The organism is Caminibacter profundus, assembly GCF_054657155.1.
Genome location: NZ_BAAHXC010000001.1, coordinates 1 through 115,343 on the forward strand (window position 1 = coordinate 1; position 115,343 = coordinate 115,343).

The 115,343-nt window shown below is 28.4% G+C and carries 122 protein-coding genes, 4 tRNA genes and 2 pseudogenes (1 of these 128 running past the window's edge); 103 read left to right on the forward strand and 25 right to left on the reverse strand.

Going from position 1 to position 115,343, the window contains the following annotated elements; translation table 11 throughout:
* The first annotated feature begins 31 nt into the window (after positions 1–31).
* From ACYQ1U_RS00005 to ACYQ1U_RS00030, 6 genes are all read left to right on the forward strand, one after another.
* Complete coding sequence (locus tag ACYQ1U_RS00005) at positions 32–1,030, forward strand: IS630 family transposase (protein WP_459883075.1); 999 nt, start codon at positions 32–34, stop codon at positions 1,028–1,030.
* Between the two features lie 142 nt (positions 1,031–1,172).
* A tRNA-Lys gene (locus ACYQ1U_RS00010) sits at positions 1,173–1,248 on the forward strand.
* 3 nt (positions 1,249–1,251) lie between these two features.
* Positions 1,252–1,327: transfer RNA gene (locus ACYQ1U_RS00015), tRNA-Glu, on the forward strand.
* Positions 1,328–1,368: 41 nt separating this feature from the next.
* Positions 1,369–1,444 (forward strand) — tRNA-Val (locus ACYQ1U_RS00020).
* 1 nt (position 1,445) lies between these two features.
* Positions 1,446–1,522, forward strand: a tRNA-Asp gene (locus ACYQ1U_RS00025).
* 455 nt (positions 1,523–1,977) lie between these two features.
* Positions 1,978–2,409, forward strand: coding sequence for an outer membrane lipoprotein (locus tag ACYQ1U_RS00030; protein WP_459883077.1), 432 nt, complete (start codon positions 1,978–1,980; stop codon positions 2,407–2,409).
* A 250-nt stretch (positions 2,410–2,659) separates the two neighbouring features.
* On the opposite strand, the gene ACYQ1U_RS00035 is transcribed toward ACYQ1U_RS00030, so the two are convergent.
* From ACYQ1U_RS00035 to ACYQ1U_RS00045, 3 genes are read right to left on the reverse strand one after another with little or no spacing between them, the layout of a single operon-like run.
* The gene (locus ACYQ1U_RS00035) at positions 2,660–3,841 is read right to left on the reverse strand and encodes a methyl-accepting chemotaxis protein (protein ID WP_459883078.1); all 1,182 of its coding nucleotides are present in this window, start codon (positions 3,839–3,841) and stop codon (positions 2,660–2,662) included.
* 2 nt (positions 3,842–3,843) lie between these two features.
* Positions 3,844–4,128, reverse strand: coding sequence for a hypothetical protein (locus ACYQ1U_RS00040; protein WP_459883079.1), 285 nt, complete (start codon positions 4,126–4,128; stop codon positions 3,844–3,846).
* Positions 4,125–5,654, reverse strand: coding sequence for a response regulator (locus ACYQ1U_RS00045; protein WP_459883081.1), 1,530 nt, complete (start codon positions 5,652–5,654; stop codon positions 4,125–4,127). Before ACYQ1U_RS00045 ends, ACYQ1U_RS00040 begins: the two co-directional genes overlap by 4 nt.
* A gap of 97 nt (positions 5,655–5,751) precedes the next feature.
* Between ACYQ1U_RS00045 and ACYQ1U_RS00050 the strand changes: the two genes are divergently transcribed.
* Positions 5,752–6,495, forward strand: a complete 744-nt coding sequence (locus ACYQ1U_RS00050; RefSeq protein WP_459883083.1) for a transposase — start codon at positions 5,752–5,754, stop codon at positions 6,493–6,495.
* A gap of 99 nt (positions 6,496–6,594) precedes the next feature.
* On the opposite strand, the gene gap is transcribed toward ACYQ1U_RS00050, so the two are convergent.
* Positions 6,595–7,614 (reverse strand): type I glyceraldehyde-3-phosphate dehydrogenase, encoded by a 1,020-nt coding sequence (gene gap, locus ACYQ1U_RS00055; RefSeq protein WP_459883085.1) that lies wholly within the window; start codon positions 7,612–7,614, stop codon positions 6,595–6,597.
* A gap of 167 nt (positions 7,615–7,781) precedes the next feature.
* On the opposite strand from gap, the gene rpsF reads away from it, so the two are divergent.
* From rpsF to ACYQ1U_RS00100, 9 genes are all read left to right on the forward strand, one after another.
* Entirely contained in the window at positions 7,782–8,117 is a 336-nt protein-coding gene (gene rpsF, locus ACYQ1U_RS00060; RefSeq protein WP_459883087.1) for a 30S ribosomal protein S6, read from the forward strand.
* On the forward strand, positions 8,110–8,571 hold the full coding sequence (gene ssb / locus ACYQ1U_RS00065; RefSeq protein ID WP_459883089.1) for a single-stranded DNA-binding protein: 462 nt from the start codon (positions 8,110–8,112) through the stop codon (positions 8,569–8,571). The genes rpsF and ssb overlap by 8 nt, the downstream gene beginning before the upstream one ends.
* 10 nt (positions 8,572–8,581) lie before the next feature.
* The gene (gene rpsR, locus ACYQ1U_RS00070) at positions 8,582–8,863 is read left to right on the forward strand and encodes a 30S ribosomal protein S18 (protein ID WP_123351491.1); all 282 of its coding nucleotides are present in this window, start codon (positions 8,582–8,584) and stop codon (positions 8,861–8,863) included.
* A 6-nt stretch (positions 8,864–8,869) separates the two neighbouring features.
* Entirely contained in the window at positions 8,870–9,841 is a 972-nt protein-coding gene (locus ACYQ1U_RS00075; protein ID WP_459883093.1) for an alanine racemase, read from the forward strand.
* Between the two features lie 67 nt (positions 9,842–9,908).
* Complete coding sequence (gene xseA / locus ACYQ1U_RS00080; RefSeq protein WP_459883095.1) at positions 9,909–11,267, forward strand: exodeoxyribonuclease VII large subunit; 1,359 nt, start codon at positions 9,909–9,911, stop codon at positions 11,265–11,267.
* A gap of 229 nt (positions 11,268–11,496) precedes the next feature.
* A complete protein-coding gene (locus ACYQ1U_RS00085) occupies positions 11,497–12,039 on the forward strand; it encodes a methyl-accepting chemotaxis protein (protein WP_459886325.1) in 543 nt (180 codons plus the stop codon).
* Positions 12,040–12,081: 42 nt separating this feature from the next.
* Positions 12,082–14,679: a flagellar hook-associated protein FlgL gene (flgL, locus tag ACYQ1U_RS00090; protein WP_459883098.1), complete on the forward strand. Its 2,598-nt coding sequence runs from the start codon at positions 12,082–12,084 to the stop codon at positions 14,677–14,679.
* Between the two features lie 68 nt (positions 14,680–14,747).
* Positions 14,748–16,913, forward strand: coding sequence for an FtsK/SpoIIIE family DNA translocase (locus ACYQ1U_RS00095; RefSeq protein WP_459883100.1), 2,166 nt, complete (start codon positions 14,748–14,750; stop codon positions 16,911–16,913).
* A gap of 8 nt (positions 16,914–16,921) precedes the next feature.
* The gene (locus tag ACYQ1U_RS00100) at positions 16,922–17,542 is read left to right on the forward strand and encodes an OmpA family protein (protein WP_459883103.1); all 621 of its coding nucleotides are present in this window, start codon (positions 16,922–16,924) and stop codon (positions 17,540–17,542) included.
* 15 nt (positions 17,543–17,557) lie between these two features.
* Here the strand turns inward: ACYQ1U_RS00100 and mqnF are convergent, their stop codons facing one another.
* A complete protein-coding gene (gene mqnF / locus ACYQ1U_RS00105) occupies positions 17,558–18,769 on the reverse strand; it encodes an aminofutalosine deaminase family hydrolase (RefSeq protein WP_459883105.1) in 1,212 nt (403 codons plus the stop codon).
* 58 nt (positions 18,770–18,827) lie between these two features.
* On the opposite strand from mqnF, the gene aroQ reads away from it, so the two are divergent.
* From aroQ to ACYQ1U_RS00180, 15 genes are all read left to right on the forward strand, one after another.
* Entirely contained in the window at positions 18,828–19,307 is a 480-nt protein-coding gene (aroQ, locus tag ACYQ1U_RS00110; RefSeq protein WP_459883108.1) for a type II 3-dehydroquinate dehydratase, read from the forward strand.
* 119 nt (positions 19,308–19,426) lie between these two features.
* Entirely contained in the window at positions 19,427–20,437 is a 1,011-nt protein-coding gene (locus ACYQ1U_RS00115) for a M24 family metallopeptidase (RefSeq protein ID WP_459883111.1), read from the forward strand.
* 68 nt (positions 20,438–20,505) lie between these two features.
* Positions 20,506–20,670 (forward strand): hypothetical protein, encoded by a 165-nt coding sequence (locus tag ACYQ1U_RS00120; protein WP_459883113.1) that lies wholly within the window; start codon positions 20,506–20,508, stop codon positions 20,668–20,670.
* Between the two features lie 89 nt (positions 20,671–20,759).
* Positions 20,760–21,242, forward strand: coding sequence for a 2-amino-4-hydroxy-6-hydroxymethyldihydropteridine diphosphokinase (folK, locus tag ACYQ1U_RS00125; RefSeq protein ID WP_459883116.1), 483 nt, complete (start codon positions 20,760–20,762; stop codon positions 21,240–21,242).
* Positions 21,232–22,431 carry a flagellar biosynthesis GTPase FlhF gene (flhF, locus tag ACYQ1U_RS00130; protein ID WP_459883119.1) on the forward strand — a complete coding sequence of 400 codons (1,200 nt, stop codon included), beginning with the start codon at positions 21,232–21,234 and terminating at the stop codon, positions 22,429–22,431. Before folK ends, flhF begins: the two co-directional genes overlap by 11 nt.
* Entirely contained in the window at positions 22,428–23,294 is an 867-nt protein-coding gene (locus ACYQ1U_RS00135; RefSeq protein WP_459883121.1) for a P-loop NTPase, read from the forward strand. Before flhF ends, ACYQ1U_RS00135 begins: the two co-directional genes overlap by 4 nt.
* A gap of 11 nt (positions 23,295–23,305) precedes the next feature.
* The gene (locus ACYQ1U_RS00140; RefSeq protein ID WP_459883122.1) at positions 23,306–23,644 is read left to right on the forward strand and encodes a hypothetical protein; all 339 of its coding nucleotides are present in this window, start codon (positions 23,306–23,308) and stop codon (positions 23,642–23,644) included.
* Complete coding sequence (locus ACYQ1U_RS00145) at positions 23,641–24,324, forward strand: RNA polymerase sigma factor FliA (RefSeq protein ID WP_459883124.1); 684 nt, start codon at positions 23,641–23,643, stop codon at positions 24,322–24,324. The genes ACYQ1U_RS00140 and ACYQ1U_RS00145 overlap by 4 nt, the downstream gene beginning before the upstream one ends.
* Positions 24,317–25,396: a flagellar motor switch protein FliM gene (gene fliM / locus ACYQ1U_RS00150; protein ID WP_459883125.1), complete on the forward strand. Its 1,080-nt coding sequence runs from the start codon at positions 24,317–24,319 to the stop codon at positions 25,394–25,396. Before ACYQ1U_RS00145 ends, fliM begins: the two co-directional genes overlap by 8 nt.
* Positions 25,389–26,207 (forward strand): flagellar motor switch protein FliY, encoded by an 819-nt coding sequence (gene fliY, locus ACYQ1U_RS00155; protein WP_459883127.1) that lies wholly within the window; start codon positions 25,389–25,391, stop codon positions 26,205–26,207. The genes fliM and fliY overlap by 8 nt, the downstream gene beginning before the upstream one ends.
* Before the next feature lie 52 nt (positions 26,208–26,259).
* A complete protein-coding gene (locus ACYQ1U_RS00160) occupies positions 26,260–27,525 on the forward strand; it encodes a (Fe-S)-binding protein (RefSeq protein ID WP_459883128.1) in 1,266 nt (421 codons plus the stop codon).
* Positions 27,521–28,330 carry a prolipoprotein diacylglyceryl transferase gene (gene lgt / locus ACYQ1U_RS00165; protein WP_459886328.1) on the forward strand — a complete coding sequence of 270 codons (810 nt, stop codon included), beginning with the start codon at positions 27,521–27,523 and terminating at the stop codon, positions 28,328–28,330. Before ACYQ1U_RS00160 ends, lgt begins: the two co-directional genes overlap by 5 nt.
* Positions 28,318–29,550, forward strand: a complete 1,233-nt coding sequence (gene hemG, locus ACYQ1U_RS00170; protein WP_459883130.1) for a protoporphyrinogen oxidase — start codon at positions 28,318–28,320, stop codon at positions 29,548–29,550. The genes lgt and hemG overlap by 13 nt, the downstream gene beginning before the upstream one ends.
* A 115-nt stretch (positions 29,551–29,665) precedes the next feature.
* Entirely contained in the window at positions 29,666–30,358 is a 693-nt protein-coding gene (locus tag ACYQ1U_RS00175; RefSeq protein ID WP_459883132.1) for a cytochrome c biogenesis CcdA family protein, read from the forward strand.
* 65 nt (positions 30,359–30,423) lie between these two features.
* A complete protein-coding gene (locus ACYQ1U_RS00180) occupies positions 30,424–30,660 on the forward strand; it encodes a c-type cytochrome (RefSeq protein ID WP_459883134.1) in 237 nt (78 codons plus the stop codon).
* A 204-nt stretch (positions 30,661–30,864) separates the two neighbouring features.
* Here the strand turns inward: ACYQ1U_RS00180 and ACYQ1U_RS00185 are convergent, their stop codons facing one another.
* The 10 genes from ACYQ1U_RS00185 to napA all read right to left on the reverse strand — a co-directional run bounded on the left by ACYQ1U_RS00185 (position 30,865) and on the right by napA (position 40,942).
* Complete coding sequence (locus ACYQ1U_RS00185; RefSeq protein WP_459886331.1) at positions 30,865–31,434, reverse strand: IS630 family transposase; 570 nt, start codon at positions 31,432–31,434, stop codon at positions 30,865–30,867.
* Positions 31,430–31,864: a helix-turn-helix domain-containing protein gene (locus tag ACYQ1U_RS00190; protein WP_459883135.1), complete on the reverse strand. Its 435-nt coding sequence runs from the start codon at positions 31,862–31,864 to the stop codon at positions 31,430–31,432. The genes ACYQ1U_RS00185 and ACYQ1U_RS00190 overlap by 5 nt, the downstream gene beginning before the upstream one ends.
* 323 nt (positions 31,865–32,187) lie before the next feature.
* The gene (locus tag ACYQ1U_RS00195; protein WP_459883137.1) at positions 32,188–33,720 is read right to left on the reverse strand and encodes a multiheme c-type cytochrome; all 1,533 of its coding nucleotides are present in this window, start codon (positions 33,718–33,720) and stop codon (positions 32,188–32,190) included.
* A 476-nt stretch (positions 33,721–34,196) separates the two neighbouring features.
* Complete coding sequence (locus tag ACYQ1U_RS00200; RefSeq protein WP_459883139.1) at positions 34,197–34,541, reverse strand: chaperone NapD; 345 nt, start codon at positions 34,539–34,541, stop codon at positions 34,197–34,199.
* 10 nt (positions 34,542–34,551) lie between these two features.
* Entirely contained in the window at positions 34,552–35,499 is a 948-nt protein-coding gene (locus tag ACYQ1U_RS00205) for a WD40 repeat domain-containing protein (protein WP_459883141.1), read from the reverse strand.
* A 9-nt stretch (positions 35,500–35,508) separates the two neighbouring features.
* A complete protein-coding gene (locus tag ACYQ1U_RS00210) occupies positions 35,509–35,985 on the reverse strand; it encodes a 4Fe-4S binding protein (protein WP_459883143.1) in 477 nt (158 codons plus the stop codon).
* Positions 35,982–36,473 carry a nitrate reductase cytochrome c-type subunit gene (locus ACYQ1U_RS00215; protein WP_459883144.1) on the reverse strand — a complete coding sequence of 164 codons (492 nt, stop codon included), beginning with the start codon at positions 36,471–36,473 and terminating at the stop codon, positions 35,982–35,984. Before ACYQ1U_RS00215 ends, ACYQ1U_RS00210 begins: the two co-directional genes overlap by 4 nt.
* Positions 36,451–37,299 carry a quinol dehydrogenase ferredoxin subunit NapH gene (gene napH, locus ACYQ1U_RS00220; RefSeq protein WP_459883146.1) on the reverse strand — a complete coding sequence of 283 codons (849 nt, stop codon included), beginning with the start codon at positions 37,297–37,299 and terminating at the stop codon, positions 36,451–36,453. The genes ACYQ1U_RS00215 and napH overlap by 23 nt, the downstream gene beginning before the upstream one ends.
* A complete protein-coding gene (gene napG / locus ACYQ1U_RS00225; RefSeq protein ID WP_459883147.1) occupies positions 37,287–38,108 on the reverse strand; it encodes a ferredoxin-type protein NapG in 822 nt (273 codons plus the stop codon). The genes napH and napG overlap by 13 nt, the downstream gene beginning before the upstream one ends.
* 8 nt (positions 38,109–38,116) lie before the next feature.
* Positions 38,117–40,942 (reverse strand): nitrate reductase catalytic subunit NapA, encoded by a 2,826-nt coding sequence (gene napA, locus ACYQ1U_RS00230; RefSeq protein ID WP_459883148.1) that lies wholly within the window; start codon positions 40,940–40,942, stop codon positions 38,117–38,119.
* Between the two features lie 192 nt (positions 40,943–41,134).
* On the opposite strand from napA, the gene modA reads away from it, so the two are divergent.
* The 20 genes from modA to ACYQ1U_RS00330 all read left to right on the forward strand — a co-directional run bounded on the left by modA (position 41,135) and on the right by ACYQ1U_RS00330 (position 58,349).
* Entirely contained in the window at positions 41,135–41,857 is a 723-nt protein-coding gene (gene modA / locus ACYQ1U_RS00235; protein ID WP_459883149.1) for a molybdate ABC transporter substrate-binding protein, read from the forward strand.
* Between the two features lie 111 nt (positions 41,858–41,968).
* Positions 41,969–42,346: a hypothetical protein gene (locus ACYQ1U_RS00240; protein ID WP_459883150.1), complete on the forward strand. Its 378-nt coding sequence runs from the start codon at positions 41,969–41,971 to the stop codon at positions 42,344–42,346.
* Entirely contained in the window at positions 42,339–43,019 is a 681-nt protein-coding gene (modB, locus tag ACYQ1U_RS00245; protein WP_459883151.1) for a molybdate ABC transporter permease subunit, read from the forward strand. Before ACYQ1U_RS00240 ends, modB begins: the two co-directional genes overlap by 8 nt.
* Positions 43,006–43,857, forward strand: a complete 852-nt coding sequence (locus ACYQ1U_RS00250) for an ABC transporter ATP-binding protein (RefSeq protein WP_459883153.1) — start codon at positions 43,006–43,008, stop codon at positions 43,855–43,857. The genes modB and ACYQ1U_RS00250 overlap by 14 nt, the downstream gene beginning before the upstream one ends.
* Positions 43,857–44,504: a response regulator transcription factor gene (locus ACYQ1U_RS00255; RefSeq protein WP_459883155.1), complete on the forward strand. Its 648-nt coding sequence runs from the start codon at positions 43,857–43,859 to the stop codon at positions 44,502–44,504. Before ACYQ1U_RS00250 ends, ACYQ1U_RS00255 begins: the two co-directional genes overlap by 1 nt.
* On the forward strand, positions 44,491–46,143 hold the full coding sequence (locus ACYQ1U_RS00260; protein WP_459883157.1) for a sensor histidine kinase: 1,653 nt from the start codon (positions 44,491–44,493) through the stop codon (positions 46,141–46,143). The genes ACYQ1U_RS00255 and ACYQ1U_RS00260 overlap by 14 nt, the downstream gene beginning before the upstream one ends.
* A gap of 110 nt (positions 46,144–46,253) precedes the next feature.
* Positions 46,254–46,808: a cytochrome c3 family protein gene (locus ACYQ1U_RS00265; RefSeq protein ID WP_459883158.1), complete on the forward strand. Its 555-nt coding sequence runs from the start codon at positions 46,254–46,256 to the stop codon at positions 46,806–46,808.
* 130 nt (positions 46,809–46,938) lie between these two features.
* Positions 46,939–47,358, forward strand: a complete 420-nt coding sequence (locus ACYQ1U_RS00270; RefSeq protein ID WP_459883159.1) for a thioredoxin family protein — start codon at positions 46,939–46,941, stop codon at positions 47,356–47,358.
* A complete protein-coding gene (locus ACYQ1U_RS00275) occupies positions 47,355–49,832 on the forward strand; it encodes a cytochrome c biogenesis protein (RefSeq protein WP_459883160.1) in 2,478 nt (825 codons plus the stop codon). Before ACYQ1U_RS00270 ends, ACYQ1U_RS00275 begins: the two co-directional genes overlap by 4 nt.
* Positions 49,829–50,299, forward strand: coding sequence for a PhnA domain-containing protein (locus ACYQ1U_RS00280; protein ID WP_459883162.1), 471 nt, complete (start codon positions 49,829–49,831; stop codon positions 50,297–50,299). Before ACYQ1U_RS00275 ends, ACYQ1U_RS00280 begins: the two co-directional genes overlap by 4 nt.
* A 1-nt stretch (position 50,300) precedes the next feature.
* Positions 50,301–51,560 (forward strand): glutamyl-tRNA reductase, encoded by a 1,260-nt coding sequence (gene hemA / locus ACYQ1U_RS00285; protein WP_459883163.1) that lies wholly within the window; start codon positions 50,301–50,303, stop codon positions 51,558–51,560.
* 13 nt (positions 51,561–51,573) lie between these two features.
* Complete coding sequence (hemE, locus tag ACYQ1U_RS00290; protein ID WP_459883164.1) at positions 51,574–52,611, forward strand: uroporphyrinogen decarboxylase; 1,038 nt, start codon at positions 51,574–51,576, stop codon at positions 52,609–52,611.
* Positions 52,611–53,591, forward strand: coding sequence for a porphobilinogen synthase (gene hemB / locus ACYQ1U_RS00295; RefSeq protein ID WP_459883165.1), 981 nt, complete (start codon positions 52,611–52,613; stop codon positions 53,589–53,591). The genes hemE and hemB overlap by 1 nt, the downstream gene beginning before the upstream one ends.
* A 9-nt stretch (positions 53,592–53,600) precedes the next feature.
* Entirely contained in the window at positions 53,601–53,858 is a 258-nt protein-coding gene (locus ACYQ1U_RS00300; protein WP_459883166.1) for a hypothetical protein, read from the forward strand.
* Between the two features lie 91 nt (positions 53,859–53,949).
* Complete coding sequence (gene hemC, locus ACYQ1U_RS00305) at positions 53,950–54,825, forward strand: hydroxymethylbilane synthase (protein ID WP_459883168.1); 876 nt, start codon at positions 53,950–53,952, stop codon at positions 54,823–54,825.
* A 116-nt stretch (positions 54,826–54,941) separates the two neighbouring features.
* A complete protein-coding gene (hemN, locus tag ACYQ1U_RS00310; RefSeq protein ID WP_459883170.1) occupies positions 54,942–56,303 on the forward strand; it encodes an oxygen-independent coproporphyrinogen III oxidase in 1,362 nt (453 codons plus the stop codon).
* Positions 56,303–56,614: a divalent-cation tolerance protein CutA gene (gene cutA / locus ACYQ1U_RS00315; RefSeq protein ID WP_459883171.1), complete on the forward strand. Its 312-nt coding sequence runs from the start codon at positions 56,303–56,305 to the stop codon at positions 56,612–56,614. Before hemN ends, cutA begins: the two co-directional genes overlap by 1 nt.
* Entirely contained in the window at positions 56,611–57,303 is a 693-nt protein-coding gene (locus ACYQ1U_RS00320) for a hypothetical protein (protein ID WP_459883173.1), read from the forward strand. Before cutA ends, ACYQ1U_RS00320 begins: the two co-directional genes overlap by 4 nt.
* Before the next feature lie 54 nt (positions 57,304–57,357).
* Positions 57,358–57,915, forward strand: a complete 558-nt coding sequence (locus tag ACYQ1U_RS00325; RefSeq protein WP_459883175.1) for a DJ-1 family glyoxalase III — start codon at positions 57,358–57,360, stop codon at positions 57,913–57,915.
* 131 nt (positions 57,916–58,046) lie between these two features.
* Positions 58,047–58,349: a hypothetical protein gene (locus ACYQ1U_RS00330; RefSeq protein WP_459883177.1), complete on the forward strand. Its 303-nt coding sequence runs from the start codon at positions 58,047–58,049 to the stop codon at positions 58,347–58,349.
* A 65-nt stretch (positions 58,350–58,414) separates the two neighbouring features.
* Here the strand turns inward: ACYQ1U_RS00330 and hypA are convergent, their stop codons facing one another.
* Positions 58,415–58,765, reverse strand: a complete 351-nt coding sequence (gene hypA, locus ACYQ1U_RS00335; protein WP_459883179.1) for a hydrogenase maturation nickel metallochaperone HypA — start codon at positions 58,763–58,765, stop codon at positions 58,415–58,417.
* A gap of 82 nt (positions 58,766–58,847) precedes the next feature.
* Between hypA and ACYQ1U_RS00340 the strand changes: the two genes are divergently transcribed.
* The 13 genes and pseudogenes from ACYQ1U_RS00340 to hypF all read left to right on the forward strand — a co-directional run bounded on the left by ACYQ1U_RS00340 (position 58,848) and on the right by hypF (position 72,891).
* On the forward strand, positions 58,848–59,399 hold the full coding sequence (locus ACYQ1U_RS00340) for a TetR/AcrR family transcriptional regulator (RefSeq protein ID WP_459886334.1): 552 nt from the start codon (positions 58,848–58,850) through the stop codon (positions 59,397–59,399).
* Positions 59,368–60,243, forward strand: coding sequence for an NADH-quinone oxidoreductase subunit B family protein (locus tag ACYQ1U_RS00345; RefSeq protein WP_459883181.1), 876 nt, complete (start codon positions 59,368–59,370; stop codon positions 60,241–60,243). The genes ACYQ1U_RS00340 and ACYQ1U_RS00345 overlap by 32 nt, the downstream gene beginning before the upstream one ends.
* On the forward strand, positions 60,233–61,387 hold the full coding sequence (locus ACYQ1U_RS00350; RefSeq protein WP_459883183.1) for a nickel-dependent hydrogenase large subunit: 1,155 nt from the start codon (positions 60,233–60,235) through the stop codon (positions 61,385–61,387). Before ACYQ1U_RS00345 ends, ACYQ1U_RS00350 begins: the two co-directional genes overlap by 11 nt.
* Before the next feature lie 266 nt (positions 61,388–61,653).
* Positions 61,654–62,013, forward strand: a complete 360-nt coding sequence (locus ACYQ1U_RS00355) for a rhodanese-like domain-containing protein (RefSeq protein WP_459883185.1) — start codon at positions 61,654–61,656, stop codon at positions 62,011–62,013.
* A 101-nt stretch (positions 62,014–62,114) separates the two neighbouring features.
* On the forward strand, positions 62,115–62,846 hold the full coding sequence (locus tag ACYQ1U_RS00360) for a sulfite exporter TauE/SafE family protein (RefSeq protein WP_459883187.1): 732 nt from the start codon (positions 62,115–62,117) through the stop codon (positions 62,844–62,846).
* A gap of 228 nt (positions 62,847–63,074) precedes the next feature.
* Positions 63,075–64,208, forward strand: coding sequence for a hydrogenase small subunit (locus ACYQ1U_RS00365; RefSeq protein ID WP_459883189.1), 1,134 nt, complete (start codon positions 63,075–63,077; stop codon positions 64,206–64,208).
* Positions 64,209–64,211: 3 nt separating this feature from the next.
* A complete protein-coding gene (locus tag ACYQ1U_RS00370; protein WP_459883191.1) occupies positions 64,212–65,948 on the forward strand; it encodes a nickel-dependent hydrogenase large subunit in 1,737 nt (578 codons plus the stop codon).
* A 10-nt stretch (positions 65,949–65,958) separates the two neighbouring features.
* The gene (cybH, locus tag ACYQ1U_RS00375) at positions 65,959–66,654 is read left to right on the forward strand and encodes a Ni/Fe-hydrogenase, b-type cytochrome subunit (protein WP_459883193.1); all 696 of its coding nucleotides are present in this window, start codon (positions 65,959–65,961) and stop codon (positions 66,652–66,654) included.
* Between the two features lie 97 nt (positions 66,655–66,751).
* Positions 66,752–67,330 (forward strand): HyaD/HybD family hydrogenase maturation endopeptidase, encoded by a 579-nt coding sequence (locus tag ACYQ1U_RS00380; protein WP_459883195.1) that lies wholly within the window; start codon positions 66,752–66,754, stop codon positions 67,328–67,330.
* Positions 67,331–67,448: 118 nt separating this feature from the next.
* On the forward strand, positions 67,449–69,170 hold the full coding sequence (locus ACYQ1U_RS00385; protein WP_459883196.1) for a hypothetical protein: 1,722 nt from the start codon (positions 67,449–67,451) through the stop codon (positions 69,168–69,170).
* A gap of 129 nt (positions 69,171–69,299) precedes the next feature.
* Complete coding sequence (locus tag ACYQ1U_RS00390; RefSeq protein WP_459883197.1) at positions 69,300–70,166, forward strand: DNA adenine methylase; 867 nt, start codon at positions 69,300–69,302, stop codon at positions 70,164–70,166.
* 122 nt (positions 70,167–70,288) lie between these two features.
* Positions 70,289–70,705: pseudogene (locus tag ACYQ1U_RS00395) on the forward strand (DNA methyltransferase); the annotation flags it as partial.
* Positions 70,706–70,713: 8 nt separating this feature from the next.
* The gene (gene hypF / locus ACYQ1U_RS00400) at positions 70,714–72,891 is read left to right on the forward strand and encodes a carbamoyltransferase HypF (RefSeq protein WP_459883198.1); all 2,178 of its coding nucleotides are present in this window, start codon (positions 70,714–70,716) and stop codon (positions 72,889–72,891) included.
* Here hypF and ACYQ1U_RS00405 read toward each other — a convergent pair.
* Complete coding sequence (locus tag ACYQ1U_RS00405; RefSeq protein WP_459883199.1) at positions 72,883–73,494, reverse strand: hypothetical protein; 612 nt, start codon at positions 73,492–73,494, stop codon at positions 72,883–72,885. The two genes, hypF and ACYQ1U_RS00405, sit on opposite strands and share 9 nt — an antisense overlap.
* Before the next feature lie 271 nt (positions 73,495–73,765).
* Here ACYQ1U_RS00405 and ACYQ1U_RS00410 point away from each other — a divergent pair.
* From ACYQ1U_RS00410 to ACYQ1U_RS00505, 20 genes and pseudogenes are all read left to right on the forward strand, one after another.
* Positions 73,766–73,858 (forward strand): annotated as a pseudogene (locus ACYQ1U_RS00410) (IS982 family transposase); the annotation flags it as partial.
* A gap of 339 nt (positions 73,859–74,197) precedes the next feature.
* Complete coding sequence (locus ACYQ1U_RS00415) at positions 74,198–74,407, forward strand: ATP-binding cassette domain-containing protein (RefSeq protein WP_459883201.1); 210 nt, start codon at positions 74,198–74,200, stop codon at positions 74,405–74,407.
* 208 nt (positions 74,408–74,615) lie between these two features.
* Positions 74,616–75,254: a cobalt transporter CbiM gene (gene cbiM, locus ACYQ1U_RS00420; protein WP_459883202.1), complete on the forward strand. Its 639-nt coding sequence runs from the start codon at positions 74,616–74,618 to the stop codon at positions 75,252–75,254.
* Complete coding sequence (locus ACYQ1U_RS00425) at positions 75,251–75,544, forward strand: PDGLE domain-containing protein (protein ID WP_459883203.1); 294 nt, start codon at positions 75,251–75,253, stop codon at positions 75,542–75,544. The genes cbiM and ACYQ1U_RS00425 overlap by 4 nt, the downstream gene beginning before the upstream one ends.
* The gene (locus tag ACYQ1U_RS00430; RefSeq protein ID WP_459883204.1) at positions 75,537–76,094 is read left to right on the forward strand and encodes an energy-coupling factor transporter transmembrane component T family protein; all 558 of its coding nucleotides are present in this window, start codon (positions 75,537–75,539) and stop codon (positions 76,092–76,094) included. Before ACYQ1U_RS00425 ends, ACYQ1U_RS00430 begins: the two co-directional genes overlap by 8 nt.
* Entirely contained in the window at positions 76,091–76,852 is a 762-nt protein-coding gene (locus tag ACYQ1U_RS00435; protein WP_459883206.1) for an energy-coupling factor ABC transporter ATP-binding protein, read from the forward strand. The genes ACYQ1U_RS00430 and ACYQ1U_RS00435 overlap by 4 nt, the downstream gene beginning before the upstream one ends.
* A gap of 90 nt (positions 76,853–76,942) precedes the next feature.
* A complete protein-coding gene (gene hypB / locus ACYQ1U_RS00440) occupies positions 76,943–77,728 on the forward strand; it encodes a hydrogenase nickel incorporation protein HypB (RefSeq protein ID WP_459883208.1) in 786 nt (261 codons plus the stop codon).
* Positions 77,729–77,797: 69 nt separating this feature from the next.
* Positions 77,798–78,100, forward strand: coding sequence for a HypC/HybG/HupF family hydrogenase formation chaperone (locus ACYQ1U_RS00445; protein WP_459883210.1), 303 nt, complete (start codon positions 77,798–77,800; stop codon positions 78,098–78,100).
* Positions 78,101–78,117: 17 nt separating this feature from the next.
* Positions 78,118–79,242, forward strand: coding sequence for a hydrogenase formation protein HypD (gene hypD, locus ACYQ1U_RS00450; RefSeq protein WP_459883211.1), 1,125 nt, complete (start codon positions 78,118–78,120; stop codon positions 79,240–79,242).
* A gap of 93 nt (positions 79,243–79,335) precedes the next feature.
* Positions 79,336–80,316 carry a hydrogenase expression/formation protein HypE gene (hypE, locus tag ACYQ1U_RS00455; RefSeq protein ID WP_459883212.1) on the forward strand — a complete coding sequence of 327 codons (981 nt, stop codon included), beginning with the start codon at positions 79,336–79,338 and terminating at the stop codon, positions 80,314–80,316.
* 446 nt (positions 80,317–80,762) lie between these two features.
* Positions 80,763–81,467, forward strand: a complete 705-nt coding sequence (ubiE, locus tag ACYQ1U_RS00460) for a bifunctional demethylmenaquinone methyltransferase/2-methoxy-6-polyprenyl-1,4-benzoquinol methylase UbiE (protein ID WP_459883213.1) — start codon at positions 80,763–80,765, stop codon at positions 81,465–81,467.
* A gap of 25 nt (positions 81,468–81,492) precedes the next feature.
* Complete coding sequence (fabD, locus tag ACYQ1U_RS00465; RefSeq protein ID WP_459883214.1) at positions 81,493–82,398, forward strand: ACP S-malonyltransferase; 906 nt, start codon at positions 81,493–81,495, stop codon at positions 82,396–82,398.
* Positions 82,399–82,420: 22 nt separating this feature from the next.
* Positions 82,421–83,164, forward strand: coding sequence for a nitrilase-related carbon-nitrogen hydrolase (locus tag ACYQ1U_RS00470; protein ID WP_459883215.1), 744 nt, complete (start codon positions 82,421–82,423; stop codon positions 83,162–83,164).
* Complete coding sequence (locus ACYQ1U_RS00475) at positions 83,161–83,844, forward strand: 5'-methylthioadenosine/adenosylhomocysteine nucleosidase (protein ID WP_459883216.1); 684 nt, start codon at positions 83,161–83,163, stop codon at positions 83,842–83,844. Before ACYQ1U_RS00470 ends, ACYQ1U_RS00475 begins: the two co-directional genes overlap by 4 nt.
* 36 nt (positions 83,845–83,880) lie before the next feature.
* Positions 83,881–85,062, forward strand: coding sequence for a YdgA family protein (locus tag ACYQ1U_RS00480; RefSeq protein ID WP_459883218.1), 1,182 nt, complete (start codon positions 83,881–83,883; stop codon positions 85,060–85,062).
* Positions 85,037–85,825 (forward strand): PP-loop family protein, encoded by a 789-nt coding sequence (locus ACYQ1U_RS00485; protein ID WP_459883220.1) that lies wholly within the window; start codon positions 85,037–85,039, stop codon positions 85,823–85,825. Before ACYQ1U_RS00480 ends, ACYQ1U_RS00485 begins: the two co-directional genes overlap by 26 nt.
* Complete coding sequence (gene mnmA / locus ACYQ1U_RS00490; protein ID WP_459883221.1) at positions 85,822–86,844, forward strand: tRNA 2-thiouridine(34) synthase MnmA; 1,023 nt, start codon at positions 85,822–85,824, stop codon at positions 86,842–86,844. Before ACYQ1U_RS00485 ends, mnmA begins: the two co-directional genes overlap by 4 nt.
* Before the next feature lie 54 nt (positions 86,845–86,898).
* Entirely contained in the window at positions 86,899–87,825 is a 927-nt protein-coding gene (locus ACYQ1U_RS00495; RefSeq protein ID WP_459883223.1) for a ribose-phosphate pyrophosphokinase, read from the forward strand.
* A complete protein-coding gene (locus ACYQ1U_RS00500) occupies positions 87,825–88,379 on the forward strand; it encodes an IMPACT family protein (protein WP_459883225.1) in 555 nt (184 codons plus the stop codon). The genes ACYQ1U_RS00495 and ACYQ1U_RS00500 overlap by 1 nt, the downstream gene beginning before the upstream one ends.
* On the forward strand, positions 88,376–89,023 hold the full coding sequence (locus ACYQ1U_RS00505) for a ribonuclease T2 family protein (RefSeq protein WP_459883227.1): 648 nt from the start codon (positions 88,376–88,378) through the stop codon (positions 89,021–89,023). The genes ACYQ1U_RS00500 and ACYQ1U_RS00505 overlap by 4 nt, the downstream gene beginning before the upstream one ends.
* Here ACYQ1U_RS00505 and ACYQ1U_RS00510 read toward each other — a convergent pair.
* From ACYQ1U_RS00510 to ACYQ1U_RS00530, 5 genes are read right to left on the reverse strand one after another with little or no spacing between them, the layout of a single operon-like run.
* The gene (locus tag ACYQ1U_RS00510; protein WP_459883229.1) at positions 89,020–89,505 is read right to left on the reverse strand and encodes a phosphatidylglycerophosphatase A family protein; all 486 of its coding nucleotides are present in this window, start codon (positions 89,503–89,505) and stop codon (positions 89,020–89,022) included. The two genes, ACYQ1U_RS00505 and ACYQ1U_RS00510, sit on opposite strands and share 4 nt — an antisense overlap.
* Positions 89,489–90,154 carry a phosphoribosyltransferase gene (locus ACYQ1U_RS00515; RefSeq protein WP_459883230.1) on the reverse strand — a complete coding sequence of 222 codons (666 nt, stop codon included), beginning with the start codon at positions 90,152–90,154 and terminating at the stop codon, positions 89,489–89,491. The genes ACYQ1U_RS00510 and ACYQ1U_RS00515 overlap by 17 nt, the downstream gene beginning before the upstream one ends.
* A 9-nt stretch (positions 90,155–90,163) precedes the next feature.
* Entirely contained in the window at positions 90,164–91,339 is a 1,176-nt protein-coding gene (locus ACYQ1U_RS00520) for a sulfate adenylyltransferase (protein WP_459883232.1), read from the reverse strand.
* Positions 91,317–92,174, reverse strand: a complete 858-nt coding sequence (locus ACYQ1U_RS00525; RefSeq protein WP_459883233.1) for a response regulator — start codon at positions 92,172–92,174, stop codon at positions 91,317–91,319. The genes ACYQ1U_RS00520 and ACYQ1U_RS00525 overlap by 23 nt, the downstream gene beginning before the upstream one ends.
* A complete protein-coding gene (locus ACYQ1U_RS00530) occupies positions 92,149–93,264 on the reverse strand; it encodes a bifunctional 2-C-methyl-D-erythritol 4-phosphate cytidylyltransferase/2-C-methyl-D-erythritol 2,4-cyclodiphosphate synthase (protein ID WP_459883234.1) in 1,116 nt (371 codons plus the stop codon). Before ACYQ1U_RS00530 ends, ACYQ1U_RS00525 begins: the two co-directional genes overlap by 26 nt.
* Before the next feature lie 260 nt (positions 93,265–93,524).
* Between ACYQ1U_RS00530 and thiC the strand changes: the two genes are divergently transcribed.
* Both thiC and ACYQ1U_RS00540 read left to right on the forward strand, forming a co-directional pair.
* Complete coding sequence (thiC, locus tag ACYQ1U_RS00535) at positions 93,525–94,898, forward strand: phosphomethylpyrimidine synthase ThiC (RefSeq protein WP_459883235.1); 1,374 nt, start codon at positions 93,525–93,527, stop codon at positions 94,896–94,898.
* Between the two features lie 96 nt (positions 94,899–94,994).
* Positions 94,995–96,113: an Mrp/NBP35 family ATP-binding protein gene (locus ACYQ1U_RS00540; RefSeq protein WP_459883236.1), complete on the forward strand. Its 1,119-nt coding sequence runs from the start codon at positions 94,995–94,997 to the stop codon at positions 96,111–96,113.
* Here ACYQ1U_RS00540 and ACYQ1U_RS00545 read toward each other — a convergent pair.
* Positions 96,110–96,970, reverse strand: a complete 861-nt coding sequence (locus ACYQ1U_RS00545) for a class I SAM-dependent methyltransferase (protein ID WP_459883237.1) — start codon at positions 96,968–96,970, stop codon at positions 96,110–96,112. The genes ACYQ1U_RS00540 and ACYQ1U_RS00545 overlap by 4 nt on opposite strands.
* Positions 96,971–97,197: 227 nt before the next feature.
* On the opposite strand from ACYQ1U_RS00545, the gene ACYQ1U_RS00550 reads away from it, so the two are divergent.
* The 17 genes from ACYQ1U_RS00550 (at position 97,198) to ACYQ1U_RS00630 (ending at position 113,125) form a co-directional block, all read left to right on the forward strand.
* Entirely contained in the window at positions 97,198–97,470 is a 273-nt protein-coding gene (locus ACYQ1U_RS00550) for a hypothetical protein (protein WP_459883238.1), read from the forward strand.
* 49 nt (positions 97,471–97,519) lie between these two features.
* Entirely contained in the window at positions 97,520–97,771 is a 252-nt protein-coding gene (locus tag ACYQ1U_RS00555) for a hypothetical protein (protein WP_459883240.1), read from the forward strand.
* A gap of 101 nt (positions 97,772–97,872) precedes the next feature.
* On the forward strand, positions 97,873–98,232 hold the full coding sequence (locus tag ACYQ1U_RS00560; protein WP_459883241.1) for a hypothetical protein: 360 nt from the start codon (positions 97,873–97,875) through the stop codon (positions 98,230–98,232).
* Positions 98,233–98,299: 67 nt separating this feature from the next.
* A complete protein-coding gene (locus tag ACYQ1U_RS00565; protein ID WP_459883243.1) occupies positions 98,300–98,476 on the forward strand; it encodes a macro domain-containing protein in 177 nt (58 codons plus the stop codon).
* Between the two features lie 45 nt (positions 98,477–98,521).
* Positions 98,522–98,788, forward strand: a complete 267-nt coding sequence (locus ACYQ1U_RS00570; RefSeq protein ID WP_459883245.1) for a macro domain-containing protein — start codon at positions 98,522–98,524, stop codon at positions 98,786–98,788.
* A gap of 392 nt (positions 98,789–99,180) precedes the next feature.
* Positions 99,181–99,936 (forward strand): hypothetical protein, encoded by a 756-nt coding sequence (locus ACYQ1U_RS00575; protein WP_459883246.1) that lies wholly within the window; start codon positions 99,181–99,183, stop codon positions 99,934–99,936.
* Between the two features lie 135 nt (positions 99,937–100,071).
* Entirely contained in the window at positions 100,072–102,333 is a 2,262-nt protein-coding gene (locus tag ACYQ1U_RS00580; RefSeq protein ID WP_459883247.1) for a PD-(D/E)XK nuclease family protein, read from the forward strand.
* Between the two features lies 1 nt (position 102,334).
* The gene (locus ACYQ1U_RS00585; protein WP_459883248.1) at positions 102,335–104,989 is read left to right on the forward strand and encodes a RecB-like helicase; all 2,655 of its coding nucleotides are present in this window, start codon (positions 102,335–102,337) and stop codon (positions 104,987–104,989) included.
* A gap of 2 nt (positions 104,990–104,991) precedes the next feature.
* A complete protein-coding gene (locus ACYQ1U_RS00590) occupies positions 104,992–105,144 on the forward strand; it encodes a lipid-A-disaccharide synthase (RefSeq protein ID WP_459883250.1) in 153 nt (50 codons plus the stop codon).
* Entirely contained in the window at positions 105,141–106,193 is a 1,053-nt protein-coding gene (gene lpxB / locus ACYQ1U_RS00595; RefSeq protein ID WP_459883251.1) for a lipid-A-disaccharide synthase, read from the forward strand. Before ACYQ1U_RS00590 ends, lpxB begins: the two co-directional genes overlap by 4 nt.
* On the forward strand, positions 106,190–106,675 hold the full coding sequence (gene greA, locus ACYQ1U_RS00600) for a transcription elongation factor GreA (protein WP_459883253.1): 486 nt from the start codon (positions 106,190–106,192) through the stop codon (positions 106,673–106,675). Before lpxB ends, greA begins: the two co-directional genes overlap by 4 nt.
* Positions 106,676–106,713: 38 nt before the next feature.
* Positions 106,714–107,142 carry a dUTP diphosphatase gene (dut, locus tag ACYQ1U_RS00605; RefSeq protein WP_459883255.1) on the forward strand — a complete coding sequence of 143 codons (429 nt, stop codon included), beginning with the start codon at positions 106,714–106,716 and terminating at the stop codon, positions 107,140–107,142.
* A 255-nt stretch (positions 107,143–107,397) separates the two neighbouring features.
* Entirely contained in the window at positions 107,398–108,381 is a 984-nt protein-coding gene (argC, locus tag ACYQ1U_RS00610; RefSeq protein ID WP_459883256.1) for an N-acetyl-gamma-glutamyl-phosphate reductase, read from the forward strand.
* A 204-nt stretch (positions 108,382–108,585) separates the two neighbouring features.
* Entirely contained in the window at positions 108,586–109,281 is a 696-nt protein-coding gene (locus ACYQ1U_RS00615; RefSeq protein ID WP_459883257.1) for a UDP-2,3-diacylglucosamine diphosphatase, read from the forward strand.
* Entirely contained in the window at positions 109,265–110,224 is a 960-nt protein-coding gene (locus ACYQ1U_RS00620; protein WP_459883259.1) for a chemotaxis protein CheV, read from the forward strand. The genes ACYQ1U_RS00615 and ACYQ1U_RS00620 overlap by 17 nt, the downstream gene beginning before the upstream one ends.
* A 3-nt stretch (positions 110,225–110,227) precedes the next feature.
* A complete protein-coding gene (locus tag ACYQ1U_RS00625; RefSeq protein ID WP_459883261.1) occupies positions 110,228–112,594 on the forward strand; it encodes a hybrid sensor histidine kinase/response regulator in 2,367 nt (788 codons plus the stop codon).
* A 9-nt stretch (positions 112,595–112,603) separates the two neighbouring features.
* Positions 112,604–113,125: a chemotaxis protein CheW gene (locus tag ACYQ1U_RS00630; RefSeq protein WP_459883263.1), complete on the forward strand. Its 522-nt coding sequence runs from the start codon at positions 112,604–112,606 to the stop codon at positions 113,123–113,125.
* On the opposite strand, the gene speA is transcribed toward ACYQ1U_RS00630, so the two are convergent.
* Positions 113,122–114,951 (reverse strand): biosynthetic arginine decarboxylase, encoded by a 1,830-nt coding sequence (gene speA / locus ACYQ1U_RS00635; RefSeq protein ID WP_459883264.1) that lies wholly within the window; start codon positions 114,949–114,951, stop codon positions 113,122–113,124. The genes ACYQ1U_RS00630 and speA overlap by 4 nt on opposite strands.
* A 35-nt stretch (positions 114,952–114,986) precedes the next feature.
* Positions 114,987–115,343 carry the final stretch of a histidine--tRNA ligase gene (gene hisS, locus ACYQ1U_RS00640; protein WP_459883265.1) on the reverse strand. The gene runs 804 nt beyond the window's last position, so only the last 357 of its 1,161 coding nucleotides appear in the window; its start codon lies beyond the right edge, outside the window; it ends in the stop codon at positions 114,987–114,989.

A 115,343-nucleotide genomic window follows, 5' to 3' on the forward strand; every position in this document is an offset into this window, starting at 1 on the left:
AAATACCTAAGAACTTATATATAATAACTTTATGAGAGTAGTAAAATATAAAGAATTAATAAAAGAGAGTGTAGAAGAGTTGGAGGAGTTGTTAAGAAAAGAGAAAGATGAGAGAATTTACAAAAGAATAAAAGTTATTTATCTATTAAAGAAAACCCCAAATATTCAATTAAAAGATGTAAGTGAGAAGTTGGATATAAGCATACAATCAGTAAAGAAATATTGGGGATTATACAGAAGAGGAGGAATAGAGAATTTAAAACTTAATTATAAAGGGAGAATACCAAGATTAAATAAAGAAGAGTTTGAGAAATTCAAAGAAAAAGCAAAAGAAGGGTTTGATAGTCTAAAATCAATGCAAGAATGGATAAAGAAGGAATATAACAAAGAATTATCAATAAAAACAATAAGTTATTGGTGCAAGAAATTAGGTATTAAAAAAAAGGGCAGACCTTCAAATATTAATAAAGATGAGAATAAAGTAAAAGAGTTTAAAGAGAGAAGAATTAAAGAAATAGTAGAGAATAATCCAAATGCAAGAATAAAGTTTTATGATGAGAGTAGATTTGGGTTGATAACAGATGTAGGAAGGAAATGGACAGCAAAAGGAATAAAGCCAATAATATCATATCAACAGAAATATGAATATTTTTATTTATATCAAGCAACAGATATAAAAAGTGAAGAAGATTTTTCAATGTATATGTCACATTTAGATAGTATTTGTTTTAATGAATATTTAAAAAACTTAAGTGAAAAATTTAGAAATGATAATATAGTTTTAATAATGGATAATGCGAATTTTCATAAATCTAAAAAACTTGATATTCCAAAAAATATAAAAATTGAATATCTTCCTCCATATTCGCCAGAGTTAAATCCACAAGAGAGAAGATTTGAAGATATAAAGAAATTTTTAAAAAATATAATATTTAAAACAATAGAAGAATTAGAAAAAAAGTTGAAGAAATTTTACTTTCATATACAAGTGAGCAAATCAAATCTTTGGTTTCTTATAAATATATTATAAAGGTTATGAATATATGAGAATTGGTATAATTTAAATAATTTTTTGTTTTTTTGTGAATTTTTATAAAATTGTTTTTAAAGCTCTTGACTTTAAAAAATATTTTTCTTATAATTTCACCCACACAACGAAGAGTTGTGAAGATGACCCGTTAGCTCAGTCGGTAGAGCATCTGCCTTTTAAGCAGAGGGCCGCTGGTTCGAATCCAGCACGGGTCACCATCTGTCCCCATCGTCTAGAGGTCTAGGATACCGCCCTTTCACGGCGGCGACACGGGTTCGAATCCCGTTGGGGACGCCACTACATGTAATTTAAGAAATCCATTGACACTTTTTTGATATGGTCGCTTAGCTCAGCTGGGAGAGCACCAGCCTTACAAGCTGGGGGTCGCAGGTTCGAGCCCTGCAGCGACCACCATGGAGCCGTAGTTCAGCTGGTTAGAATGCCGGCCTGTCACGCCGGAGGTCGCGGGTTCGAGTCCCGTCGGCTCCGCCATTTATTTTGTAAAATAGTGACAGATCTTAATATTTAAATATTGCTCTTTTGTAAATTTTTGCTAAGTAATTATTTATCCTCATTATGAAACTCCTTGATAAAACTATGAATGTTTATTTGAGCTAATAATTAAAGTTATATTTTTTCTAATTTTGTATAAACTTGAACTTTTGTAATAAAACACTAATTTCATATTTATATTATTTATTATTTATTAATTGAGTGAAACAATTTAAAATTCAATATTTTTTTGAAATATTAAAGAATTTGCACTCTTTTCCAGCATATTTAATAAATTGCAATAGTATACATTTAAATTATAATTAGTATAATCTTTAATTTTAAATGTAACTTTGATATTTTAATATTTTTGTGGTATATAATCTTAAATAACAAGAAAAGATGTATAATAATAAAATAATTAGAGTTTTTATAATTTATAAAAGGAATATAAAATGAAAAAAATAATTTTGGCTATTTTTGTTTTATTTATGTTTAGTGGATGCACTCAAATGTATAAGTCAAATGAAGTATCACTTGTTGATGCTGGAGTTGAGCTTTCTTATGAGACAGGTGTAGTGGAGGATGTAAAAAAAGTAGTACTAAAAGATGATGGTAGTGGAGTTATAATAGGAGCATATACAGGGACTGTTTTGGGTAGTATGATGGGAGAGGGGAAAGGCAGTATAATTACTACACTTCTTGGAGGACTTGCAGGGGCTTTTGTAGGATATGAAGCGAATAAAGCAAACGCAGAAGAACTTTTTATAAAGCTTGATAATGGAAAACATATAGTAGTAATTGTGAAAGGTGTAGATATTAAAAAAGGAGATAAGGTAAGACTTATTAAAAGAGGTTATAAAATTATAAGAGTTGAGAGAATATAATAAAATTAGATATTGTTTGTAATATTTTATAATGAAGGTACGTTCAACAAAAAAGCAAATTTTTTAACGCTACATAAAGGCTAAAAAGCATTAACTTGCTATGCTCAAACAGAATGCTTTTTTTAACGCCTTTATTTCGCTAAAATTTGCAATTGTTTCACTTTATTTGGTCAGTGTCATAACGAAAGACTTAAAAAATAGAAATTAAAAAAAATAGAAAGAATTAAAAATTGAATATTAATTTTATTGTTTAAGTTTTGAATCTTAATAAAATATTTTTTAGAATATTTAAGTTTTCTTTAAGAGAATTAGTCACATTTTCTATTGTATTTGCAATACCTAGATTTTTAGATGAAATTTTTGTTAGATTTTTTGAATGGTCTATTAATTGTTTTGAGTTATGAGCCATAACAGTTACATTTTTTGTAGCTGTTTTTGCATAATTTATATTTTCTTTGTTCATTTCTAATATTCCTCTTAAGTCTAATTGGATATTTGATGTGTTTTGAGCTAAATAATTCATTTTTTCAGAGTTTTTATTAATTTCTTTACTAGTAGTAGTAATAGTAAAAGTTATGTTTTTAATTATTTTTTCAATATTTATTAAAGATTCTGCTGACTTTTCAGCAAGTTTTCTAACTTCATCAGCAACAACTGCAAATCCTCTTCCATGTTCTCCTGCTCTTGCTGCTTCAATTGCAGCATTTAAAGCTAAAAGCTCAGTTTGTTCAGTTATATCACTTATGATTTTTAATACATTTTTTATTTCTTCCGTTTGATTATTTAATTGATTTAATAGATTGTTTAGTTCTTGTTCTTTTGAGTTAATTTGGTTAATGTCATTAATTGCTTTTTCTAGTTCATTTGCGAATTTTTCTAAAAAGTTTGAAGTTTCTATTAATGTTTTTGTAGTTGATGCTACAGATTCTTCTGTTTTGTCAAGATGGTTTGAAAGTGTATTTGAAATATTTGAAATAGCATTAGCTTCTTTATCTGTTTGATTGATTGTTTCTTTTAAGTCTCTTGTAATTTCTTCTAGTTTAATATAATTACTTGTTATAGTATGTGAAAGGCCTTGAATTTGAGTTACTATATTTTTTACATTGCTAATAAATTTATTGATATAGTTTGCAGCTACTTTAATTTCGTTGTTTTGTTTTATATGAATTTGTTTTGTTAAATCACCTTCACCTTCACTAATTTCTTTAGAGATAAAAATAAATTCTTCTATAGGTTTGATTACATAAATTTTTAATAAATAATATGCAACTGTTTGTATAACTATTGCTACTATTAAATGTTCAATAATTGTTTCTAAAAATACTGATGGATGATAAAAATATGTAAAGGCTAGTAAAATTAATGAAGTTACTAAATTTACTAAAAGTAGTTTTAAATTAAAATCTTTTACAATTGAATGTATTTTTTCCATTTTTATTCCTTTGCTATATTAAACATTTTATCTAAGTTCAAATCTTTAAAAAGCTCGTAAATTATATCGTCTTTTATGATAATTTTTATATCTTTTCCTTCATCTTTTAATTTTTCAAGAGTAGCTATGATACTTGAAGGGAAAGAAAAAGAGTTTTTTATATGAATTATAATAGAATTATATTCATTTGCAATTTTTTCAATATTTGAGATAATTTCTTCACTATCTTTTATAGTAATAATTGGTTCTACTATTTCAATTGAATTTGCTTTAATCTTACTTTTCATTTTATCTCCTTTAAAAAAATTTTTATTTTATTTCCTTTATGATTAAAAAATAAGCCTTCGCTTAAAGATTTTATTATTTTTATACCTCTTCCATGATATTTACATATATTTATATCATTTAAAATGTTAATATCAAATCCTTTACTATCTTCTTCAAATAAAAGTTTAATTAAATCATCTTTTTTATATATTGAAATTTTTACTTTTATATGATCATTAATAGGTTTTGAGTTATTTATAGACACTTTTTCTTTTTTAACTTGTAAACCATAAATACCATGTTCAAGAGTATTCATAAGTAGTTCTTGTAAAATAAAGATTATTTTTTGATATAATATTAAATTTATCGGAATTTTGAGTAAAAGTTTGTCAATGCTGTCTTTATCTTTTATTATTTCTTCTATTTCATAAATTTTATTATTAATATTATCTTGAAAATAGTGAACTATTGATACATCGTCTTCTTGAAAAGCGTTTTCTTTAAAATCTGTAATAATTTTTTTTAAAAAGTCAGCATTTATATTTTTTATAAAGTGTCCATAATAAAGAGAATTTATATTTTTTAGTCTAGATTCTAATATTCCATCACTGAGTATAAAAAACTTTTCTGGTAGGGGAATGGAGCTTATATTTATATTTTTTAGATGTTTACTTATAGGAGGGTTATTGGATTTATATTTTTTATTTGGAGTATAAATAGGAGGCATACCAAAATTTGCAAAAAAAAGTTCTTCATTTTTTATGTAAATTATATTTGCACATAATATTTCTTTATCAAGTAAGATAGATTTTGAGTAATTTATAAAATCTTGTATAGTTCTTTGAAAATTAAAATCATTTAATTTTATTGATCTGTCGATGGAATGTTCTAAGAAAGTAGTTACGTTTATAGAAGTAAGAGAAGCACTAAGTCCTTTTCCCATTGCATCAATAATACTTATAACAAATTCGTTCTCATTTAATTTTTTTGAAAATACTGTATCTCCATTTAAAATATCTTTAGGTTTATAGTAACTTTCTATAAGATGTTTTGTTTCAAAAAACATTGAGAGTTCATTTTTTATTATCTTTTTATGTTTAATTATTGCTAATTTTTCTTGAGAAGATTTATATTCTATTTCTTTTTTTAAAATTTCATTTAATTGTTTTTCTTTTTGTGAAAGAGATATTAACTTTTTAATCATATTCATTTTTGCTTGAAATTCAGAAAAAGTAATATCTTTATTTAGGAAATCGTCTACACCAGATTTTAAAGCTTTTGATTTTATTTTTTCATCTTTTGAAGCAGTAATCATTATGAAAATTGTTTCTGGAGTTAATTTTTTTAAGATTTTTAATAAGTCTATACCATTTGTTTTTGGAAGGAAATAATCAATCATTATAACCTCAGGTGAATTGTTTTTAACATATTGGATTATTTCGATTGGAGTGTAGAATAACTTAATTTTATGAAATCCTATCTTTTTTAAGCGATTTTCAATATGTTTTAAAAAAGTTTTGTTATCGTCAATTATACAAACTTCCATTTTTTTTCCTTTTTCTTATATAAAAATTTTAGCGAATTTTTATAAAATTGTGTATAATTTTTGTAAAATTTTTTTATAAAGTGTCAAAGGAGATAAAATGGCAAGAAAACCAAGAGTAAATGATCCAGGATTTTACCATATTGTGAATCGTGGAGTAAATGAAAGTGTAGTTTTTAGTGAAAAAGAAGATTATTTTAAATTTATGGAATTAATGTTAAAAACGAAATATGATTATAAAATAACATTTCATGCATTTGCTATTTTACCAACTCATTATCATATTTTAATTGAAACTCATCTTCCAAATATATCGGAAGCTATGAGGTTTTTAAATAGTGCATATGCTGCTTGGTACAATTACAAGACTGGAAGAATTGGTCATTTATGGAAAGGTAGATTTGAGAGTTATATGCTTTTTGATGAGGACCATTTCTATAAAGTAGTAAAATACATCGAAAGAAATCCTTTAGCTTTAGGGTTAGTAAAAGATATAACAGAATATGAGTATCAATCATTGGCACTCAGACTAAAGAAAACAAAGTTTTTTGAAATAATTGAGGATAGTAAAATTTTATCAAAACCACTAAATGAATATGTTGAGTGGTTAAGAAAACCGCTTGAAAAATTTGAAATTGATGAGGTTTACAAAGAACCAAAAATTATAAAAGATGAAGATGGAAACATTAGAGTTGTTAGAAAAAAATTAAGCGATTTTTTTGCTGAGTATAAAGATAAAAAAGAAGCTATCAAAGCTGCAAAAGCAAATGGTTATAAATATAGTGAGATTGCAAGATATTTAGGAGTTTCTAACGCATATGTAAGTAAGCTTGCTAAGAGTTAATAAAAGATAGTAGAAGTTATAAAGGTTAGTAGAGGTTATAAGGGTTATAGAGGTTAGTAATGTTAATACCTCTAATACCTTTACTACCTCTAAAACCTCTTACATTTTTGAAGCTATTAGAGTAGATAATTCTAAAACTCTTTTTGAATATCCAAATTCATTATCATACCATGCAAGAATTTTTGCTTTATTCCCATCAATAACACTTGTGCTTAGCCCATCAATAGTACTTGAATTTGTATTTCCGATCATATCTGTTGATACTACTTCATCATATGTGATTCCTAAAATTCCATTCATTGGACCATTTGCATATTTTTCAAATGTTTTATTAAGTTCATTCGCGCTCACTTCTTTTTTTAGAGTTACTGAAATATCTGTTACTGCTACATCAGGTACTGGTACTCTTAGAGCCATTGCATGCATTTTACCTTTAAGAGATGGAATAACTTCAACTGTAGCTTTTGCAGCACCAGTAGTAGTTGGGATAATATTAACTGCTGCAGAACGTCCACGTCTATGTTTTCCAGGTTTTTTCTTATCAATAGTAACTTGAGATGAAGTGTAAGCATGAACAGTTGTTACAAGAGCACTTTCAACACCAAATTCATCTTCTAAAACTTTCATAACAGGAGCTAGCGAATTTGTAGTACAGCTTGCATTTGAAACTATATTGTGATTTTCTGGGTCATATTCATTATCATTAACTCCAAGGACAAATGTTTTATCTACATTTTTACCAGGTGCAGTTATTATTACTTTTTTTGCTCCAGCTTCAATATGTTTTGCTGCATCTTCTTTTTTTGTAAATTTTCCAGTTGCTTCAATTACAATATCGATTTCAAATTTTTTCCAAGGAAGTTTTGCAGGGTCTCTTTCGCTTACAATTTCTATTTCTTTTCCATCAATTATTAAAGAGTTATCTGTATATTCAATATTTGCTGGGAATCTACCATGTACTGAATCAAATTTTAACATATAAGCTAAATCTTCAGGTGTTCCACTTCCTCCATTTGCAACAACTATTTCAATATTTTCGGGTTTAGTTGTTACATAATGCCATAGAACCATTTTCCCGATTCTTCCAAGACCATTTATTGCTACTTTAATTTTTGACATTATTTCTCCTTTTTTTAAAGAATTATACTACTTTTTAATATGTTTACACAAATTAGTGCTTTTGGGTAAGTTTGAAAAATTAATATTTTTTTTGTATAATATTGCCTCAAATTTTAAAAACGCCTCCTTGCTCCGGCATAGGGGCTAAAAAGCCAAAAGGAGATTTAATGAGTCTTAGACATTATGAAACGATGATTATCGTTAAACCAACTTTAGCTGACGAAGAGAAAGCAGCAGTTATTGAAAACGTGAAGAAAGTTATTGAACAGTTCAATGGGGAAGTAGTTGCAGTAGATAATATTGGTGTAAGAGAACTTGCATATCCTATTGCTAAATTTGAAAGAGGACATTATTATATAATTTATTATAAAGCACCAGCAAATGCTGTTATAGAGCTTGAAAGACAACTTAGATATAATGAAGATATATTAAGATTTATGACAGTAAAATATGAAACTAAAAAAGATATTAAGCGCTGGGAAGAAATGACAAAAAATGTTTAATAAAGTTATTCTCATCGGTAACCTTACAAGAGATGTAGAGCTTAGATATACACCTAATGGTACTGCTATAGCTAAGTTTGGCCTTGCAACAAATAGGACATATAAAGATACAATGACCGGTGAGAATAAACAAGAAGTAATGTTTATTGACATTACAGTATTTGGTAGAAGTGCAGAGATTGCAAACCAATATTTAAGTAAAGGCAGAAGAGTACTTATTGAAGGTAGGCTAGTTCTTGATCAATGGGTAGATCAAAGCGGACAGAAAAGAAGTAAACATTCAATTGTTGCTGAAAGAGTTCAATTTATGGACTCGAAATCAAGTGTAGAAGAGAGTGGATATAATGCTGGAAACCTATCACAACAACCAGCATCGCAGCCTCAGATGCAACAACCAAAACAAAACAATGAAATACCTTCAATCGATATCGATGAAGATGAAATACCATTTTAAAGGATAGATAATGGCAGCAGATCCAAAGAAAAAATATGGAAAAAAAAGATGTAAATATTGTGAAATGAAAGTAGATTATATTGGATATAAAGATCTTGATTTAATTAAATATTCACTATCTGAGAGATATAAAATTATGCCAAGAAGATTAACTGGTACTTGTAAAAAACACCAAGATATGGTTCAAAAAGCTATAAAAAGAGCAAGACAAGTTGCACTTATCCCATATGTAGTAGATAGAAAAAGAGTTATTGAAAATCCATTTGATTTAATTAAGCCACTAAAAGGGTAAGCCCTTGTGGCTACAATTTATCTAAATAAACAAAATCTCTTCAAAAATCTTGATAAAATTTCTAAAATCAATCCAAACATTTTAGCAGTAGTTAAAGATAATGCATATGGACATGGTATATTTTCTATTTCAAAACTTCTTAAAAGTTATGGAATAAAAAAAGTATGCGTTAGGAATCTTCAAGAGGCAGAACTTGTAAGAGAGTTTTTTGAAGAGATTTTGATATTTAATCCTACTACTGCTAGAAGTGCTATTAATTTTTCTTTTACTATCAACTCTATCTTTCAACTTAAAAAAAATAGACACCCCTATATCCATTTGAAAATAGATACTGGATTTAGAAGAAATGGGATTTTGGAAGAAGAAGTAGATCTAGCGTTAAAGATAATAAAAGAAAAAGACTTTACTCTTAGAGGGGTTTTTTCTCACTTTTGTTGTGCTGATGAAGATGGCCCTGATACTTTTATTCAATATGATAAATTTTTGAAAGTAAAAGAAAAAATAGTTGAATTTTGTAAAAAAAACTCTCTTAACTTTCCATATTTTCATATAGCAAATTCAGCAGCCCTACATAAACTTCCAAATACTCTTGATTTTGTAAGACCAGGTATTGCAATGTATGGGGGAATTGAAGGATTTGAGCCTGTTATGAAACTTGTAGCAGATAGGGTTAGCACAAGAACTTTAAGAGAAAAAGAAGGATGTGGGTATAATAAATTTTTTATGAGTGAGAAAGATATAGAAATTACTACTATAGATGTAGGATATGCAGATGGTATACCTTATTTTAAAAATGGATGTAAACTAAAAGATACTGTTGCTCTTGGAAAAATTTCAATGGATTATATGATTGTAAAAGGTGTACATAAAAAAGTAGTAGTGTTTGATGATATTAAAGAGTTTGTAAAAAATTTTGATACTATAACTTATGATATTTTAGTAAAAATGTCTCCAAGAATTAAGCGCATAATTGAATGAAAATTGTAAGATTTAAAATTTGTTTCAATTTAAATACAAAATTTCAAATATCTAAACAGGGTATGGAATGAAACCAATTAGTGTATCTCAGCTTAATAATCAAATAAAATCAATTCTTGATTCACATTTTGAGATAGTATATGTAGAAGGTGAAGTTAGTAAAGTAGTTTATCATTCATCAGGACATTTGTACTTTACTTTAAAAGATGAAAATAGCGCTATAAATTGTGCAATGTGGAGAGGAAATTTATCTAAATTAAAGTTTAGATTAAAAGAGGGAGATAAAGTTTTAGTATATGGGGCAATAAATTTATATATTCCAAGAGGTGAGTATAAGCTTATTGCACAGAGTATTACTCCTAGTGGAATAGGTGCACTTCAACTTGCATTTGAGAGGTTAAAAGAAGAATTGAGTGCTCTTGGATATTTTGATGAAAAGTATAAAAAAACTCTTCCTAAATTTCCAAAGCGCATTGCAATTGTCACTTCCTCAACAGCAGCAGCTCTGCATGATATGCTAAGAATCGCAAAAAAAAGATGGTTACTGAGTAGATTTTATCTTTTTAATACTTCAGTACAAGGAGAAGGGGCTGCTGAAGATATAGCAAGGAATATAAGAAGGGCTAATGAGTATATTTTTGAAGATGGAAGTCGGTTTGACTTAATAATCGTAGGAAGAGGAGGAGGTAGTAAGGAAGATTTATGGGCTTTTAACGAAAGAGTTGTGGCTGATGCAATTTTTGAAGCAGAAATTCCTATTATTTCAGCAGTAGGGCATGAAATAGATTATTTAATAAGCGATTTTGTAGCAGACAGGCGAGCTGCAACTCCATCAAATGCTATAGAGATTGCTCTTCCTGATAAAAATGAGATACTTTTGATGATAGATGAAATGATAAATTCCTTTGAATATAAAATGAATAGCATTATTTTAAAGAAAGAAAAAATAGTTTCTCATTTAAAAGAACTTTTTCAAGCAAATTCAATTGATAAAAAAATAGAAAATATTGAAAGAGAGATTAGTTTTATAAAAGAAAAATTTAAAAATTCTTTAGAAGTAATTATTCAAGATAAAGTTTTTGCGATTAATCATTTAAGAAGTAGTTTTGAAACTTTTTCACCTAGGAGTCGTATAAAAAAGCAAGAAGAAGATATTAAGTTACTTAAAAAAAGTTTAAAATCTTCAACAAATGAAGTATTATATGCAAAATTAAACGCTCTGAAATCTTTAAAAAATGTATATGAATCATTGAATCCTCAAAAAAGAGAAAAAGAAGGATTTGGAGAAATTGTAAAAAATGGTAAAAGAGTTTCTTTAAATAAAATAGAAATTGACGATATATTTTTTATACAAAATACTACAACAAGTGTAAAAGTAAAAGCACTTGAAAAAAGGAAAAGTGATGTTTTGCAAAAAATACATTGAGCAAATTGAAGAATTGAAATCAAAAAATGCTGCTTTAGAAGATGAAAATCTTGAATTAAAAAGACAAAATGATTCAATAAAAGAGATAAATCAAAATTTACAAAAAGAGATAGAAAAATTAAAAAAAGAAATTAAACAAATACTTAAGCAGCGTGAAGATGAAAATAAATTTGAAGATATAGCAAAAGAGAGTGAAGAGAGAGTATATGAATTAAAAAAACTTGAAGAGATGAAAAAAGTAGTACGAGATCTTATAAAAGATTTAAAAGATACTTTTTCATTATTAAATGATGAAATAGATAAGATTGTAAGCTTTACAGATAATACTAATGCAAGTTTTATACAATTAGAAGGTTCGATTGAGCAAATTAATAATGTTATTCAATTAATTAAAGACATTTCAGAACAAACAAATCTATTAGCATTAAATGCTGCAATTGAAGCAGCTAGAGCTGGTGAACATGGTAGAGGGTTTGCAGTAGTTGCTGATGAGGTTAGAAACTTAGCTGAAAGAACGCAAGAGGCTACTAAAGAAGTTGAAATTACTATTAATTCTTTAAAACAAAGTAGTAGTACTATCACTAATGAAAGTAAAACATTAGTAAATATTACTAATACTATGTATGAGCTTATGAGGCAGTTTAAAGAGGTATTTGATAGTTTATATAAAGCTGATATTGAATCAATTGAAGAGTTTGAAGAAATACTTAAAAAAATAGAAAGTTTGAATGAAAAACTTCAAAAGGCAGTTAAGGAGCTAAAATTTAAATAGGAACACTTTTTGCTTCTTTTTTTAAATCCTTAAAGGATAATAATGAGAGTTACTCAATTTACTTTATATAATAATTTTCTTATAAATCATCAAAAAGAACTTCGTGATTTGACAGATACTCAAACTCAAATTGCTACTGGTAAAAAAATTCAAAATATGTATGATGATCCTGTAATATATTCTAAATATTTAAAGCTAAACAAAGAAATAAACTCATTTACTCAGATAAAAGACTCAGCTAATTTTGCTTTAACCTTTGCGAGAGAAACTGATACCACAATAAATGATATTGTATCAACTCTTACGAGTTTTAAAACGAAACTATTAACAGCAGCAAATGATACAAATGATGAAACTAGCCGTGAAGCAATTGTAAGTGATTTAAAAGGAATGCTTGATCATTTAAAAGATTTGGCTAATACTTCAATTGATGGGAAATATATTTTTAGTGGAAGTGCTTTTGATAAAAAGCCAATAGGTGATGATTTTTCATATCAAGGAAATGACAAGTATGTTAAAGCATTTCTTGGTGCTGGAGTTGAGAGAGAATACAATATTCCTGGAAGTGAAATATTTTTAGGAAGAGATAATGATTATAAAAAGCATATGACTTTAAATATTCCTCAATTTGACAAAATGAAAGCAAATCCTCAGTTTGTAGTAAGAGGAGCTGATGGTAAACTTTATATAGATAAAACAAACCCAAATCCTGATGCACCAGGAGCAGTGCCTGTAAATGAACCAATAACAATAGATAGTGAAATAAGAATGTTAACTGGTGTTGAGGATATAGATAATGGAAATGGAACTTATAGTGATGGAACTAGTTATTTTTATATTAAAGGTAGAAAACCAAATGGAGAAAGTATTAATACAAAATTCTCTTTATCAAATTCTGCTAAAGTAAATGACTTATTAGAAAAGATTGGAGAAGAATTTGGAAATACTGCTTCGAGTAAAGTTGTAGATGTTAGTTTAAATGATATGGGAGAAATTCAAATAAAAGATTTAAATTCAGGAAAACTAATTACTGATTTTTTCTTAGTTGCAAGTGATGCTGATAGGGCAAGTGTAGAAGATCTTGTAAAAAATGGAGATTATATAGTTGAATTTCAAAAAAGCGAGTTTAACTCAATAAGAAATATTGATACAATAAAAACAAGTAATAAATATTTTAATGATAATATTTTTAAGTTTGGAGCTGAGTTTAAGCTTCTTGATGGCAGTAGAGATGCTTTACCTCAAGATAAAGTAGTTAATGTTTTAGGAAGTGAAGGTATTAGAACAAGTGATGGTTCTATTCAAACGTTATCAAATCTTCATTTTGAAGCAACTGATAGAAATGGAAATGCTTTACCTCCTGTAGATTTAACTATAACTAATAATACTACAATGCAAGATATTCTAAATGCTATTAGTAGTTTTGGAGTTAAAGCAGAATTAAGAGATGGTGAAATAATTATTACTGATGACCCAGATAATCCAAAACTTGGTAGTTTAACTATAACAGGAGAAGATTCAGGGGGAAATAATCTAGAAGTTTTTGCTGCAAAAGATAGTGTAAGTTTTAATAAGCTTTATATGCAAAATTCAGAGAATTTAGTTTTATCAAATGTTTCTCAAGTAACTAAAGATACTATTGTCTATTATAAAGATGGACAAAAGATTGTGACACAAAATCCTCTTCAAGAGTATGCTACAAATAATACAGTGGTTTTAGATACTTTAGGAGTAGATATTCCTCAGGATGGTGTTCAAGTTATAAAAGTTAATTTTTATGATAAAAATAATACATTATATACTGCTGAGATAACTTTAAGGGACTCTCCAGATGCTAATGGACATTTAAGTAATTTTTGGATAGATAAAAACAGAGATGGGACTAAGGACCCTAATGAAGTTTTTGATATTTATAATAATTTTGGAGAAAAAACACCAGCTCATACTACTATTACAATAAAAAGTGAACTTGATCCAGTTACTTGTGAGTTATGCACTACTGAGAAAAAATCATTAGGAGTTACTTTTTCTCAGCTTGGAGATGTAATATCAATGCTGGTAACAGGGAATATTCCTAATTCTAATACGCCTGAGGATTATCAAACAGCATTGGCTTCAGCAAAAAAAGAAGTGGAAACAGGAATGGATAGTAAAGGAAGATTTTATATAAAAGATTTGACAACAACTTCCACTAATATAAAAGTTAGTATGTATACTGATAATAATTCTATTTCGTTTATGGAAAATAATGCTATTACTATAGATTCTCCTCAAACTAACTTTTTTGATACTTTACAAAAAGCAATTGAGGCTGTAGAAAATGGTAAAAACTTTGCTGATGCTAGTTCAAATAATCCAAGAAACTATGGAATTCAAGGAGCACTTGAAGCAATTGAGCATGTAATGGATAGAGTAAGGCGATCTCACGCTAAAATAGGTGCTGTTAGTAATGAATTTGATATGACTATTGAGAGGGTTGATATGCTTAAAATTAATGTACAAACTCTCCAATCAGAAAATATTGATACAGACCTTGGAGAAGCTTCTATGAGATTGAATACGCTAAATGTTTCATATCAAGCACTTCTTGCATCAATTGCTAAAGTTAATAATTTGACGCTACTTAACTATTTAAGATAAAATTTCATAAAAAAAAAGGATATGGGATTTTAAGAAAATCTTTTTTTGTCTTTTTACTTGGAGCTATAGTGTATATTTTTGTATCAAATGTAATTCCAAATGCAAGTTATGTGGGAGTTTTTGGAAAGTTTTTGGGAGAGCTGAATTTAAAGCTTTTTGGGTATTTGTCTTTTATATTTGATTTATTTTTATTTTATATTTTGTATATGTTTTATTTTAATAAATTTAACTCACAAAACTCCATAAAAATTTTGGGAAGTATTATTCTCTTTTTTGATGTGCTTTTTTTACAATCACTTCTTTTTGAAAAAGGAGTAATAGGTAATCTTTTTGTTAATACTTTAAAACAGTACATAGGTATTTTTGGAGTTTCTATTTTAATAATAATTCTTGGGTTTTGGGGTGTTTTTTTGATTTTTGAAGATAAAATTTTTGAGTTTATAAAATTAAAAAAAGTAAGTTTGTCTAAAGAAAAGGAATCTAAAAATGAAAATATTATTGAAAATAGTTATTCTAAAGAAAGTAAAAGAACTTATATAGAAGAAGAAAAAAAAGAAAAAAATAATGAAAACAAAACTCTTGAGAGTAGTTTTGAAACGCAAGATTTTCCATTACTTGATGAGAGTGAGAAAGAACTTGAAATAAATATTCAAGAAACTAAAATAGATACTTCAGAAGAGATAGAAGCTCAAAAAGAAATAGAAAAAAAAGAAAATGAACTAAACAGTGACACTCAAGAAAAATTAGAGGTTAAAGAGGATGTAAAAAAAGTCACTCATGTTGAAGAGCTTGAAGATACAAAAAAATTACTTTCTCAAATTGAAGTAGGGGAGAGAGAAAAACCGAAAGATTGGAAGTTCCCTGCACTTGATATACTCCAAAAACCTCCTAAGAAAAAAAGAGAAGTGAATGAAGCTGAAATTGATAAAAAAATAAAAATTTTGCTTGAAAAGTTAAAGCAATTTAAAATAGAAGGTGATGTAGTAAGATATTATATAGGTCCAGTTGTAACTACTTTTGAATTTAAGCCACTTCCTAATATTAAAGTGAGTAAAATATTATCTTTACAAGATGACTTAGCAATGGCTCTAAAAGCCAAGTCTATTCGTGTTCAGGCTCCAATTCCTGGAAAAGATGTAGTTGGTATTGAAATACCAAATGATGAAATGGAGACAATTTATCTTAGAGAAATTCTAGAGAGTGAAATTTTTCAAAAATCAAAATCTCCTTTAACTTTAGCTCTTGGAAAAGATATAGTAGGACATCCTTTTGTAACTGATTTGGCTAAACTTCCTCATCTTTTAATTGCAGGGACTACTGGTAGTGGTAAAAGTGTAGGTATTAATGCTATGATACTTTCGCTTCTTTATAGAAATTCTCCAGATGAATTAAAGTTTGTAATGATAGATCCAAAAATGCTAGAATTTTCTATTTATAATGATATTCCACATCTGTTAACTCCGGTTATTACCGAGTCAAAAAAAGCAATAACTGCTCTTAATGCAATGGTAAAAGAGATGGAGAGACGCTATAAACTTATGGCAAAAATGAGAGTTAAAAATATTGAGAGTTTTAATAAAAAAGTTTCTAAAGAAGAGAGACTGCCATATATTGTAATTATAATTGATGAGTTAGCTGATTTAATGATGACAAGTGGAAAAGATGTAGAATATGCAATTGCAAGACTTGCTCAAATGGCCAGAGCTAGTGGAATACATCTGATAGTAGCTACTCAAAGACCAAGTGTTGATGTAGTGACTGGACTTATTAAAGCAAATCTTCCAAGTAGAATTTCATTTAAAGTAGGTCAAAAAGTTGATAGTAAGGTGATTTTAGACCAGTTTGGTGCAGAGAGTTTGCTAGGACGTGGAGATATGCTTTTTACTCCTCCAGGTATTACAGGTCTTCTTAGACTTCATGCTCCTTTTACTAGTGAAGAAGAAATTGAAAAAGTGGTTGAATTTTTAAAATCTCAAAGAGAACCTGAATATGATAACACTATAATTTCTACAATTGAAAATGAAAGTGATGCCCCTACTGATATTGATGATGTAGATGAATTATTTGAAGAAGCAAAAGAAATTATTCTTAAAGAGAGAAGAACAAGTATTAGTTATCTTCAAAGAAGACTTCAGATAGGATATAATAGAGCAGCAAATATAATAGAACAAATGGAGAGAGTAGGAATACTATCTCCTCCTAATGCAAAAGGCCAAAGAGAAATCTTAATATAGGAGAAATTATGAAAAAGTATATTTGTTTAGGGATGATGGTTTTTTTTATAGCAGGATGTGCTGATAAACCTATGGCTACAAGTGTAGTAGATTTAGCAGGTAATATTAAAGTTGCAGGATGGAAAAGTGAAAAAGAAGATAAGCCTAAAGTAGTGGTAAAAGAAATAGTTAAATATAAACTTCCTAAAGATAGTGATGGAGACGGTGTTTCTGATTTGCAAGATAAGTGTAAAAATACTCCTAAAAATTTAACAGTTGATCATAATGGTTGTCCAGTAATTACTACTCTTAGGATAAATTTTGATTTTAATAGTTGGAAGATAAAAAAGATATACTATGATGAGATAAAAAAAGTAGCTAAAATTTTAAAAGCAAATCCTAAGCTTAAAATTGAAGTAGCAGGTCATACTGATAATATAGGAAGTAAAAGACATAACTTAATGCTATCTCAAAAAAGAGCAGAAGCTGTTAAAAATATTTTGGTAAAAGTTTATAAAATTGATCCTAATAGAATAATAGTAAAAGGGTATGGTGAAATATATCCTTTAGTTCCTAATACAACATCAACAAATAGGGCGTTAAATAGGAGAGTAGAGATTATAGATATAACAAATAAACAAACTAATTAGAATAAGAATAAGAGGTTAAACCTCTTTTCCATTTATGTATAATTTATCTACTTCATTTGTATGAAGAATTATTTGAAGAGGTAAGTTAGATATATCTTTCACAATATTAGGTAATTTAAAAGTAATAATATCTGCATCTTTTCCAGTTTCAAGCGAACCATTATTAAGTCCTAAAGATTTTGCTGCATTAATTGTAACTGCTTTTAATAAATCTTTTGCAAGATATTTTGGATGGAGACCTATATGCATAAGTAAGCTTGTACGTATTTCTTTGAATAGATTTAAAGAATAATTTGAACTTAGTCCATCAGTCGCTACTGAATAATCTATTGATTTGTTTTTTACTTTTTCTAAATCAAGCAGACCTACATTAAGTAGTCTATTTGATATAGGACAATGAGCGATAGAAGCTTTTATTTCTTTTATTTTTTCAAATTCTTCATCTTTTGCATATACACAATGTATAAAAGTTGTTTTTGTGTTTTTAAATTTTTCTATAAATTCAAGAGGTTTTATTAAAGGTTTTGCGTTTTTAAAGTGTTTTTCGAAGAATAATTTAAACTCTCCCTCTCCTTCATCTAGCCAACGTCTCTCAGCCTTACTTTCCATAAAGTGGGTTTGAATTGGTAAGTTTTTTGTTTTTGCAATTTCAATTATTTTATCTATCAAAATTGGATGCACAGAATATGGAGAGTGAATAGAAATACCAACCTTAAATTTTTCATTTTGAATTGATAAAGATTCATCGAGTCTTGCGAGAAAATCTTGATAAAGTATATCCAAAGCTGCTGGGTTTGTACCAATTATTTCATTAAAATAAACAATTTTTAAAGGAGAATGTTTAATATATTTTAAATCATCACCAGTTGAACTTATTTCTCCAAAAGCGCAAACTCCACTTTTTTTCATTTCATCAATTGCTTTTTTAAAACAATCTCCTTTACAGTTTACAAAAAGTGATTCACGATGTTTAAGTACTGAGTTTAACCATATAATAAAATCACCATATTCAAGATGTGTTTTATTATGACTAAATTCAAGATGAGTATGAGAGTTTATTAATGCTGGCATAATTACAGAATTAGTCCCTAAGTCAATTTCTTTTTCACATTTTGGTAAATTATGACCAACTTCAATAATCTTTTTATCAAATAAAATTTCAGCATCTTTTAGTATTGTATACTTTTCATCCATAAGCAAAATATATGAGGCTTTTAGTTTGATCAACTTTTCTCCTTTAATCTTTTTTAAATTATAGTAAAATTACATAAAAAAAGGAGAATTAATGAAAATAAAAGTAATACATGGGCCAAATCTTAATATGTTAGGGATTAGGGAAGTAAATATTTATGGACCAATGAAACTTAAAGATATTAATAAAAATATGGAAGCTTTTGCAAAACAAAATGGGTTTGATATTGAATTTTATCAATCAAATCATGAAGGTGATATTGTAGATACTATTCAAGAGTGTTTAAATGAGGGAGTTGATGGGATTATTATAAATCCAGCAGCCCTAACTCATACATCAATTTCTATAAGAGATGCATTAAAAGCTGTAAATCTTCCTGCAATTGAAGTGCATTTAAGCAATATCGCAGCAAGAGAAGAATTTAGACACAAATCTATGATATCTGATGTAGTGGCTGGGACAATTACAGGATTTGGGCCATATAGCTATCATTTAGCACTTATTGCTATGATTCAGATTTTAAATGAAATAAAAATGGCAAAAGAAGCTCAAGCAAAGGCAAAAAATAGTTAGAGGTAGTTAGAAGTTATAGAGGTTGTAGGAGTATTATAAGTATTATAGGTTTTATAGGTATTAAAAGTTTTATTATAAATATACCTTAACCTCTATTAACAAAAAAACAAAGGGATTTAATGAATTACATATTAAATAAAGAAAATGAAATATATTATGAATGTGAGTGGAGTAGTGATAATGCTATTTTTTTAAGTGTAAATGATAATCGCTATATTATTACTGATGGTAGATACACTCTTGATGCGAAAGAAAATGCAAAAAATGTTGAGGTTATAGAATCAAGAGACTTGATAAAAAAAGCAAAAGAACTTATTTTAAAACATAGACCTAAAAAATTAATAATTGACCCGACTAATTGGAATAAAAAGGACTTTACAACTCTATCAAGAGTTGTTACTTTGCAAGAAGAGCCTTTTTATTCTCATAAAAAAAGAATGATAAAAAATGAAAATGAACTTAATATAATAAAAACAGCAGTAAAGCTTGGAGCTGAAGCTTTTGAAGAATTTAAAAAAGAAATAGAGGTTGGTATTAATGAGTATGAGTTATCTTATAGATTTAAAGAAAAATTAACTAATAGAGGTACAAGAGCGCTTAGTTTTGAACCTATTGTAGCTATTAATGAAAATGCTGCAAAACCTCACGCTGAAGTTAGTGAAAAAAGATTAAAAAGAGGTGATTTATTACTTCTAGATGCTGGAATTAAGTATAAAAGATACTGTTCTGATAGAACTAGAACAATTTATGTAGGTGAAGAAATTTTTATGGATAAAAGACAAAATTTTCCAAAAGAGATTCAGAAAATTTATGATGTAGTATTAAAAGCTCAAGAAGCAGCAATTAAAGCTATTAAGCCTGGACTTCCAATAAATGAGCTTGATAAAATAGCAAGAAATATTATAGAAGAAGCAGGATATGGAAAATATTTTGTTCATTCTCTAGGACATGGGGTTGGGCTTGATATTCACGAGTGGCCATATGTTAACTCTAAAAACACAACCCCTATTCAAAATGGTATGGTATTTACAGTTGAACCTGGTATATATATTCCAGGAAAATTTGGAATAAGAATTGAAGATATGGTAATGATAAAAGAGGATAAATGCGTTATATTAAGTGAAAAGTGAAACTAAGTTGCCAAGTTCCAGGTGAGAAATAACAAATAACCAATCAACTAATATACAAGGAGGGGATTATGAATATTAGTAAAATAAGAAGTGTTTTATATAAAACTGCCAAATATCTTGGAGATTTTAATGCTATAAGAAGAGCTTTGGAGAAAAAAGACACTACTCCTATTATAAAAAGAATTATTAGAAGAATTTATGGGTATATTGCTAGTAGAGGTATGCCTAAGTAATGGAAAACTTAAGAAGTTGCCAAGTTCCGTGTTCCAAGTTCCAGGTAGAAAAAATAGTAAAGTTATGAATACGAAATTGAAAGTGAAAAATGAATAGTAAAAATGAAAAGAAAATTATCATAACAACTTTTTTTCCAGCAAAAATCAAAAAATCAAATAAAAAAAACAAAGCCTTAATTGGGGTTGGATGTAATCTAGGGAATTGTATTAGAAGATTTAAAAAACTTTATCTTTATTTTTTATCTCATCCAAAAATTGATGTTATTCAGACCTCAATTATATATAAAAATCCTCCATTTGGATATTTAAAACAGCCTTGGTTTTATAATACTATTATGGTAATAAGTACAAATTTATCTCCAAATGAACTTTTGAAATTATTACAGCATGCAGAAAAAAAATTTGGAAGAATTAGAAGTTTTAAAAATGCTCCAAGGACTTTAGATTTGGATATAATTTTGTATAATAATATAAAAGTTAATACAAAAAAATTAAAAATACCTCATCCATTTTTTAAGACAAGAGACTCAGTGCTTGTACCTTTGGTGTTAAAGGATAGAATTGAAACTTAAGACTTATACTGCACCAACTTTTTCGGAGGCATTAAACAAAATAAAAGCAGAACTTGGTGATGATGCTGTTATAGTCTCTAGTAAAGAGGTTAAAAGGAAGACTTTAACTTCGCCTGGGCTTTATGAGATAGTAGTAGCTATTGAGGAAACTTCTAATGCTAGTAAAGAAAGAAATGTAGATGATGTTATGCTTAAACTCTCAAATGTTGCTAAAGAAATTAATAAGACAGTAAATGATGGGATTAGAGAAAATAAAAATAATTTAAAACCTCCTAAAGATGATGAGATTAAACTTTTAAAAGAAGAATTTTCAAAGCTTGCAGATACTTTAAAATTTCTTCAAGCTGCTGTTTGGGATATTGCTCATAAAGAAGATTTAGATTTGCCTCCTGAGTTTAGTGAAATTTATGCTCTCTCTCGTGCTAGTGGAATGCATTATAAACATCTTGATGAGATTATGAAACTTACTATTAAATATATGCCAATTAAGATGAGAAAAAATCGAGAAACGATAAAAAGATATTTTCATACACTTCTTAAGAAAATGATTCTAATTAGAATGGAAAGAGAAATAAAATCTCCTCATAAAAAAATTATGATGTTTGTTGGACCAACTGGAGTTGGTAAAACTACTACTATTGCAAAACTTGCTGCAAGATATGCTTATAAATTATCTAGGAGGCATAAGGTTGGAATAATTACTCTTGATACGTATAGAATAGGTGCAGTAGAACAGTTAATGACTTATGCAAAAATGATGAAACTACCAATAGAAACGGTAGTAGACCCGAATGATTTTGAGGAAGCTTTGAATACTTTAAGACATAATGACTATATTTTAATAGATACTGTAGGTAGTTCACAACACGACAAAGAAAAAATAGAAAAAATAAACTCATTTTTAAAAGTTGATTCATTTGCTGAAATTAATGTAAATTTAGTACTCTCAGCTGTTACAAAATATGAAGATTTAATTGATATTTATAAAAACTTTTCTATTTTGCCAATAGATACATTTATTTTTACGAAACTTGACGAAACAAGAAGTTATGGAAATATTTTTTCATTGCTTCTTGATACTAAAAAACCAATAAGTTATTTTTCAATAGGACAAGAAGTACCTGATGATTTAATTGTTGCAGACTCAGATTATATATTAAAAGGTATTCTTAATAAGGAGCTTAGTTGAAAACTCAAGCTGATAAACTAAAAGAATTATTAAAAGAAGAAAAAGGTAATAAAAAATTAAAAACTAGAGTAATTGCAATTACTAGTGGAAAAGGAGGGGTTGGGAAAACCACTCTTACAGCAAACTTAGGATATGCTCTTCATTCACTTGGATTTAAGGTAGCTCTTTTTGATGCAGATATTGGGCTTGCTAATTTAGATGTAATGCTTAGAGTATCACCTAAAAAAAATATATTAAACGTACTTAAAAATGAGTGTGAATTAAAAGATATAGCAGTTGAAATTGAAAAGGGATTTGTACTGATTCCAGGTGATAGTGGAGATGAAATTATAAATTTTGCAGATGAAATTGTTTTAAATAATTTTTTAGCACAACTAGATTTTTTTGAAGACTTTGACTTTTTTTTAATTGATACTAGTGCTGGTATTGATAAAAGAGTTCAACTTTTTTTAGATGCTGCTGATGATATTATAGTAGTAACAGTTCCAGAACCAGCTGCAATAACAGATGCATATGCTATGATTAAAGTTATAAGTGAAAAAAGAGATATAGCGTATATGATATTAAATGAGGTAAGTTCTGAGAAAGAGGCAAATAATATATTTAGTAAAATTTTAAAAGTTGCAAAACAAAATTTGAGAGAAAATTTTCGGCTTTTAATGCTTGGATTTATAAAAAAGGACAAATATATTTTTACTGCTTCTACAAAAAGAGAGTTATTTACAAAAGTTTTTCCAAATTTACAAGTCTCTGAACAAGTTTTTTCGATTGCCAAGAAAATAGCTAAAATTTCGGAACGAAAAGTGCTTGATAAAGATAAAGGGTTAGCAGGGTTTTTTAGAAAAATATTTTCTGGCTTTTAAAAAGGGAGGAGATGAGAGGAGAAAACTTTATCTATTTTGGAGCTTCAAGCGGGTTTTTTATAGGGATTGCGTTTTCAATTTTGAAGGATTTTGAAATTAGTAATTTTTTATTTGCTACAATTGCTATAACACTTCTTTTTTATTTAATAGCTCTTGGAAGTGTAGCTTTTTATATGAAATATATTGATGTTAAAAAAATAGTTTTTTTTAATAAAATAGAAATTGATAATATTTTAGATATGCAAATTAAAGAATTAGAAAAAAAAGAAGATTTTATTCTTAAAAGTTATGAATTTATAAAACAAATTGAAGAAGAGGAATTAGAAATTCTAAGAAAGAATAAAAAATGAGCTCAAAAAATCCTTATAATGAGACAATAAAAGCTTATAGAGATACTCTTGCTATTGATTATATGCCAGCTGTAAAAGCAATGGCTGCTAAACTTAAAGAAAGACTTCCAAGTTCAGTTGATTTTAATGATTTAGTTTCTATTGGATTTGAAGAGCTTGTAAAACTTTCACATAGATATGATGCTTCAAAAAATGATAATTTCTGGGGATATGCTCAAAAAAGAATATATGGTTCTATGCTGGATTTTCTAAGAAATCTTGATACTGTGAGCAGAGGGGATAGGAAGATTATAAAAGAGATAGATAAGGTTATTGACAGATTTATGGCTCATCATGGTTATGAGCCAAGTGATGAAGAGATTGCTAGTATTTTGGATTTGGATATAGAAAAGGTTAGGAAAGCTAGGAACGCAAGTGATATTTATTCAGTTATGCCAATAGAAGATCAATTGAACTATTTTGAAGATGTTTCTAAGAAAGTTGAAGAAGAAGAATTAATTGAAATTATTAAAAAAATTTTAAATGAACTTAGCGAAAAAGAACAATTAATCATTCAACTGTATTATTTTGAAGAGTTATCATTAAAAGAAATTAGTGAGATATTAGGAGTTACTGAAAGCAGAGTTTCTCAGATCCACAAAAAAGTACTTAGAAAAATAAGGGAAAAACTAAATGGCTGAAATTTTATCTCAAGAAGAAATTGACGCACTTCTTGAAGTTGTTGAAGAAGAAGATATTGCTCCTGATGAGCTTGATAAAATTCCTGATATTCTTGAACAGCGTCAAGTAACATTATATGATTTTAAACGCCCAAATAGGGTAAGTAAAGAACAATTAAGAAGTATTCGAGCAATTCATGATAAAATGGCAAGAAGCTTAGCTAGTGATATTTCTTCTCTTATGAGAAGTATAGTTGAAATTCATTTACACTCAGTTGATCAGATGACGTATGGCGAATTTCTTATGAGTCTTCCATCTCCAACATCTTTTAATGTTTTTTCCCTAAAACCTCTTGATGGAAAAGGTGTAGTTGAACTAAACCCAAGTATTGTTTTTCCAATGATAGATAGACTTCTTGGTGGTCCTGGTCTTCCTTTTGAAAATACTAGAGAATTTACAGATATTGAACTAAACTTACTTGATCAAGTTTTAAGAGTAATAACTCAGAATATGAGAGAAGTTTGGGCACCTATTATGGATATGTATCCTGTTATTGAAGCAAAAGAAAGTAGCCCTAATGTTGTTCAAATTGTAGCTCAAAATGAAATTGTTGTAATGGTTGTTATGGAAATTGTAATAGGTCAAACTAGTGGTATGATGAATATTTGTTATCCTGTTATTACAATTGAGAGTTTACTTCCAAGGCTTGCTAGTAGAGATTTAATGCTTAGTGAAACTAGTAGTAGAAAATCAAGGAATAAAGAATTAAGAGCACTTCTTAGAGGAGCAAAAGTAGAAATTGAAGCAGTACTTGGATATGCAGAACTTGATATGAAAGAGATTTTGGAACTAAGTGAAGGGGATATTATAAAACTTAATCGTCCAGCTGATGATACAGTTGTAGTAAAGGTTGATGGAAGAGAAAAATTTATAGCAGATTTTGGTGTTAGAAGATATAGAAGAGCTCTTCGAATAAGAGAAATTCTAAGAACAGAACATGATGAAGTTAAGGAAATTTTAGAAAAACTAGAAGAAAAAAGAAAACATAAATTAGAACAAATAACTAGTGATACAGGAGAGAGTGGTGAATGAATTTTTTGATATTTTAGTCAATGAAATAAAGTCAGTAATTGAAGGTCTAACTGGTATTGCACCTGAAGTTGGTATAAAAGAATCGATTGAAAAAATACCTGAAATTAATCCTCCTTTTGTAAAGGTAACAGCTAGTGTTTCACCAAAAGGCGAAGTTGCTTTTATTATTTATCCTGAAGTTGCAACTGCAGTTGCTGATATGATGCTAGGAGGAGAAGGAGTTGCAAAAACGGAAGTTGATGAAGATGATTTAGATGCTACAAAAGAAATTGTTTCAAATATTTTAGGCTCACTTTCTTCTACTCTTGAGGCTCAAAATGATATTATAGATTTACATTTTGATATAAAAGATGCTACTTTTTTAGAAACTAATGAAAATTTTTCGAGTTATATTCATGCATTAGTACTTGATTGTAAAATAAAAGATATAGAAAAAAATTGTTATTTTTTAATGGATAAAGAGTTTGTATCTAATTTTAAAGATGAAGAAGAAGTTACTTCAAATAATAGTAACAATAAAGAAAAAAAAGAACTTAGTGAAGAAGTTAAACAGCTTGAAATGTTAATGGATGTTAAATTACAATTAAGAGTTCGTATAGGTAAAAAAACAATGCTTTTAAAAGATGTAATATCAATGGATATTGGAAGTATTGTGGAATTAGACCAACTTGCAAATGAACCTCTTGATATTTTAATAGAAGATAAAAAAATAGGCGAAGGTGAAGTTGTAATTGTTGATGGAAACTTTGGTATTCAAATTACATCAATAGGAAGTAAAGCTGATAGATTAAATTCAATGAGAGAAAGTTAGTGGATTGACAATAAACTTAATATTTGATAAATTGCACTAAAAAAGGCTAGATGTGTTTAAGTTTAGTGAAGTTAGTGATTTATGTATAAAATGTGGTAAATGTATTCCTGGATGTACTATACACAGGGTAAATCCTGATGAAGCCACAAGTCCTAGGGGTTTTTTAGATATTTTAAAAGGTGTGGAAGAAGGATACATCCCTATTGATAAAACATTTAAAGATACAGTTGAGAGTTGTTTTTTATGTAATCAATGTGTAGAAGTGTGTCCAAACTCACTTCCAACTGATTTTATGATAGAAAATGCAAGAAAGAAAGTAGCTGAAAAGTATGGTATTGCATGGTGGAAGAAGGCTTTTTTCTTTTTACTTAGACACAGATGGGCATATGATTTAGTAAGTAAACTTGGTTTTTATTTTCAAACATGTAGTTTTAAAATAGAAGAAGAAAAAAAATCAATTAGAAGTAGATTTAATTTACCTTTACTTCATAAAGGAAGATTATTACCTGCTTTTAGACAAAAAACATTTCTTAAAAAATATCCAGAAAACATAAAGGCAAGCGGTAAAAGAAAAATCGCTATTTTTATAGGTTGTCTTGCTAATTACAATTATACTGAAGTTGGTGATGCTTTAGTTAAAATCCTAAAATTTTTAGATATTGATATTTTTATTCCAAAAAAACAGGCTTGTTGTGGAGCACCTGCATATTTTACAGGAGACTTTGATACAACTGAGTATTTGATTAAAAAAAATATAGAATATTTTGAAAGTTTTATTGATGAGGTAGAAGCTATATTAATTCCAGAAGCGACTTGTACAGCAATGATGAAGAAAGACTATGAAGAGTATATAAGACATTATATGGATGAAGAGTGGTTAAAGAGATATAAAAGAATTCAAAATAAAATTTTTGGAACTACAGAGTGGCTTTATAAATATACTGACCTTAAAGATAGATTAAAAAATATTGACAAATATACTAAGGTTACTTATCATGATGCATGTCATTTTGGAAAGGTATTTAATATAAGAAAAGAGCCAAGATCTCTTATTTCAAAAGTAGCTGAAATTAGAGAAATGGAAGACCCAGATGTTTGTTGTGGATTTGGTGGTATAACTATTCAAAGTGAAAAGTTTCATTTAGCACAAAAAGAAGGTTTTATTAAAGCAGAGATGATAAAAAAAGTAGATGCTGAAATTGTAAGTGCAGAATGTAGTGCTTGTAGAATGCAAATAACAGAACATCTTGATAAAGTAGGGGATAATAAACTATTTAAACATCCGTTAGAGATTATTGCCGAGGCGATTGATGATTGAGTACTGGCAACATATTTATGAACATTTTAATCCAGTAGCTTTCTCTCTTTTTGGCTTTCAAGTTCACTGGTATGCTTTAATGTATATTATTGCTCTTGTTTTAGGGTATTTTTTAGCTGTTAAATTTGGGGAAAAGTTAGGGTTTGATAGAAAAGTAATTGATGAATATTTTGTTTGGGCTGAGATTGGTATAATACTTGGGGCAAGGATAGGGTATTTTATCTTTTATGTGCCTGATAATAGCTATTATCTTCTTCATCCTTGGGAAATGTTTAATCCTTTTGTAGATGGAAAACTTGTTGGAATTCGTGGAATGAGCTATCATGGTGCAGTAATTGGATTTATTATAGCTACGCTTTTATTTTGTAAAATTAAAAAGATTGATTTATGGAAACTGGTGGATGTAGTGGCTCTTTCAGTACCTCTTGCTTATACATTTGGAAGAATTGGAAATTTTTTAAATCAAGAATTATATGGAAGAGTGACCGATGTCCCTTGGGGAATATATGTTGATGGAGTTTTAAGACATCCGTCTCAACTTTATGAAGCATTTTTTGAGGGAATTGTAATATTTCTAATTATTTATTTATTTTATAAAAAATTTTATAAATGTAAAGGTGAACTTATTGGACTATATTTAATTCTTTATGGATTTTTTAGAAGCTTGTGTGAACAGTGGAGAGAGCCAGATCCTCAGCTAGGATTTATTATAGATCATTTGACAATGGGGCAAATTTTAAGCAGTATTATGATAATTGGAGGAATTTTAATCTTTTTTATTAGGAGGAAACTATGCAAAAACTAGCAGTAGTAGGAGGGGGAATTAGTGGACTAGCACTAGCATATTATTTACAAAATGATTATGATGTAACTGTATTTGAAAAAGATAAATGGGGAGGAAAGGCTTATACTCAAAAAGTAAATAGTTATCTTTTAGAAGAGGGAGTTAATGGTTTTTTGAGTAATTCTCCAAAGACTTTAGAACTATGTGAAGAGATAGGTATTAAGCCTATAAAAGCAAATGAAAATAGCAAAATTAGATATATTTATGATGAAAAACTTATAAAAATTCCAACTAAGTCCATTGATTTTTTAAAAAGTGATATTTTAAGTTTAAGAGGAAAGCTTAGAGTTGCAATGGAGTTTTTTGTGGAGCCAATTTGTGATAGGGAAGAGAGTGTTGAAGAGTTTGCGACCAGAAGACTTGGTAAAGAGTTTACAAGAAGAATGATGGTACCAATGCTTGCTGGTATTTATGCTTCTACTCCTGAAAAAACTTCAATGAATGCTGCTTTTCCTAAACTTAAAAAGATAGAGTGTGAGTATGGAAGTTTATTTAAAGCAATGTTTAAATTAAAAAGAGGTGGTCAGCCAAGTGGTGAGCTTCATTCATTTGAATGGGGTATGAGTGAGTTTATAGAAAAATTAAAAGAAAAAACAAATGCTAAATTTATAAAAAAAGAGATAGAGGATATTGATGAATTAAAAGATTTTGATAAAGTAGTAATTACTACTCCTACTTTCGAAGCAGCTAAGATTTTAAAAAAGTATGAAAAATTGTCTTCTCTTCTTAAAAAAATAGAATACAATCCTGTGGCAATTGTTGGATTTGATTATGAGGAGGTTGAGCCTATAAGTTTTGGAATATTAACAGTAAAAGAAAAAAGCCTTGGAATTTTAATGGATAAGTATATTTTCCCAAATAGAAATGGAATTCGTGTAATGCTTGGAGGTGCAAGGTATCCTGAGATTAAGGATTTAAGTGAAAAAGAAATTATTGAAATTGTAAAAAGAGATGTAGAAAAAATAACTGGCGCAAAAAATCCTAAATTTACTTGGATTAAGATGCATAAATATGCAATTCCAAATTATTCATTAGGACATCAGAAATTAGTTGAAGAGATTTTTGAAGAAGCAAAAAAAGCAAATGTAATACTTAGTGGCAATGCTTATAAAGGGGTTAGTTTTAATGATTGTATAAAAAATTCATACGAATTAGCACAGGAATTAAAAAATGAAAGTTAATATTGACACTGACTAAATAAGGATATAGGATTTAGGGTTTATAAAAAACTAAACTCTAAAAATACACAAATAACCAATTAACAAATATACCAATTACTACTTAAAAAGGAATTAAATGTTTGAGGATTTGAGTTATTCACTGTTTGACTATTTTGATAAAATGCCTTTTATTGTTAGCTACATTGCAGGACTATTAAGTTTTCTATCTCCTTGTGTTTTACCTCTTGTGCCAATTTATTTTTTTTATATTACAGGAATTAGTGCAAAAGAACTTCAAGAAAAAAAACTTACAAAAACTGAAAAGTTTAAAATATTTTTAAATTCTATTGCTTTTATAGCTGGATTTGCCATTGTATTTATATTGATAGGAGCTATTACAGCCAATTTAATAGGAAATATTTTTGCTAATAAATGGTTTAGTGTAATTGCTGGAATAATAATTGTATTGTTTGGAATTCATTTAGGAGGATTTTATAGATTTAATTTTTTACAATTTGAAAAAAGGCTTCATCTTCAAAATACAGGAGCATTTTTACTTGGGTTTTCATTTGCTTTTGGATGGACACCTTGTATTGGCCCTATTTTTGGAACTATTGTAGGAATGGCTGCTACTGAACCTGCAAAAAGTATTCTTATGATGGTATTATATACATTAGGTCTTGCAACCCCATTTGTTTTAATGGCACTTTTTACTGTTTGGAGTTTAAACTTAATAGAAAGATTAAAAAAATATATTGGCATAATTGAAAAAATAAGCGGATTACTGTTAATTGTTATTGGTTTGTATATGATTTATAAAGTTTTTTAAAAAATTGCAATTAATAAAAATTATTGATATAATATTTGTCAAATTTTTGTAAAAAAGGAGTAAGTATGAAGAAAATTTTAGCTTTAGGTGTAATAGCAGCAGCTGCATTTGCTTATACTGATTGTGCAATGTGTCATAATGGTGGTATGGCTGAAAAACTTGATAAACTTACACCAGAAGAAATTGTTGCAAAAATGAAAGAGTACAAAAAGGGTAATGGAAATCCTATGATGGTAAATATTGCAAAATCAATGAGTGATAAAGAAATTGAAGAATCAGCTAAAAAATACGGGAAAAAATAATTTCCCTTTTTTTATTTTTTAAAATATTTACTAATATACAATTGATACGAATAATTTAATTTAATTAAACTTCTAGTGTAAACTTCAGTCAGTTTTATAATTAACGTGAGTTCGATCTAATAAAATGGTAAAATACCTCCCAAAAAGGAGGCAAAAATGTATCAATGGGAAGATATTATACCAATTCTCATATATTCATAGCCTTTATAATATATTTATAAGAAACCAAAGATTTGATTTGCTCACTTGTATATGAAAGTAAAATTTCTTCGACTTTTTTTCTAATTCTTCTATTGTTTTAAATATTATATTTTTTAAAAATTTCTTTATATCTTCAAATCTTCTCTCTTGTGGATTTAACTCTGGCGAATATGGAGGAAGATATTCAATTTTTATATTTTTTGGAATATCAAGTTTTTTAGATTTATGAAAATTCGCATTATCCATTATTAAAACTATATTATCATTTCTAAATTTTTCACTTAAGTTTTTTAAATATTCATTAAAACAAATACTATCTAAATGTGACATATACATTGAAAAATCTTCTTCACTTTTTATATCTGTTGCTTGATATAAATAAAAATATTCATATTTCTGTTGATATGATATTATTGGCTTTATTCCTTTTGCTGTCCATTTCCTTCCTACATCTGTTATCAACCCAAATCTACTCTCATCATAAAACTTTATTCTTGCATTTGGATTATTCTCTACTATTTCTTTAATTCTTCTCTCTTTAAACTCTTTTACTTTATTCTCATCTTTATTAATATTTGAAGGTCTGCCCTTTTTTTTTAATACCTAATTTCTTGCACCAATAACTTATTGTTTTTATTGATAATTCTTTGTTATATTCCTTCTTTATCCATTCTTGCATTGATTTTAGACTATCAAACCCTTCTTTTGCTTTTTCTTTGAATTTCTCAAACTCTTCTTTATTTAATCTTGGTATTCTCCCTTTATAATTAAGTTTTAAATTCTCTATTCCTCCTCTTCTGTATAATCCCCAATATTTCTTTACTGATTGTATGCTTATATCCAACTTCTCACTTACATCTTTTAATTGAATATTTGGGGTTTTCTTTAATAGATAAATAACTTTTATTCTTTTGTAAATTCTCTCATCTTTCTCTTTTCTTAACAACTCCTCCAACTCTTCTACACTCTCTTTTATTAATTCTTTATATTTTACTACTCTCATAAAGTTATTATATATAAGTTCTTAGGTATTTTGGAATTGGTATTATAAGTAAAATTTATTATTGGTTATACTAATTCTAATATAGTTATAGTTTTTAAATAGAAGTATATGCTTTAATTGGTTGTATTTGATTAACTAAATTTTATTATACTGAAGTGTCTAAACATCTTGGAATTGGTATAACTATCCGCTATCAATCATCAATTACAAAGTAGTTAAGTTAAAAAGGATATATTTAAGGTTTGTATTAAAGAATGGTGTAAAGTGTTAAGTGTCAGTCACATCTATGTTAAAGCAAAAAAAAGCCCAAAAGGGCAGAAAAATTATTCGTGAGTAACAACTGGCATTGGAACTTCGTTTTCAAGTACTTTTTTAGGATCTCCGTATTTTTTAAGCATTTTCATTCTGTAATCATAAATATCTTTCATTTCTCTAATATCTTGCATTACTTGGAATACCCCATGCCAATGTGCATAATCTGGGCTACCCATAGCAGCAGCATGTCTCATTCTTCTACCTTCATGATGCCATAGGTAGTAGTATAATTTGAAGAATGGATCGCTCCATACATCAGATTTCATTAGACCTTTTGCTTTTAGGTCTTTTAGCATTTTTGTAGCATAGTTAAAGTATTGATTGTAAACTTTTACATGAGCATCAACTCTTTGGAAGTAGTTGTTAGTAAATGTAGCTTGGTGACATGCCATACATACTTTTTTCATATCAGCTCTAGCTGCTTCTGGTCCGTTAGGATTACCAGATTTCATATTTCCTCTTAGAACAGTTTTAGAGTTTACTTTTCCTCCACCATTCCAGAATGCCCAACCTGCAGTTTCATATCCACCAGTTTTTAGGAAACTGCTAGGTGCAGTTAAGTTCCATTTAAGTCTAAGTGAAACGTTGTGAGTTGCTTGAAGGCCATTGATTCCACTCATATGACATGTAAAACATGTAGCAGCTCTTAAAGTTTTTCCAGGAATTTGTTCACCTGTTTCAAAATTATAGTCTTCATGGTTAGTTTCAAAAATATGTCCATGAACTGAAGATTCAAATACTTCTTTATCTGGATGGTCAGGACCTAAGTGACAGTTTGTACAAGCTGCTGGTTGTCTTGCTTCTGCTGCAGAGAATTTGTGTCTGCTGTGACAGCTTAGACAGTTACTTACACCACCATCTGGATATAATGCACCGATACCATCAGTTGGCCAAGTAGCTGCATCTGGTCTACCTTGATTATCTAATTTAACAATAGCACCGTGGCATTGAACACAGATGTTAGCTACAGATAGATCAGATACTCTAGGATTTTTTTCATTTGCTCTTACAAGTGGTAAATCTTTTCTAATACCTTTCATTAATTTTTCACCACTCATACCGAAACTTGGATTATTTCCTTTTAGTGTTTCGTAGTGGTAAGCTAGTTTAGTCATTAAATAACCATGTTTGCTTCCATTAACAGCTAGCCATTGAGCAGCACCTCTTGAATGTCCTGAGTTTAGATACTCTTTAACTTCTTTTGCGTGACATTTTGCACAAGTTACAGATGATACAGCAATTTGAACTGTCCAGTTAGCTCCTTGCATTGGGTGAGCTTTGAATGCAGTTGGATAATCTTTTGGAACAACGTGACATTCAACACATCCAACACCTGCTTTTGCGTGTTTTGAATGTTGCCAGTCTGCAACAATTCCTGGGTCAGTAGTTTTGTGACACATTAAACATTGGTCGTTACTTACACCTTGTGGATGGAAGTTTTTAAGTTTTTGGTAATTTGGGTTTGCATCTAAGCTGTTTGCTGCAAATGCTAAGCTACTAACTGCAGCAACGCTTAATCCTGCTGTTAGAATTTTTTTCATTTTTACTCCTTTTTGAGACATATTCTCTTTGGTATTGTATTAAAATAGAGTGTCTAAAAAGTGCCTTAGAGTTTAATTTTTAGTAAAAAATATATAATACCAGTTGACAATGGAAAATGATGAAAAGTATTGAAATAATGGGAGTTTTAGCCATTTTTAAATTAACTAATACCAATTCTAATATAGTCATAGTTTTTAAATAGAAGTATATGCTTTAATTGATTGTATTTGATTAACTAAATTTTATTATACTAAAGTGTCTAAACATCTTGGAATTGGTATAATTGTGAATTGGTATTATATGGTTTTAATATTTAAATTTTATGAGTACAATAATGTCAAAACTTGTATTCCAAAATATTAATATGCACTATATAGTAGTATGATTATTTTTATTAGGCGTAGCAATAAAAAGTTTGATTTAGATTTATATAAATAAAGTTTTTATTTTTTAGTGGAGATAAAAAAGGCGAAGTTTAATATTTTCCTTTTAGAGAGCCAAAGTACTGGATTTCTTCAGCTTTTTTATCTGTATTTAACTCTTCTATAGTTTTATTTAAGTTAATTTCTTCTTTCATTTTATCTAGTTCTTCTTCACAATAACTCATATGCATATCTGCACTAATTATAAAAGGCATCTGTTCTATTTGATTTAATTTTTTAATTTCTTCTTCTACATTCTCACCTTCTATTGTGATAATGATAATTCCTTTTTCTTTGGCTCCAAAATGTACTTCGCATAGAGGAGATTCTTTAAGATTTAACCAAACTACATCATAATTTTCAGGTTTAGTTCTTACTATTATGCTTGAAATATTCATATTACTCCTTTTATTTTAATTTCCATATAATGATTTCAGCAGGTGAAAAACTGATTATTTCATTTTCGTTTAAATAATGCATGCCATTTAATGCCATTGAGTGCCCATGTAATTTAAAAAGAGCTTTTTTATAAATAGAATATACAATAATATTATTTGCTTCATCATATTGAATAGAAAAAGTATCAAGTCTTGGTGATAAAGCTACTGCATAAGGCAAAAATTTTACTTTTAGTGTTGCTTTTGTATTTCCATCCTCTGTATAAATAGCAACTCTCATATCACTACTACTATTAATAATATAATTCTTTTTGAAATCTATACTTAAAGTTTTATCTTTATTAAAGCCTTTTATTTTTTTTAATTTATTACCAGTTTTTATATCTATAATTTTAACTGAGCCACTTTCATCACCAATTGCTGCTTTAGATTTAGTTTCATTTAAACTAAATGTAGAAAAAACATAATTTCCTGCTTGTGTTATATAAAGCCATTTTTTTGATGAAATATCATATAAAGCCACTTCATCGCTTAAAAATCCAAAGAAAACTTGTTTTTTATTTATAAATCTTGCTTTCATTAAAGTTTTTTTAGTGCTAAAAACTTTTGTTAATTTTTTTGAGTTTAAGTCAAATAAAAAAAATTCTCTTGAGGCCTCTTCTCCTTCTGCTAAAATTAATAGTGTTTTATTATCAGGAGAAATATCAAGAGAATAGATTGGCATAGCTATCATTTCACCCATAAAATCGTGAATTTTAGGTAAACTAAACTCATAAACATTTTTTAAAGTTTTAAAATCTTTAATAACTATTTTTCCATTTTCTAAACCTGCAATAAGGTACTTTTTGTTGAAGGTAATTTTTGAAATATAGTATTCATATTTTATTTTTTTATATGGAGATAAATTTGTAATAGCGAAAGCAAAAGACACTATTAGTAAAAATATTATTTTTTTCAATTTTTTCTCCTATATAGGTTTTATTTCAATTGCACCGACAGGGCATACACTAATACAAAATCCACACCCTGTGCATTTTTTTAAATCTATTACAGGATTAAATAATCCATTATATATTATAGCAGATTCTTCACATATATCCTGACAGGAAAAGCAGATTGTTTGGTTCCATGCGATACACTTTGAAGGATTTATAATCATTTCACAGTTTATTTTTTCTTTTTTATGCTTTGTATCTAATACATTTTGTTTGCAAGCTATTGCACATTCATTACAAAAAGTACATCCATTTATTCCAAATTTTATTATTGGTTTTTCTTCTTCGATATGAATTATCTTTTCATCGCATGCAACTAAACAATCTTTAGTTTTACATTCTATACACTTTAAAAAGTTCTCTTTTTTTTCATAGTATGGAGGAAAAATGAAAGATTTAAAAGGAGAAGAAATTCTCCTAAAAAGAGTTCTTTTTGATTTATCTATCATTTGTTTTTTAAACTTTCAAATTTATTTTCTATTACAGGGTCAAGTTTTGCTTGAGGTGTATGACAAGTTGTACAAAAATATCTGCTTCCTGCAACTTTTCTTATTTTTTTATCACCTCTAAAGTTATCTACGAAATGATCTTCTGGCATAGGAGTAACACCCAATGCTTTTGCAGTTTGAGGCATATGACAATTTAAACACATATTTTTTCCTACTTTAATAGGAACCATACCTGCTACACTATGAGGAATCATAGGAGGTGCATCAGGAAATGATTTTTCAAAAGATTTTACTTTTCCAGGAATAGGTGCTTGTGAATGATATTCTATTACTGGTAGATTTTCACTTCCAGCATTTAAATCACTTTTTCTAACTCCGGTAATTTCAACAGGTTGACTTGAAACTTTATTTGTATCATTTTTTGTTGATGTACATCCACTAAATAAAATTAATGCTAGAGAAGCACTAATTAGAGCTATTTTTTTCATTTTTATCTCCTTTTTGTTTGATTATGTATCTTAGAGAAAATTTTAGTGCATTATCGTTGCATACTTCAATGCATCTTCCACAATTTGTACACTCAATTCCTGAAATAAAATCGCTTTTTTTATTGATAACTGGTGCTAAAACTTGATTTTCTGGACAAATTTCTAAACAATTTCCACAGTTTGTACAGTTATTTTTGTTGTGATAAACTCTTATGATACTTTTTGAGCCAATTAAACTATATGTTGCCCCTAAAGGACAAATATGCCCACACCAGCCATTTTTTAAAACAAATGCATCAAATAAGAAAATTATTAAAAGCCAAACCCAACCAAACCCTAAACCAAATGCTACTCCTCTTGTAAATATACCAATAGGACTTATAAATTCAAACGCAGCTGCTCCTATAAGAGCAGAGATGATTAATAATATAATCATAAAAGCATATCTAAATTTTTTAATTTTTTGTGTACTTACTAAATTATCTTTTTCGTGGTGAGTTTTTCTTCTAACCCAAGCAGCTAGGTCTGTTATTAAATTTACAGGACATACCCAACTACAGTATGCTCTTCCACCAATAATTCCATATATTATTAGCACGATTAATATACCAATAATTAAATCAATACTTACTAATGCACCAGCAAATGCCATTTGCAATACTGCATACGGGTCTGATAAAGGTATAGTATCAAAAAGTTTAGAAAAACTGAGATTTCCTACTAAAACTTTCCATCCCCAGTAATGTGCTGCAAAATATAAAAATAAAATAGTAAATTGTGTAATACGTCTTAGGATGAGATATTTGTTTTTAATTATTGATCCCATTGAATGCCTTCATTTAAAGAGTCAATTGCACTTTTTTGGCTTCTACCTGTTTTTGTAGTAGTTTTAGTACTTGCTTCTTTAACTCTTTCTTGGTCTCTCTCATCCCATCCTTTAACGTATCTATCACCAGCTTTTCCTAAAACAACATCTCTTGGGAATATTTTTATTGCTGCAATTTCTGTAACACATGCCATTTCGCACATACCACATCCAGTGCAAGCTTCTTCATGGACTACAGGAATTCTGTAAGCATGTTTGCCTGTTCTTTCATTTTTTTTCCATTCAATTGTTATAGCTTTATCCATTTCAGGACAAGCTCTATAGCAAGCTGTACATTGAAGCCCCCAAAAAGCTATACAACTACTTGGATCAATTACGGCAACACCCATTTTTGCATTATCAATTGCAACTTCGCCTTTTTCATTTTTACATTTTTCAGGCGTTAGTGCACCTGTAGGACATGCATACATACAAGGAATGTCATCACACATAAAACAAGGACCGCTTCTTGCAATAAAATAAGGTGTTCCAATAGGAACATTGTCTCCAGGTGCGCCAAGTTTTAGTGTAACTATTTCTTTTCCATCAATTATTACTTTGTTGTCTCTATTTTTACATGCTTCAACACATATCCCACATCTTATACAAGTTTTTAAAAAATCTTCTTCATCTAATGCACCAGGTGGGCGAAGTGTTAATGGTTTGTTTTTATTTTCTTCAACAAATCCAGCAACAATGCTTCCAGCCGCAGTTGCTGCGGCTGTTGCTTGAATTAATGATGTAAGAAATGAACGTCTTTTGTAATCCATTAAATTCCTTACACTTTATATATTTTAACTGCAGCTTTTTTAAAGTCTGTTTCTTTACTCATAGGACAAGTCGCATCAAGACATACTTTATTGATTAATACTTTTTCATCGAACCATGGAACAAATACAAGACCTCTTGGTGGTTTGTTTCTTCCTCTAGTTTCTACTCTAGCTTTTACTTTACCTCTTCTACTTTCAATTACTACTAAATCAAAGCGTTTTACACCTAACTCTTTTGCATCTTTAGGATTCATATAACAAAGTGCTTCTGGCATTGCACGATATAGTTCAGGAACTCTCATAGTCATAGTTCCACTATGCCAATGTTCAAGTACCCTTCCTGTACATAGCCAGAAATTGTATCCTTTTGTATCATATTTTGGATCTTCTGGGTGTACCATATATGGTCTCCAGAAAATTTTTGCTTTATTTTTAAGATTGATTTTACCTTTACTTGCAATTGGCCCTTGAAGATCTCCTCTTTTGATTGTTTTAAGTAGAGGTCCATAGAATGCAAATTTTTCACCAGGTTTTGCATATTTTCTTGCATAAGGGTCATATTCAGCATTAAATCTCCATTTAGTCTCTTTTCCATTAACTACTGGCCATCTTAGTCCTCTTACTTTATGGTAAGTATCAAAATCTGCTAAGTCGTGACCATGACCAATACCAAATTTTCTATACTCTTCCCACAGAGCTTTTTGTACAAAGAAACCATATCCTTTAAATGGTTTACCATCACTTCCTATTATTTCTCTTTCATCACCAGCTGCTTCAGTGTTTTTATGTAGTTTTCCAGTTTGTGGATTTTTTGCTATTTCGTCAGGCCATGGGAAATTTTTATGATATTCAGGTCTATTGTAAAGTACATCAAATAGAGTCATTTCAGGATCATATCCAAGAGCTTTTGCTTTATCAAGTACATTTGGAAGTACTGTTCCATCAGGTAGTTTATGCTCTTTCCATACTTCTTTTAATTTGAATCTTTTTGCAAATTCCATTATAGTCCATAAATCTGGCATTGCTTCACCTGGAGGTGTAACTTGTTGTTTCCAATGTTGAGTTCTTCTTTCTGCATTACCATAAGCTCCCCATTTTTCATAAATCATAGCTACTGGTAAAATTAAATCAGCTACTCTTGCTGATACTCCAGGATATGCTTCACTTACTACAATAAAGTTATCCATAGTTCTTGCTGCTTTTATCCAATGGTTTGCGTTTGCTGTATTTTGCCATGGGTTATTTACTTGTACCCATACCCATTTAATTTTACCATCTTCAATATCTCTCATAATTTTTAAGAAATGGCTACCAACTTTTGGATTTAGAGTTCCCTCTGGAAGTTTCCATAATTTTTCAGTAATTTTTCTATGTTTTGGATTTGCTACAAGCATATCTGCTGGTAATCTGTGTGCAAAAGTACCAACTTCTCTTGCAGTACCACATGCACTTGGTTGTCCTGTTAGAGAAAATGCACCACTACCTGGAGTAGATTGTTTACCAAGAAGTAAGTGTACCATATAAATTTGTTCGTTTACCCAACTACCTCTTACGTGTTGGTTGAATCCCATTGTCCAGAAACTTACTATTTTTCTGTTTGGATCACAGTATAAATCAGCTAGTTTAACTAGTTTTCTTTTGAATGTTTCAATATCTTCGTCTGGATCACCTTTTGCAATTTGTGCTACATAATCAAGTGTATATGGTTCTAATCCTTTTTTAAAATCTTCAAAGCTAATTTCCCAATGCCAGAATGGTGCTTTACCTTTTGCATGTTTCATTACCATTTCATCGCCAGCTTTCCATTTTCCAATTGGGCTAAGAGCTACTGCTTCTTCTTCAGTTACTACTTTTGCTACTTGTTTTGCAACTGTATCTTTTTCTTTTTCAGTTACGTGAGGAGAATTTGGATTTCTCATACCATATCCAGTATCTGCATGTCCAGTTGCAAAAATTGTATGTTTTTTAACAAAATCCCAATTTACTACATTTCTTTTAACAATTTCTCTAGCTATATAATTTAAAATTGCAAGGTCTGTATTTGGTCTAAAAATAATTTCCATATCTGCTAGGTTCGAACATCTATTTCTATAAGTTGAAAGGTTTACTATGTAGTATTTATCTGGGTTATTTAGTTTTGCATCACTAACTCTACTCCAAAGAATTGGATGCATTTCAGCCATATTTGCACCCCAAGTAACTACTGTATCAGTGATTTCTATATCATCATAACATCCAGCAGGCTCATCTATACCAAATGTTTGATAAAATCCTACAACTGCACTTGCCATACAATGTCTTGCATTTGGGTCGATGTTATTACTTCTCCAACCACCTTTTACAAGTTTAACAGCTGCATATCCTTCTTGAATTGTATATTGACCTGAACCAAATACAGCTACTCCTGTTGGCCCTAATTCATTATAATATTTTTTAAATTGTTTTTCCATTTCATCAAATGCTCTTTTCCAACTAACTGGTCTAAATTTACCATTTTTATCAAATTCACCTTTGTCATTCATTCTAAGAAGAGGTTGTGTAAGTCTATCTGCCCCATACATTATTTTTGCATTAAAATATCCTTTAATACAATTAATACCTCTATTTACTGGGTTTTCAGGGTCACCTTTTACAGCAACAATTTTATCATCTTTAACTGCTACCATTATACCGCATCCAGTACCACAGAAGCGACATACGGCTTTATCCCATTGCCATCCTTCTTCTGAATTGTTAGCTGCTGCTTTTGCTTCTTCTGGAATAGCTATACCAGCTGCGCTTGCTGCAGCAACTGCTGCTGTTGTTTTTAGAAATTCTCTTCTGTCCATTGACATAAGCTCTCCTTTTGAGGAATATTACATTTTCTTATTTTTAACGTAATAATGATACAACTTTTATATGGTTTTTAAGTAAAGTTTTTGTAAAATTTATTATCAAAGGCACTTTAATGGCACTTTTTAATTTACTTTTAATATATGTTTTTTTTAGGTAAAATTTTTGTTAAATTTTCATTTAAAGGGTTTAAAATGATTAGAAAAGTTTTAATTTTAGGTGTTTTTTTAAAACTTCTAATTGCAAGTGATGTTTTTGTAGCTAGTGCTGCTAATGTGAGTTATGCAATGCCAAAGATTGTAAAAGAGTTTAAAAAAGAAAATCCTGGTATTAATGTAAAGGTTGTTTTGGCTAGTAGTGGGAAACTTACAGCCCAAATTATGCATGGAGCACCGTATGACGTTTTTTTATCCGCAAATATGAAATATCCAAATACTTTGTATAAAAAAGGATTTGGTAAATTAGCTCCTAAGGTTTATGCAAAAGGTGCTATAGTATTTTTTAGTACAAAAATAAAAAATCCAAATTTTAACTCGTTAATTAAAGCAAGAGAGATTGTAATAGCAAACCCTAGTTTAGCTCCTTATGGAAAAGCAGCTGTTGAGGCTTTTAAAGCAAAAGGTGTTTTTAAAAAAATAAAAGATAAGCTTGTATATGCTGAATCAGTAACTGCGGTTATTCCTTATACCATTCATTCAGCTGATATAGGAGTTGTTGCGAAATCTTCTCTTTATTCTCCAAAAATTAAAAATATAGGTAAATTCTACTCAAGTGATATTAATGAGAAGTTATATACGCCAATAAATCAAGGTATAATTTTACTTTCTAATAAAAAAGAGGCAAGAAAATTTTATGATTTTATGTTATCTAATAAAGCAAAAAAAATTTTAAAAGAGTATGGATATAATACAAATTGAGAACTAATGATTAGTCTCAAATGTCAAGTGGCCAAGTTCCAAGTGGAAAGTGGAAAATGAGAAATGTAAAATTATTTCAATAACTAATATACCAAATTAAAAAGGTTGAAATTGAATAAAATAATTGCTATTTTAAAAGAGATAAAGGGGTTGGATAATATTAACCTTTTAACTTTTGAATTAAAAGATAATATCATTAAAGTATTAATTCTTCAAAGAAATATGGACTTAAAAATTGGTCAAAAGGCAGTTTTAAGTATAAAACCTACAAAGCTTTTTTTATCAAATAAACCTTGTGATTTTGAAAATGTTTTAAAAGTTAAAATAAAAGAAATAACAAAAGGTGAACTAGTTTCTTTGGTTAATTGTGATTTGGAGGGAGAAGAAGTTGAAGTTATGATGCTTAGTAGCAAAGTAAACTTTAAAGATGTTGCATATTTAATGTTTAAAGCATGTGATATATCTATTTCGGAGATAATTAATGATTAATTTTACTCCTTTTTTTATTTCATTTAAATTAGCTTTTTTTGTGACAATAATTTTATTGATAATAGGCATACCTTTTGCTTGGTTTTTGGCTAATACTAAATCAAAAATTAAACCAATTTTAGAAGCAATTACTGCACTTCCTATAGTGCTGCCTCCATCAGTTTTGGGGTTTTATCTTTTGGTTTTTTTATCAACTAATTCTTTTTTTGGTAAGTTTTTTTGGGATTTTTTTCATCTTAAACTGGTTTTTACTTTTGAAGGATTAGTAATAGCGAGCTCAATTTATTCATTTCCATTTATGATACAACCGCTTCAAAGTGGGTTTGAGAGTATAAATAAAAATATAATTGAGGCTTCTTATGTTAGTGGAAAAGGAAAATTACAAACTTTGTTTAAAGTGGTTTTACCAAATATGAAAAACTCTCTGCTTACAGCTATAATAATTACTTTTGCTCATACTGTTGGAGAATTTGGAGTTGTATTAATGGTTGGAGGTTCAATTCCTGGAAAAACAGAGGTAGCAAGTGTTGCAATTTATAATTTTGTAGAAATAATGGACTATAAAAATGCACATATTTATAGTGCTATTATGCTTATAATAAGTTTTTTAGTCCTTTTGATAGTATATATATTTAATAATAAACATAAAAGAAGAGTAAATGATATTTATTGATATAAAAAAGAAATTATTTGCAGTTAACGGGGAGTTAGAATTAAATTTTAAGCTTCAATTAAAAAAAGGTGATTTTTTGGCAGTTTTTGGAGAGAGTGGTAGTGGTAAGACAACTTTTCTTAGGATTATTGCAGGACTAGAGAGAGCAAAAGGTAAAATAGTAGTTGATAATGAAATATGGCTAGATACTAATAGATTCCTTCCTCCTCAAAAAAGAGAAATAGGTTTTGTTTTTCAAGATTATGCTCTTTTTCCTAATATGAGTGTGATTGAAAATTTGCTTTTTGTAAAAAATGATAAAAAATTAGCCTATAAACTATTAGAGATGACAGAAATTGAAAATCTTAAAAATAGATATCCGAGTACTTTAAGTGGAGGACAGAAACAAAGAGTGGCTTTGTGTAGAGCTCTTATGAGAAAACCTAAAATACTTTTACTTGATGAGCCTTTTTCTGCTCTTGATCCTAAAATTAGAGAAAAACTTCAAAATGAAATATCGTTTTTACATAAAGAGTTTAATCTTACTACTATTATGGTTTCTCACTCTCCTAGTGAAATTTATAGGCTTGCAAATAAGATGATAGAAATTAAAAAAGGAGAAGTTACAATTGGCTCGCCTACATCACTACTTTTAAAAACGAAAGGCAGTGAAAAATTTTCAATAGAGGGGGTAATTGTTGATATAATTAAGGCCGATGTTTTAAAACTTGCAGTAGTAAGTATTGGTAATAGAATTGTAGAGATTGTAGTAACTGAAAGTGATAATTTAAAAGTTGGAGATAAAGTTATAATATCTACAAAAGCATTTCATCCAAATATTCATAAAAAGGAAGAATAGTGAAGATTTTACTTGTTGAAGATGATACATTTATTGGTGAAACAGTAAAAGATTATTTTGAATTGCAAGGAAATAGAGTTGATTATTACTGTTCTCCTGTAAAAGCTTTAGAAGAAATATATCCTAGTAATTATGATATTTTTTTAATTGATATAAATATGCCTGGAATGGATGGTTATAAATTTTATGAAGAACTTAAAAACTATGCAAGTGATGTTCCTGTAATATTTATTACTGCATATTCTGATATAGATCATATAGAAAAAGCATTTGAAATTGGGGCAGCTGATTATATTAAAAAACCATTTGAACTTAAAGAATTAGAACTTAGAATTAAAAGACTTGTTTTTAAAAAGACAAATGATGTAAAAATTACTGATAATTATAGGTTTGATTTAAATAAATTAAAGCTTTTCTACAAAAATGAAGAAGTAGAGCTTACTCAAAATGAGAAATATTTTTTAGAAATTTTAGTTAAAAATATTGGGCAAGTTGTAGATAATGAAACTTTAAGAGATTATGTATGGGATGGTAAAGATATATGTTCAAATACTATTAGAACTCATGTAAAAAAACTTAGAAATAAATTAAAAGAGAATTTTATAAAAAATGTAAGAGGGAGCGGTTACAAAATTGAAAAACAATGATTTTAAATTTGATATTACAATTGCATTTGTAATTTTTGCATTTTTGATTGTTGTAAGTGTTACATATACGGCTATTTATATTTTTACAAATTTAACTACTGAAGAGTTTAAGGATAAAGTTAGGCTTGCTGCGAAAAATATGTATTATATTTATAGACAAAAAGAAAATGTTATAAAAAATACTACTATTGCTTTATCAAAAAATGATATTTTTAATTCAAAATTTAACATAAACCCTACCATAATTGAATCAGTATTTAAAACGATGCTTTATGCAAATTCAGATATTAATGAACTTAATTTTTATAATAGATATGGAAAGCTAATAATCGGTTGTGAAAAATTAAATAATGATATTGTTTGTTATGAGAAGTACAGAAGATTAAATATTATAGATTTTAAAGATAAAGAAAAAGGTCTTTTGTTTAAGGAAATTTTAAAAAATAAAGGTGTGGAATATATAGCAATTGAACCTGTAAATAAAAGAAAAGTAGGTTTTATAGAAGTAAAATCTCTTATTAAGTTTGAAAAGCAAGAAAACTCTTTTTATAATTTAATGGTAATTGATAGTAAAGGGGAAATATATTACTCAACGTCTCCTACTTACTCAGCAAAAAGCATTTATGATTTATACAATTATTTTCTTGGGGATAAAATATTAAAAACTAAAGAAGGTTTTGTAAGTGATGATATTTATGTAAAAGAGTTTTCTCCAAATATTAAATTTATTTTTATTCAAAATAAAAGTGTAATTAGCAAAACAAATAAAGCTTCTCAAAGAATAGCTTTTGTTATGATTATTATTTCGATTTTTGTTGCAATTCCTCTTGGAATATTTTTTTCAAGACCACTTTATAGATTTTATGAAGAGTTAGATAGAAGAGTAAAAGAAGAGATTGAAAAAAGAAGACATAAAGAAGAGCTTTTATTTCATCAAAGTAAGTTAGCAGCACTTGGTGAAATGCTTGGAAATATTGCTCATCAGTGGAGGCATCCTTTAACGAGACTCTCTTTGCTTATTCAAAATCTTGAAATGGCATATAAGATGAATAAACTAGATTTACAAAAGTTTGAAAATTTTAAAGAAAATGCAATGATGCAAATAAACTATATGTCTCAAACTATTGATGATTTTACAAATTTTTTTAAAAAAGATACAAACAAGCAAGAGTTTTGTCCTAAAGATATAATAGAAGATGCTTTAAAACTAATTGATGCAAGACTAAAACAAAATAGAGTTGAGGTAGAAATTGAAGTAAAAAAAACAGAACCTATTTACGGGTTTAAAACAGAGTTTTCTCAAGTAATTTTAAATATATTAAATAATGCTATAGATGTACTTAAAGAAAGGAATATTGAAAACAAAAAAATTTGGATTAGAATTGATGGTAAAAAAATAGAGATAGAAGATAACGCAGGTGGAATACCAGAAACAATTAAAGATAAAATTTTTGAGCCTTATTTTACAACAAAATTTCAATCTCAAGGTACGGGTATAGGACTTTATATGAGTCGAGTAATAATTACGCAACATTTTAATGGAGATATATTTGTTAGAAATTCTGAGAGAGGAGCAGTGTTTACTATTCAATGGTCAATGGAAGAAAATAATATAGAATTTAAAGGGGAGAATAAGTAATATTAATTTTCATTAATTATTTTAATTTACATCACACTTAGTTCTTCATTTAGATGGCACTTTTTAGGCACTTAAAGTTAATATAATCCAAATTAAAAAAGGGCGAAGTAATGAAGAAATCTACATTAGGAGCACTGATTATAGGTGCTGTTATTGGTCTTGGTATTTCTTACGTAACAGCAATAATGGTAGATAAAACAGGTACTCCTGAGTTTTGTGCTAGTTGTCATACAATGAAACCCATGGTTGAGAGTTTTCATTTTAGTGTTCATGGAGGGAATAATAAAGCTGGTTTTGCTGTTCATCACTGTACAGATTGTCACTTGCCAAAAGAATCATTAATGGGATATTTAATTGCAAAAGGAATTAGCGGTACAAAAGATGCACTATCTGAGTTTGGAATTATTAAAAGGGTAGATTTTAAAGAGAATTTTTGGGAAATGAAACATTACGTATATGATAGCGCATGTCTTAGTTGTCACCATGGGATAAAAGAACCTGAAAAATCAGTAGGGCTTGCTGATAATGTAAAAGAACTTCATCAAAAATATTACTGGGATGCTAAAAAAGCAGGAAAAGATGTAAGTTGTGTAAGTTGTCATAACGATTATACTATGTCTCATTTTGCTCATCCAAATCTTCTTGAATCATTACAAGATAAATAACTACTTAACTCCTTTTCTCCGCTTTTTTGTTGTTTTTTCTTATTTAGTGCTTTTAATTTTCTTATTTAACAATTTTAATATTTATTTAATGTAATATTTTTGTTACAATATCCTAAAAAAAGGCGTAAATATGAGGAAAATTATCTTTTTTTTAGTAGCTACATTTTTATTTGCATTAGATTGGAGCGGGAAAGTTAATTGGGCTATGAGTTATGATTTAGCAAAACAGCTTGCAAAAAAACAAAATAAACTAATTATGGTAGATGTTTCTCTTACTAATTGCCCTCCGTGCAAGTATTTGGCTACCAAGGTTTACACTAATGATGAGGTGACTGAGTTTATAAATAAAAACTTTATTCCAGTTTTTTATTTAGCAGACCAAGATACATTACCAGTAGAAGTCCAAAATTATTTTACAGGCTCTACTCCTACTATTATGTTTATTAAACCAAATGGCGCTCTTTTGTACTCTTTTATAGGTGCAAGACCACCTAAAGTTTTTTTGGAAATATTAAAGACAGTAAAAGAAAAATATAAGGATGCCAAATGAGAGAAATTTTAAGAAAACTTAGTAATATCTTTTTTTCTATTGAAACAGCTGTAGTGTTGTCGCTTATTTTTATGGTAGGTCAAATTTATGCTACTCTTGGTTTTTCTACACTTGAACAAGCTTGGTTAGGGGTTTATGAAACTAAATGGTTTGAAGCATTAATGTGGCTTCTTGGAATTAACTTAGTTGGAATACTTTTTAAATATAAAACTTATCAAAAAATACCTATTTTTATATTACATATGTCAATTATTGTAATTTTAATAGGTGCAGCAATTACTAGATATTTTGGTTATGAAGGAACTCTTCATTTAAGAAATGGAGAAACAAAATCTGTCTTAATGGTTCAAAGAAGCAAAAGTAATCCAGCAGATGTTTATCCTAAAGAACTTGGGTTTAGCGTAAAACTTGATAAATTCGTATTAAGACACTATCCTGGGAGTATGCAACCAAGTAGTTATGAAAGTTTTGTTACTGTAATTGATGGAGATAAGACATTTGCTTATCATATTTATATGAATCATATTCTTGTTTATAAAGGATATAGATTTTATCAAGCAAGCTATGATATGGATGCAAAAGGTAGTATTTTATCAGTAAATCATGACCCTGGTATGTGGGTAACATATTTTGGTTATTTGCTTTTGGCTATTGGGTTTTTCTTAAGTATGTTTTATAGAAAGAGTAGATTTATGCTGACAATAAAAAAATTAAAACAAAGTGGTCTTTTTAGTCTGTTTTTAGTGTTGTTTTTTGGTTTGCATGCAAATGCATTTGATTTAAAAGAATTTGCACAAAAATCAAAAGCTGTTAGTGATGAGTGGAGTAAAATATTAGTACAAAAAAGTGGAAGAATTGAGCCTATGGATACTCTTGATTTAGATATTGTTCATAAACTTACACTAAAGTCAAAAATGTATGGGCTTAATTACAATCAAATAGTAGCAGGAATGATTGCATTTCCAAATGAATTTCAAAAAATTCCTTTAATTTATATAGGGCATCCTGAAATTAGAAAGTTACTTGGAATTAGTGGTAAATATGCTTCTTATAATGCATTTTTCTTACCAAATGGAGAGTTTAGGTTTAGTAAAGAAATTGATTTAGCGTTTAAAACACCTGATAAAGATAGAACTAAAGTGCAAAGAGAATGGATAAAAATCAATGAAAGAGTTTATGTAGCTTTTCAAGTATATACAGCTCAGATTTTTAAAATTTTTCCAACACCAAGTTCTAAGCAAATGAATTATAGATGGTTTAGTATTGCTGATTTAGAACAAGCTGTTAAAGCTGGAATTATGAATCCAATTGATGCTCAGTTTTATTTTAATCTGTTTAGAGACTTAGCTTTTGGTATAAAAGAATTTGATGTAAAAAAAGTTCATGATACAAGAGTAAAAATTTATGAACTTCAAAAAAGTTATTCAAGCGAAGTTTTACCAAGTCAAAACAGAGTTAAATGGGAAATAACATATAATAGATTGCAAGTATTTCCTGCACTTATTGGAGTTTATAGTACTTTAGGGTTAATTGCAATTATTTTAGGATTTATTGAAATTTTAAGAGTAAAAAGATATAAAAAAGTTGAATTGTTAATTTTAGGTTTAAGTTATTTAGGTCTTTTAGCTCATACAGCAAATATGCTTTTAAGATGGTATGTTGCAGGGCATGCTCCATGGTCAGATGCTTATGAGTCAATTGTGTTTATTGCTTGGGGTAGTGCTTTTGCTTCACTTGTTTTCTTTAGAAGGTCTATGTTAGCTCTTGGGGCAGGTCTTTTTGTGGCTGGTATGTTTATGATGGTTGCACACTTGAATAATATTAATCCTCAAATTACAAACTTAGTACCAGTTTTAAAATCATATTGGCTTTTAATTCATGTTGCAGTAATTACATCAAGTTATGGATTTTTAGGTGTTGGTAGTATGCTAGGACTTCTTAATCTAATTCTTTTTGCTTTAAGAAATAAAAAGGACCTTGATAATCAAATAAAGCAACTTAATAATATAATTTATATTTCTCTATATATTGGACTTGCAATGCTAAGTATTGGTACTTTTCTTGGTGGTGTATGGGCAAATGAATCTTGGGGTAGATATTGGTCATGGGACCCTAAAGAGACATGGAGTTTAATTACGATGATTGTATATGCAATTGTAATTCATACTAAAATGATTCCTAAAATGAAAGGAGAATTTATCTTTTCATTATTATCATTTTTAAGCTTTTTCTATGTGTTAATGACATATTTTGGAGTAAACTTTTATATTGCTCAAGGGCTACATAGTTATGGACAAGGTGTTGCTGATGGGTATTGGTGGATTAATGTTATATTTGCTGGAATGGGAGCTTGGTTTGCTACTCTCGTATTTGGTGTTGCACAAGCTATACTTCAAAGGGTATCAAAACCAATTGTAACTCTTAAAGAAGATCAAAAAAATGATTATCATCCAGAATATAAGGAGAATAAATGATTTGTGATTTATGTGAAAGTGATATAGAAGTTTTACCTTTTAGAATAGAGCCTAAAGATGAATATGTGAATTTATGCAAAAAGTGTAGAACTCAAATAGAAACAGGAAAACTTGAAGAAAATCATTTTCAATGTTTAAATGATTCAATGTGGAGTGAAAAGAGTGCTGTAAAAGTTTTAACTTACAGACTTCTTAAGAAGTTAAAAAGAATTGATTTAATTGATATGATGTATTTAGAACCTGAGGAACTGTCTTGGGCTGAGATGGAGGCTGAAGAAAAGTTTGACTGTGTAGGTAATAAGTTAAATAATGGTGACAATGTAATGGTAATTAAAGACTTGCCAGTAAAAGGTGGGGATACTATAAAAAGAGGAACTATTTTTAAAAATATTCGTCTAGGTGATACACCAGGTCACATTTTGTCAAAAAATATTTATATAAAAACGGAGTTTATTAAAAAGGTTTAAGATGTATTATGTAATAAGCTTTAATTACCGAAATTCAGATGTAACTTTAAGAAGTAAATTAGCAAAACTATCTCTTGAAGATTTTAAAGAGTTTAAGGAAGTTTTGCTTCTTTCTACTTGTAATAGAATTGAAGTTATTTTTGATAAAAAAAGAGATTTGAATGAACTTTATGATAAAGTATTTTATAAAGTTATAACCCCAAAAGAGATGGTAAAAGCTGAGATTTATGAAGATGATGCAGCAATAGAACATATTTTCAAAGTAGCTGCTAGTTTAGATTCTATGGTAGTTGGTGAAACACAAATAACCGGACAGTTAAAAGAAGCTTTTTTAGAAAGCTATGAAAAGAATTTTATAGCGCAAGATTTAACAAGACTTATTCATTTTTCATTTAAATGCGCTAAAAAGGTTAGAAATCAAACAAATATTTCAAGTGAACCAGTTAGTGTAGCTAGTATTGCAGTTAGAAGAGCAAAAGAGGAATTAAATGATCTAAGTGGATATAGTGCTATAGTTGTAGGAGTTGGAGATACAGCTAGAATTGTATGTAAAAATTTAATAAAAGATGGAGTTAATATTATTTTAGTAAATAGAACGGTAGAAAATGCAATTGCTCTTAAAGAAGAGCTTGGCGATGAGGTCAATATTGATGTACATTCTCTTGAAACACTTCCAAAACTTATAAATAATTATAGACTTCTTTTTTCAGCTACTGCTTCAAATTATCCTGTAATTAGAAAAGAATTTATAAAACCAACTAAATTTAAAAGACTTTGGTTTGATTTAGCAATACCAAATGATATAGAAGATATAGGATGTGTAGATATAAAAATAATAAAAGTGGATGATTTAAAAGAGATTAGCGAAAAAAATATGCAAAAAAGACAAAAAGAACTTGAAGCAGCTAATGAAGTAGTAAAAAAATGTGTAGAAGAGTATAAAAAGTACTTACAATCTGTATCAATTGAACCTGTTATTAAATTTTTGCAGGATAAAGCTAGGGAGTGTTCTAAAAGAGCATTAAAAAATGCAATCAAAAAGCACTACATTCCAGTAGAGCTTGAAGAAGAGGTAGAAAAGCTACTTCATAATGCATTTAAACGATTTTTACATCATCCAAATATGACTCTTAGAAAAATGGCAGATAGTGCAGAAGTGGATTTATTTGTATCCATAATAAAAAGACTTTTTGGTGAAAATGATTTACAGATGGATATGAATAAGTGTGAGTATCATATGGAAAAAGGTATTTTTAAATAGAAAAGGAGAAAAAATGAGTAAAATTTTTATAGATGCTTGTTTTGGAAAAGAGACTGAGTATTCGCCTGTTTGGATGATGAGACAGGCTGGAAGATATTTGCCTGAGTATATGGATGTTAGGAAAAAAGCCGGTGATTTTTTAACAATGACAAAAAATCCTGAAATGGTAGCAGAAGTAACTATTCAGCCAATTGATATACTTGATGTTGATGCAGCAATACTTTTTAGTGATATTCTTAATCTTCCAATGGAAATGGGTCTTCCTCTTAGGTTTGAAAAAGGAGTAGGACCTGTGTTTGATAAGACTATTTCAAGTGAAGAAGATATTGATAAACTTGATGTAAAAGCAGATGAGAAGATAAGTTATGTATATGAAGGAGTAAAGCTTATTAAAGAAAGGTTACCAGAAAACAAAGCATTAATAGGATTTGCTGGAAGTCCTTGGACTATTGCCACTTATATGGTTGAAGGAAGAGGAAGCAAACAATATGCAAAAATTAAAAAAATGCTATATTCTGATCCGATGGTATTACATAGACTTCTTGCATTTAATACAAAAGAAACGATTGAGTATTTATTTAAACAGATTGAAGCTGGTGCTGATGCTGTTATGATTTTTGATAGTTGGGGTGGAGCGCTTGAGAAGGATAAGTTTTTTGAATTTTCATGGAATTATATGAAAGAAATAGCAAGAAAATTAAAAGAAAAGTATCCTAATATTCCAGTTATTGGATTTAGTAAAGGTGTTGGGCTTTATATGAGTGATATGGATGGAGACTTTGATGTAATTGGTATTGATTGGAATACACCAATGGATTATGCACTTGGTATTTTTAAAGATAAATATACACTTCAAGGAAATATGGATCCAACTAGACTTTATAGTAAAAGTGCAACTCGTGAAGCTGTTGAGAAAATAGCAAAAACTATGAAAGGTCATAGACATATATTTAATTTAGGTCATGGAATTTTGCCAGATGTACCGGTTGAAAATGCAAAGTATTTTGTAGATTTGTGTAAAGAAGTTAGTAGAAAACTTAAGGAGCAGTAATGAATTTAAGACGCCTAAGGTTAAATAGCAATATAAGGGATTTAGTTAGAGAAAACTATATTACAAAAAATGACCTAATTATGCCAATTTTTATAAAAGAAGGACTTGATGGAAAAAATGAAATAAAATCAATGCCAGGAATTTATCAATTTGGAGAGAATAGTTTTTTAGATGAGGTAAATGAGTGTATTGAACTTGGGATTAAAGCTGTAATTCTTTTTGGTATTCCAAAACTTAAAGATTCTTGTGGAAGTGATGCTCTTGATGAAGAGGGGTTAATTGCTAGAAGTATTAGAAAAATTAAAGAGACTTTTGGTGATAAAATTACTGTTATAACTGATCTTTGTTTTTGTGAATTTACGGACCATGGACATTGTGGAATAATAAATCCAAACTTAAAAACTGTTGATAATGATGCTACACTTGGAATTAGTGCAAAACAGGCTTTAATTCACGCTGGGGCTGGAGCTGATATGATAGCACCAAGTGGGATGATGGATAACATAATTGAAGCTTTAAGAAGTGCACTTGATAGTAATGGTTATAAACATATTCCTATTATGAGTTATTCTACTAAATTTGCATCTGCTTTTTATGGTCCATTTAGAGATGCAGCTGAGAGTGCACCATTAGCAAATGAATATTTACCAAAAGACAGAAAAACTTATCAAATGGATATAGCAAATTCAAGAGAGGCTTTACTTGAAAGTCTGATTGATGAATCTGAGGGAGCTGATATTTTAATGGTAAAGCCTGCGTTATCATTTATGGATGTTATAAAAACAATAAAAGAAAATACACTAAAACCTTTATGTGTTTATAATGTAAGTGGTGAATATTCAATGGTAAAAGCGGCTTCAATGAATGGATGGATGGATTATAACAGCTTAATGATGGAAATTTTAACTTCATTTAAAAGAGCCGGGGCTGATATGATTATTAGTTATCATAGTAAGGATGCGGCTAAATTATTAAGTTAAAAGTGTAAAATGGAAAGTGAAAAATTTGAATATATTAAAGAAGAGATTATAACTTATAGGGAATTATTAAAGCTTTTTGTTTTAATAGAAATTGCTATTTTAGGTGGAAGTTTAAATTTAATTTTAGATATTTTTAAAAATTTTTCAATGACAGAGTTTATATTCGTAGTAGTAGGATTCATAAGTTTTTTAATAAATTTGGTTATAATTAAGAAAATTTGGCAAAAATTATATGAGTATAAATTTATTTTAAAGGATAAACAATGATTGAGGTTATATTGTATTTTATGAGCTTTGTTATGATGATAGGATTTTTATATATGTTATATTTTTTATCAAATCCACCAAAGGATGTTAAATGAAACTTACAATTGCAACTCGTGGTAGTAAATTAGCTTTGTGGCAAGCTGAATGGGTTAAAAAAAGACTTGAAAATCTTGGACATGAAGTAGATTTAAAAATTGTAACAACAACAGGGGATAAAATTCTTGATAAACCTCTAGCAAGCATTGGAGGTAAGGGGTTATTTATTAAAGAAGTTGAAGAAGCTCTTCTTAGAGGTGAAGCACAAATAGCAGTACATTCGTTAAAGGATTTTCCAACTCAATATGATAAAGAACATTTCACTCTTGCTGCAATTCCAAAAAGAGAAGCGGTTGAAGATGTGTTTTTATCACAAAACTATGAAACTTTAGCTGAACTTCCTCATAATGCAGTTGTTGGTACAAGCTCAATTCGTAGGGCTATGCAACTTAAAGCATTTAGAGATGATTTGGTTATAACTGACCTAAGGGGAAATGTAGATACAAGAATCAATAAACTAAAAAATGGTGAGTATGATGCTATTATTTTAGCTTATGCAGGAATTAAAAGACTGGGGCTTACAAAAGAAATAAAATATTTTGAAATATTAGATACAGATATTATGATACCTGCTATGGGTCAAGGTGCGCTTGGTATTGAAACTATAAATGATGAAAAAGTAATTGAAGCGGTTAGACCTTTAAATGACTTTAGGACTCAAGTTGAAGTTACGATAGAGAGAGATTTTGTAGATGAGTTAAATCTTGGGTGTCATGCACCAGTTGGTGTGAATGCGAAAATAATGATAGATGATTCAATTAAAATAAAAGCAGCTTTACTAAAAAATGATAAATTAGTTAAAAAAGAGCTTGTAATATCATTTGATGAGTGGCAAGAAGCTGGAAGAGAATTTGCGAGAGAATTTAAATGAATTGAGAATGGAGAATGGAAAATGAAAATAAATTAAAAGTGAAAAATAAAAAATATTAATATGGATTACAAAGAGTATAAGCAATTACAGCAATTTATTTAGTTTAAAGGTAGAGAATGGAAAAAATAGATTTTAAAAAATTATCAAAATTTTCAAGACATGCGCCAAGATATACTTCTTATCCAACGGCAGTGGAATTTAAAGATTTAGAAGAAAAAGATATTATCCCTTTTTTGCAAAATTCAAACAAACCTCTTAGTCTCTATTTTCATCTTCCTTTTTGTAAGAGCGCTTGTTATTTTTGTGGATGTAATGTTGTTTATACTTCTAAGACTGATAAAAGAAAAAGATATATTGACTATTTAAAGAAAGAACTAAACCTTTGGGAAAAATATCTTGATACTAGTAGAATGGTAAGACAACTCCATTTTGGAGGAGGTACTCCGACATTTTTTGAACCATATGAGCTTGAAGAAATTTATGAATTAATATATTCATATTTTAAAAATTTTGAAAAAGATGCTGAGATAAGTGTAGAGATAGACCCGAGATTTTTTAGTGAAGCTCATATGGATGTAATGAAAAAATATGGTGTAAATAGAATTAGCTTTGGGGTTCAAGATTTTAATGAAGAGACACAAAAAGCAGTTAATAGAATTCAAAGTTTTGAACTGACAAAAAATGCGGTTGATATAGCAAGAAATGCTGGAATAGAATCAATAAATATAGATTTAATATATGGGTTGCCTTATCAATCTTTTGAAACTTTCAAAGAAACTCTTGAATTAGTAAAAGAGTTAAACCCAGATAGGCTAGCTGTCTTTAATTATGCTCATGTGCCATGGCTTAAAAAAGGCATGAGAAAAATCGATGAAACTACTCTTCCAAGTCCGGAAGAGAAACTAAAAATTTTTAAATATGTAATAGACTTTTTTGAAAATAATGGATATAAAATGGTAGGTATGGATCATTTCGCAAAACCTGATGATGAACTGTTTAAGGCTATAGAAAAAGGAGAGCTTCACAGAAATTTTCAAGGATATACCACAAAAGGTGGGGCTGATTTAATAGGATTTGGATTAACTTCTATTAGTGAGACAGAGAGAGCATATTTTCAAAATTATAAAGATTTAAAAAGTTATGAAAAAGCTATTGATGATGGAAAACTTCCTGTATTTAGGGGTGTTATTTTAAATGATGAAGATATTATTCGCAAGTATGTAATTATGGAAATGATGGCAAACTTTAGTTTTGATATTGATAGATTTGAAAAAACTTTTGGAATTGATTTTAAAGAAAAATTCAAAGATGAACTTAAAGAAATCGAAGAATTTATAGAAGAAGAGCTTGTAGAAATAACTGAGGATAAAATAAAAGTTAATAAAACAGGAAGTTTACTTATTAGAAATATTGTTTTACCATTTGATGAGTATTTTAAAAAAATGGCAAATCAAAAAGTATTTTCAAAGAGTATATAATGATGGTTGTTTTATCTACTGCTAAAAATAAAAATGAAGCTAAAAAAATTGCGAAAATTTTGGTAGAAGAAAAATTAGCTGCTTGTGTAAATATAATTGATAATATCACATCTATTTATTATTGGAATGAGGTTTGTGAAGATAACGAGACTTTACTTATTATTAAAACTACAAAAGAGAAAATAAATTTATTAGAAAATAAAATAAAATCTATTCATTCATATGAAGTACCAGAAATAGTTTATTTTGAGGCTGATGCAGAAAATAATTATTTGGATTGGCTTAAAAGTTATTTAAAGGATAAAAAATGATTATTTCAATAGGAAACTTGCCTCTAACAGATATTAATGCCGATGTTTTTATGCATCCTGTTAAATATAATGATTCAATTACATATGAGCCAATGGCAGAAGAAGCCGTAATAGCATTAATTGCTAAATATTTTACATATGATAAAGTGCCTGAAGCAATAAAAAACTATTTTGATGAGATGGATGATGGATATTTGTTTAGTGAGAGTAATTTTGATGAGTTTGACTTAGAAAAGTTAAAATTAGGAGAAATTATTGTAGGGAGAGATTTAATTTTACATCCAAAAAAAGAGAATATTATTAAATTTCTGATGATATTGAGAGACTTTGGAGGTTTTAAAATAAGAGGAGTTAAGTTAGAATACTATTTTGATCCAAGTGATCCAGAACTTTTAGAAATTGTTGAAAGTGAAAGAAGTTTTGAATATAGTTTAGAAGAGATTGATGAACTTACTAGTTTTGATGGAAGTGTAGTTTATGCTTGTGATGATTTGAATGTTGTGAAAGAGAATGAGATTTTGTGCTCTGATCAATTTTTAATAGCAAATAAGATAAAGTCTTTAAAAGTAAAAGTAGATGGAGAGATAAAAGATGTTAGAAAGGTTTCAGGTCTTAAGGGGACTTTTGGGGTAATTTATAAAAAAGTAAATACTTATCCGTTTTTAAGAGTAAAAATTGAAAATATTTAATATTGAAAAAGCAAACTAATAATTTTGGTATAATTAATTAAAAAAGGAGGATAAATGGCGGTAAATGTATGTGTGCCATTAGCAAATGGATTTGAAGAAATTGAAGCTATGAGTTTAATCGATGTAATGAGAAGAGGTGGATTAAATGTAATAGTAGCTGGAGTTGGTGGAGATGTGATTTTCGGGGCTCATAATATTAGAGTTATTCCTGATACAAAAATAGAGCTTGTAAATGCAGATGATCTTGATTTAGTAGTTCTTCCAGGGGGACTTCCAGGAGCAATAAATCTAGCAAATGATGAGCACGTACAAAATTTGCTTAAAGAGATGGATGCTAAAGGCAAATATGTAGGTGCAATTTGTGCAGCGCCTTTTGCTTTGGAAAAAGCAGGAGTTCTTAAAGATAAATACACTGCATATCCTGGATGGGAAGGAAATATAAGAGAAGAAGGCTATGTAAGTGATGCAAAAGTGGTTGAAGATAAAAATGTATTAACTTCTAAAGGTCCTGGAACTGCAATTTGTTTTGGACTTGAAATTGTTAGAAAATTTGCAGGAGATGAGGTATATAAACAATTAAAAGCTGGATTATTAGCAGATTTTTGTGAGTAGAGGTTGGTAGAGGTTAGTAGGGGTTGTAAAGGTTAGTAAGGGTTATGCATATACAACCTCTAAAACTTCTAATACCTCTACAACCTCTATAACCTATAGTACCTATAATACTTGTTTCACAAGGAGGGGAAATGAGAGGAGTTGAAGCATTAGAATATTTTCTTGAAACTTGGCATGGGAAAGTGAATAAATTTGGAGAAACAGAAGAATTTGAAGCAATGATTGAATATGCTTTTGGTAGTAAAAAAAAAGTTGTGAATACAAAAGTTGTAATTGAAAAGTATTATGATAAAAAAATTAAATTTGAAAATTTAGCTTTTGAAGATCTAAAGACTTGTTTTTTACCTGAAGATGTCGAGTTTGATCCACATACAGGGAATTTATATATAAATAGGAGTCTTTACAAAATAAAAATAGCTCCTATCATTTATTAAGTTGGTATATTGGTATATTTGTATATTGGGAAAATATTATGTTATCCAATAAGCAATCAACCAATCTAATCTGGTGTTTCTAGTTCCAAACTCATTAAGTACATATCTTCACCATCTATTATTTCTATATTTACACTTCCGCAATTTGGACATAAATATTCATCTTTATTTAATGTGTCTTCTTTATTACAATCTTTACATTTTATAACTACAGGTTGAATTCTCATAATAAAGTCAGCATGTTCACACATTGTACCTTCTTTAAAGGTATCAAATGCCGTTTTTAAAAGTTCTGGTTCAACTCCACTAAGTATTCCTATTTTTATTTCTATCTTTGTAACTTTGTTTGCGCCATTTTTTATTGCGTGTTCCTCGGCAAGTTTAAGTAAAGAATCTACTATTGAATATTCATGCATCTGTAACCTTTTTTTTAAAATTATATTATAATAATGTAAAAAAAGGATAGATGTGAGCAAAGAAGAAAAAAAGATTCAGATCATGAAAACAGCACTTAATCTTTTTGCAAAACAAGGTTTTTTTAATACAACAATAGCAGATATTGCAAAAGAAATGGGAATGAGTGTTGGTAATATGTATAATTACTTTCCAAGTAAAGAGTCACTTGCAAAAGAACTTTTAATATATACTTCTAAAAAATTTGGGGACGAGATTAGAAAAATTAATGAAATGAATATTTCTAGTCGTGAAAAAATTAAAAGAATAGTTGAATTATATTTTAACATTGCAGAAGAAGAACCAGAACTAGTAGATTATTTTATGAGAGTATATCTTTCAAACAGGGAAATTTTTAATAATGGATGTGAAGGAATGCTATGCGTTAGTGCATTTGTGACTGAAATAATGATATTTTTTGAAGAAGGAGTTAGAAAAAAAGAACTTAAAAACCAAGATTTTTTTGCAGCATTTGGTCTTTTTATGGGGTATATAGGAGGTTTAGCATTTTTAAACAAAGAAAAAATATTAGGAAAGCCTTTAAAAGACTATATAGACCAAATAAGTGAGAATATATACAATGCACTCAAAGCCTAAAATAATATGGATAGATGCAGTTGGCTGTAATGGATGTAGCCATTCATTTTTTAATTATTCTTTAGATTTGTTTTTTGATGAGTTTTCTCTTCTTTATCATCCAATTTTAGATACTGATGAATTTGAAGTTAAAGAATGTGATATTTTAATAATTGAGGGAGCTTTAAGAGATAATTTTGTTAGACTTGTATTTGAATTAAACTCTTTGATAACTGAACTTTTTTGTAAATCAAAAAAAGTAATAGCACTTGGTACATGTGCAGTGTTTGGAGGTATATTTGGAGAAGGAGTATTATTTAATAAAGAAAAAAAAGGCATGTTTTATAAATATAAAGACAAAGTAATAAATATTCCAGGCTGTCCAATTCATCCAGAGTGGCTAGCATATGTTTTGAATATGTTAAAAGAAAATAAAGAAATTAGATTAGATGAATTTAATAGACCAATTGAAATTTTTGCATTTACTTCACATTCAGGATGCAGTAGAAACGAATATTTTGAATGGAAAATAGATGCGGAGCACTTTGGAACAAAAGAAGGGTGTTTATTTTATATTCAAGGTTGTCAAGGACCATTTACTCATAGTAATTGTAATAGGGTATTATGGAATGAAGTTAATTCAAAGACTCGTGCGGGGACGCCTTGTTTTGGTTGTACTGAGCAAAACTTTCCAAAAGAGGAGTTATTTAAAACAGAAACTTTTATGGGTATACCTGCAAATATACCTTTAGGAGTTTCTAAAAGAGCATACTTAACGCTTAGTGGTATTGCAAAAAGTCTAAACAATGAAAGGCTTAATAAAAAAATAATAAATTGTAAGGAAGATTTTAAAAGTGAAAATTAAAATAGTTAACAAAATTGAAGGAGAAGCTACTTTAAAAATATATGAAAAAGAAAATATTATTGATTTTGTAGAGATTGAGTTCTGGCAATATAGAGGAATAGAAAGCTATCTTGTAGGTCGCCACTATATGGACTCTTTAGTAATAAACCCTAGAATTTGTGGAATTTGTGGACACTCTCATTTATTTGCTACTGCTAGGGCAATTGAGAATGCATTTGGCATAAATCCTACAAATAAAGCGAAGATATTAAGGGATATAACAGTTGGACTTGAGATAATGCAAAATCATATTAAATGGTTTTATATAACTCTTTTTCCAACTCAAATAAAAAATAAATTTTTTACTTTAAAAGCTTTAAAGGTAGTTTCATATATTGCAAAGATAATTGCATTAATTTCAGGACAATATCCTCATAATTCTTACATAATTCCTGGTGGAGTAACTTGTGATCTTACTAATATTGAGATATTAAAAATAAAAGATATGCTTAAAACACTAAAAGAAATAGTAAATAAAGAGATAATAGACAAAGAAGGAAATTCTAAAGATTTAAAAATTTTTTTTGAGAATATTCCAAAAGAGGTTGGTAAAAGTTTAAATAGATTTTTAGTACTTGGTGAGAATTTATATTTTAAAAATAGTGGTGATATAGGTTTAGTTAAAGAAGAGAAAAGCTCCTCTTTTGGTAAAAATGTCTTATATAATGGAGAATTTGTAGAGGTAGGACCTCTTGCAAGGAATTTAAATAATCCTTTAATAAAAAAATCTTATGAAAAATATAGAGATTCTATTTTTACTAGAGTTTTTGCAAGAGTTTATGAAATTAATATAATGATTAATTATTTATTGAAAATTATAGAGGATATTGATATATGTGAGCCTTCATTTGTAAATTATAAACCAAAAGATTCTAAAGGAATTGTTGCAATAGAAGCTCCAAGAGGAAGTTTGATTCACGAAATAGAAGTAGAGAATGAAAAGATTAAAGAATACAATATTATAGTTCCAACTCAGTTTAATCTTTCAAATGGTACAAAAAAAAATCCATCTCCTGCTCAAAAAGCTTTAATTAATGAGAGAAAAGATTTTATAAATTCAATATTTAAATGTTTTGATATTTGTGCAGTATGTGTTAGTCATTAATTGTAAAAAATGGTTGATTGGTATTATTTAGATTTTTTATAGGCACTGACTAAATACACTCAAAAAGAGTGCAAATTTTTTAACGCTTCGCAAAAGCTAAAAAATGCAGACAGCTACGCTGCCCTGCGGGTTTGGTTCACTTTTTTTAACACTTTTGCTTCGCTAAAATTTGCAATTGTTTTGCTTTATTTAGTCAGTGACTTTTTATATTTTTTTGAACCTATGTTCATTTTATGATACAATCCTAGCAAAAAAAGGTCAAGTAAATGTTTATCAAAGAAGTTACTCCTTCTAATATGAAAAATCTAAAAGTCTCTATTGAAGAGTTTATTAATCTTTATAATGAAGGTAAGTGTGAGTTAGTTGATGTTAGAGAAGAGTTTGAAATAAAAGTCTGGGCTCTTGGATTTGGAAAAAGAATTGCTGCAAAAGATTTGCCAGAAAACTTAGAAAAGTTACCAAAAAATAAAATAATTGTTACTGCATGTCCTGGAAATGCTAGGGCAATTGCTTCTGCAATGTATTTAAGAAGTGAAGGTTTTGATGCAAGGTTTTTAGATGGTGGATTATTAAAATTATTAGAATATTTAAAAGGTGGAAAAGCAAAATTAATCGATATTGGTTAATTGGTGTATTGGTGTATTGGTTATTGGTAAATTAATTGATTCCAATTAACCAATAATCAATTAACTAATATGTCAGTTTACAAATTAACAAAGGTTAATAAATGTTTTATGTTGAAGTTTTTTTTATAACACTACTTCTTTCTACATTTTTTGCAATGGGAGGAGTTGGAAGTGCTGTAGCACTTGTTCCTATATTACATTTTTTAGGAATAGGATTTAACCTTTCAAAATCAATAGGAGTTTTTGTAAATACAACTACTACAATTACTGCAACAATAATGAATATAAAAAGAAAAACTCTTGATGTAAAATTTGCACTTCCTCTAGCAGTTACTCTTGCACTTTTTGCTCCAATTGGAGCATATTTATCAAAGTTTATACCTGAAATTTATGTTAAAGGTCTTTTTTTTATGTTTTTAATATTTTCAGGTAGTATGCTATTATTTGGCAAAAAAGAGCAGAAGTTTCATTATGATAAAACTTGGATACTTATAGTATTAGGTATGTGTGTTGGTATTATAAGTGGACTTCTTGGGATAGGAGGTGGTTCGCTTCTTATGCCAATTTTAATAATCTTGAGATTTTCTCCTAAAAAACTTGCTGTTGCTATGAGTTTTGTTATTCCATTTTCTACTTTTACTGCATTTTTGACTTATTTGAGTATTGTAAAAATAGATTGGAATTTGTTATTTGTTGTAGCTTTAGCAGCAATGCTTGGTGGATTTATTGGAAATTATATTATGCACTTTCATTTGAATCAAAGTCACATAAAAAAAATTATAGGTGTTATGCTTTATTTAATAGCTATAAAAATGCTTTTTTCATTTTTTTAATAATTTTTTCTTTTAGCATTATTTGTAAAATTTATGTAAAATCTAGCTATAACGAGTTTTATGTTTTTAAATACTTCTTATTAACTATCTATAATAAAAAGTTATATCAATAAAAAAATAAAAATGTCTATAAAGTGCCTAAATTATTAAATTTGTATTAAAAAATATTGAAAACAAAAAATTATTTAATTATAATTCATATTGAGCAAAAAAAATGGGAGGCAGGCTATGAATGATGTTTTAATAACACAAATGAAAAATAGAATTGAATCTTTAAAAAAACTTCCTGGAATTGGTTCTAAATCAATCAAAGAAGTTTTAGAAGAAAATGGATTTACAAGAAGAGATTTTTTAAAATGGTCAGCCGCACTTGCTGCAACACTTGGACTTCCAGCTTCATTTGCACCAGTAGTTGCAGAAGCAGCAGAAGTTAGTGATAGACTTCCAGTTGTTTGGTTACATCTTGCTGAATGTACAGGGTGTAGTGAAAGTTTACTAAGAACTGATACTCCAACTATTGATGATTTAATTTTTAATTATATCAATCTTCAGTATCATGATACTATTATGGCTGCAGCTGGATGGCAAGCAGAAGAAAACTATGAAGAAGCACTTGAAAAATTTGATGGTAGATTTATTTTATGTGTTGAAGGTGGTGTTCCTACTAAAGATGATGGTGAATATCTCACAATTGGACCACATGCTGAAACAGGACTTGAAAAATTAAAAAGAACAGCTAATAAAGCAAAGGCTATTATTGCGGTAGGAACTTGTAGTGCATTTGGTGGGGTTCAAGCAGCATATCCAAATCCAACAGGAACAGTTGGAATTCATAAAGTACTTAATAAACCTGTAATTAATGTGCCAGGATGTCCTCCAAGTGCAAAAAATATTGTAGGTACTATTGTTTATGTAATTTTATTTGGTCAACTTCCAGCAGTTGATAATTTCAATAGACCTAAATGGGCGTATGGTCTTAGAATTCATGACTTATGTGAAAGAAGAGGTCACTTTGATGCAGGTGAGTTTGTAGAACAATTTGGTGATAATGGTGCTGAAAATGGATTTTGTTTATATAAAGTGGGGTGTAAAGGACCTTATACATTTAATAACTGTAGTAGAGAAAGATTTAATCAACATACATCTTGGCCAATTCAGGCAGGGCATGGATGTATAGGTTGTAGTGAGCCTGATTTTTGGGATGCAATGGCACCATATGAAGAACCACTTGCAGATCATAAGTTTATGAGTGTGAATGCTGACGAAACAGCAGATAAAGTAGGAATTACAATCTTAACAGTAGCTGGTGTTGCAATAGCAGCTCACGCAGCACTAAGTGCAATCAAAAATCCTAAGGAGTAATCTATGAGTAAAAGAATAGTAATTGACCCAATTACAAGAATTGAGGGACATTTAAGAGTTGAGGTTGTTATTGATGAAAATAATGTAATTAAAGATGCTTATTCAAGTTCAACTTTATGGAGAGGTATTGAAGTAATTGTTAAAGGTAGAGACCCAAGAGACGCTGGATTTATTACAGGAAGAATTTGTGGGGTATGTACATATTCTCACTATAAAGCAGGTATTGTAGCAGTAGAAGATGCTCTTGGGATCGAACCTCCTTTAAATGCAAAATTAGTAAGAACTCTTCTTGATTATGCACTGTTTTATCATGATCATATAGTTCATTTTTATCAACTTCATGCACTTGATTGGGTGGATATTTTCAGTGCCTTAAAAGCTGACCCACTTAAAGCTAGTGAAGAAGCATTTAAATATGTTCCAAAAGGATACAATCCAATAGCAACTGGAGTTGATGAACTTAAAGAAGTTCAAAAAAGAATATCTAAATTTGCAGAAAAAGGTGACCTTGGACCATTTAAAAACGCATATTTTGGTCATAAAACAATGAGATTTACGCCAGAACAAAACTTAATAGCATTATCACATTATTTACGTAACCTTGAAATTCAAAGAATTGCAGCTCAAATGATGGCAATTTTTGGTGGTAAAAACCCACATCCACAAAGTTTAACAGTAGGTGGTGTTACTTGTATTATGGATTTACAAGACCCAGCTAGACTTGCTGAATATTTAACAAAATTCCAACAACTTGCTGATTGGGCAAATAGAGCTTACTATGCTGATATTGTTATGGCTGCTGAAGCATATAGAAACGAACCAAGTGTTGTTCAAAAAAATAATCTTGGAAACTATATAACATATAGAACTATGCAAACAGGTGCAAAAGATTATTTATTCGATGCTTGTGGTTATATTAAAGATTTTGACCTTGGTAAATTCTATGAAATTGACGAGAGCAAAATTGAAGAAGACGTAACTCACTCTTGGTATAAAGATACTGGATTTAGACATCCATATGATGGAGACACTACTCCAGAATATACAGGATATATTGATGGTGAAAGTATTGATGGGCAAGGTAATTTAGTTCATACAAAAGTAGCAAATCCAAAAGGTAAATACTCTTGGATTAAATCGCCTAGATATAATAAAGAACCATATGAAGTAGGACCTCTTGCATGTATAGCTGTTAACTATGCTAAAGGAAATAATAAAGTTAGAAAAGTAGTGGATGAGTTCTTATCACAAACTAATCTTCCAGCAGAAGCACTATTTACAACTTTAGGAAGAACTGCTGCTAGAATGCTACAAACTAAAGTAATTGCAGATTATGGAATTGAAACATTTAATAATCTTGTAGAAAACTTAAAAGTAGATCAAACTACTGTTACACCTTATATAATTGATAAAAATAAAGAATATAAAGGTAGATTTATTGGTGATGTTCCAAGAGGAATGCTAAGTCACTGGTGTAGAATTAAAGATGGAAAAATTGAAAATTGGCAAGCTGTAGTTCCATCTACTTGGAATGCAGGACCTGTTGATGGTAACGGTAAAAAAGGTGCTTATGAAATTAACCTTATTGGTATGAAGTTAGAAGATCCTTCAAAACCTCTTGAGGTAATTAGAAATATTCATAGTTATGACCCATGTATTGCATGTGCTGTTCATGTAATGGATGTTAAAGGTAAAAAACTTGGTGAATTCAAAGTAGATCCACTTTATGGTGCATGCTAAGGAGGCACAAATGAAATTTTTAAAAGTAATGGGAAATTACCTTGGCGGAATTGAGTTTTCTGCCGGGTACAGATGGCAACACTGGATAAGAGCAATTTCAATTTTTGCTCTTATAGCAACAGGGTTTTATTTAGCAGATCCTTTTATTACTTATCAAAATGTAAGTCCAGAACCGACTAGATTTTTGCATGCTCAAATTCGTGAGTGGCATATTATTTTTGGTTTTGCAATGATAGGTGCAGTACTTTATAAAACAGTTTATTTTTTCTTTTTTAGAGAGGCAAAATTTGAGAGAGAATCAATTAAAGATGCTTTTAATATAAAAATTGCTATTCAACAAGTAATGTATTATATGTTAATAGCAAAACATCCTCACACAAAAGGTGTATATAATCCGCTCCAATTTTGGGCGTATGCAATGCTTTATGTGTTTTTTTATGGAATTATAATTACTGGAATTGCTCTTTATGCTGAAGTTTATCATAATGGGCTAGGTGGATTTTTTTATCCATTTGCAAAATATATTGAAACTTTATTTGGTGGACTTTCATATGTTAGACTATGGCATCATATATTTATGTGGGCAATTATAGTTGTAGTATTTGTGCACATTTATATGGCTGTGTATAACGCAGTATTTGGTAAAAGTGGTGGTATGGATGCAATATTCTCTGGAATGAAATGGGAGAAAGAAGACCATCACTAATTTTCATCCTTTTTTCCCCTCTAGGGGATATATAAAAAATTGAGAATGGAGAATTGAGGACTAATTTTGCATTCTCAATTTTTAAAAAAGGTAATTTATGAAGATATTAGTTTTAGGGATAGGTAATATACTATTTGGAGATGAAGGAATAGGAGTACATTTAGCGAATTTTATTGATGAGAAGTACGAATTTAAAGGCCCTCATCAAGTAGATATTATAGATGGAGGTACTCTTGCACAAAGGCTAATACCTATAATTACTGAATATGATAAAGTATTTATTTTTGATTGTGTTGATGTAGATGAAGCTAATATTGGAGATGTGTATTTTTTTGATTTTAGAGATGTACCAGAGTGTGTAACTTGGCAAGGAAGTGCTCACGAAGTTGAGATGCTTCAAACTCTTCAAATGATTGAGATGATGGGAGATTTACCTGAGACTAAAATAATAGGTGTTGTGCCATATGTAATTGGTGAAAATACTACTTTTAGTATAACTGATGAAGTTTGTAAAGCCGCTAAACTGATGGAAAAAATATTAATTACTGAGCTTAAAAAATTAGGAGTTGAACCTTTAATAAAAAATGAAAATGTTAAATTAACTGAAATTGCAAAAGATTCATATAAAAGAGGAGTTCCGACAGAGAGCCTAAGAGGATATGAAAGCGAAAAGTGAAAAATTAAAAATGAAAAATAAAATATAAAATATAAACTTTTCACCTAGACACACACTGTGTATGTCGGGCAAGAGATTTTACATTTTTAACTTATTTTAATTAAAAGAAGGGATTAGAATGATATTAAAATTTATTTTTGAAACTCCATCAACTCAAGGAATAATAGAAAAAATATGTATAAGAGTTGCAAAAAAACTTAATATTAAATTAGGTCTTAGTAGAGATTTAGAAAATATTTATGCTTATGTTGAGGGAAGCGAAGAAGAACTTGATAATTTTTCAAGAGAATTAGCAAATGAGCTTCCTTTGTCCATTTTTTTAAAGTCACTTAATGCAGAAGTAACTCAAGATTTTAAAGATGATTTAAATAGAGTTTTTCCTAAAATTTCTCTTCCTCCGTGTCCAAAATGTTTAAGGGAAGTAAAAGATCCTAATAGTGAGCATTTTTATAATATTTTTCATCATTGTGAGGTATGTGGGTATAATGTAAGTAACCAAGTTCCAAGTTCCAAGTTCCAAGATGTATTTAAAAATTTGGCAAAAAAATTAAAAGAAGTTGGAAAAATTTCTATTCAGACTATGAATGGAGCGTATGAAATTAGTCCTAATTTAGAAAATGCTGAGATTATTGTAGCAAGAGATTTAGCAAGTGTTGCTAAATATTTTTTTGCATTTGAGGGTGATGCAAAAGCTCTTGCTAGTATTGAAAAGCCTATAGTTAAACTAAAAACAAATCTTGAGTTTAAAAAAACTTATGGGTTATCTCTTCCAGCAGTTGATGTAAAACTTCCTGACTGTATGGTATTAGAGCTTTTATTTGAAAATATTGATATAGAGCTCTTAGGACTTAATGCTACTAATAATCCTCAAGAATTAAAATTTGATGTTGAAATTCAAGAAATTCCAAGGGCTGTTGTAACTGATTCAGTACAAAAAGATATATTGCTTTATTCTGGTGATAGGGGAATAATCCCTAAATTTGAAAAATATATAAAAGAAGGTCTTGTTGCCAAATATAAAGATTATGTAGCATATAGTGACAATGAAAAAACTATATTAGAATTAAAAAAAGTAAAAGAAGCAAAATCTGCAAAACCTGCATTTGCTGGTTTTTATGGAGTTTTAACCGAGTGGGAGCTTGAAAATAAAACAATTTTCGGTTTTTGTTTTTATAAAAAAGAGACAAGCAAAATTTTTATTAACTCACCAAAGTTTGGTCTTGTTGAATATATTGACTTCAAATTTTATTTTAGTGATTTTAAGGAGATTTTTGCACTGATAGCAGCTATGAATGATACTGGTAAAAAGTTAATTGAAAATTTTTCAAAAAAAGAATCTCAGCTTTTTGAAAATGCGTTAAATGCAGATATAAGTGCTGATAAAAAAGGAATTTATTATTTATGGGGATTAATTGGAATAGTTCTTGGGTTTGGTAAAAATATTGACGAGGCTGCTAATAAACTTTTAAAATATGCAAATTTAGCTTTAACTAAAAAAGGTCCAAGAATAGATTACAAATTAGAAGGTAATAATTTAAATCCACTGTGGGCAATAAGAACAGCTATGAGCTTTCATTTGGCAGGAGTTGATAATTATCTTTTAAGTTACGGAGTGGTTGAAAGTTTTGCAGAATTTTTAAGTAATACTTATGATGAAGTTAATAAAGATACACCACTTGACGGGGCAGTAATAGTAGGTGACCTATTCGATGGGGAGTTTTTAAATAAAATTTATAGTTATATTAGTAAAAACTATCCAGTTTTTACTCCAAGAGCTTTACCTATTAGCGGTGCAATTGAAGCATTTGGAAGTTTAGTAATTAATTCGAAAGTAAATTAATTTTTTTAGCTTAATATATTGTTAATGTTACTAAGGTATACTTTTAATGCAGAAAGCTTTTTCATTTTTTCTCCTTTTTTATTTTTTCTCCCTTTTTATTTTTGTAAAATTTCATAAAAAAGAGATTATATGGAATGTAATAATAAATTAGTTAATCCTTTTGTAAAATGGGCAGGTGGCAAAAGAGGATTAATTTCTCAAATATTACCTTATATTCCTAAAAAATTTAATAATTATTTTGAACCTTTTGTAGGTGGTGGAGCAGTTTTTTTTGCTTTGTATAATTTAGGTTTATTGAAGAATAAAAAAGTATATTTATTTGATAAAAATGAAGAATTAATAAATGCATACATTGTTATAAAAAATAATCCTAAAGAATTAATTGAAATTTTAAAAGAGTTTAAAAGAAAACATTCAAAAGAATTTTATTATGAGGTTAGAGAATTAGATATAAAAGAAGATTATTTTAATTTATCTCCTATTAAAAAAGCTGCACGATTTATATATTTGAATAAAACTTGTTTTAATGGACTTTATAGAGTAAATAAAAAAGGTTTTTTTAATGTTCCAATAGGAAGATATAAAAATCCAAATATTGTAGATGAAGAAAATATTTTAAATGTATCAAAAGCTTTAAGAAATGTAGAAATTAAATATTGTGATTTTAGTGAAGTTTTAAATTTTGTTAGTAAAGAAGATTTTGTATATTTTGACCCTCCATATTATCCTTTAAATAATACATCAAATTTTACATCATATACTGATAGTGATTTTTTAGAAGAAGAACAAATTAGACTATTTAAACTTTTTAAAAAGTTAAGCGAAAAAGAAATTTATGTTATAGAAAGTAATTCAGATACGGAGTTTATTAAAAACTTGTATAGAGAGTATGATATAATTAAGATTAAAGCAAATAGGTTTATAAATTCAAATAAAGATAAAAGAGGAAAAATTGATGAATTATTAATTCTTAATTTTAAAAAAGGATTTAGATGAACTATACTAAATTTTTGATTCAACATAATATTCACCCTGAGAATTCATTTGAATTTTTGTATAAACATTTTTTACCAACATTAGCTACTTATGATTATTTAGTAGATTGGAATAAACTTTTTGTTAAAGATACAAGAGGTTTATCATTTTTGGAAAATGAGAGTATAGATTTTATTTTAACGCATCCTCCTTATGCAAATATTATAAAATATTCAAATGATATAAAAGATGATTTGTCCCATATAAAAGATTTGGAAGAGTTTTGCGATGAAATGGAAAAAATTGCTAAAGAATTTTATAGGGTATTAAAAAAAAGTAAATATTGTGCAATTTTAATAGGTGATACAAGAAGAAATAAAATGTACCAACCATTGGCTTTTATGGTCATGCAAAGATTTTTAAAAGTAGGATTTAAGTTAAAAGAAGATATAATAAAACATCAGTATAATTGTAAAGCAACTGGATTTTGGGTAAAAAAATCAAAAGAATATAATTTTTTACTAATAATGCACGAACAAATATTTATTTTTCAAAAATAAGGTATAGAATGCGTATTAAATATACAATAAATGGGATTGTCCAAGGTGTTGGATTTAGACCTACTGTATATAAGATTGCTAAAAATTTAGGATTAAAAGGTTTTGTTTTAAATAGTAGCGATGGAGTTATTATTGAAATAGAAGGAGTTAATAAAGATAGATTTATCAAAACTTTAAAAGAAAACTTACCACCTCTTGCAAAAATAGATACAATAAAAAAAGAAATTTTACCTCCTAAAAATTATAAAACTTTTGAGATAGCTTATTCAAAAGATACTATTAAAACAACTTCAATTTCACCTGATATTGCAGTATGTGAAGATTGCCTTAAGGAAATGTTTGATAAAAGCAATAGAAGATATCTATATCCTTTTATAAATTGTACAAACTGTGGTCCTAGATATACAATAATTGAAAATATTCCTTATGATAGACAAAATACTTCAATGAAAAAATTTAAAATGTGTGAAAATTGTAAAAAAGAGTATACAAATCCTCTTGATAGAAGATTTCATGCAGAGCCTATAAGTTGTTTTGAATGTGGACCGAAATTAATAATCAAGTCACCTAGTTCTAAGTTCCAAGTTCCAAATAATTTAAGTGAAATTGATAAAGTTAAATTTATAGCTGACAAGATAAAAGAAGGAAAAATTGTAGCAATAAAAGGACTTGGAGGATTTCATCTTGTGTGTGATGCTACAAATCCTGAAGCAGTAAGTGAGCTTAGAATTAGAAAAAATAGACCACTTAAGCCTTTTGCAATGATGTTTAAGGATATTGAGGAAATTAAAAAATATTGTGAAATTAATAAAAACGATGAAAAACTTATTCTCTCAAAAGAAAAGCCAATTGTTTTAGTTAAAAAGAGAAAAAAATTAAAGGGAATAGCTGATAATACTGATAGATATGGTGTTTTTTTGCCATATACTCCAGTGCATTATTTATTATTTGAGTTTTTAGATACTCCAATAGTAGCGACAAGTGCAAATATATCTGATGAACCAATTATTAGAGATAGTGAAGAACTTATCAAAAAACTTGGAAATATTGTGGATTTTGTTCTTGATAATGATAGAGATATTGTAAATGCTTGTGATGATAGTGTAGTTCAGGTAGTAGGAGATAAGTATATAACTATGAGGTGCGCTAGAGGGTATGCTCCTTATATGAGTAGCCAAGTTCCAAGTTCCAAGTTCCAAGTAAGAAATATATTGGCGGTAGGTGCAAATCAAAAAAATACAATAAGTTTAGCATTTAAAGATAAAGTAATATTGTCTCCTCATATTGGAGATTTAGGTACACTTGAAAGCTTAGAATATTTTGAAAGGACTATTGATACTTTTAGAAGACTTTATGAATTCAAAGAAGATGTAATAATTTGTGATAAACACCCATATTATGAATCGACAAAATGGGCGTTAAAACAAGAAAAAAAAGTTATTCAAATTCAGCACCATTACGCTCATGTACTTAGTACTATGTTTGAATTTAATTTAGATGGGGATTTTTTAGCTTTTGCTTTTGATGGTACTGGATATGGAGATGATGGAGCTATATGGGGTGGAGAAGTTTTTATTGCGAATAGAAGTGAATATAAAAGAATTCATCATTTTAGATATTTTAAATTAATTGGAGGAGAAAAAGCTATTAAAAATCCAGCAAATATGGCAGTAAGTTTAATTGATGAAAATCTCTCTAAAAATTATTCAAATGAAAAAATAGCTAAAACTCTTAAAAATGCTTCTTTTCCTATAACTAGTTCGCTTGGTAGAATATTTGATATGGTGGCTTTTTTATCTGGAATGATAGAAAAAAATGATTATGAAGGATTAAGCGGTCTAATAATAGAGAAATTTTATAACCAAGATATTAAAGATTACATAGAATTAGAGGTAAATAAAGAAATTGATTTTCTGCCATTATTAAATTTTGCAGCTAAAAACAGAGGTGATTTTGAAAAAGTTGCAAGTGTCTTTTTAAATTCAATTGTAAAAGTAATTGAAAAAATCTCAAAAGAGATAGATTTACCAATAATTTTAAGTGGTGGAGTATTTCAAAATAAAACACTTTTAAGTTTAATTTTAAAAAATATTAATAAAAAAATATACTTTAATCAGAAAATTCCAATAAATGATGGGGGCATTAGTCTTGGCCAAGTTGCTTGGGGGATTTGGAATCTAAAATAAATCTTTTACTTCTATTTTATATCCATTAAATCTAAATTCAGCTTCTTTTAAATAATAAAAAAACTCATCGTCACTTACTCCTTTAAATTTTTTAATAAATTCTTCAAAAAACTGCCAAAATTTTTTTATATTAGTTTTTTTATAAATTTTAATTATTTTACTTTGTCTAAACATTGATTTTATTTCTTCAGGTGTTAAAGTATCATAATTTTTCATTTTACTGAGCATCAAGTTATAAATTTTACCCCCATAATCTATGGTTAAGAAATTTTGAGCTTTATAAATTGAATTTGTATCTCTTTTTAAGGACATTGGGATATATAAATATTCTTCAAATTCAATTACTCTATTTTTTAAAAATTCTTCTTCACATATATTTGCTATAATTTTTCTTATATGTTTTATTTCTTTTACAATCGTAGCATAAGAAATATTGTATTTTTTTGAAATTCCTGCAGGAGTTAATGAATCAAGAAAACCTTTTAGAATTTTAGCTTTTCTATCAATTTTTTTAGGAGAAAATTTTCTTTTGCATTTTGCACATTTATAATTTCCATCTTTTAATTTGTATAAGATGTAATGATTGCAATATAAACAACTCATTTTTTACTCCTTTTAGTTCTGAAATTATATAAGAAAATATAAAATTTAAGTAAATATTAAGATTTTATGTAATAATTTTATTGACCATTTTAAAAAATCTTTTTTCTTAATTTTAAGTTAATGTTAATGAGTTATTATTCATTAATAACCTTTTAGAAAACCTCTTCTTCTTTTTTTTACATTTGACACCTAACTATTTTTTACTGCATATTCTAAAGCTACTTCAATGAAAATTTAAATTTATTATAAATTTAAGATTTAGTCAGTGCCATATTTTCCAAATATAGTTTCATATAATAGATTTGTAGAATTGATGCAACAGGTAATGTTTTATTTTTATTTAATACCAATTCCAATATGCTTGTATGTTTTTAAAAAATTCAAAATCCCTTAATTTTGCGATATTTATCCATTTTCCATTGTCCATTTTCCATTTTCAATTGGTATAAATCCCTGTTTCTTTACCTTTATTTGCTTATAGCAATTCTAATATAGTCATAGTTTTTAAATAGAAGTATATGCTTTAATTGGTTGTATTTGATTAACTAAATTTTATTATACTGAAGTGTCTAAACATCTTGGAATTGGTATTATTATATCAAAGTTCTTAGATATTTTGAATTTGGTATTATTAATAAGCCTTCTGTAAAAATTACTTGATGGCTTAAATCGAACTCATGTTAAATTAAAATCTACTTATGAGTTGAGTGGAGGAGAACTTCAAAAAGTAGCAATTGCTAGAGCACTTGTTCAAGATAGTGAGGTGATTTTGTTGGATGAACAGACTAATAATCTTGATTTGAAAAATCAAATTGAAATTCTAAAATTAATTAAATCATTAAATAAAATAACAGTTATGGTAATTCACGATATAAATTTAGCATTAAATATTGTGATAAATTTATTTTTTTAAAAAATGGTAAAATAGAGTATGAAGGTGATAAAAGTATTATTACGAAAGAACTTATAAAAGATATATATGATATTAATGTAGATATTTGTAATTGTGGAAATACACTAGTTATTATCCCAAAATAAGTCCTAAAATTATACAAGAAATTCAAAATTTTAAGTTTCTTTTAAGATAATGAATTACAATTTCTTAAAAAAAAGGAGTGTTTATGCATATTGCAGATGGATATCTTTCACCAGCAACAGTTGCAGTGAGTTTTATTGTAACTGTTCCTCTTTGGGTGTATGGGTTTAAAAAACTTAAAGAAAAATTAAATGAAGAGACATTACCTGTAATTGGAGCATTATCAGCTCTTAGTTTTGTAATTATGATGTTTAATATACCAGTACCTGGAGGTACTAGTGGTCATGCAGTAGGAGCTGCCCTTATTTCTATACTTTTTGGTCCTTGGATTGGATTTATTAGTGTTAGTTTAGTATTATTAATACAATCAATTATTTTTGGGGATGGTGGTATAAGTGCATGGGCAATTAATTCTTTTGCTATGGGGTTTGTTGGAAGTTTTGTTGGATATTATATTTTTAAACTTCTTGGGAATAAAAAATTTGCACCTTTTATTTCAGGATATGTTTCAATTGTAGCAGCTTCTTTTGTTGTAGCTCTAGCTCTTGGAATTCAACCTATATTTTGGAGTGAAAATGGAAATCCTCTATATTTTCCATTTGATTTAAAAATTACGATTCCTGCAATGGTAGGAGAACATCTTTTATTTTTTGGAGTAGTTGAAGGAATTTTTACTCAAGTTGTATATAACTTTTTGACAAAAAAAGAAAAGGCTGCAGCATGAAAAGAAAAGTATTAATTGTTTTAGGAGTGCTTTTGGCATTAGTTCCTTTAGGGCTGATGACTGACAATCCAGCTTGGGGTGAGTGGGATCTAGATTATTATAAAGAAAAACTTGGTTTTATTCCAAAAGGAATGGAAAGTGCAGGATTAGTTAATCCTATAATTCCAGATTATGAAGTTCCAGGTCTTGGTGTAGTTAGTGGATATTATATAAGTGCAGTTGTTGGAGTTATAATAGTTTTTGCAATTTACTTTATAATTGCAAAACTTGTAAAACAAAGTAATGATTAGAATAATTTTTCTTCTAATTTTCTTTTTTTTATTGTCTTTGACAAATATAAAAATAATTATAGGATCTTTGATAGCTTTAATTATTTTTTCTTATTTGATTGACAGAACTTTTAAAATTTTTGCTAAAGTAATTAAATCAGTAATTTTCTTTAATCTTGGAGTGAGTATAGGATATGTAATTTTAGCTTATTTTAAAGATATTAATCCTTGGGAGTATATAGTTTATATAAATCTTAAAGTTATTTTAATGACATATTTTGTTTTTTGGTTTTTTAGTAAAGTAAGCATTGTAGAATTTTTTTCTTTTAGTAAGGATTTAAGCTATCTTCTCACTATTACTCTATCTCAAATTTATTCATATAAAAAAACTTTTGAAGATTTTAGACTTGGGTTTAAAGCGAGGGTTGTGAATATAAGAGATAAAGAAAAGCAGTTTATTACAAATACTTTTAAGTTTTTTCTAACAAAAGCTATGAGAGATTCTAAAGAAAGAGCAATGGCAATGAGAGCTAGGGGGTTTTTTGAAACTCAAAATGGAGATTTTAAATGAATAATTTTGTTGATATTAAAAATATAAGTTTTTTTTATGAAGATTTTTTAGCAGTTGATGATGTTAGTTTTTCTATTAACAAAAATGAAAAAGTAATTTTGCTTGGAAGTAATGGAAGTGGTAAATCTACTATTCTTAGGATAATAGCCGGGCTTTATTTTCCAAAAAAAGGAGAATACTTTTTTGATAGTAAAAAGATTACAAAAAAAACTATCAATAAAGAATTTAGAAAAAGTATAGGTATTTTATTTCAAAATCCAGATTCAATGATTTTTAACCCTACAGTTTTTGATGAAATTGCATTTTCTTTAAAAGAATTTGGGTTTAGTGATGTTGAAGATAGAGTATTAGAGATTTCTAAAAAATTTGGTATAGAAAAGCTTTTAAAAAAATCTTCACTAAACCTTAGTGGAGGAGAAAAACAAAAGGTAATGTTAGCTTCTATTTTAGTTTACGAACCAAAATTGTTATTACTAGATGAACCAACAGCTGCAATGGATCCAAGAACTACTGGGTGGTTTTTGGATTTTATGTATGAGTTAGAAATTACCGCTCTTATTGCAACTCATGATTTAGCTTTAGCTTATGAAATAAGTGATAGGGCTGTTGTTATGAGTGAAGAGCATAAAGTTATTTATGATGGGGATATGGAGGAGTTGATGAAAGATTTTGATACTTTAATAAAAGCAAACCTTATCCATAAACATAAACATAGGCATAAAAAATTTATTCATTCTCATTATCATTTACATTTTTGAGTCCTAAAATTATATAAGAAAAACTTATTTTTAATTTAAATTTATAAATAAATATGTATAATACTATAAATATTTTAGAAGGAGTAAAATATGTGTGTAGATTGTGGATGCGGTACAGGACATAAACACGAGCATAATCATGAGCATCATCATGAACATACTCATAATAACGAAATAATTAATGAAGATATTAAAAATAATCCTCAGTTATCTCACAAAGTAACTGTTATTGAGAAAATTTTGTCTAAAAATAATGCAATGGCTAATGAGATAAGAGATGAATTTGATAAACATAAAATTACTTGCTTTAATATGATGAGTAGTCCTGGAAGCGGTAAAACTACTACTCTTGAAAACTTAGCTGATAGGTTACCTTATAGATTTGCAGTAATTGAAGGAGATTTAGAAACAAGTCGAGATGCTGAGAGAATTAGAGAAAAAGGAATTTGGTCATTTCAATTACAAACAGGAAGAGCTTGTCATCTTGATGCTGGAATGGTGAAGCATGCAATACCTCATTTTCCATTTGATACTACAGAAGTTGCTTTTATTGAAAATGTAGGGAATTTAGTTTGTCCTGCTAGTTATGATGTAGGTGCTCATTATAATATGGTATTTGTTTCAGTACCTGAAGGTGATGATAAGATTGCAAAGTACCCTGTAATGTTTAGAAAAGCTGATATTGTAATTATTACAAAAGCTGATATGCTTGAATTTTTTGATTTTGATGTAGAACGTGCAAAAGAAGCCGCTAATAAATTAAAACCAGGAGTTCCTGTAGTTTTACTTAATAATAAAACAGGTGAAGGGCTGGATGAGATAATTGAGTGGATAAAATCAAAAAGAGAAGAACATCTAAAATCAATTGAAAATTAATCAATAAGAAAATGGAAAATATAAATAAATATAATTTTCCATTTTCAATTTTATATTGAAGGAGAGAGTATGTGTTTAGCAATTCCAAGTAAAGTACTAAAAATAGATGAAAATAATATGGCTGAGGTTGATACTTTAGGAGTTAAAAGAGTTGTTAGTCTAGATCTAATGCCTGAGCCAGTGAGTGTTGGTGATTATGTATTAATTCATGTTGGATATGCAATGAGCAAAATTGATGAAAAAGCGGCACTTGAGAGTATAGAAGTATATAAAATGTTAGCAGAAGCTGCTATGGAAGATGAGTTTGAGATTGAGCCTGAACGACTAGTTAATGAAGATGGGCCACTTCTTTATAAGCCTGAAAAAGATTAATTTATGGAGATAGGAAAATGGAAAATGGAGAATTAAGCTTAAAAGATTTGTATTTTAAATTCAGAAACCCTGATGCTATAAAAGCATTAAATAAACTAATTCACAAAGAGGCTGAGAAACTAAAAGAACCTATGAGAGTAATGGAGATATGTGGAGGTCATACACATACTATTATGAAATATGGCCTAAAACAGCTTCTTCCTGAAAATATAACTTTTATTCATGGTCCTGGTTGTCCTGTATGTGTTATGCCAAAAGAGAGAATTGATCATGCAATCATTTTAGCAAAACAGCCGGATGTAATTTTAGCTACTTTAGGAGATATGATAAGAGTACCTGGAAGTAACTCAAGTCTTGCAAAAGCCAGAGCTGAGGGTGCAAATGTAGTAGCACTTCACTCAACCCTTGATGTTTTAAATATAGCTAAAGAAAATCCAGATAAAAAAGTTGTTTTTTTTGCAATAGGTTTTGAGACTACTACTCCAATGACTGCAGCATTAATGGATAGAGCATTTAAAGAGGGTATAAAAAATATTTATTATCATATAAATCATGTTTTAGTACCTCCTCCAATGAAAGCAATTATGGATAGTGGTGAAGCAAAAATCAATGCTTTTATAGGACCTAGTCATGTAAGTGTAATAATTGGAGCTAAATCTTATGAGTTTTTAATTAAAGACTATTCTACGCCAGTAGTTGTTGCTGGGTTTGAGCCAGTTGATGTGATGGAGAGTATTCTAATGCTTTTGAAACAAAAAAATCAGCAAAGATTAGAGGTTGAAATTCAGTACAAACGTGCTACGACTTGGGAAGGTAATGTTGTTGCTCAAAAACTAATTGATAAGTATATGGAAATTAGAGATACTTTTAGATATAGAGGGCTTGGAGATATACCTTATTCTGCATTAAAACTAAAAGAAGAGTTTAGTGATTTTGATGCTGAAATAGTTTGGAAAGATTTACTTCCAACTGAACCAATTGATGATCATAAATTATGTATTTGTGGTGATATTTTAAAGGGACTTGCAACACCACTTGATTGTAAAGTATTTGGTAATGTTTGTACTCCATCAAATCCTCTTGGAAGTTGTATGGTAAGTGATGAAGGCGCTTGTAACGCTTATTATAGATATGCTAAATAAACGAGAAATAGAAATAAAGTTGTCAAATAGCTAAGTATTAATTAAAAAATTTAGCATAGAAAATAATTGAAAAATTTATAAAGAAGGAAAAAAATGAATAAAATTACACTTAGCTTTGGCGGTGGTGGAGAAGAGACTAATAAATTAATAAATGATCTTTTTTATAAATATTTTAATAATGAGATACTTTTAAAAGCAGAAGATGCAGCAGTTTTGAATTTAGATAAAAAAAATGCTTTTACAACTGATTCGTTTACAGTTAGCCCTATTTTTTTTAATGGAGGAAATATTGGAAAATTAGCAGTTGCTGGTACTTGTAATGATTTAGCTATGATGGGGGCAAAACCGGAGTATTTAAGTTGTAGTTTTATTATTGAAGAGGGACTTGAGTTTAGTGAGCTGGAAGCAATTGTAAAAACAATGGCTGATGAGTTAAAAAAAGTTGATGCTAAAATTGTTTGTGGTGATACTAAAGTAGTACCAAGTGGTAGTGTTGATAAAATTTTTATAAATACAAGTGGAATTGGAAAAATCATAAAAGAAGGAATAAGTGCTCACAATTTAGAAACAGGGGATATAATAATTGTAAGTAGAGATATAGGAACTCATGGTACAGTTGTAATGGCTCATAGATATAATGTTGATACAACATTAAAAAGTGATTGTAAAGTATTATGGGATGAAGTAAAAGCATTAATTGATGAGGGAATAGAAATTAAATCTTTAAGAGATGCGACACGTGGAGGAATTAGTGCCGTTTTAAATGAGTGGGCAAAAGCAAGTGGTGTTGGGATTGATATAAAAGAAGAAAAACTACCTATTAGTGATGAAGTTATGGGGCTTTGTGAAATATTTGGATTTGAGCCTATGGATTTAGCAAATGAGGGTACTTTTGTTGTAGCGGTTAAAAATGAAGATGCTAAAAAAGCTGAGGAGATATTAAAAAGATTTAATGAAAAGGCTTCAATTATTGGGGAGGTGACTTCTCAAGATAAGGTTACTTTAACTTCACCTTGGGGAACTAAAAGAGTAATTGAGCTTCCAAAAGGTGAACTGCTTCCGAGAATATGCTAATATTAATGGAAAATGGACAATGGAAAAAGGTTAATAGAGGTTAGTAGGGGTTGTAGAGGTTAGTAGATGTTAGTATATAAGAAAACCTTTATTACCTCTAATACTTCTAATACCTTTACAACCTCTAATACCTTAAAAGAACTAGTCAATGTATGGTGGTCGGGGAGAATTGAGAATTAAAAAATATCGAAATTTATAATTTTGAAAAAATTAATATTGAGTTTTATTAGAATCGATATAATATCGAGGATGGTACTGATCTAAATTTGCAATTGTTTTTTTTATTTAGGTCAGTACCTCGAGGATTGGGTGATTATAGGATGAGTTTTAATAAAAAGTGAAGAAATGAAGTTCGAACTTCCAAAATTGCTTGATTGGTATAAATTTGTATTGGAATTAGTATTACTCATTACTAATTATTAATTACCAGTAGAATAAGGAGATATATGCAAAAACAACAAGAAATAGTAAAGATGTTTGACTCTATTGCAAAGCGTTATGATTTAGTTAATAGGGTTTTAACGTTTGGAATTGATAAAAAATGGCGCGAAAAGGCAGTAAAAAATACTTTTGAATTAATTGATAAAGAAAAAGTTAGTATTCTTGATGTTGCTTGTGGAACTGGTGATATGATAGAAGTCTGGAAAAAAGAAGCAAATAAAAAAAATATAGATATTAATATTATTGGACTTGATCCAAGTAGTGGAATGCTAGAAGTTGCAAAGAAAAGATTTCCAAGTGTTAAATTTTATAAAGCATATGCTACTGATATTCCTTTTGAATTTCATACTTTTGATTGTTTAAGTATTTCTTTTGGAATTAGAAATGTAATAGAGATAAAAAAAGCTATCAAAGAGTTTTATAGAGTATTAAAACCTGGCGGGATTGTTTTAGTGTTGGAGTTTACAAAATCAGAAAAATCAAATAAGTTTAGAGAATGTATTGATTTTTACTCAAATAAGATACTTCCTAAAATTGGAGGAATAATAAGTAAAAACAAAAAAGCTTATGAATATCTTCCAAACTCTATTGAAAATTTTTATACACCTAGTGAGCTTGTTTCTCTTTTTGAGTCTCAAAATTTTCAAATTGAAAAACTCACTTCATTTAACTTAGGTCAAGTAACTCTGTTAATTGCAAGAAAAATTTAATATAATTCCTTAAAAAAGGATAGTAATGAAATTAGGTCTTCTTTTTCCTGGGCAAGGTAGTCAATTTGTAGGTATGGGAAAAGATTTTTATGAAAATTCTTCAAAAGCTCGTGAAATGTTTGAAGAGGCAAGTGATGCAATAAGAACTGATTTTAAAAAACTTATGTTTGAAGAGAATGAAAACTTAAATAAAACTGAATTTACTCAACCAGCAATTTTACTATATTCAGCAATAGCTTATGAGCTTTTCAAAGAAAATAAAAATTTTGATTTTAACTTTTCACTTGGTCACTCTTTAGGAGAATTTAGTGCATTATATGTAGCAGGGGCAATTGATTTAACTGGTGCTATTAGATTAGTGCATGAAAGAGGAAAACTTATGAATAAAGCTTTTGAAAAAGAGGCTGGGTCTATGATGGTAGTACTTGGACTTAGTGATGAGGATGTGGAGAAAATCTCTCAAGATAGTAATTTAAGAGTATATCCAGCAAATTATAATAGTGATGGACAAATAGTTTTATCAGGTATTAGAAGTGATTTAGAAAAACTCGAGCCTATCTTAAAAGAAGCAGGGGCTAAAAGAGTTATGCTTCTTAATATGAGTGTTGCTAGTCACTCACCTCTACTTGAAATAGCAGTAGAGCCTTTGAAAGAATTACTTGACGAATATCTGAAAGACGAGTTTGCTTCAGTAGTTAGTAATGTTACTGCTAAAAAATATACAACTAAAAAAGAAGCACTTGAACTTCTTCCAATTCAGCTAACAAAACCAGTGCTTTATAAACAATCAATAAAAAATTATGAAGATGAAGTAGATTTATTTATTGAATTTGGTGGAAAAGTCTTAATGGGAATTAATAGAAAAGTTACGAAGAAAAAAACTGTTCCAATTACTGATATGAGTAGTTTAGAAAAAGCTTTATCATTGTAGATAATAAAACGGAGAATATATAATGAAAATAGCCCTAGGTCAAATAAGACCAAAATTAAGTCCCGATAATCTTGATAAACATATTAAATTTATAGGAAAAACAGATGCTGATTTGATTATTTTTCCAGAACTCAGTATGAATGGATATAAGGTAAAGGATGCTCTTTTAGAAGATGCTTTTAGTGAAGATTTTTTTAAAAAGCTAAACTTTAATAAAGATGTGGTTTTAGGAGCTGCTATTAAAGATAATGGAAAAATATTTAATTCGGCTCTTTATCTAGGTAGTGTTTTTTTTAGACATGATAAAGTTCATCTTCCTACATATGGGGTTTTTGAGGAAGGCAGGTTTTTTTTTAGTGGAAAAAGTTTTAATTCATTTAATACGAAATTTGGAAAAACTGTAATATTTATATGTGAGGATGTATTTAGTGGAGATGCAATAGAGTTTGTAGCAAGAGTTAAACCAGATTTAATTATAGTAATTGCTGCATCACCGGCAAGAGAGTTTAAAGATGGAAAGCTTTTAATAGAAGAACAATGGGAAGCAATCCTTAAAAATATGGCTATTCTCTCAGGTGGATATGTAGCTTTTGTTAACCGTGTAGGATTTGAAGATGGACTAGGATTTTGGGGTAAAAGTAAGGTAATAAATCCTAAAGGCGAAATTGAAATAGAGGCTAAATATTTTGATGAAGATTTGGTTGAAATTGAACTTAATCATAATTTAACTTTTACACAAAAATATTTTCTAAGGAAAGAATCGTGATCGGAATTTTATGTGCTATGAGAGAAGAGCTTGAACCTATTTTAAAAGAAGTTGAAATTAAAGAAGTTATAGATTACGCAAAAAATAAATTTTATTTAGCTGAGTTTAATGGCAAAAGTTTAGTTTTAGCATATAGTAAAATAGGAAAAGTAAATGCGAGCCTAACTGCTACAATAATGATAGAAAAATTTAAAGCTAAAAAAATTCTTTTTAGTGGAGTTGCAGGAGCAATTGATAAAGATTTAAGAATTGGTGATTTGATTATTGCTACTAAAACAGTCCAACACGATATTGATTTAACAGTTTTTGGATATGAGCCTGGATTTATTCCAGAATCAAAAGTTTACTTTGAGTGTGACGAAGAATTAAATAGACTTGCTAGAAATGTAGCAAAAAAACTTGATATAAAACTAAAAGAAGGTATAATAGCTTCAGGAGATCAGTTTATTCACTCTAAAGAGCGTAAAAATTGGATAAAAGAGACTTTTAATGCAAGTGCAATAGAGATGGAAGGCGGAGCTGTTGGATGTGTTACTTCAACACTTGATGTACCTTTTTTTATGTTAAGAAGTATAAGCGATACAGCCGAAGAGGGTGCAGGGGTTGATTTTGATGAGTTTTTAGAAGAATCAAGTAAAGTAAGTGCTAAGTTTTTAATAGAAATGCTTAAAAAAATGTAAAATGAAAAATAGATGCAAAATTAATGAAGGAGAATTATGAAAAATAAATTACTGATTATGTTTTTAACTTTTTTAGTTATGATAGGAGTTACTCCTTTAATTTTTGATAAATTAATGAATGCTAAATTTAACAAGATGCTTGAGAATGTAAAAAAAGATGGTTTTGAAGTTATTCAAATAGAAGATAAAAGTACTTATTTGCAAACTGATAGGATATTTAAAGTAGTAATTCCAGGCCAAAAAATTGATAATAATGGATATATTAAGGATATTGTATTAAAAGTAGAAACAAAATTTAAAAATTTACCTGTGACTGATGTAAAGTTTTTTGGTAAAGTGTTGAAAATTGATACAGCAGATGAGAAATTAGATAAAAACATAAATACTTTAATAAAAGATAAAATAAATTTTTTAGTAATTACTCCAAACTTTAAAACATATAGATATAAAATTTTTGATACAGATATAGGAAATGATATTCATTTAGTTTTGAAAGATGTAAATGGAGTTTTTGTATACCCAAATAAAAATGATTTAAAAATAGGTAGTTTTATTTATAAAGATAAATTAACATTAGAATTTAAAAATATAAAAAGTGAGTATGAAAAAGATGGTAATGCAGTAAAAAATAAGACTTCATTTAATATGTACTTTGGAGATAAGCAAAAAATATCTTTAATTAATTTTAGAAGTAATGGAATTACTTATTTTGGGGATAAAATAAAAAGTCATGTAAAATTTAGTTTTGATAGTCTTGATATTTTTAAAAATTTATTTGTAGAGGATTTTAAAGCTGACTTTACTTTAGATAAATTAGACTTAAAGAGTTTAAAAGAGCTTCAAAATACTAAAGATAAATATAATGAAAAGCTGACTTATAAACTATTTGAAAAAGGTTTAGATATTAATTTGAAAACTAAAATAAAAGATATAAAAACATTAAATCAAGAGTTAGGTTTTTTTGATTTGGATGCTAGTATGAAGTTTTTACCAACTAAAAATTTAGAGCAAAAACTTAAAAATAAAGATTTAAGCTTTTTAGAGTTTTATATGGATTTAAAAACTACACCTAAAATTTCTATGCTTATTATGAATTTAATGCCTAAGAGTGCATTTATTTTTGCTCTTGCTAAAAAAGAAAAAGGAATAATTGAGCTTAAATTAAAATTAAAAAATGGAGAGGTAGAGATAAATGGAGAAAAAATTAAATCCAATTAAAGATATTTTTTTCTCAAAAAAAGTAGTTAAGTTTGTAGGTAGAGTACAAGGAGAGTTTGAATTAATAAAACCAAAAGATAAGGTTTTAGTAGCTCTTAGTGGAGGAAAAGATAGTTTTGTTTTATTACATGTTTTAAAAAGAATGCAACTTATTGCACCTTTTGACTTTTCTTTAGCTGCAATTACTATTGATGCAGGCACTGGAATTGACTATTCTCCTTTAAAAGAATGGTGTGATAAGTTTGATATTGAGTATATTATTTATAAAACACCAATCTTAGAGATTATGAATGAAAAAAAACGTCCTGGTTCAAGTCCCTGTGGTTTTTGTGCAAGAATGAGAAGAGGAGCACTTTATAGTAAGGCAAAAGAGCTTGGATTTAATAAATTAGCCCTAGGGCATCATTTTGACGATGCAGTTCAGACTTTCTTTATGAGTATGTTTTATAATGGTATGATGAAATCTATGCCGCCAAAATATACAGCACATACAAGTATTGAGGTTATAAGACCGATGATTAAAGTTAGAGAAAAATGGATAGAGTATATGGCTGCTCAAAACAATTTTCCTATAATTGATGGAGAGTCTAGTTGTTTAGCACTTAAAGACAGTGAGGGAGTAAAAACACCTTATGTGAGAGCAAAAATTAAAGCATGGCTTCAAGAAATGGAAGAAGAAGAACCAAAACTTTTTCAACGTTTAGAGAGTGCGTTTGAAAACATTGAATGTCATACATTTTTTATGAAGGAGAAAATTCAGTGAGAGTATTAGTAGGAATTAGTGGTGGAGTTGACAGTGCTGTAACTACTTATCTTTTAAAACAGCAGGGATATGAGGTAGTTGGTCTTTATATGAAAATGCACCAAGGTGTAAACCATAATGAAAATTTAAGAAAGATTGAAAAACTTAGCAAAATTATCGGATTTGAATATTATGTTGAAAATGTGGAGGAGGAATTTAAAAGAGAGGTATATGAGTATTTTGTAAAAAGTTATGAAGAAGGTTCAACTCCTAATCCTTGTGCTATGTGTAATAGACAGATAAAGTTTGGGATTTTTATTAACTTTCTAGAAAAATACAATTGCCAAAAAGCAGCTACTGGGCATTATGTAAGAAATGATGGTGAATTTTTGTATCAGGCAAAAGACAAAAGTAAAGACCAGAGTTATTTTTTATTTGGAATAAAAAAAGAGATACTTCCAAAACTTTTATTTCCAACAGGAAATTATTTAAAAGAAGAAATTAAAGGGATAGCTAAAGAAATTGGATTAGATGAGTTTGCTAGTCAAAAAGAGTCTCAAGATATCTGTTTTATTAATACAACCTATATCGATGTTTTGAAGCTTCACTTTAATCCTGAGAAAAAAGGGAAAGTTGTTAATACAAGAGGACAGAAAATAGGAGTACATAAAGGTTATGCTTTTTATACAATAGGTCAGAGAAAAGGCTTTCATCTATTTAAAGCCCATAAGCCTCATTATGTAATAGGAATTGATGCAAAAACAAATACTTTAATTGTAGGAGATAAAAAAGATTTAGAAAAATCACAAGTTTTTCTAAAAGGTGTTAATCTGTTTATAGATGAAAAAATGTTTGATTGTGAAGCTAAGGTTAGATATAGAGCACCAAAACTTCCAGCTTCTGTTAAGATGGAAACAAAAAGTAAAGCAGTAGTTAAATTTAAAGAACCTGTTATTGGAGTTGCTAAAGGGCAAGCATGTGTGTTTTATGATGGTGAAAAATTGCTTGGTGGAGGATGGATTAGAGGAGCGAAAAAATAATTAACTTTTGTCAAATTTTGGTAATATTTCATCAATAAAACAAAGGAGAGGTATATGAAATATAAACTTTTTAGCGGAACAGCAAATCCAAAAGTAGCTGAAGATATTGCACATTATTTAGATAGACCACTTAGTAAACTTACAGTAAATAGATTTAGCGATGGTGAAATTAATGTTCAAATTGGTGAGAGTATTAGGGGAGTTGATTGTTTTATTATTCAGCCAACTTGTGCTCCTGCTAATGATAATTTAATGGAACTTCTTATTATAACTGATGCAATGAGAAGAGCGAGTGCAAAAAGTATTACAGCAGTTATACCTTATTTTGGATATGCAAGACAGGACAGAAAAGCAGCACCAAGAGTTCCAATTAGCGCAAAATTAGTAGCTAATATGATGGAAAAAGCTGGAATTGATAGAGTTGTTACAATTGACTTGCATGCAGGACAAATTCAAGGTTTTTTTGATATTCCAGTTGATAACCTTTATGGAAGTATTTTATTTTTTGATTACTTTAAAGAAATAAGACTTAAAAATCCAGTTATTGCAAGTCCAGATATTGGAGGAGTCGCAAGGGCTAGATATTTTGCAAGTAAACTTGGACTTGATATGGTAATTGTTGATAAAAGAAGAGAAAGAGCAAATGTTAGTGAAGTTATGAATATTATTGGAGAGGTAAAAGGTAAAGATGTCATTTTAATTGATGATATGGTTGATACTGCTGGTACTATGGTAAAAGCAGCAAAAGCACTGAAAGAAAAAGGGGCAAATACAGTTAGGGCTTTTGCTACTCATGGAGTATTATCAGGTCCTGCTATTGAGAGAATTAGAGATTCTGTATTAGAAGAGCTAATAATAACTGATACAATCCCATTTAATAAAGATTGTAAAAAAATAAAAGTTTTAAAAACTGGTAAGCTTTTTGCTGAAGTTATTAGAAGAATTGTGTATAATGAAAGTATTAATAAACTTTTTGATTAATGAAAACAATAAGAGATTTATCAGCTGCTACTATAGAAGTTAAAAAATCAAAATTTCATTCTTTCCTTGTTCCTTACTCTTCTTTTGGTGAAGTTTTAAGTGAGCTTAAAAAAAGACATCCAAAAGCAAATCATTTTGTTACTGCATTTAGATATTTAAATGAATTTAATCAAATAGTAGAAGGTTCATCCGATGATGGAGAACCACGTGGCAGTAGTGGAAAACCAACTTTGAAAGTATTAGAAGGTAATAATTTAATAAATGTGGGAATTATAACTGTTAGATATTTTGGAGGAATCTTGCTAGGGGTTGGAGGGCTTGTAAAAGCATATAGTGATGCTGCAAATAAAGCTATAAAAAATGCTAAACTTATTGAATATGTGCCAGTTTTTGAGTACACTTTTGAAGTAGATTACAGTAAAACAAGAGAAATTGAATATCTATTAAAAAAATATGAAATTTTTGTAGTGGATAGAGGGTTTGGAGAAGTAGGAATTAAGTACTTAATTAGAGATTCTATTGAAAAAATAAACAAAATTAAGGAGATTTTATGAAAAAGCTTTTTGCTTCTTTGATTATTCTTGGTAGTTTACTTTATGCTGTATCAACGGAAAATATTTTAGCACTTAGTTGGGAAAACAGTTTTTGTAAAGTAAAACCTAAAGATAAAGTATGTAGAATGAGAAAATATGGAGATTTTTCACTTAATCATTTTGTGCTTCATGGACTTTGGCCAAAAAATAAGAACTATTGTATAATAGATTACAAATTTCAGTTATCACCAATTCTTAGAAAGGTTCTTGATAAATATATGCCAGCGGCAGAATATCTTGCAAAACATGAATGGAAAAAACATGGAACTTGTTTTGGTACTGACCCTGAAACATATTTTTTGACTTCAATAAAACTAACTCAGCAATTTAACGAGTCATCTTTTTTGAGATTTGTAAGAATGCATATGGGGGAATGGGTGAGTCTTAATAGAATAAGGTTTATCTTTGGCGGAGCTTTTGGAGATAGAAATAAAAGAAAATTTCAACTTATATGTAAAAGAAAAAATGGACAAGTGTATATAACTGAAATTAGAATCAATCTAAAAGGTGATCCAACAAAGCTTGGACTTCAAGAGTTAATTGATAATGCTAAGCCAATGACAGGTGTTAGACAATGTCAAGGAGGGGTTTTTGCTCTTCCTTAACTTATTAGTTTTAAATACCCAATATAAAAAATTCCTGCCATAATACTAGCAAAAATACCAGCTAATGCATCATCTCCCATAACACCAAATGCGCCTGCTTTTTTGTCTATTCTTCCTATAATTGAAGGTTTCCAAATATCAAAGATTCTAAATGCAATAAATGCAAAAAAAAGTTTTATTAGTGTGTCTACTTTTAAATCACCAATCAGTCCAATACTTATAAGCACACCAGCAATTTCATCAATTACAATTCTTTTATCATCATGAATGCCACCGTTTTGTTCGTATTCATCTACCATTTTGTATCCCATTACAAAAAATAAAGAAGCTAATAAAAGAATTGTCTGGTTTGGATTTGGGAAAAACATAATTATAAAATATGCAATTACTGCTCCTACAATGCTTCCCCAGGTCCCAGGGGCTTTTGGAAGAAGTCCACTATAAAATCCTGTTAAAAAAAACCAATTAATTTTTTTCTTCATTTTTGCTCCATATTAAATTTTTTTCTTTTAAATCATTAATTATAGCTAAGATTTCTTCATTGCTTATATCGTGAAAATCTTCATAAAAGTTTGAGATTTCAAAAGGTTTTTTATCTGATTCAATAAGACAATATACATTATCAAAATAATTTTCAAGCAAATTTTTAGTTTCAGTAGGACATACTGGTGCTATAGCTATAATTTTATCAGGATTAAATTTTTTTAGAAATTCATATGCAGCAATAGCAGAGTTACCGCTTGCAAAGCCATCAGCTATTACTATTGCAGTTTTATTTTTTAAAGATTTGTATGGGGCGTTTTCTCTATATAAATAGTTAACTTTTTTTACTTTATTTAAGAACTCTTTTGCAATTGTATCGATTGGAATTTGAGAAAAAAGATGTTCAAAATTTGGATTAAGCACGACTTTGCCATCAATTGTAATATTTCCAAAACTTGCTTTTGGATTAAATGGAATAGGGAGTTTATTAATTACAACTATATCAAAAGGTATGTTTTTGTTTAGACTAATAGCATATCCTATAGGTATACCACCTTTTGGTATTGCAAAAAGTACTGAGTTTTTAGGAGTTTCTATAACTTCTGAAAGTTTAACTCCAGCATCGAATCTATCTTTAAAAACTTTCATTTTAAACCTTTATGTAAGAGAACTTGTCTGATACAGTTTCATTAAAGCTATATAGAAATCTTCATCTGAACTTTCTTCAATTAAGCCTTTATTTGGTGAAATATCATAATATAGTTTTTGTAAGTTTTTAAATCTGTTTGGAAACATATGAGCTAAATATTTTGCACTTATCTCTTTTCTCATAAGGATAGTAGGCGGCATAAGACCAGTTTTTATAAGTTCAAATATTGAATCACTATGATAGCTTATATGATGATGGCTGCCATGAGGACATGAATTTACACTAACTATTGTTTTGCATTTTTCACAATAGACATATTCATTTATTGTTTCAACTTCAATGCCTAAATCCATACTATCAAAAATACTTTTTAAGTGGTTTGCTTCATAATAAATACCGAGTCCTTTGTGTGTTTGTCCCATAATAAATTTATTACATCCAAAATTTTTTGCTATTATTGCATCAAGTATTGCTTCATTTACTCCAGAAAAAATATAGGTATTAAGAAGAGGTACAACTAAAATTTTATCTTTAGGAAAATAATTTGTGATAATCTCATCTAATGCTTCATATCTTAATTTGTAAGGTATTTCATCTTCTTGGATATTTTTAATTAGAAATACTATTAATAAATCGTGTTTTTCAATAGCCATTCTCATTATTCTTTCATGAACCCTATGAATTGGTTTTGCATGCATTGTCATTCCAACAATTGAGCTTAAGTTTTTTATTTTTTCTTTTATAAAGTCCATTCTTTTTTTTATTCCAGTATCTTCTACCCAAAAATCTCCTGCTATTGCATAATGTCCTAACCTCTTTAGAGTTTTTGCTACTTGAGGGTAATTTTTTGCATCTGTTGTACCATAAATTGTTCTAATTCTCTCAAGTGGGTCAATTTCATAAATTTCTTCAACTTCTACTTCTCCTACTTTTTTGCGGTTACAAAAAAGATCTATTTTTTTTGGTTTTTGTTTTAAAACTTCTTCATTTTTTCTTCCAGCTGGAGCTAAAATGAATGAGAATGGAATAGGTTTATCTTTATATCTTTTTTTTTCGTTTGCTATTTTTGCTTCTTTGGAATTCATAAGCTTATCAATTGGGTCTAATAAGCCGGCTTGTACCATAGCAAGAGTTATCCAAGCTTCATTATCTATAAAAATTTTACTTTTGTTTAAAGATTCCATATTTTTTCCTTTTTTCCCATAAGCTCTTTCTACTGATACCAAGTTTTTTGCTAAGTTCAGTATCTGGATATTTATGTTGATGAGAAATTATTATAAATTTAATATATTCTTCAATACTTAAAATTTCCTCATCGAAAAAGTTTTTGGTATTTGCTTCAATTTCGAGAAACTTATTTATTTTATCGTAATTTTTAGGAAGAAGAATTATTGATTTAAATTTTGAGATATAGTTTAAAATTTCTTCATCTTCTACTTTCTCATAATTTAAGCAAAAATAAATTTTATCAAGACTATTAAATTTCTTTTTATTAAATTTTTGTAAATCAATAATTTCTACAATAGCACTTTCATTTTTTGCTACTTCATATATAAATTTTTCTACACTTTTTGATGGACTGGATTTTATGAAAATTGGGAAATGATATTTTGGAAGTGTTATTTCAATGTCTTTAAGTATAAAATCAATAAAGTTCTCAAGTTTTTTAACCTTTTCTTTAAGTAAATAATACTCTTGCAGATGTTTTATTTTTCTAATCAACTCTTCAATAGTAAAAGGTTTTTGAAGATAATCATCAGCTCCTAAATTTATAGGGTGAGTTACGTTTGAATATGTAACATATGGTACAAGAAGAATAATAATTTTATCTTTTTTTTCTTTTATAAGATTATCAAAATGACCTTGCAGATTTGTATTTACAATAAATACATCTGCTTCTTTTTCAATTACTTCATCATATGAGCCATAAATCTCACAATTTGCTTTTAATTTTTCAATTAAATTGTTTTGAATACTTTGAGCTAAGTAGAGTTCATTTTCTACTATTATAATCTTCATGCCAGTCCTTATATGTTAAATTTGCTGTTGCAATTACAGCTATTCCTTCGCCACGTCCAATAAATCCCATTTTTTCATTTGTGGTAGCTTTTATGTTTACTGGTGCGTTTAAAAGTTTAGTTAGGTTTCTTTGAATTTTTGTTTTGTAAACTTTTAGTTTAGGTTTCTCGGCTATTATACTTAAGTCTGCATTTATTATTTCAAAACCTGTTTTTTTAATGGTATTAATAACTTCTTTTAAAAGTTTTACACTAGAGATATTTTTGTATTTAGGATCATTATCTGGGAAAAACTCTCCAATATCTCCAAATCCAGCTGCTCCAAGCAAGGCATCAATTAAAGCATGGATAACTACATCTCCATCACTATGAGCTTTAAACCCATAATCTACATTAATCTCTACTCCCCCAAGTAACATTTTTTTATTTTCCTCAAACTTATGAGTATCATATCCATTGCCTGTGAATATTATTTTTTTAGGAGGTTTTAAGCAAGGTAAATCTAAATCTTTAAAATATGTAATTTTTTTACTCTCAGTACTTCCTAAAACATATTTAATTTGACCACCAATTTCTTCAATTAAAGCTCTTTCATCTGTGAAAATTTTATTGGTATTTAATGCTTTTTTTAATATTTTAGTGCGACTTAGTTGAGGTGTTTGGATTAATTTTACTTCATCTCTATTAATTGTTTTATTTTGGAAAACGATTGTATCAACTGGTTTTAGATATGGAACTGTACAGTCTGCTGGATTTTCTAAAAGCCTTAATACTATTTCTTTTGGTATACACGCTCTTGCTACGTCTGTTACCATTACATATTCTGTATCTACTAAACTAATAGCATTTTTTAGGCTAAGTTGTCTTTCTTTATCACCTGAAATAATTGTATACTCACTTAGTTTTTCATAAAGTCTAATTTCTTGTCTTTTTGCTGTAATTATTGTTTTTTTAAAGGGATAAAAACTATTTAATCTATCAGCAACAAATAACCAAAGAGGTTTGTTTTCAATTCTAATCCATTGTTTTTTTGTCTCATATTCAAACCTTGTAGAATTTCCAGCACTTAATACTATTAAAGTAACATCCAATGTGTTTCCTTTTGTAAAAATGTTACGATATTATACACAAAAATGTTACAAATAGTAAATTGTCTTAATTTAGAATTAATAATGAAGAATGCTAACTAACCCTTATTAACTTAGAACTTGGTTATATATTCGCTAATGTAGGCTAGGGTAGGTAAGTTTTACCATTCTTAGTTTCAATTAGCATAACTATTTGTTTTTTTAAGCTAACTTTAAGCTTTTTTGGTTAAATTCCGATAAAACACATCTTAAAAAGGAAGTTTATGAGAAAAGAATGGATTGAAAAAAGAAAAAATGATAGCGTTAGAACTCAAATGTATTATGCTAGAAAAGGCATTATTACTGAAGAGATGGAATATATTGCAAAAAAAGAAAACTTAGATCCTGAATTTGTAAGAAGTGAAGTGGCTAGAGGAAGACTTATTATTCCTGCAAATATCAATCATACTCACTTAGAACCTATGGCTATTGGAAGAGTGACTAAAACAAAAGTAAATGCGAATATTGGAGCTAGTGCCCTAGCAAGTGATATAGAAGAAGAAGTTAAAAAGCTTCAAACTGCAGTAAAATATGGAGCAGATACTGTAATGGATTTAAGTGCTGGGGCAAAAAATATGGATGAAATACGCGCAGCAATTATTAAAGCTTCTCCTGTTCCAATTGGTACAGTTCCTATGTATCAGATTATTGATGAGATTGAAGATGTTGAAAAACTTACATATGATGATATTTTAAGAGTGCTTGAAAAACAAGCACAGCAAGGAGTTAGTTACTTTACGATTCACGCAGGGTTATTACTTCGTCATATGCCTGAAATTGCTAAAAGAAAAATGGGGATAGTAAGTAGAGGAGGTAGTTTAACTGCTTCATGGATGTTAAAACATCATAAAGAAAATCCATTTTATACTATTTTTGATGAAATTCTTGATATTTGTAGAAGATATGATGTATCGCTTTCACTTGGTGATTCACTCAGACCAGGATGTCTTTATGATGCAAGTGATAAAGCACAGCTAGAAGAGTTAAAAGTTTTAGGTGAATTAACTGAGAGAGCTTGGGAGAAAGATGTTCAAGTAATGATTGAAGGACCAGGTCACGTACCTATTAATGAGATTGAAAGAAATGTAAAACTTGAACAAATTTATTGTCATGAAGCACCATTTTATGTATTAGGTCCATTAGTTCTTGATATTGGAGCTGGGTATGACCATATTGGAAGTGCAATAGGTGCTGCAATGGCTGCATGGTATGGTGTTAGTATGTTATGTTATGTTACTCCAAAAGAACATTTAGGACTTCCAAATGAAGAAGATGTTAGAGTTGGAATGATGGCATATAAAATAGCAGCACACGCAGCAGACATTGCAAGAAAAATTCCGGGAGTTAGAAAAGTTGATGATGAAATGAGTGATGCAAGATATAAATTTGATTGGAAAAAACAATTTGAATTAGCTCTTGATCCAGAAAGAGCAAAAGAATACCATGATGAAACACTTCCTCAAGAAGTATTTAAAGAAGCAGAGTTTTGTAGTATGTGTGGACCTAAGTTTTGTAGTTATAAAGTAACTCAAGAAGCTCTTAATAACTTTGACTGGGAAGAGTTTAAAAAAGAAGCAGCTTTAAAAATGGAAAATTGATAAAAAAGTTTTTTGAAAATTATCAGTATAAAGAGTAAAAAAACTTGACAAAAGTATGTAAAAGTTATATAAACTATAAAAAACTAAGGAGTTTAAGTGAAAGAAAAAATTCAAGAAGCCCTAAAAAAAGTTGTATATCCAGGGTTTAAAAAAAGTGTAGTTGATTTTGGATTTGTAAAAGAAATAGAAGTTAGTGAAGATGGCAAAAAAGCCATTATTACTTATCAAATTCCATCATCTGATGATGAAGTAGCTAATAAGTTAAATGATACTACTGTTGATGTATTAAAAGAAATTGGAGTTGAAGCTACTACTCAAATTATTAGACCTAAAAAACCAAGAGAGACTAGTTCACGCGGTGTAAATAAAATGCCTAGTGTAAAATCTTTTGTAATGGTTAGTAGTGGAAAAGGTGGGGTTGGTAAAAGTACTACTGCTGTAAATTTAGCGTTAGCTCTTAGTAAAGAGGGTAAAAAAGTAGGTATTTTAGATGGAGATATTTATGGACCGAATGTATCAAGAATGCTTGGAATGCAAGATAAAAAGCCAGAAGTAGTTGGAAATAAAGTAAAACCATTTGAAAATTATGGAGTAAAATTTATTTCAATGGCAAACTTACTACCTGAAGGAAAAGCACTTATGTGGAGAGGTGCAATGCTTGTAAAAGCATTGCAACAATTTATGGAAGATGTTGATTGGGGTGAGCTTGATATTCTTGTGATTGATATGCCACCAGGGACTGGTGATGCTCAAATGACAATGGCTCAACAAGTACCAGTAACTGCTGGAGTTGCAGTAACTACTCCTCAAACTGTTGCAGTTGATGATGCTAAAAGAAGTATGGATATGTTCAAGCAACTTCATATTCCAATTGCTGGAGTTATTGAAAATATGAGTGGATTTATCTGTCCTAATTGTGGTGAAAAATATGATATCTTTGGTAGCGGTGCAGCTGAAAAATTAGCAAATGATTATGATACTAAAATCCTAGCAAAAATTCCTATTGAACCTGCAGTTAGAGTTGGTGGAGATAAAGGTGAACCAATTGTAGTAAGTAGACCTGAAAGTGAGAGTGCAAAAGCATTTTCTAAGGCTGCAAAAGAACTTTTAGAATTTATTGATTATGTTCATTCTCAAGATTTAGCTGGAAATGAAATGATCCAACCAATTTATGGAGTAAATGGAACTCCTAGTGCTTGCAGTATGAATCATTAATTAAAGACCAAACTCTTAAGAGTAGAGTTTACATACTCTTTTGGGTTTGGTAGTTTCTTTTGAAATTTAAATCCACTATTTTTTTCTATCATTTCAATTAAGTCTTCATCATTGAAAGTAGGTGAATTAATACAAGCAAGAAGAGTTGTTTTTTTGTGAGAGAGCAAATGTAATTTTTTGATAATTTTAATATAGTCAATACTAGCAATAAAACTTCCTTTTTGATAAGTTGGTGGGTCTATTATAATAATATCGTAAGGTGCTTTTTTTTGAAGTTTTGAGAATGATTTTAATATGTTATATGGCCAAAATGAAATATTTTTAGTATTAAGGTTGTTTATCTGGTGATTTTTTAGTCCTGTAGCGAGTACTGATTTATTCATATCTACATTTATTATTTGTTTTGCGCCACCTTTTCTTGCAAAAAGAGAAAAACCACATGTATAAGCAAATAGATTTAGTATATTTTTGTCTTTTGAAATACTTTGTATATATTCTCTTCCAATTTTCATATCCCCAAAATATCCTATATTTTGATTATAAAAATTTATTAAAAATTTAAATCCATTTTCAATTGCATAGTGTTTTTCAGGTATTTCTCCTACATATGCAAAAGTTTCATTTGAATATCTTTTTTTTACAATAATTGTATTGTGGCGAGTATTGTTTATGTAATTTTTTAGATTTTCTAAAATCTCTTTTTCAAATGGGGTTTCTTCATAAAATTGCACAAATAGTATATTATCAATGCTATCAATTGTTAAAAATCTAAACTCTTCTTCTCCGCGTCCATGATATAATCTTTTGAATTCTTTAGTTAATTTTTGACTTTCTAAAAATGTAAGCAAACTTTTCAAATTTTTACCTTTTTTTAAAAGAATGTTAACAAAAAATTATAATCTTTCTAGGACTGTTGAATTTAAGACTTTAAATATAAAAATATAGCTGCTATTTATTAATTTTTGCTAATGCAATATTCCAATTTTGTTAGAAACTGCAACTTTTTTAATTATTCTTTTAAATAAATGCTTAAGAAAACTTTAAAGTTTTTGTGTGATACTGCAAAAAAAGAAAATGGGAAAGGATGAAAAAAATCTATTTTTCGAGTTTATTAGAGGAAAAATTTTCCAAAGATTTTGAAGCTATAAAAGAAGCTTTGAATAATCATAGTATTTCTTTTGAATTTATTAAAAACACAAAAGATATATGGTGCAGGGATTATATGCCGATTAAAATTAATGATGACAAATATGTTCAATTCAGATATGAACCTGACTATTTAAAAGGTTATGAAAATATTAAAACCAACCCGTTAACGTTTCATAAACAACTTAATTTAAATCACTGTAATCAGTGATATTAATATTGACGGGGGTAATGTTGTAAAGTATAAAAACAAAGCAGTAATGACGGATAAAATTTTCTCTGAAAATCCAAGTATTGAAAGAAACAAATTAATCGAAAAAATCAAAAACCTTTTAGAAGTTGATGAACTGATAATTATTCCTAAACAGCCTTGGGATATGTTTGGGCATACAGATGGACTTATAAGGTTTATTGATGAAAACACAGTGTTAGTTAATGATTTATCATTAGAAAGCAGAAGTTATACCAAATCCAAAATATCAAAGTTCTTAGATATTTTGGATTTGGTATAATTGTATAATTTCCTTGAAAATAAACAAGGAGCCTGAAAATAAAATTTGAAAACAAAAAAGAAATCTGTAAAAAACTCGGATATAACAATATAAAACCTTGTATGGAAAAATTAGAATATTTAGAAAAAAACGGAATTGAAAGTTTTTTAAAAACAAATTTTAAATATGACTTTATATTAGGAGTGGAATTGTTTTTGAAAAAGGTAATAGAGTTATGCGGTAATGATGAAGATATGAAAATTTTTGAAAAAGTAATAGAAAAATTAAGCAGAAAACCGGGATATTTATTTGTAAATACGAATTTCAAAAGAAGTCAAGAGCCTATATTCGTATTAGTCGTAATGGAAAGCAGAAGGAATTTAAGAATTGACAGAAAAGAATTTGAAAATAAAAAAGAAGAGCTTGAATATGTTAAAAACTATGTCCGAAACCATTATGAAAAAAAACAACGGAAAACTTGAATTGTGGGGCAAAATTCATAATTACATTTATAAAAGTGATTTGTGATTTAAAAAAAGGAAAGAGAAAATGTATAAAATCACAATAAAACAAGGAAATGTTGTATTAGAAAATGCAGATTTTATCGTAAATCCATCGAACACAAGTTTGGTGCTTGGGAGTGGAGTTTCAAGAGCTTTTAGATTGCATTGCGAAGTAGAATTACAAAAAGAGATGAAAAAATACGCACCGATTAAAAAAAAATGAAGTTGTTATAACTCCATCTTATGCAGATAATTACATGTTGCTATAATGGATTATAATTCAAAAAATCCAAATCCGACATATGAAGATATTAAAAAAACTCTTGAAGATGTTGAAAAAAGAGTATCATCATATGCTTTTTGTAAAATTGCTATTCCTTTAATCGGAACGGGTGTTGGAGGGCTTGATAAAAAAGAAATTATAAAAATTTATAAAAGTTTTTTTGAAAGAAAAATAAATTTTGATTGTGAAGTAATAATTTATGGCTATTCAAAAAATGATTATGAATTGATAAAAAGAATTTTTAAATGCTGATAAATGGCTTAAGATCGAAAAATTAAGGCTTAAAAAATTTAACAATTCCTATGAAAAGTAACATAACTTTTATAGATACAAAAAAAAACAAAAGGGGTTAAAAAAACGGATATTTAAACACTATATAATGAAGTATTATAAAAAGGAAAAAAATGCAAGTATTAGGAATTGAATTAGCTTTTAATGTAAATAAAAATGATTTTTATTATAGATTAATATGCTAAATGTTTAATAAAGGAATGGATAAAAGAGTATGAAAATTATTATTAGGATTCAATATTTTGGATTTCATTGTGATAAAAATAAATATAACGAATTTGATAAAAATGGAGAGATTATTGAAAAATAAACTGAAATTACAATATAGAAAATTTTAACACTAGGAGCAAGAGATGAAAAATCAATATTTTGGAGATATTCACGATTTTAAAAAATATACGATGTTAAAATGGTTTATGGAGAATTGCGATGAAAAGCTTTTAATTGCCTGGTATTTAACAAAAGATGATAAAATTAAAAAAAATGGAAATAAAAGGGAATATTTAAAAAAAGAAGATAAAGAATTTACTAAAAATAATATTTTAACTATATGTGATGATATAAAAATATTATTTGAATTTTTAAAAGAAAATCATCATAAAAAGAATGTAAAAATTCTTGAAGATAATGGTAATTTAATTGCTAAAAATGTAGAATTTTTTAGTAAAAATCTAGATAATTATGATGATAGAAGTGAATGGTTTGAGAAATTAAAAGATAGAGTAAAAGAGGCTGATATAGTTTTTGCGGACCCTGATAATGGAATTAAATTTGATAATAAAAAATCCAATAAACATATAAAACTTTGTGAAATAAAAGAATTATGGAAAATGAATAAATCATTAATAATATATCAGCATTTTTTAATGGTGGATCATAAAATATTAATGGCAGGTATAATTTGGAGATTATTTGAAGAATTAAAATATATTAAAAAGCCATTTATAAGTATTGTTTATTCAAAAGATGTTGCTAATATTTTTATATTACAAGAAAAACATAAAAAACAATTTGAACATTTAAAAAATAAAATTTTTGATTGTGCTAAAAAAATAGATAAACAGTTTTTAAAAGTTTTTGAATTTAATAGTGGTAAATTAAAAGGTTAGTTATTTTACCAATAAAAAAAGAATCCAATAATAAGATAAGAAATATCAAAACTAGGTAAATTTCCAGAAAAAGAGTTTTTGAAAAATGACGACTAGTGAGAAGATAAATATTGAATTATGTAATAAAGGATTTTTATGAATCTTCAAATCTTTACCACTTCAAGACAAATTAGAAAATGGCTTGAAAATAAAAATAATGAGTTTCTTGATAAACATTATACATTAGGGGAGTTTTTAGAAAAGATTATTGTAGTTGATGGTAAGAAGTTTATTGATAAAGACCTTAGAAAAAAATATCTTTTTGAAGCTATAAAAAAGGTGGATATTCATAAACTTGGTATAAGCAAGGAGTTTATAGATTTTTTTAATGATAGTAATTTTATTTTTTCATTTTTTAATGAGCTGTTTTTAGAGGATAGTGATATTGATAATGTTATTTTAAGTGATGTTTATTTAGATTATCAAGAGCATTTAGAAATTTTAAAAGAGATTAAAAAAAACTATGAAATTTTACTTGAAGAAAAAGGATATATTGATAGGTTCTTAGTAAGGGATTTTAGGATAAATAAGGGATTGCTTGATGGAGTTGAAAAAATAGAATTAAGGCTTGATGGGTATTTGACTAAGTTTGATATTAAAGTTTTAGAAAAAATTGAAATGCCAATTTTTATATATTTTAGTGTAGATAAGTTTAATAAATCTTTACTTCAAAAATCTTTAGGTGTTTTAGTTGAAGATAATAAAAAATATAAGTTTGATTTTCATAAAAAAGAGTTAATTGAAATAAAAACGAATAAAACTCAAGTAGATATTGATATAGCATACTTTAGCGAAAGATTAAGCCAGGTAAACTATGTTTTTGCCAAAATTGCTGAGTTTGTTGAAAGTGGTATAAGTCCAGAAAATATAGCAGTTATTTTACCGGATGAAAGTTTTAGTGAATATTTAAAACTATTTGATGAGCATAATAATTTAAATTTTGCAATGGGAGAGAGTTTTAGAAAAAGTAATCTTTACATAAAATTAAAAGCTATTTATGATTATTTAACTACTAAGGACGATGTTGCTTTAAAAAAATGTAAAGATGTTTTAGAAGAATTTGAAAGTAAAGATTTAATCGAATTTATAAGAGAAAAAGCGACTAATAAAGAGTTAAAGGTTATTGATGAGGAGCTCTTTAAATTATGTAGTTTTAAAAATATGTTTGAGAGTAAAAGGGAGTTTTTATATTTTGTACTTGAAAGATTAAAAGACAAAACTTTTGATGATGCGTTCAGCGGAAAAATTACTTGTATGGGGGTGCTTGAGAGTAGAGGTATAAAGTTTGATGGGGTGATTTTAATTGACTTTAATGAAGATATTGTGCCAAATGTCAGTGATAGTGACTTGTTTTTAAATACATTTATTAGAAAACTATCAAACCTTCCTACTCGTCAAGATAAAGAAAACTTACAAAAACACTACTATTATCAATTGTTAAGTAATGCTAAAAAAGTTGCAATTTGTTATGTTAGAAATGAAGAAAAAACTCCTAGTAGGTTTTTATATGAACTGAATTTAGATTTAGGAGTAAATGCAGATGAAATATACAAAGGAGTTTTTAAAATTTCAAAACAAAAAGAAATTATCAAATACGATGAAGAATTTGAAATTAAATATCCTCTATATCCTACAACACTTAAAACGCTTTTAGAGTGCCCTAAAAAGTATTATTTTTCAAAAATATTAGAAATTAAGAATGAAGAAAATGAAGATGAGTTTTTTGGAAATATTTTTCATAATTCTATAAAAAAGGTGGTTGATAATAAAGATAATATTAGAAGTTTTGAGGAATATTATAAAGCTTTGATGGAAGAAATCACATTTAAAATAAATGATAAAAAACTTCTTTTTGATGTACTTGTAAAGTGGGAAGAGAAGATAAAAAATTTTTGTAAGATAGATTTTGAAGAGATGAAATATTCAAAAAATGAAACTGAAAAAAATATTAGCTTTTTTTATGAGAATAAATATTTAGCAGCAAGAGTAGATAGGATTGATATTCAAAAAAGCCAAGTTGTTTTGATTGATTATAAAACATCTAAAAGTGCTTTAGAAGATGAACTTTTCTATCCTTATGAGTTTCAAACAACTTTTTATTATTTATGGGCAAAAGAAAACTTTATAGATTTTGAGATAAAAACTATTATTTGGGACTTACAAAACTCTAAAAAAATAGAAGGCAATATAAAAATTGAAGAGTTAAAAAAAGTACTAAGTAGCTTACCTAAACAAGTAAAAGAAGCAGAAGATATTGTAATAAAGATAATAGATAACAATAGAGAAAAAGAAGTTACTAAAAAAGCAAGCGATATTTGCAAATGGTGTGAATATAAAATTGCTTGCGGGAAGGATTAAAATGAAAAGACTTTTAGCGGTAAGTGCTAGTGCAGGAAGCGGTAAAACATTTAGGATAGCAAATAGATATATTTCATTATTAAATATTGATAACCCCTCAAATATAATTGCTATTACATTTACTAATAAAGCTGCAAATGAGATGAAAGAGAGAATTATAAAGTTTTTAAATGACCTTGGAAACGATGAGGCGGTTATTGAAATGATATGTAATGAAGTAAATTTAACTAAAGATGAGTTGCTTAAAAAAAAATCTATTCTTCTTAAAAAATTTTTAACGAATGATATTAGTATTCAAACAATTGATTCTTTTATAAATAAGATTCTTAGAAAATTTAGTTTTTATGCAGGAGTAAAGGCTAATTTTGATATAGGAAGTGATAATAAAGAACTTATTTTTAAAAATTTTCTTTTATCTTTAAGTGACTTTGAATTTAATGAATTAGTAAAAATTGCAAAACAAGAAGAAAAATTTTCTAGCTTAATAAATCTTTTTGAAAGTTTATATGAAAAAGATAAAGAGTTAAAAGAAATTAAAAGTGAAAAATTAAAAGTAAAAAGTGAGAGTGTTGAAAATATTTATAAAGAAATAGAAACAATTAAAAATAACTTTATTTTAGTAACAGATGAATGTAAGCAAGTTAACAATTTTTTTAAAAAAAATGTTTATGAGATGTTAAAAGTTAAAACAATCCCATCCTTTTTAGAAAAAGGAAGTTTAAAAAATGTTAGAGGATTTAAAAAGTGTTACGAAGAATGGATGGATGTAGAGTTTGAAAGATTAATAGAACTTATTAGAAAATTTTTTCTTTTAAAAGAAGAGCAGTTTTTTAAAAATCTTTTTTATTTTTATGAAAAATATAAGTCTGAGAAATGGAAATTCAAAAAAGAAGAAAATCTGCTTGATTTTAAAGATATTGAGCATTTAGTTTTTTATTTGCTTCAAGAAAAAGAGATTGATAGGGAGTTTTTATATTTTAGGCTTGATTCTAAGATAAATCATATTTTAATGGATGAGTTTCAAGATACTTCTGTTACTCAATGGGAAATTTTTGAACCACTTATAGATGAGATTGCAAGTGGAGTTGGAGTTAAAGAAAATAGGAGTTTTTTTTATGTAGGGGATGTTAAGCAAGCTATTTATAGATTTAGAGGAGGAGCGAAGGAGCTTTTTTTTGAGGTAGCTAAAAAATATAAAGATAGAGGAATCGAAATTGAAAGTTTAGATACCAACTATAGAAGTGATAAAAATATTGTTGAATTTGTCAATGAAAAATTTAACTTAAATGAAAAAGTGTATTCAAGTAAAGATGGATATGTAGAAGTTGATGAAATTACAAAAGAAGATGCTTTTGAGAAAATGTATGAAAAAATAGAGATGTTAAATGCAAAAGGAGTAGAGGATAGAGATATTGCTATTTTAGTATATAAAAATGATGATATTTTGGATGTTGGAGAGTTTCTTGAAAGTAAAGGTAAAAAAGTAGTCACTGCAAAAAAAGCTAAAGTTATTAGCCAGCCTTTTGCTAAAGCTGTAATTTCTCTTATGAAATATTTAAATAATAAAAACCGAATTCATAAACTAAATTTTCTTTCATTAATTGGTAAAAAATGGAATGATGAAGAGTTTGATATAAAAATTACTAGACCTATTTTAATGATAAAAGAGATAATGGATAAATATGATTTAACAGATGAATCTACTCTAAAACTACTTGAATATTCAAGAGTATTTGATACTTTAGATGATTTTGTAGAAGAGATTGATAATTACGATGAAGAATTGCCTCTTAAAGAATTTGATGGAATTGTTGTTATGACTATACATAAAAGTAAGGGACTTGAATTTCCTCATGTGATAGTAATGGATAGACTTAGCAAGGAAAATTCAAATAAAAGCAATATTTTATATTACTATGAAGATGCAAAGTTAAAGAAAATTAAATTAAAAATTCAAAATAGGGAGTTTGTGGATAGTGAGTATAAATATATTAAAGAAAAAGAAGATGTTCTTGAATATGAAGATAAAAAAAATGTTGAATATGTGGCTTTTACACGAGCAATTCATTCGTTAATTATTTTAAAAAGAGCTGAATTAACTAAAACAGGGAAATCATATTCAGCATTTGTAACTAATCTTGAAAAAATGAAAAAAGGGGAAATTGTTGCATCTCAAAAAAAAGAAAAAAAATTAGTAATGCCAAAAAAATGGAGTATTAAAAATTATGGCATCCAAGAAGTTTTAATCCAAGAAGAAGAGTATAAACCAAATGATTATGAAGCAATTTATTTTGGTAATGCAATTCACTATGCATTCGAGTGTGAAGATATAGAGGCAGTCAGAAACCATTTTGGGGATTTTTGTGATATTGAAGAGGTTAAAAAACTATATATAAAATCAAAAGAGAAGTTAAGTAGTGGTAAAAAAGAAATACCTTTTATTTATGAAAAGAAAGTTGGAAAGATAGACTTGCTTATTGAAAAAGAGGATGAAATTGTTATAATTGATTATAAATCAACTAGACCTAATGATGAAAGAGGATATATTAAACAGGTTGAACATTATATTAGTTTTGTAAAAAGCTTAACTTCTAAAAAAGTAAAAGGAAAATTATTTTATGTTGATAGTTTAGAGTTTAGAGAGATAAAGGAATAATAATGTGTATGCAAACTAAATTTGGTTGTTGTTTAATTGATGGAAAAGTAATTGAAAAAAATGTAAAATTAAAACCTACCAAACTAGCCAAAAATGAAAAGTTAAAGAATAAAAAAAGAAAAACAATTTATCAAGTAAAAGTGGAGTTTGAATGAAATTATTAGTATCTGCAATAGAACCAAGTGCAAACTTGCATTTAAAATTTATTTTAAATGAACTTAATAAGTTCCAAGTTCCGGGTTCCAATTTTCAAGTAGATATTATAGGAGTGTTTGATAAATCGCTTGGTGAGCCTGTAATTGACAGCAATGAATTTAATGTAATGGGTTTTTTTGATGTCTTGCCAAAAATTAATTTAGCTAAGAAAACTATTGAAAAATTAGTCGAAATGTCAAAATATGCTGATAAAGTTCTTTTAATAGATGCTCCATCATTTAATCTTAGACTTGCAAAAAAGATAAAAAAGCTAAATCCTGATATTAAAATCATTTATTATATTTTGCCAAAAGTATGGGCTTGGAAAAAAGGCAGAATAAAAGAAGTTAATAAATATATAGATAAAAAAGCTTATATTTTTCCATTTGAAAAAGAGTTTTGGAGAGATGGAATTTATGTTGGAAATCCATTACTTGATGAAATTAATGAGTTTCGAGATAATAAAACTTATGGAAATGTTGCTTTTTTGCCAGGAAGTAGGGTTAGTGAAATTAAATCTTTGATGCCAGTTTTTAAGGAATTAGCAAAAAAAATAGATAAAAAACCTTTGCTTGTTGTGCCTGAAATTTATAAAAAAAGAATAAAAAACATATATGGAGATGTAAAAGAATTTGATATAATTTTCAATACCCACGAAGCTTTATTAAAAAGCGATTTTGCATATATATGTAGTGGTACTGCTACTCTTGAGGCCGCAATAATAGGAACGCCTTTTGTTTTAATGTATAAAGCAAGGCATTTTGAATATTTAATAGCAAAAAGTTTAGTTAAATTAAATTATGTAGGGCTTGCAAATGTTATTTTTGAAAGAGAGAATTTAAGCGAATTTCATAAAGAGTATTTGCAAAAATTTGATATTAATGAACTTATTAATGATTATAAACAAAGCAGTTTAGAAGAATTTCAAGAAAAATCACAAAAACTTAGGAAGATATTAAAATATGGTAGTGCAAAAAATATGCTAAATTTGTTAAAAGGAGAGTTATGAAAGAACCAATGACTAAATATGGATATGAAAAACTAAGTAAAGAACTTGATTATTTAAAAACAGTAGCAAGACCTGAAGTTGCAAAAGAGATAGATTCTGCAAGAGAACTTGGAGATTTGAAAGAAAATGCAGAATATCATGCGGCAAAAGAAAAACAAGCTCATATTGAAAGAAGAATAGCAGAACTTAGCGATATTTTATCTAGAGCAGTAGTAATAGATCCTAAAGCTCATGCACATGATCGTGTAGCATTTGGTAGTACAGTATATTTAATTGATGTTGATACAGATGAAGAGGTTAAATATACAATTGTAGGGGCTCCTGAAGCAGACCCTGAAAAAGGACTAATATCTTATCATTCTCCTCTTGCAAAAGCACTAATTGGAAAAGAAGTTGGAGATGAAGTTGAGGTAAACTTACCTGGAGGTGTTAAAGTATATGAGATTGATAATATATGTTTTGAAGATATCTGCTTTACTTAAAAGATTCAAAAGTTTAAAATGAAAAGTGAAGGATAATAATGGTTTTAAAGATTAAGAAGTTAAATGAAGAAGCTAAAATTCCAGCATATCAGAGTGAAGAGGCAGCTGGGTTTGATTTGCATTCAATTGAAGATGTTGTCATAAAGCCAGGGGAGAGAAAACTTATAGGCACAGGACTTGCTTTTGAAATTGAAAAAGGGTATGAAGTTCAAATTCGCCCTCGCAGCGGCCTTGCTTTTAAACATGGAATAACTGTTTTAAATTCACCAGGTACTATTGATAGTGATTATAGGGGTGAAATAAAAGTTTTATTAATAAATCTTGGAAATGAAAAATTTGAAATAAAAAAAAGTGATAGAATTGCTCAAGCTATAATTTCGCCGATTATCCAAGCTGAAATTATAGAAGTAGATAGTTTAAGTGATACAAAAAGGGGTGCTGGAGGTTTTGGAAGCACGGGAGTGTAATTAAGTTCCAAGTTCCGGGTTCCAAGTTCCAAGTGGAAAGTGAAAAATGAAAAGTGAGCTAAGCGAACCCGACACTAGGTATTAGGGGTATTAGAGGTATTAAAGTTATTGGAGGTATTATAGGTATTATAACCTCTACAACCTATACAATTTCTACTAACCTCTAATACTTCTACTAACCCCTACTAACTTTTACCAATGTTTGGTGGTCGGATATAAAGTTAAAAGTAGAAATTTGAAAATGGAGAGTGGAGAATGAAAAAGATAAAAACGGCAATTGTAGGAGCTAGCGGATATACAGGGCTTGAACTTATAAAAATACTCATTAACCATCCCTATTTTAATATCGAAGGACTTTTTGGAAGTGAGGGAGGTGAAAGGATAGAAGATATTTATCCATCACTCAAAGGAGTGTTTGAAGCTGAAATTAAAAAGACTGATATTGATAAATTAAAAGAGTTTGATTTAGTATTTCTTGCAGTTCCTCATAAAACTGCAATGTCTTTAGTAAAGGATCTTTATGGTAAAACAAAAATAGTTGACTTTTCGGCAGATTATAGGCTAAAACAAAAAAATTATGAAGACTATTATTGCCCTCATATAGATCCTGTTAATCTAGAAAATTCAGCTTATGGACTACCTGAGATTTTTAGAGAATATATAAAAAATAAGAGCTTAATTGCAAATCCTGGATGTTATCCTACTGCTACTATTTTAGCATTGTATCCATTCATTGAGTTTATTGAAGATGGTGTTTTTGTTGATGCAAAAAGTGGAGTAAGTGGTGCTGGAAAAAAATTAAGTGCTACAACTCATTTTGTAAAAGATAATGAAAACTTTTTTGCTTATAATCCAATTAAACATCGCCACTCAATTGAAATAAAAGAAAAAACTGGATTAAATGTAACATTTGTTCCTCAGCTTCTTCCAATTACAAGAGGTATGCAAATTAGTATTTACGCAAAATTAAAGAGTGATATTGATCCAATTGAAATATTAAAAGAAAAATACAAAAATGAAGAGTTTATAAGAATTTTTGATAAACCAGTTGAAATTAAGCAAGTAGCTGGTACTCACTTTTGTGATATTTTTGCTATGAAAAATGAGAATATGCTTTTTATTAATAGTGTAATTGATAATTTATTAAGAGGCGCATCGTCTCAAGCAGTTGCAAATGCTAATTTGATGTTCGGGTTTGATGAAGGGCTAGGACTTCCTAAAATAGCATATGTTCCGTAAAAGGTTAGTAGGGGTTAGTAAAGGTTGTAGGGGTTGTAGAGGTTAGTAGAGGTTAGTAGAGGTTAGTAGAGGTTAGTAGAGGTTAGTAGAGGTTAGTAGAGGTTAGTAGAGGTTATATCCCCAACACCTCCAAAATCTCTAATACTCCTAATACCTATACTAACCTCTACTAACCTTTAACACTTTAAATTGGAGAATTTGGAATTGAGAATAGAGAATATAGAATTAAAGGAAAATGCTGTTATAATTGCTGATGTGCATTATAAAAAAGGAGATACTCTTTTTTTAGAACTTTTAAAAGAATGGAGTAAAAACCCTCCTCCTCAAGTTTTTTTTCTTGGAGATATATTTCATCTTCTTTTGCCTTTTGACTTTTTAATTAACTATAATAAAGATGCAATAGAACTTATAGATACTCTTTCTCAAAAAACAGAAGTTTTTTATACACCTGGTAATCATGATTTTAATATTGAGAGTATTTTTACAAATGTAAAAATAGCTGATGCGTTTGTTGATGAAAAAAAGTCTATTTTTTTAACTCATGGTGATTTAACTGATAAGGACTTTTTTTATAAAATTTATGTTAAAGTGATTAGAAACAGTTTTATCAATCAAATATTAAATTTATTGACTTTTAACTTTGTAAATAATTGGTTATTTAGAAAAATTTTGAAAAAAATTATAAAATGTAACAAAATTTCTTATTTTAAAGAGAAAGTATTTTCTAAAACTGCCGATATAAAATATAAGATAATAATTGAAGGGCATTATCATCAACATATAAATTTTGATTTTGGTGATAAAAAATACTATAATTTAGGGGCTTTTGTGTGCAATAAAAGCTATGCAGTATATAAAAATAACTCTTTAAAGGATAAAACCTATGACGCTAGAAGATAAAACTTTAAAAGTAGGTTCAAACGAGCTTGAGCTTGTAGATTTTAGATTATATAAAAAAGAGCCTAATGGGACTATATATGAGGGAATATATGGAATTAATGTAGCTAAAGTTAGAGAAATTATCAAAATGCCCGAACTTACAGAACTTCCAGGAAGTGAAGATTATGTTGAAGGAATTTTTGATTTAAGAGGCATGGTAGTGCCTGTTGTTGATTTAGCTAAATGGATGAAAATTAATGTACCAAGTGAAAAAGAAGCTCCTATTAAAAAAAGAGTAATTATTACAGAGTTTAATAATATACTTATAGGTTTTATAGTACATGATGCTAAAAGAATTAGAAGAATTTCTTGGTCTGATATAGAACCAGCGAACTTTAATACAAGTCATGGAAAACTTGATAAAGGTAAAGTTACTGGAATCACAAGAATAGAAAATGGTGAAATTCTTTTAATTCTTGATTTAGAAAGTATAGTAGAAGAGATGGGATTTTTTGAATCAAATCTTGAGATTGATGAAGATAGACTTGAAAAATTTAGTGGTATTGTGCTTCTAGTGGATGACTCTCCAACAGCTAGAAGAATAGAAAAAGAAGCACTTGAAAGAATGGGATTTGAAGTAATTGAAGCTACAAATGGAGAAGAAGGTTTACAAAAACTTGAGGAATTATCCGCTCTTTATGGTGAAAACCTTGAAAATAAACTAAAACTTATACTTAGTGATATTGAGATGCCAAAAATGGATGGATATCATATGGCGGCAAGAATCCATGCAGATAAAAGATTTAAAAATATACCTTTAATATTCTCTTCATCTATTTCAGATGCGTTTAGTGATGTTAGAGGAAAAGAAGTTGGAGCAGAAGGATACCTTGTTAAGTTTAATCCTGATAAGTTTTATAGAAAAATTGCAGAAGTTTTGAAAAATCATAATAAAGAAGGATAAAAGATGGATGATTTAATGGAATTATTAGATGACTTCTTAGTTGAAGCATTTGAAATGATTGAGGAAATGGATAATGATTTGATTGAGCTTGAAAATAATCCTGATGATTTAGACCTTCTTAATAAAATTTTCCGTGTAGCGCATACTATTAAAGGAAGTGGTAGTTTTTTAAATTTTGATAAATTAACACACTTAACTCATCATATGGAAGCTGTTCTTGATAAAGCAAGAAAGGGTGAATTAAAAATTACTCCTGAAATAATGGATGTAATATTAGAATCAATTGATGCTATGAAAGCTATTTTAGAATATATAAGAGACTATAAAACTGATGAAGCACCGGATATTGATATAGAACCAATTGTTAAAAAACTTGATGCGATAGTAAATGGTACTTTTGACGGTGGAGAGTCTAAGAAAGAAGAAAAGAAAGAAAGTTTAAATTTAGAAGAAATTTCTATTGAGAATATTGATGAAATTGATTTAGACTCTCTTCCGCCAGAAGAACTTGATGCAATACTTGAAAAACTTGTAGAAGAAGTAAATAAAAGTGATGTTGAAGAAGATAAAGAGCCTAAAGAGGATGAAGAAAAAGAAGACCAAAAAGGAAAAGAAAGCGAGGAAGAAAAAGAAAGTAAAGAAGAAAAAGAAGGAGAGAATCTACCTCAAAAAGAAGAGAAAAAAGAAGTAGCAACTGCAGCTAATAAAGATATTCAACAAGCTAAAAAAGATATGAAAAAACAGATTGCAAGTGTTAAAGAACAAACAATAAGAGTTGATGTAAAAAGATTAGATCAACTTATGAATTTAATAGGGGAACTTGTACTTGCAAAAAATAGGCTTATTAAAATATATAATGATGTAGAAGAAAGATATGAGGGTGAGAAATTCTTAGAAGAACTTAATCAAGTAGTATCAAGCATTTCGATTGTAACAACTGATTTACAAATTGCTGTAATGAAAACTAGAATGCTTCCTATTGGAAAAGTATTCAATAAATTCCCTAGACTTGTAAGAGACCTTGCAAGAGAACTTGGTAAGAAAGTAAAATTAATAATTGAGGGTGAAGACACTGAACTTGATAAATCTATTATCGAAGAGATTGGTGACCCACTTGTACATATGATTAGAAATGCGGTTGACCATGGAATTGAATCACCTGAAGATAGAGTGAAAAAAGGAAAACCAGAAGAAGGTACGATTTGGCTAAAAGCATATAATGAAGGAAATATGATTGTAATTGAAATAAAAGATGACGGTAAGGGAATGGACCCAGAAAAACTTAAACAAAAAGCAGTCGAAAAAGGTATCATTACACCTCAAGAAGCTGAAAATATGAGTGATAAAGAATCTTTTATGCTTGTATTTAAGCCAGGCTTTTCTACGGCAGAAAAAGTTACAAATGTTTCAGGTCGTGGTGTTGGAATGGATGTAGTAAAGACTAATATAGAAAAGTTAAATGGTATTATTGAAATTGATTCGATTCCAGGAAAAGGAACTACAATTAAACTTAAAATTCCTTTAACTCTTGCTATTATTCAAGCATTACTTGTTGCTTCTCAAGAAGATTTATTTGCAGTACCTTTATCAAATGTTATTGAGACAGTTAGAATTGTAGAAGAAGATATTTATACAATTGAAGGAAAAAGTGTTCTTAAACTTAGAGATGAAGTTTTACCTCTTGTTAATATGGCAGATATTTTTGAAATTGAAAAAATACTTGAACCAGAAAAGTATCTTTATGTAGTAATTTTAGGGCTTGGTGCTACTAAAGTAGGACTTATTGTAGATAGGTTTATAGGTCAAGAAGAGATAGTTATTAAATCTTTAGGAGAGTTTTTAAAAGGTCTTCCTGGTATTGCCGGGGCTACTATTAGAGGTGATGGTAGAGTTACATTAATTGTAGATGTAGCAAGTTTAATGAAACTAGCAAAAGAGACACACAATAAAAAGCTAGTAACAGATTCATTAAAAGAAGCTAAAAAGAGAAAAGAAAAACCAGAGGATTATATTGTATTGATTGTTGATGATAGTGCGATGGATAGAAAAATTATGAGACAAGCTATTGAGCCTTTAGGGGTTACTATAATGGAAGCAAAAGATGGAGTGGAAGCTCTTAACATGCTAAAACAAAATGATATCGATGCTATGCTTATTGATATTGAAATGCCAAGAATGGATGGATATACATTAGCTCAAGAGATTAGAAAATACAATAAATATAGAAATTTACCACTTATAGCAGTAACAAGTAGGACTACTAAAGCTGATAGAGTAAGAGGTGTTGAAGTAGGGATGAATGAATATATTACAAAACCTTATACTCAGGAATATTTACAAAATGTTGTAAGAAGAAATTTAAAATTATAAGGATAAAAAATGGGACTAGGTGATATTGTAAAACAACAAAAAGAACAACAAAAATCTTTAATGGAACCAGAAAACAAAAATAGAGAAGAAGTTGTTCAATTAGTAGGATTTGTAGTAGGAGAGGAAGAGTTTGCAGTACCAATTCTTTCAATTCAAGAAATCATAAAACCAATAGAATGGACAAGAGTACCTTTTGTACCTGATTATGTTTTAGGAGTATTTAACTTAAGAGGTAATGTGTTGCCTTTAATTGATTTAAGAAAAAAATTTAACGCAGCAAGTGATGATATAGATGAGAATACACGTTTTATTGTTATGAAAATAAAAGGAGAAGATGTAGCATGTGTAATTGATAGGCTTACATCTGCAATTAGAATTCCAAAAAAGGATATTTTACCTCCACCTGATACTTATCAAAATGAAGATGATATAATTGAGGGAGTTGGAAGACTAAACGATGGTAGAATTATTACTATATTAAAGGTAGATAACCTTATAAAAAGAGAAGAAATAGTCCCAAGTAGGGATTAATCGTTTTTTAAATAGACCATATCATTAAGAAGTAAGAAAAGTTCTCCTAATATTTCTTTTCTATTTTCTTCATCTTCTATAGCATTTTCAATGTTTGTTTTAAGTAATCTTTCAATTTCATCAATATCATAATCTAAATCTATTAGAATTTCTCTTATTTTTTGAGTCGGTTCTAAAAATTCTATTTCGTAATTGCCTTCACTATCAAAGTTTACTATAACTTCATTTGTATAACTAAATAGATTGTGCTTCATACCAAGAATTTCCTGATAAGCTCCAACTAAGAAAAATCCAAGATAATAGTCTTCTTTTTCTAAATCTACATCGTGAAGATAAAGAGGATATTCTTTGCTAAATGAAATTTCACCATCGCTATCGCAGGTTATATCCCAAATTGTTGCACTTCTATTTGGGGTAATATTTAGTTTTGTAAGAGGCATTATAGGAAATCTTTGACCTAATCCCCAAAAATCAGGTAAACTTTGAAAAATTGAAAAGTTAGCTAAATATTTTTCTTGAATTTTTTCGTTTATAGCTCTTAAATCTTTATTTTTAAAACCTTTAAGAGTAGCAAAAGTAATAGCTTTTTTTATTATTAAGTTTACTAAAATTTCACTATTACTTCTATCTATCAGGTCAATAAAACCAAGGTCAAACAGGGTAAGTAAGCTTTCAAAATGATCAAGTGCATCGTGAAAATACTCTATGTAGTTATTTTCATTAATACTTTTGTGTAAGTCTACTAACTCTTCTACCAAATCAGGGTTTTTTTCTTTGAGTTTGAGGGCTTTTTCTGTATATTCTTGTGAAAACAGTTCAATTACAGGAGCAACAAGTACTGTTGATGGAGAAGCGATAAAACGCCCACTCTCAGTGAAAATATCAGGCATTGGAACTTTCTTTTTGTTTGAAATTTCTTTTAATAAATATACGACATCATTGCTAAATTCTTCAATTGAGTAGTTTTTGTCTCTATAATTTTCCCATTGAGAATATTCAATAGCAAGACCGCCACCAATATTAATCGCACTTAAATTTTTAGCTCCTAAGTTTCTCAGATCCGCATATATATTTCCTGATTCTCTAATTGCTTTTTTAAGTGGTGATATGTCATTAATTTGACTTCCTATATGAAAATGTATCATTTTAAGAAAGCCTAGCATATTTTCTTTTTTGAGTCTATCCACCGCTTCAATAATTTCAGTAGAACTTAGACCAAATTTTGATTCAATTCCACCACTTTTTGCCCAAATACCTATACCACTTGTATGAAGACGGATTCTTATTCCAATATTAATAGGGATAGAGTCATATTCTTTGCTTACTTCTATAATAGATTCTAACTCATTAAGCCCTTCAATAGTAATAGTTACATCATATCCCATAAAACCTGCAATAAATGCAAGTCTTATCATATCTTTGTCTTTAAAACCATTAATAGTAATAGGCGCTTTTTTATTGTTATAAGCCATTGCTAAAATAAGTTCAGCCTTGCTACCAGCTTCAAGTCCATAGTTATACTTTTTTGCTATTTTTATTAAAGGCTTTAAGAATGTAGGAAATTGATTTACTTTTAAAGGGAATACAGCTTTAAATTTACCTTCATACTTAAACTCTCTTATAGCTTTTTTAAATGAATTATAAAGAGAATTTATCTGTTTTCTAATTAAATGGGGAAACCTAATTAGAATCGGTCCTTGAAAACCTCTCTCTTCAATTTCTTTTACTATATCTATAAGTGCCGGCTGATTTCCAAAATTTATTTTTAGCTTACCATTTTCTATAAAAAAATTATTTGCTCCCCAAATATCAATTCCATAATTCATTTTATACCTTTATTTTTAATTATTATTTTAATTTTTTAAAGTTCTTTTTCAAAAAACTCTCCGTTTTTAAGCTCATCAACTCCAACGACTAGAGCTTTTTTGTAATTTCCTTTATCAGCGGCTTTAAGGTGTGCTTTTAGTGATTTTACTTTAGTTTCAACAAATACTTTTTCATTTTGTCTTAGTTTGCTAGCTTCTTTTTGAATAAAAGGAATTGCTTCTTCTATCATTGCACCCATATATATGCCAACTCTAACATCATCAACACTTACTAAATCTATAATTCTCTCAACTCCTATAGCAAACCCCACTCCAGGAGTAGGTTTTCCTCCAAGAAATTCAACTAACTTGTCATATCTTCCACCACCTGCTATTGCACTTTGAGCTCCTAT

Excerpts from the sequence above, each read along its gene's own strand:
- ACYQ1U_RS00005 (WP_459883075.1), top strand. The coding sequence starts at position 32 with ATGAGAGTAGTAAAATATAAAGAATTAATAAAAGAGAGTGTAGAAGAG.
- ACYQ1U_RS00030 (WP_459883077.1), top strand. The coding sequence starts at position 1,978 with ATGAAAAAAATAATTTTGGCTATTTTTGTTTTATTTATGTTTAGTGGA.
- ACYQ1U_RS00035 (WP_459883078.1), bottom strand. The coding sequence starts at position 3,841 with ATGGAAAAAATACATTCAATTGTAAAAGATTTTAATTTAAAACTACTT.
- ACYQ1U_RS00040 (WP_459883079.1), bottom strand. The coding sequence starts at position 4,128 with ATGAAAAGTAAGATTAAAGCAAATTCAATTGAAATAGTAGAACCAATT.
- ACYQ1U_RS00045 (WP_459883081.1), bottom strand. The coding sequence starts at position 5,654 with ATGGAAGTTTGTATAATTGACGATAACAAAACTTTTTTAAAACATATT.
- ACYQ1U_RS00050 (WP_459883083.1), top strand. The coding sequence starts at position 5,752 with ATGGCAAGAAAACCAAGAGTAAATGATCCAGGATTTTACCATATTGTG.
- gap (WP_459883085.1), bottom strand. The coding sequence starts at position 7,614 with ATGTCAAAAATTAAAGTAGCAATAAATGGTCTTGGAAGAATCGGGAAA.
- rpsF (WP_459883087.1), top strand. The coding sequence starts at position 7,782 with ATGAGTCTTAGACATTATGAAACGATGATTATCGTTAAACCAACTTTA.
- ssb (WP_459883089.1), top strand. The coding sequence starts at position 8,110 with ATGTTTAATAAAGTTATTCTCATCGGTAACCTTACAAGAGATGTAGAG.
- rpsR (WP_123351491.1), top strand. The coding sequence starts at position 8,582 with ATGGCAGCAGATCCAAAGAAAAAATATGGAAAAAAAAGATGTAAATAT.
- xseA (WP_459883095.1), top strand. The coding sequence starts at position 9,909 with ATGAAACCAATTAGTGTATCTCAGCTTAATAATCAAATAAAATCAATT.
- ACYQ1U_RS00085 (WP_459886325.1), top strand. The coding sequence starts at position 11,497 with ATGAAAAAAGTAGTACGAGATCTTATAAAAGATTTAAAAGATACTTTT.
- flgL (WP_459883098.1), top strand. The coding sequence starts at position 12,082 with ATGAGAGTTACTCAATTTACTTTATATAATAATTTTCTTATAAATCAT.
- ACYQ1U_RS00100 (WP_459883103.1), top strand. The coding sequence starts at position 16,922 with ATGAAAAAGTATATTTGTTTAGGGATGATGGTTTTTTTTATAGCAGGA.
- aroQ (WP_459883108.1), top strand. The coding sequence starts at position 18,828 with ATGAAAATAAAAGTAATACATGGGCCAAATCTTAATATGTTAGGGATT.
- ACYQ1U_RS00115 (WP_459883111.1), top strand. The coding sequence starts at position 19,427 with ATGAATTACATATTAAATAAAGAAAATGAAATATATTATGAATGTGAG.
- ACYQ1U_RS00120 (WP_459883113.1), top strand. The coding sequence starts at position 20,506 with ATGAATATTAGTAAAATAAGAAGTGTTTTATATAAAACTGCCAAATAT.
- folK (WP_459883116.1), top strand. The coding sequence starts at position 20,760 with ATGAATAGTAAAAATGAAAAGAAAATTATCATAACAACTTTTTTTCCA.
- ACYQ1U_RS00140 (WP_459883122.1), top strand. The coding sequence starts at position 23,306 with ATGAGAGGAGAAAACTTTATCTATTTTGGAGCTTCAAGCGGGTTTTTT.
- ACYQ1U_RS00145 (WP_459883124.1), top strand. The coding sequence starts at position 23,641 with ATGAGCTCAAAAAATCCTTATAATGAGACAATAAAAGCTTATAGAGAT.
- fliM (WP_459883125.1), top strand. The coding sequence starts at position 24,317 with ATGGCTGAAATTTTATCTCAAGAAGAAATTGACGCACTTCTTGAAGTT.
- hemG (WP_459883130.1), top strand. The coding sequence starts at position 28,318 with ATGCAAAAACTAGCAGTAGTAGGAGGGGGAATTAGTGGACTAGCACTA.
- ACYQ1U_RS00175 (WP_459883132.1), top strand. The coding sequence starts at position 29,666 with ATGTTTGAGGATTTGAGTTATTCACTGTTTGACTATTTTGATAAAATG.
- ACYQ1U_RS00180 (WP_459883134.1), top strand. The coding sequence starts at position 30,424 with ATGAAGAAAATTTTAGCTTTAGGTGTAATAGCAGCAGCTGCATTTGCT.
- ACYQ1U_RS00190 (WP_459883135.1), bottom strand. The coding sequence starts at position 31,864 with ATGAGAGTAGTAAAATATAAAGAATTAATAAAAGAGAGTGTAGAAGAG.
- ACYQ1U_RS00195 (WP_459883137.1), bottom strand. The coding sequence starts at position 33,720 with ATGAAAAAAATTCTAACAGCAGGATTAAGCGTTGCTGCAGTTAGTAGC.
- ACYQ1U_RS00200 (WP_459883139.1), bottom strand. The coding sequence starts at position 34,541 with ATGAATATTTCAAGCATAATAGTAAGAACTAAACCTGAAAATTATGAT.
- ACYQ1U_RS00210 (WP_459883143.1), bottom strand. The coding sequence starts at position 35,985 with ATGATAGATAAATCAAAAAGAACTCTTTTTAGGAGAATTTCTTCTCCT.
- ACYQ1U_RS00215 (WP_459883144.1), bottom strand. The coding sequence starts at position 36,473 with ATGAAAAAAATAGCTCTAATTAGTGCTTCTCTAGCATTAATTTTATTT.
- napH (WP_459883146.1), bottom strand. The coding sequence starts at position 37,299 with ATGGGATCAATAATTAAAAACAAATATCTCATCCTAAGACGTATTACA.
- napG (WP_459883147.1), bottom strand. The coding sequence starts at position 38,108 with ATGGATTACAAAAGACGTTCATTTCTTACATCATTAATTCAAGCAACA.
- napA (WP_459883148.1), bottom strand. The coding sequence starts at position 40,942 with ATGTCAATGGACAGAAGAGAATTTCTAAAAACAACAGCAGCAGTTGCT.
- modA (WP_459883149.1), top strand. The coding sequence starts at position 41,135 with ATGATTAGAAAAGTTTTAATTTTAGGTGTTTTTTTAAAACTTCTAATT.
- modB (WP_459883151.1), top strand. The coding sequence starts at position 42,339 with ATGATTAATTTTACTCCTTTTTTTATTTCATTTAAATTAGCTTTTTTT.
- ACYQ1U_RS00250 (WP_459883153.1), top strand. The coding sequence starts at position 43,006 with ATGATATTTATTGATATAAAAAAGAAATTATTTGCAGTTAACGGGGAG.
- ACYQ1U_RS00265 (WP_459883158.1), top strand. The coding sequence starts at position 46,254 with ATGAAGAAATCTACATTAGGAGCACTGATTATAGGTGCTGTTATTGGT.
- ACYQ1U_RS00270 (WP_459883159.1), top strand. The coding sequence starts at position 46,939 with ATGAGGAAAATTATCTTTTTTTTAGTAGCTACATTTTTATTTGCATTA.
- ACYQ1U_RS00275 (WP_459883160.1), top strand. The coding sequence starts at position 47,355 with ATGAGAGAAATTTTAAGAAAACTTAGTAATATCTTTTTTTCTATTGAA.
- ACYQ1U_RS00280 (WP_459883162.1), top strand. The coding sequence starts at position 49,829 with ATGATTTGTGATTTATGTGAAAGTGATATAGAAGTTTTACCTTTTAGA.
- hemA (WP_459883163.1), top strand. The coding sequence starts at position 50,301 with ATGTATTATGTAATAAGCTTTAATTACCGAAATTCAGATGTAACTTTA.
- hemE (WP_459883164.1), top strand. The coding sequence starts at position 51,574 with ATGAGTAAAATTTTTATAGATGCTTGTTTTGGAAAAGAGACTGAGTAT.
- hemB (WP_459883165.1), top strand. The coding sequence starts at position 52,611 with ATGAATTTAAGACGCCTAAGGTTAAATAGCAATATAAGGGATTTAGTT.
- ACYQ1U_RS00300 (WP_459883166.1), top strand. The coding sequence starts at position 53,601 with ATGGAAAGTGAAAAATTTGAATATATTAAAGAAGAGATTATAACTTAT.
- hemC (WP_459883168.1), top strand. The coding sequence starts at position 53,950 with ATGAAACTTACAATTGCAACTCGTGGTAGTAAATTAGCTTTGTGGCAA.
- hemN (WP_459883170.1), top strand. The coding sequence starts at position 54,942 with ATGGAAAAAATAGATTTTAAAAAATTATCAAAATTTTCAAGACATGCG.
- cutA (WP_459883171.1), top strand. The coding sequence starts at position 56,303 with ATGATGGTTGTTTTATCTACTGCTAAAAATAAAAATGAAGCTAAAAAA.
- ACYQ1U_RS00320 (WP_459883173.1), top strand. The coding sequence starts at position 56,611 with ATGATTATTTCAATAGGAAACTTGCCTCTAACAGATATTAATGCCGAT.
- ACYQ1U_RS00325 (WP_459883175.1), top strand. The coding sequence starts at position 57,358 with ATGGCGGTAAATGTATGTGTGCCATTAGCAAATGGATTTGAAGAAATT.
- ACYQ1U_RS00330 (WP_459883177.1), top strand. The coding sequence starts at position 58,047 with ATGAGAGGAGTTGAAGCATTAGAATATTTTCTTGAAACTTGGCATGGG.
- hypA (WP_459883179.1), bottom strand. The coding sequence starts at position 58,765 with ATGCATGAATATTCAATAGTAGATTCTTTACTTAAACTTGCCGAGGAA.
- ACYQ1U_RS00340 (WP_459886334.1), top strand. The coding sequence starts at position 58,848 with ATGAAAACAGCACTTAATCTTTTTGCAAAACAAGGTTTTTTTAATACA.
- ACYQ1U_RS00355 (WP_459883185.1), top strand. The coding sequence starts at position 61,654 with ATGTTTATCAAAGAAGTTACTCCTTCTAATATGAAAAATCTAAAAGTC.
- ACYQ1U_RS00360 (WP_459883187.1), top strand. The coding sequence starts at position 62,115 with ATGTTTTATGTTGAAGTTTTTTTTATAACACTACTTCTTTCTACATTT.
- ACYQ1U_RS00365 (WP_459883189.1), top strand. The coding sequence starts at position 63,075 with ATGAATGATGTTTTAATAACACAAATGAAAAATAGAATTGAATCTTTA.
- ACYQ1U_RS00370 (WP_459883191.1), top strand. The coding sequence starts at position 64,212 with ATGAGTAAAAGAATAGTAATTGACCCAATTACAAGAATTGAGGGACAT.
- cybH (WP_459883193.1), top strand. The coding sequence starts at position 65,959 with ATGAAATTTTTAAAAGTAATGGGAAATTACCTTGGCGGAATTGAGTTT.
- ACYQ1U_RS00380 (WP_459883195.1), top strand. The coding sequence starts at position 66,752 with ATGAAGATATTAGTTTTAGGGATAGGTAATATACTATTTGGAGATGAA.
- ACYQ1U_RS00385 (WP_459883196.1), top strand. The coding sequence starts at position 67,449 with ATGATATTAAAATTTATTTTTGAAACTCCATCAACTCAAGGAATAATA.
- ACYQ1U_RS00390 (WP_459883197.1), top strand. The coding sequence starts at position 69,300 with ATGGAATGTAATAATAAATTAGTTAATCCTTTTGTAAAATGGGCAGGT.
- hypF (WP_459883198.1), top strand. The coding sequence starts at position 70,714 with ATGCGTATTAAATATACAATAAATGGGATTGTCCAAGGTGTTGGATTT.
- ACYQ1U_RS00405 (WP_459883199.1), bottom strand. The coding sequence starts at position 73,494 with ATGAGTTGTTTATATTGCAATCATTACATCTTATACAAATTAAAAGAT.
- cbiM (WP_459883202.1), top strand. The coding sequence starts at position 74,616 with ATGCATATTGCAGATGGATATCTTTCACCAGCAACAGTTGCAGTGAGT.
- ACYQ1U_RS00425 (WP_459883203.1), top strand. The coding sequence starts at position 75,251 with ATGAAAAGAAAAGTATTAATTGTTTTAGGAGTGCTTTTGGCATTAGTT.
- ACYQ1U_RS00430 (WP_459883204.1), top strand. The coding sequence starts at position 75,537 with ATGATTAGAATAATTTTTCTTCTAATTTTCTTTTTTTTATTGTCTTTG.
- ACYQ1U_RS00435 (WP_459883206.1), top strand. The coding sequence starts at position 76,091 with ATGAATAATTTTGTTGATATTAAAAATATAAGTTTTTTTTATGAAGAT.
- hypB (WP_459883208.1), top strand. The coding sequence starts at position 76,943 with ATGTGTGTAGATTGTGGATGCGGTACAGGACATAAACACGAGCATAAT.
- ACYQ1U_RS00445 (WP_459883210.1), top strand. The coding sequence starts at position 77,798 with ATGTGTTTAGCAATTCCAAGTAAAGTACTAAAAATAGATGAAAATAAT.
- hypD (WP_459883211.1), top strand. The coding sequence starts at position 78,118 with ATGGAAAATGGAGAATTAAGCTTAAAAGATTTGTATTTTAAATTCAGA.
- hypE (WP_459883212.1), top strand. The coding sequence starts at position 79,336 with ATGAATAAAATTACACTTAGCTTTGGCGGTGGTGGAGAAGAGACTAAT.
- ubiE (WP_459883213.1), top strand. The coding sequence starts at position 80,763 with ATGCAAAAACAACAAGAAATAGTAAAGATGTTTGACTCTATTGCAAAG.
- fabD (WP_459883214.1), top strand. The coding sequence starts at position 81,493 with ATGAAATTAGGTCTTCTTTTTCCTGGGCAAGGTAGTCAATTTGTAGGT.
- ACYQ1U_RS00470 (WP_459883215.1), top strand. The coding sequence starts at position 82,421 with ATGAAAATAGCCCTAGGTCAAATAAGACCAAAATTAAGTCCCGATAAT.
- ACYQ1U_RS00480 (WP_459883218.1), top strand. The coding sequence starts at position 83,881 with ATGAAAAATAAATTACTGATTATGTTTTTAACTTTTTTAGTTATGATA.
- ACYQ1U_RS00485 (WP_459883220.1), top strand. The coding sequence starts at position 85,037 with ATGGAGAAAAAATTAAATCCAATTAAAGATATTTTTTTCTCAAAAAAA.
- ACYQ1U_RS00495 (WP_459883223.1), top strand. The coding sequence starts at position 86,899 with ATGAAATATAAACTTTTTAGCGGAACAGCAAATCCAAAAGTAGCTGAA.
- ACYQ1U_RS00500 (WP_459883225.1), top strand. The coding sequence starts at position 87,825 with ATGAAAACAATAAGAGATTTATCAGCTGCTACTATAGAAGTTAAAAAA.
- ACYQ1U_RS00505 (WP_459883227.1), top strand. The coding sequence starts at position 88,376 with ATGAAAAAGCTTTTTGCTTCTTTGATTATTCTTGGTAGTTTACTTTAT.
- ACYQ1U_RS00510 (WP_459883229.1), bottom strand. The coding sequence starts at position 89,505 with ATGAAGAAAAAAATTAATTGGTTTTTTTTAACAGGATTTTATAGTGGA.
- ACYQ1U_RS00515 (WP_459883230.1), bottom strand. The coding sequence starts at position 90,154 with ATGAAAGTTTTTAAAGATAGATTCGATGCTGGAGTTAAACTTTCAGAA.
- ACYQ1U_RS00520 (WP_459883232.1), bottom strand. The coding sequence starts at position 91,339 with ATGGAATCTTTAAACAAAAGTAAAATTTTTATAGATAATGAAGCTTGG.
- ACYQ1U_RS00525 (WP_459883233.1), bottom strand. The coding sequence starts at position 92,174 with ATGAAGATTATAATAGTAGAAAATGAACTCTACTTAGCTCAAAGTATT.
- thiC (WP_459883235.1), top strand. The coding sequence starts at position 93,525 with ATGAGAAAAGAATGGATTGAAAAAAGAAAAAATGATAGCGTTAGAACT.
- ACYQ1U_RS00550 (WP_459883238.1), top strand. The coding sequence starts at position 97,198 with ATGAAAAAAATCTATTTTTCGAGTTTATTAGAGGAAAAATTTTCCAAA.
- ACYQ1U_RS00555 (WP_459883240.1), top strand. The coding sequence starts at position 97,520 with ATGACGGATAAAATTTTCTCTGAAAATCCAAGTATTGAAAGAAACAAA.
- ACYQ1U_RS00560 (WP_459883241.1), top strand. The coding sequence starts at position 97,873 with ATGGAAAAATTAGAATATTTAGAAAAAAACGGAATTGAAAGTTTTTTA.
- ACYQ1U_RS00565 (WP_459883243.1), top strand. The coding sequence starts at position 98,300 with ATGTATAAAATCACAATAAAACAAGGAAATGTTGTATTAGAAAATGCA.
- ACYQ1U_RS00570 (WP_459883245.1), top strand. The coding sequence starts at position 98,522 with ATGGATTATAATTCAAAAAATCCAAATCCGACATATGAAGATATTAAA.
- ACYQ1U_RS00575 (WP_459883246.1), top strand. The coding sequence starts at position 99,181 with ATGAAAAATCAATATTTTGGAGATATTCACGATTTTAAAAAATATACG.
- ACYQ1U_RS00580 (WP_459883247.1), top strand. The coding sequence starts at position 100,072 with ATGAATCTTCAAATCTTTACCACTTCAAGACAAATTAGAAAATGGCTT.
- ACYQ1U_RS00585 (WP_459883248.1), top strand. The coding sequence starts at position 102,335 with ATGAAAAGACTTTTAGCGGTAAGTGCTAGTGCAGGAAGCGGTAAAACA.
- ACYQ1U_RS00590 (WP_459883250.1), top strand. The coding sequence starts at position 104,992 with ATGTGTATGCAAACTAAATTTGGTTGTTGTTTAATTGATGGAAAAGTA.
- lpxB (WP_459883251.1), top strand. The coding sequence starts at position 105,141 with ATGAAATTATTAGTATCTGCAATAGAACCAAGTGCAAACTTGCATTTA.
- greA (WP_459883253.1), top strand. The coding sequence starts at position 106,190 with ATGAAAGAACCAATGACTAAATATGGATATGAAAAACTAAGTAAAGAA.
- dut (WP_459883255.1), top strand. The coding sequence starts at position 106,714 with ATGGTTTTAAAGATTAAGAAGTTAAATGAAGAAGCTAAAATTCCAGCA.
- argC (WP_459883256.1), top strand. The coding sequence starts at position 107,398 with ATGAAAAAGATAAAAACGGCAATTGTAGGAGCTAGCGGATATACAGGG.
- ACYQ1U_RS00620 (WP_459883259.1), top strand. The coding sequence starts at position 109,265 with ATGACGCTAGAAGATAAAACTTTAAAAGTAGGTTCAAACGAGCTTGAG.
- ACYQ1U_RS00625 (WP_459883261.1), top strand. The coding sequence starts at position 110,228 with ATGGATGATTTAATGGAATTATTAGATGACTTCTTAGTTGAAGCATTT.
- ACYQ1U_RS00630 (WP_459883263.1), top strand. The coding sequence starts at position 112,604 with ATGGGACTAGGTGATATTGTAAAACAACAAAAAGAACAACAAAAATCT.
- speA (WP_459883264.1), bottom strand. The coding sequence starts at position 114,951 with ATGAATTATGGAATTGATATTTGGGGAGCAAATAATTTTTTTATAGAA.